Source organism: Caulobacter sp. GW821-FHT09B11 (genome assembly GCF_059418205.1).
Map to the genome: position 1 here is coordinate 57,672 of NZ_JBWKPK010000001.1, position 115,343 is coordinate 173,014.

The following is a 115,343-nucleotide window of genomic DNA, read 5'->3' on the forward strand; positions in this document are numbered from 1 at the left end:
CTGGCCTGGGTGAAGGTCGAGGCCGGGCTGAAGCCGCCCACCTCCGTGCCGTTCAGCCAGCCGCCCGAGCCGTGGCCCTCTTCCAGCAGGTGGCGCTCGGTGTAGGCGACCGAGACGAGCGCGCCGAGCTTGCCGTCGAACCAGGTGTCGGACGCCAGGGCCGCGAAGCGCGGGTCCCAGCTTTCCGACAGGTCGTTGTAGCCCTGCTGGGCCGAGACCACGAAGGTCGCGCCCTTGTAGTCGAACGGCCGGCCGGTCTGCAGGTCGACCGTGGCGCCCAGCGAGCCTTCCTCGGTCGAGGCCGAGGCGGTCTTACGCACGGTGATGCTGTTGAAGAGCTCCGAGGCGAAGACGTTGAAGTCGAACGAGCGGTTACGGTTGGCGCCACCCGAGCTGTCGGTGCCGCTGGCCGTGCTCTGCCCCTCCACGCCGTTGATGCGCACGCGGGTGAACTGGGGACCCAGGCCCCGGACCGTGATCTGGCGGCCCTCGCCGGCGTCGCGGGCGATCGAGACGCCGGGCACGCGCTGGATGGACTCTGCGAGGTTGGCGTCCGGGAAGTCGGCGATGTCCTCGGCCTTGATGACGTCGACCACGCCACTGGAGCGCTTCTTGACGTTCAGGGCGCTGCCCAGGCTGGCGCGGAAGCCGGTGACGACCACTTCCTCGACGGCGGCGGGCTCCTCGATGGTGTCGCCGACCGGCTCGGACTGCTGCGGGATGGCGACCGGAGCGGTCGAGGCCAGTTGCACCGAGGCCTTCTGGCCCAGTACCGCCGTGCGGCCGTCGTTGGAGACCACGGTGAGGTTGGCGCCGTCGAGCAGGCGCGAAAGGCCTTCGGAGACGGTGTAGGTCCCGCGCACGGCGTTGACCCGCTTGCCCTGGACGGCCGCCTGCGGCGCCAGGATCTGCAGGTCGGCCTGCTTGCCGAACTGCGGAATGCCCGAGGCCGCGGCCTGGGCCGGAATATCGAACTTTCGGGTCTGAGCCTGGGCTTGCGTGCCCACCAGAACCGCCGCGGCGCCAGCCGCCAGCATCAAGGCCGACTTGCCGTAGACATATCGCGGACAACCCATTCCGCGCCCTCCCTGTTTTTGTCGTTTCGCACGGCGCTTCTCGGAGCGCCTGTCTAGAGCGATGCGAGGGAAACCGGTTTCCGTCAGACATCGGCGAAATTTTTCGCTGTCAGGGCGATCGGCCCTTATTCCGCAAGCGCCGCGCCGGCCTCCACGAGAATGGCGTCGCCGCGCACCGTCACCTTCGCGCCGAAACTGGCGGCCGCGGCGCGGGCGAAGCTTTCGGGCTCGTTGGTGCGGAACCAGCCGACCAGCCGCTGGTCGGCCAGCGCCTGGTCGACGATGACGATCTTGCGGGCGTTGTAGCGGTTGAACTCCTCGGCCGCCGCGCCGAAGGCCTCGCCGTCGAGCACGATCTGGCCTTCGCGCCAGGCCAGCTCCCGGGTGATCTCCAGCGAGGCGGGCGCCGGGCGGGCCGCGCCGGCGCTGTCGGAGACGAAGACCCGCTCGCCGGCGGCCACGCGGCGGGGCGCCTCGCCCGCGCCCTCGGACCAGACCTCGACAACGCCCTCGGTGACCAGCACCTCGCAGCCGCCGGCGCGGCGACGGACGGAGAAGGCCGTACCGACCGCCCTCACCCGCACTGGCCCGCTCTCGACCACGAACGGCCGCTGCGCGTCCTTGGCGACCTGGAACCAGGCCTCGCCCTTGTCGAGCCGCACCTCCCGCTTGCGCGGCTTCATGGCCACTTCCAGGGCGGTGTCGGTGTTGATGGCGGCCATCGAGCCGTCGGCCAGCGGCACGCGCCGGATCTCGCCCACCGCCGTGCCGTAGCGCGCGGCCAGCAGGCGCGGGACCAGCAGCGCCGCGACGCAGGCGGCGGCCGCGGCGACGCCGCCGCCGGCCAGCAGGGCGCGCCGCGACGGCGCCTTCGCCGGTTTCACAGCCTCCGGTTCGAGCACGCGAGCGCGGTCCAGCAGGGTCCAACCGGCCTGGGCGCGCACGAAGGCGCCGCGCCGACGCGGATCGCCGGCGAGCCAGGCTTCGAGTTCAGCCGCCTCTTCGGCGGGAAGTTCGCCCTGATCGACGCGCACCACCCATCGGGCGGCGCGCGCCTCAATGTCAGCGGCGCTTTCGCGTTCGGTCATGCGTGCTCGGCCTCCTCGCGGCCGTCGATGGTTGCTCGGTTTCACCCTCGGCGAGGGCGGCGAGGATGGCGCGAAGCCCCCTCACGGATTCGTTTTCGACCACGTTCTCGGTCACGCCCATGCGGCGGGCGATCTCGCGCTGAGGCAGGCCCTCGATCTTGCGCATCTCGAAGATCCGGCGGCAGCGGTCGGGCAAGGCGGCGATCAGCCGCCGCACCCGCTCCAGCTCGCGCCGCCCGCCGGCGATGCGTTCGGGCGAAGGCTCATCGAGCTCGACATTGAGAGAGTCGATCTCGGCCGCCGTGTCGATCCGCACCACCCTGGCCCGCCGAAGCTGTTCCAGCGCCACGCTGCGGGCGGCCTGGAAGAGATAGGCCCGCGGCTCGCCGATGTGCTCGACGGCGTTGAGGCCCGCCAGGCGGCAATAGGTTTCCTGCACGATGTCGTCGACGTCGCCCGCGGCCGCGAACGCCCGTCTCAGCCACGCGCGCAGGTCGGCTTCATGGGGCAGGATTTCCCGCCCGATCCAAGCCACGACACGCGTACGCCCGTCCGACACCGTTTCCGCCCTGATTGTTCTGAAGGGAGCGATGCACGGCCGGGGAATTTCCGTCAAACCCGACGGCGGAAAAGTCAGCCTTCGTCCGCGTCACCCGCCCGGAACCCACATCAAACAGCCGCGTTCTCCGTTCAGTTGAGTGGAGTTCCGCCGCAACGGTTCGGGACTCGAGGGGGCGAAATGCGGGACACGGGGCAGACGGCCGGCGAACACAAGCTGGACCAACGCCAACTGCTGGCGGCGTTGCGGGCCTTTCGACGCGGAGACTTCTCCGTCCGCCTGCCTGATGATCTCGATGGACTCGACGGCGAACTGGCCGAGGCCTTCAACGACGCCGTCGGTCTCAACGACCGGATTTCCAAGGAATTCGAGCGCCTGCGCGACGCCGTCGGCCGCCAGGGCAAGATCAACCAGCGCGCCGCCCTGCCCGGCGCCCTGGGCTCGTGGAACGACAGCGTCGAGGCGGTCAACAGCCTGATCACCGACATGGTGCACCCGACCGCCGAAATGGCCCGGGTGATCGGGGCCGTGGCCAAGGGCGACCTCTCCCAGACCATGGACCTCGAGAACGAGGACCACCCGCTGCGCGGCGAATTCCTGCGCATCGGCAAGGTCGTCAACACCATGGTCGGGCAGCTGGGCTCGTTCGTGTCGGAAGTGACCCGCGTGGCCCGCGAGGTCGGCACCGAGGGCAAGCTGGGCGGCCAGGCCAAGGTGGCGGGCGTCGCCGGCGCCTGGAAGGACCTGACCGACAACGTCAACCTGATGGCCGCCAACCTGACCGGCCAGGTCCGCAACATCGCCGAGGTCACCACCGCCGTCGCCAACGGCGACCTGTCGCGCAAGATCACCGTCGACGTGAAGGGCGAGGTGCTGGAGCTGAAGAACACCATCAACGTGATGGTGGACCAGCTGAACGCCTTCGCCAGCGAAGTGACCCGGGTGGCCCGCGAGGTCGGCACCGAGGGCAAGCTGGGCGGCCAGGCCCAGGTGGAGGGCGTCGGCGGGACTTGGAAGGAGCTGACCGACAACGTCAACCTGATGGCCGGCAACCTCACGGGCCAGGTCCGCAACATCGCCGAGGTCACCACCGCCGTGGCCCGCGGCGACCTGTCCAAGAAGATCACCGTCGACGTGCGCGGCGAGATCCTGGAGCTGAAGGACACCATCAACGTGATGGTGGACCAGCTGAACGCCTTCGCCTCGGAAGTCACCCGCGTGGCGCGCGAGGTCGGCACCGAAGGCAAGCTGGGCGGTCAGGCCCAGGTCGAGGGCGTCGGCGGGACGTGGAAGGACCTCACCGACAACGTCAACTTCATGGCCGCAAACCTCACCGGCCAGGTTCGGAACATCGCCGAGGTGACCACCGCCGTGGCCAACGGCGACCTCTCCAAGAAGATCACCGTCGACGTGAAGGGCGAGATCCTCGAACTGAAGTCGACCATCAACGTCATGGTCGATCAGCTGAACGCCTTCGCCAGCGAAGTAACCCGCGTGGCCCGCGAAGTGGGTACGGAAGGCAAGCTGGGCGGTCAGGCCAACGTCACCGGGGTCGGGGGCACCTGGAAGGAGCTGACCGACAACGTCAACCTGATGGCCGGCAACCTGACCGGCCAGGTCCGCAACATCGCCGAGGTCACCACCGCCGTGGCGCGCGGCGACCTCTCCAAGAAGATCACCGTCGACGTGCGCGGCGAGATCCTGGAGCTGAAGAACACCATCAACACCATGGTGGACCAGCTGAACTCGTTCAGCTCGGAAGTGACCCGGGTGGCGCGCGAGGTCGGCACCGAGGGCAAGCTGGGCGGCCAGGCGCAGGTTCGGGGCGTGGCCGGCACCTGGAAGGACCTGACCGACAACGTCAACTTCATGGCCGCCAACCTCACCGGCCAGGTCCGCAACATCGCCGACGTGACCACCGCCGTGGCCAATGGCGACCTCTCCAAGAAGATCACCGTCGACGTGAAGGGCGAGATCCTGGAGCTGAAGAACACCATCAACGTGATGGTGGACCAGCTGAACGGCTTCGCCTCGGAAGTGACCCGCGTGGCCCGCGAAGTCGGCACCGAGGGCAAGCTGGGCGGCCAGGCCCAGGTCAAGGGCGTCGCCGGCACCTGGAAGGAGCTGACCGACAACGTCAACCTGATGGCCGGCAACCTGACCGGCCAGGTCCGAAACATCGCCGAGGTGACCACCGCTGTTGCCATGGGCGACCTCTCCAAGAAGATCACCGTCGACGTCCGCGGCGAGATCCTGGAGCTGAAGAACACCATCAACGTCATGGTCGATCAGCTGAACTCGTTCAGCTCGGAAGTGACCCGCGTCGCGCGCGAGGTCGGCACGGAAGGCAAGCTCGGCGGCCAGGCCCAGGTCAAGGGCGTGGCCGGCACCTGGAAGGACCTGACGGACAACGTCAACTTCATGGCCGCCAACCTGACCGGCCAGGTCCGCAACATCGCCGACGTCACCACCGCCGTCGCCAAGGGCGACCTCTCCAAGAAGATCACCGTCGACGTGCGCGGCGAGATCCTGGAGCTGAAGTCGACCATCAACGTCATGGTCGATCAGCTGAACGGCTTCGCCTCGGAAGTGACCCGCGTGGCCCGCGAGGTCGGCACCGAGGGCAAGCTGGGCGGCCAAGCCGCCGTGCCGGGCGTGGCCGGCACCTGGAAGGACCTGACCGACAACGTCAACATGATGGCCGCCAACCTCACCGGCCAGGTCCGCAACATCGCCGACGTCGTCACCGCCGTGGCCCAGGGCAACCTCAAGCGCAAGCTGACCCTCGACGCCAAGGGCGAGATCGCCTCGCTGGCCGACACCATCAACGGCATGATCGAGACCCTGGCCACCTTCGCCGACCAGGTGACCAACGTGGCCCGCGAGGTGGGTTCGGAAGGCAAGCTGGGCGGCCAGGCCAAGGTGCCGGGCGCGGCCGGCCTGTGGCGCGACCTGACCGACAACGTCAACGAACTGGCCGCCAACCTGACCACCCAGGTGCGCGCCATCGCCGAGGTCTCGACCGCCGTGACCAAGGGCGACCTCACCCGCTCGATCACGGTCGAGGCCTCGGGCGAAGTTGCGGCCCTGAAGGACAACATCAACGAGATGATCCGGAACCTGAAGGATCAGACGTTGAAGAACACCGAGCAGGACTGGCTGAAGACCAACCTGGCCCGGTTCAGCCGCATGCTGCAGGGCGAACGCGACCTGTCGACCGTGTCGAACCTGGTGCTGTCGGAGCTGGCCACCCTGATCAACGCCCAGCACGGGGTGTTCTACGTCTCGGAAACCGACGACGCCGGCGACACGGTGCTGACCCTGGCGGCCAGCTACGCCGGCGCCCAGCGCCGATCGCCCTCCACCCAGCTGCGCCTGCGCGAGGGCCTGGTCGGCCAGTGCGCGGCCGAGAAGAAGCGCATCCTGCTGACCGACCTGCCGACCGACTACGTCAAGATCAGCTCGGGCCTGGGCGAGGCCGCGCCGCGCAGCATCATCGTGCTGCCGGCCCTGTTCGAGGGCGAGCTGAAGGCGGTGATCGAGCTGGCCAGCTTCGGCGCCTTCAACGAGACCCAGCAGGCCTTCCTCGACCAGCTGATGGAGTCGATCGGCATCGTGCTTTCGACCATCGCCGCCAACATGCGCACCGAGGGCCTGCTGGCCCAGTCGCAGCTGCTGACCTCGGAACTGCAGGCCCAGCAGGGCGAGCTGAAGAAGACCAACGACCGCCTGGAACTACAGGCCGCGTCCCTGCGCCAGTCCGAGGAGTTGCTGCGCTCCAAGCAGGAGGAACTGCAGCAGACCAACGCCGAGCTGGAAGACAAGGCCCTGCTGCTGTCGGCCCAGAACAAGCAGGTCGAGGCCAAGAACACCGAGGTCGAGCAGGCCAAGGCGGCGCTGGAGGAGAAGGCCGAGCAGCTGGCCCTGACCTCGAAATACAAGTCCGAGTTCCTGGCCAACATGAGCCACGAGCTGCGCACGCCGCTCAACAGCCTGCTGATCCTGTCGAAGATGCTCAGCGAGAACGCCCAGGGCAACCTTTCCGGCAAGCAGGTGGAGTTCGCCAAGAACATCCACAGCGCCGGCGCCGATCTCTTGGGCCTGATCAACGACATCCTCGACCTGTCGAAGATCGAGAGCGGCACGGTCACCCTCGACATCGGCGAGATGTCGTTCGCCAGCCTGCGCGACCAGACCGAGCGCACCTTCGCCCAGATCGCCCAGGACAAGAAGCTCGACTTCCTGATCGATCTGGATCCCGCCCTGCCCCGGGCCATGTACACCGACGACAAGCGCCTGCAGCAGGTGATCAAGAACCTGCTGTCCAACGCCTTCAAGTTCACCGAGGCCGGTTCGGTCAGCCTGTCGGTCAGCCGGGCCGAGCGCGGCTGGGCCGAGGGCAACGACCACCTCAACAAGGCCGGCCAGGTGCTGGCCTTCTCGGTCGAGGACACCGGCATCGGCATCCCCGAGGAGAAGCAGCGGATCATCTTCGAGGCCTTCCAGCAGGCCGACGGCACCACCAGCCGCAAGTACGGCGGCACCGGGCTTGGCCTGTCGATCAGCCGCGAGATCACCCGCCTGCTGGGCGGCGAGCTGAGGGTGGTCTCCACCCCCGGCCAGGGCAGCACCTTCACCCTGTATCTGCCGCTGAACTTCAGCCCGACGGCGGCCTCGCCCCTGCCTGGCCCGACGCCGCGTCCGGCCGGCGCGCCGCCGGCGACCTTCGTCATCTCCACGGCCGACGCGCCCGCCTACGAGCCGGTCGAGACCGTGCAGGACGACCGCGACGGCATCGAACCCGGCGATTCCGTGGTGCTGATCGTCGAGGACGACCCGCGCTTCGCCTCGATCCTGCTGACCCTGGCGCGCGACGCCGGCTATCGCGGGGTGGTGACGGGCGAAGGCTCGGCCGTGCCGTCCCTGGCCCGGCGCTTCTCGCCCGAGGCCATACTGCTCGACGTCGGCCTGCCCGACATGGACGGCCTGGCCCTGCTGGACCTGCTCAAGCGCACCGCCGACACCCGCCACATCCCGGTGCAGGTGATCTCGGCCGACGACCGCGGGGGCCTTGCCCCGTCGATGGGGGCGCTGGGCTTCACCAGCAAGCCGGTCGAGCAGGAAGCGGTGATCTCCGCCCTGGACCGCGTGCGCCGCCTGGCCCACGGCGGCGCGCGGGCGCCGACCCTGGTCGGGGGCGGCGACGATACGGCCCGCCTGCTGCGCGAGGCCTTCGGGCAAGCGCATGCGGCGCGGGACCTTTCCGCCCTCCCCGCCGCGGCCTTCTCGGGCGAAGGCGGCGGCCTGGTGATCGAGGTCGAGCCGGGCGCCGCCGGGGCGGTCCTCGACGCCCTGAAGGCTCGAAACCCCGCCCCCGGCACGGTGGTGCTGTACGCGCCCGGCGAGCGCGACGCCGAGGAGAGCCGGCGCCTGCGGCTGGCGGTGCTGACGGGCCTGGCCCGCATCGCGCGCACGCCCGAACAGCTGATCGACCAGGCCGCCCTTCTGTTGCACGAACGGGTCGACAGCCTGCCCGACGCCGCCCGCGCCATGCTGGCCCAGAACCGCCACGCCGACGCCGTGCTGGCCGGCCGCACCGCCGTCGTCATCGACGACGACATCCGCAACATCTTCTCCCTGGCCAGCGCCCTGGAGGAATACGGCATCGAGCTGCGCTACGCCGAGAGCGGCCGCGCGGGGCTGGAGCTGATGGACGGCCTGGACCAGGTCGACCTGGTGCTGGTCGACATCATGATGCCCGACATGGACGGCTACGAGACCATGCGCGAGATCCGCTCGCGCCGGCGCTTCGCCGACCTGCCTGTGATCGCCGTCACCGCCAAGGCGATGAAGGGCGACCGCCAGAAGTGCATCCAGGCCGGGGCTTCGGACTACGTCTCCAAGCCCGTGGACCTGGACCAACTGATCTCGGTGCTGCGGGTCTCTGTGCAGCGGGCCGATGCGGCGCGAGCAGCCGGCGACAACGTGGTGGTGCTGGCGACGGCGGCGTCCTGATCATGGTCCCCGCCGTCCAGTTCCCGCCTGTCGAGCCCGAGCCGCAGCCGGTCACCAAGATCCTCATCGTCGACGACGACGAGCGCAACGCCTTCGCCGCCGTCCAGGCGCTTGAGAGCCTGGGACAGGAGCTGGTCATCGCCCGTTCCGGCGAGGAAGCCCTGCGGCGGCTGCTGACCGACGACTTCGCGGTGATCCTGCTCGACCTGCACATGCCGGGCATGGACGGCTACGAGACCGCCGCCCTGATCCGCCAGCGCCGTCGTACGCGCAGCGTGCCGATCGTCTTCCTGACCGCCGTGTTCCGCGACGAGACCCACATCTTCAAGGCCTATTCGGCCGGGGCCGTGGACGTGGTGTTCAAGCCGGTCGATCCGTTCATCCTGCGCTCCAAGGTGCAGGTGCTGGTCGACCTGCACGTCAAGACGCTGGAGCTGGCTCGCCAGGCCGAGCACCAGAAGGCCCTGCTGGAGGAATACGCCCGCGTCCAGGCCGAGAAGGCCGCGGCCGAGCGCTCGCTGCGCAGCAACGAGGAACGCCAGCAGGCCATTCTGCGGGTGCTGCCGATCGTCTTCCACTCCCGCCTGGCCGAGGCGCCCTACACCCCGCTATCGCTGAGCGACAACGCCGAGCGCCTGACCGGCTTTCCGGCCGACCAGCTGCTGGGCGAGGCCGAGCTGGGCATCGACCGGGTGCATCCCGAGGACCGCCCGGTGGTCGCCCGGGCCCAGGCCGAGGCCATACGGACGGGCTCCTACAGCTGTGAGTACCGCTGGCTGCGGGCCGACGGCGAATATCGCTCGTTCATCGACCAGGGGGTCCTCGCCTTCGACGACGACACCGGCCGCGCCCTGGTCTTCGGCGCCCTGTTCGACAACACCGACCGCCGCGGCCTGGAAGAGGCCCTGTCCCACGCCCGCAAGATGGAGGCCGTCGGCCAGCTGACCGGCGGCGTGGCCCACGACTTCAACAACCTGCTGACCGTGGTGCTGGGAAACATCGATCTGGTGCAGCGCCGCTGCGGCGACGCCTTTCCCTACGCCCGGCAGATCACGGCGGCGCGCCACGCGGCCGAGCGCGGCGCGGCCCTAACCCGTCAGTTGCTGGCCTTCTCGCGCCGGCAGCGGCTGGACCCGGCGACGGTCGAGCTGAACGACCTCGTCCGCGAGTTCTCGTCCCTGCTGCGCCAGGCCGTGGGCGAAGCCGTCACCATCGAGGTAGAGCATTCGACCGAACAGGGCTGGGTGCATGTCGACGTCGCCCAGCTGGAAAGCGTGCTGCTGAACCTGGCGGTCAACGCCCGTGACGCCATGGACGGCGCGGGCCTGCTGAAGATTTCGGTGCGAACCGGCGCGGCCGGCCACCAGCTGGTGGTCAGCGACAGCGGCCCGGGCATGTCGCCGGAGGTGGCCTCGCGCATCTTCGAGCCGTTCTTCACCACCAAGGAGGTGGGCAAAGGATCGGGCCTGGGCCTCTCGCAGGTCTATGGTTTCGTGCGGCAGTCGGGCGGCGAGATCGAGGTGACGACCAGCCCCGGCGCCGGCGCGACCTTCCGCATCGACCTGCCGGCCTGCGCGCCGTCGAATGTGGAGGTCGTGATCGAGGGCCCCGCCGCCAGCGTGCCGGTCGGCACCGAACGGATCCTGGTGGTCGAGGACGATCCGGCCGTGCTGGCCCTGGCGGTCGATACCCTGCGACCGCTGGGCTACCACGTCGCCGCGGCGCGCAACGCCGCCAGCGCCCTGCGCCGCCTGCGCAACGGCGACGGCTTCGACCTGCTGTTCTCGGACGTGGTGATGCCCGGCGGGATCACGGGCCTGGACCTGGCCCGCAAGGCTCGCGTCAAGCGGCCCAGCCTGAAGGTGCTGCTGACCTCGGGCTTCATTGGCCAGGAGGCCGAGGACTGGGCCAACGAGTACCCGATGATCGACAAGCCCTATGCGCCCTCGGCCCTGGCCGCGCGGGTGCGGGCGATCCTCGACGCGGTGAGCTAGGCGGGCGTTTCAGCCCGACGGGTCAGCCCATCCTGGCGCTGATCAGGAACCGGCTGCGGCTTTCGGCCGACTTGCGTTCCAGGGCCTGGCGCTCCTGCTGCTCGGTGGCGTCGAGCATGGCTTCCAAGAGGCGCGAGAAGTGCAGGCGCATGGCCTGGCGGGCGGCCTTGGCGTCGCGGCGGCGCAGCGCCTCGACCACGGCTGCGTGCTCGTTCTGGCGAGCATCGCCGTCGTGATGGCAGATCGACTCGTGGGTGCGCCGCACCTCCGGATCCTCCATGCGGAACTTCCAGAGGGTCTTGATCGTGTGGATGATGACGCGATTGCCCGACGCCGAGGCGATGGTCATGTGGAACTCGCGGTCCACCGCCGTCGAACGGGCGTCGTCGTCACCGGCCTCGACCATCTCGATCAGCAGGGCGTCGAGCTTGGCGAGATCCGCGTCCGAGATGATCGGCGCGGCCAGGGCGGCGGCTTCCGACTCGAACAGCGAGCGGGCCTCGGTCAGTTCGAAGGCGCTGACCGTCGGCAGGGCGTCGCCGCCGGCGCTGTCGGGCGCGACCGGACCGCAGACATAGACCCCCGAGCCGGCGCGGATGCGTAGAGTCCCGCGGGCCTGGAGCGCGATCTCGGCCTCGCGCACGGTCACCCGGCTGACGCCCAGCCGCTCGGACATCTCCCGCTCGCCCGGCAGCCTGGAGCCGGGCGGAAACTCTCCCGCCCGGACCATGCCGGCGATCTTGTCGGCGATTTCCTCGAACAGCCGGCGGTCGGCCATGGCGCCCCTCTAAGACGTTGTTGCGCCGCCAGATTTGCCCCAACTGGATTAAAATTGGAATAGCAAATTGGTCTGCGCCATGGCCGCTACGCGGCCCTACAGCCTTGCGCGTATCGAGATGAAGAACTGCGGCCCGAAGTACTGGTAGTTGCGGGTGCTGCCCTGGATCGGCATCGAGTCGACCTTGACCTCGTTGAACAGGTTGAGGCCCTGCAGGCGGATGTCGACCTTCTTGTTCAGCTTGTACTGGGCGGTGAAGTCGAAGGCGTCGCCGCCCGAGATGTAGCGCAGCTGGGCGTTGCCGCCGACGAAGTCCTGATAGTAGCGCGAGCGATAGCGGTAGATGCCCTGCAGGGTCAGCGGACCGGCCTCGTAATAGAGCTGGGCCGACAGCACGTGCTTGGAATAGCCGTTCAGCCCCGCGGCCGGGATCATGCCCTCGGTCACCACGCCGGTGTCGGCGTCGATGACGTCGCCCAGCCGGATGTCGTGGTTCTTGAAGTTGGTGATCGCGTAGTTGTAGCTCAGCTTTCCGCCGAAGCCGTCGAGCGGCTTGGGCAGCCAGCTGAACTTGTTCGAGAGCGTGAACTCCGCGCCGTAGACGTGGCTCTTGTCGTCGCTGTTCTGGGTCTGGGTGACCGGCACGGTGACGTTCTGGCCGTCGATGACGAACTGTTCGTCGATGGTCACCGGGATGAAGCCGCCGGTGAACTGCTTGTAGTACAGCGTCGTCGCCAAGATGGTGTCGCGGTTGGCGTAGTATTCCAGCGCCACGTCGGCGTTCCACGACATGATCGGCTTCAGGCGCGGGCTGCCGCTGGCGACGATCTCGCCGATGGCGTCCTGGATCGAGGTGAAGTCCGTGCCGTCCTGCAGGGTGATGGCCCGCCCCGCCGCCAGGCTGCTGGGCGCGGGCCGCGACATGGCCCGGTAGAGGGCGATGCGGCCGACCGTCTTGGGGGTCAGGTCGAAATTGGCGTTGACGCTGGGCAGAACGCGGAAGCTGGACGCCTTGATGCGGGTAGGGTCGAACTCGCCGGTCTCGACCAGGCGGATCGAGCCGTCGCCGTTGTTGACCACTTCCAGGCCGGCCCGCAGGCCCTTGGAGACGACGCGGGTGTCGACGACGCGGACGCCGAAGTTGCCGCGCACCGGCATGCCGGCCGTCTCGCCCTTGTAGGACGCCATGACGTAGCCCGACCATACCGTCTCGGTGACGTCGGCGTTGGCCACCGATCGCGTGTCGCCCGTGCCGCCGGGATCTTCCGAGCCCAGATAGTTGCGGAACTGGCAGAGGGTGTCGAAGGTCGCCCAACTGTGGATCGAGCCGCCGGGGGCGTCGGACATGTAGTCCGACTGCGGGAAGTTGGTGCGGCAGGCCAGGTTCACCGCCCGGTCCACCGCCAGGCTGGCCTGGTCGATGGTGACCAGGTCGTCATAGGTGGTGTAGCGGCGGCGCGAATAGCGCAGGCCGGCGTCGACCTTGTTGATGAAGCCGTCGAGCGCGTAGCTGGCGTCGAAGCGGGTCGCGAAGATGCGGTCCTTCTTCTCCTCCTCCTCGCGGGTCAGGCGGGCGTCGTCGCTGAACAGCGACCAGTCGTCGAGCTTGAAGCGCGGATCGATGGTGATCGTGGGCGCGAAGCCGTTGCGGGCGTCGTAGACGTAGGGCACCCGCTGATTGTTGATCGCCGTGCGCACGCCGTAGATGTCTAGCGGATCCGAGCGCAGGCGTACCGAGCGGGTCAGGTCGGTGCGGGTGGTCTGGCTGTAGGAGATGTCGGCCTTCAGGGTCAGGCGATCGGTGGCCTCGAACTCGAAATCGCCGCCGCCGCCGATGTATTCCTCTTCCCGCTGGAACAGGGTCGAGACCGACTGCAGCGTGCTGGAGCCCTCGGCGTAGAGCAGCCGGCCGTCATCGTCGTAGCGCACGTTGTGCAGGTTGTAGCGGGTCTCGGCCAGGCCCAGGTCGTGGCGGTCTTCCTGGTAGTTCCGCTTGGAATATTCGACGTCGAAATTGGCGTCGAAGCGATCGTTCGGCTGCCATTGCAGAGCGCCGAAGACGGCGTCGCGCTTCTCCTTGGCGGTCAGCTGGCGATAGGTCATCGAGTTGGGCGCCAGGTAGAACGGCGTGCCGGCGGCGGCCTGGGCGCGGCTCACCTCGGTGCAGTTGCCGGTGCTGACGATGTTCGGGTTGCAGGCCACCCAGGTGTTCGACGCCACATAGGACTCGGCCGGGTCATCGACCTGGTTGCGCTGGATCCCCAGCGAAATCCCGACATCGCCCAGCTTGCCCAGTTCGTACTGGTCGACATAGCTGGCCGTGCCGCGCCAGCCCCAGGGATCGGAGCCGGTGATACGCTTCTGGTAGGGATTGTAGTTGCCCTTGAGTTCCACCTGGGCCAGCCGTTTGCCGTAGTCGAGCGGCTTCTTGGTCTCCATCTCGATCGTGCCGGCGACGCCGCCCTCGATCAGGTCGGCCTGCTGGGACTTGTAGATCTTGATGCCGTTGAACAGTTCGGACGGGAACTGGCCGAAGTTGACGGCGCGGTCGCCGCTGCCGTTCGAGGCCTCGCGGCCGTTGAAGGTGGTGGCCGACAGGAACGAGCCCAGGCCCCGCAGCGACACCTCCGTCGGGCCGTAGTTGCCGCGATCGGCGGTGGCGCCGGTGATGGTCATGATCGCTTCGCCGATCGACTGGCCCGGCAGGTCGCCGATCTCGTTGGCCGACAGGGCGTCGACAATGGCCGTCGTATCGCGCTTTACCGCGATCGAATTCTGCATGGTCTGGCGGACGGCGCTGACCACCACCTCGTCGACCGAATTGTCGGTGATCGGTTGATCGGCGGGCGCGGTGGCGACCGCTTCCTGAGCCGAGGCGCCGGCGGCGAACGCGATGGCCGAGGCGGCGACGCCGCAGCTCAGGACCGACCGCAGGACCGCGAACCGTGATTGGGCGCGCAGAGTATTGGCGACGTGCATGTTTGCTCCCTCCCCTTCTTTTCTTATGCCGGAACCGTGCGACCTGACCGCAGGTGCGTCAAGGCGGATTCTCAGACCAATTTTAGAAATACTTAGGCCAATTTGAATCGGCCGATATGCATACCAATTTTCACCGCACGGGCGCGCGGAAGCCGCCCCGGCCAGGGCCGTGGCGCGAGGCTGCTTCCGCGTCCTCCCGCTTAAGGAACCAGTTGGCTGCGCAGCGCCGGAACCGCGACGGCCAGGTCGTTGGCGACCAGCCGGGCGAACACCCGCGCGCCGGTCTCGCCGACGTGGGTATAGTCGAACTTGCGCACCAGCTGGCCGCGCGGCCCGGTCTCGGTCGTCGGCGCGTCGGGCTGGCGCGCTTCCTCCGCCGCGCGCGGCGGCAGGGTCGTACCGGCCTTGGCGGCGGCGACTTCGGCCTCGAGCGGCTCGGCCTGGGCCAACTTCATGGAGTCGACGGCGCCCAGCTTGCGCACGACGGCGGCGCTGGACTTGTTGAGATCCACCAGCGGCGTCTTGGTCTCGGCGGCGACCTTGCGCACCTCCTCCGACCAGGGCTCCAGCGTGTTCTTCAGCTGGCCGCCGGCAAACTCGCGGCGGGTCAGCGGCGTCAGCAGCACCGGCTCGGCGCCGGCCGCCCTCACCTCCTCGACGAACCGCTTCAGGTTGGCCGGGAATTCGGTGGTCATGTCGGTCCAGCGCTCGCCCTTGGACGACTGGTCGTTGTGGGCGAACTGGATCAGCACATAGGTGGCGGCGTAACCCTTCACCCGCGCCTCGTTCAGCGCGATATCCCACGAACCCTCGGCGCGATAGCTGCGGGTCGAGCGCCCGCCGCGGCCGAGGTTCAGGCAATTCAGCGACGACTTGACGTGATAGTCGCAGAAGGCCGAGGCCCAGCCGCTGCCCGGGGCCATGGTGGAGTCGCCCACCAGGATGATCTTGTAGGGCTTGATCGGGGCGGCGTCGGTGCGCGGCTCGCGATCCTTCTGCGGGCCGGGCGGCTGGGCCAGGACGGCGGCCGGAGCCGCCGCCAGGACCAGGGCCGCGAGCATCGCGGTTCTGATTTTCATTGGATCCTCCCTCCTTGTCTTTGCGGCTTGTTTCCTCGTGTACCGGGCCGGCCTTACGAGAAGGCCAGCCCGCCGTTGATGTCGAGATTGACCCCGGCCAGGAACGAGGCGTCCTGCGAGGCCAGGAAGGCCACCGCGGCGGCCACTTCCTCCGGCGCGCCCTCGCGGCGCAGCGGGGTGTTACCGGCGACGGCGGCGCGGCCTTCGGGCTTGGAGAAGATGTCGTGGAAGCTGGTGCCGATCAGGCCCGGGCACAGGGCGTTGACGCGGATGCCGCGCGGTCCCAGCTCCTTGGCCCAGCCGCGGGTCAGGGTCATCAGCGCGCCCTTCGAGGCGGCGTAGACGCTGGCGCCGGGGCCACCGCCGTCGCGGCCGGCCAACGAGGCGATGTTGATGATCGCCGCGCCGTCCGGAATGTGCGGCAGGGCCGCCTTGGTCACCAGGAAGGCCGACTTCAGGTTCAGGGTCATGACCTGGTCGAAGAAGGCCTCGTCCATCTCGGCCAGGCTCTTGCGGGCGACCATGCCGCCGGCGAGGTTGACGAGAATGTCGATCTTGCCGGTCACGCCGGCGGCGGCGGCCACCAGGGCGGCGACCTCGGCCGGGTCAGTGACGTCGGCGCGGTGCAGCACCGCCTTGCCGCCGGCCGCCTCGATACGCGCCGCCGTCTCCTGGGCCGAGGCTTCGTCGCCGCGATAGTTCACCACCACGGTCGCGCCCTCGGCGGCCAGTCGCAGCGAGACCTCGCGGCCGATGTCGCGGCCGCCGCCGGTGACCAGCGCGACCTTGTCCTTGAACCTCATGGGGTCCCCTCTTTTACTGAATGTCGGAAGCCGGCGCGGAGACGGGGCTTTCGCGCCCGCCCAGCAACCAGAGAGCGATGACGCCCAGCGGCACGATGGCCGCCGCCAGGACGAAGATCGGGGCGTAGCCGTGCTTGGTCATGACCGGCACGAGCCAGGTCGTGACAAGGGTGCCGGCCACCGCGGCGGTGCCGCCGACGCCGGCGATCGTGCCCACGGCCCCGCCGCCGTAGTAGTCGCTGGGCAGGGTCTGGATGTTGTTGATGGCCACCTGGAAGCCGAACAGGATCACGGCGATCAGCAGCACCGCGCTCAGCGGATCGGCCGCGCGGGCCGTCAGCAGCAGGGCCGGCAGCATGATCACGCCGCCCAGGGTCACAGCTAACCGACGGGCGCTGAGGGTCTTCCAGCCGCGCCGGATCAGCGCCCCCGACAGCCAGCCGCCGCCGAGGCTGCCCAGCATGGCGCCGACGAACGGCACCCAGGCGAACAGGCCGATCTTGCGCACGTCGAAGCCGAAGCTTTCCGCCAGGTAGATCGGCAGCCACGAGACGAACAGCCACCAGACCGGATCGAGGAAGAAGCGCGAGACGATGATCGCCCAGCTCTGCTTCTGGCGCAGCAATTGGCGCAGGGTCGGCGACCAGCCGGCCTTCCCATTGGCCTCGCCGCGATCGGCGATGTGGGCGCGCTCAGCCTCGCTCAGCCACGGGTGGGCGCCCGGGTCGGCGCGGTAGATGAACAGCCACGGCAGCAGCCACAGGAAGCCCAGCACCCCGACCACCAGGAAGGTCGCCCGCCAGCCCAGAAGCTCGAACAGCAGGGCCACCAGCGGCGCGGAGATGATCGCCCCGATCGCCGCCCCGGAATTGAAGATGCCTTGGGCCAGGGCGCGTTCGCGCGGCGGGAACCACAGGGCGTTGGCCTTGACCGCGCCGGGCCAATTGCCGGCCTCGCTGATCCCCAGCGTCACGCGCAGCAAAGCGAGCAAGCCGAGCGACCGCACCAGGCTGTGGGCGGCGATCGACAGCGACCAGACCAGGATCGAGACGGCGAAGCCCATGCGGGTGCCGATGACGTCGAACACCTTGCCGAACAGCGACTGGCCGAAGGCGTAGGCGACCATGAAGATGGTCACCAGCAGGGCGTAGTCGGACTTGTCGGCCCCGATGTCCTTCGACACCGCCGGCCACATCACGGCCAGGGCGTTGCGGTCGATGTAGTTGATGACGGTCGCCAGCCCGACGAGGCCGACGATCAGCCAGCGAAGCCCGCCCCTCATTGACCGATGTCCTCGCCGTCGAAGCGGGCGAAGTGGCCCTTCCAGTTGAAGGGCGCGCCGTCGACGTTCGCCTTGTGGACGGCGCCGGGATCGGCGCTGTCGGCGATGGCCAGGACGATCGTGCGGCCGCCGGCCAGCACGATGGTGACGACGTCGGCGTCGGCCGTCCGCACGTGGCGCAGGGCTTCGATGCGGCTGGTGCTGCCTTCGGTGGTCTCCGCCGACGGATCGTAGGCCCCATGCGGCTCGAGCACGCCGACGAAGGTCGTGTCGGTCACGCCCTTCACGCGCTGGATCAGCACCGGTTCGCGGCGCAGGTTGAACTTCGGATCGTTGGCTCCGCTCTCGCCCAGGATCACCTCGGCCCCGGCGGGCGGCAGCATGCGCCAGGTGTAGAAACGCTCGCCGTTGATCCAGGTCAGGCGGGCGTTCGAGGCGTCGGGCGTTCCGGTCGCGTCGACCCACAGGTGCTGGTAGCCGTCGTCCTTGCCCAGCACCGGGCGCTCGGCGAGGTTCTGCTTCAGCGGGAAGCCGGCGTCGATGATATGGCCGGAAAAGTGCAGCGGCAGGTCGTACTGGGCCGGCTTGTCGCCGTGAACCTTCAAGAGGTCGAGCACCAGCGGCGGGCCCTTGCCGCCGACATCGATCTGCACGATCGAGCGACGGAAGGTCACGCCCGGCCAGGCGCCGGCCATCTCGGCCGTGCTAATCTTCGCATTGCCCTCGGCGGAGAAGAAGATCTGCCTCGGGGCCAGAGTGTTGGCGACCTTGACCTTGCCGTCGAACTGGCTGGTCTCGTTCACCACCAGGGTGTTGTGGGCCACGGTCTGCTTGGCCCAGGTCTCGTTTTCCTTGAGGTAGCGACCGCCGTCCTTGGCCTCGATGTTGAGGAAGCGGGCCGCGCCGTAGTCGGTCACGATCGCGCGGCCGGCGTCGTAGAGGATCCAGTTCAGCTTGTCGTAGTGGCCGTGGCCCATGCCCTGGGCCGAGTTCTTGACCGCCACGACCTCGTCCTCGTCGCCCGGACCGGCGCGCATGACGGCGATGGCGCCCTGGTCGCCGTCGGGACCGTCGCGGAACAGCATCGAGGCGTAGGGGAACGGCTTTTCCTTGCCGGCCGCCAGGTCGCGAGCCACGGCCAGGCCATCGGGCGTCAGGGTGGTGCGGCCCTGCCAGCGGGCGATCGACAGCAGCGACGGATCCCTGGTCGCGCCATAGGCGATGGCCACCGACTGGTAGAGCTCGTCGGTCTTGAGGCTCTTTTCCAGCAGGGCGTCGTTGAACGGGAAGAAGTAGCCGTCATAGGTCAGTTGCACCGCCGCCCGGACCGCCTTGGTCAGCACGCCGCCGCGGTATTCGAAGATCTTCCGCTGCGGTTCGTTCTCGTCGATGGCGTGGGCGAAAAGCACGAAGGGCTGCAGGGCGTAGCGCTGGTAGTACGGCCCCTCGGCATAGTAGCCGTCCGGCGAGAACAGCTGGTCGATCTGCTTGAGGAAGCCGACCTTGCCCGAAAGGTCCGTGCCCTTCAGGGCCTTTTCCACCATCACCTGGTCACGCAGCACGTAGCCGGTCATGCCGACGGCGGCGCAGGCCCAGGTGGCGTGGTTGTGGATGATGTCGAAGACCTGCGGCTGGTCGTCGGCGATAAACTTGGCCATCGGCCGGAAGACGCCGTCGTCGATGGTCTTGCGGTCGGCGTCGCTGAGGGTGTCGCGGATCGCGTCGTAGCCCTGGATCGAATAGACCACCCAGACCGCGTCGTTCAGGCTCTGCCAGAACAGCTTGCCGGCGGAATTGTTCTTGGCGGCGGGGTGCAGGCCCAGGGTCGGATAGAGCTTGGCGTATTCCAGCAGCATCCGCCGGGCGTAGTCGGCGTAGGCCTTGTCGCCGGTGGCGCGGTACAGCATGCCCGCGCCATAGATGGCCATGTAGTTGCGCTTGTGCTGCTCGTGGGTGCGGCCGCCGCCCGGATCCTTCGGCACGGGCACGTCGATGCCGGCCTTCATGGCCGCGTCGACCTCCTTGTGCACCCGCTTCAGTTCGGCGGCGAACATCGGATAGCGCTCGCCTTCGCTGCGCATGGCCGCCAGATCCGCGCCGCCGACCAGGACGGGCCCCTGCCCGCTCGGCTGGGCCATGACGCCGGCCGGCAGAGCCGCCGAGACCAGCAGGGCCAGAACCAGGCCGCCCGCGCGTCGCCGAATGTTTCGCACTCGTCTTACTCCCTCGATGCCGCCAGCTCTGTGGCTGGTCCGCAGGTTCGAGAAAACGGCATACGGCAGAGCGGACCATTTGTCCTAACAAATTTTCAGATCTCAGCCCATTTTTGGTCCGCAATACTGCCTATACCAATTTAGACCAGTTTGGTTTGGCGCGTGGACGATCGCTTCCGCCATGGCGCGGCAGGCCCGCTCCCCCTGCGGGGCCGGAGGATCTAGACGACTTATCGGGATTGGGAACGGCGCGAAGCCGTCAGTTGATCCGGCGCTTTTCCAGCTTCCGGGCCAGGGTGCGGCGATGCATGCCCAGACGCCGGGCGGTCTCGGAGATGTTGAAGTCGGTCTCGACCAGGGTCTGGTGGATCCGCTCCCATTCCAGATTCTTCAGCGAGGTGGCCCGTTCGCCGATCGCCGCGCCGGTGTCGCCCTCGCGCTTGTCGAAGGCGGCCTCGATGTCGTCGGTGTTCGAGGGCTTGGCCAGGTAGTGGCAGGCGCCCAGCTTGATGGCCTCAACCGCCGTGGCGATGCTGGCGAAGCCGGTCAGGACCACGATCAGCATGTCCGGATCACGGGTGATCAGCGCCTGGACGCAGGACAGGCCCGACTCCCCGGCCAGCTTCAGATCCACCACGGCATAGCGCGGCTCGAAGGTCTCCAGCGCCGTCAGGGCCTCGTCCAGGCCATGGACGTGCACCACCTGATAGCCCCGGCGCTCGAACGAGCGCTTGAGGGTGGCGGCGAACTTCTCGTCATCCTCGACGATGATCAGCTTGCGCTCAGCGGGCATGTCGCCTCCGGATCTGCAGCGAGGCCAGCGGCAGGGTCAGGACGACGCTGGCGCCGCCCTCGGGGCGGTTCTCAGCGCCGGCCGCGCCGCCCAGCTTGCGCAGGACGTTGACCACCAGGAACAGGCCAAGCCCGCCCCCTGCCCGCCCCTTGGTCGAGTTGTAGGGCTTGCCGAAGTTCTCCAGCGTCTCGGGCGCGAAGCCCGGGCCGTCGTCGTCGACCTCGATGACGATCAGCCCGCCGCTGACGCTCACATGCAGCCGCACCGCCTCGGGCGAGGCGTCCAGCGCGTTGTCGAGCACGTTGTGGATCACCTGCTTGAGGGTCGACTCCGCGACGATCGAGGTCGGCGTGACGAGGTCGGTCTCGTAGGTCAGGACGTCGCTGTTGCGGGTGGCGCGCCACTCGGCCACCACCTCGTCCATGAAGGCCCGCAGGGTGCTGACCCGGACCTCGTCGCTGCGCGCCTCGCCGGCCGACAGCAGGACGCCGGTGACGATCTGCTTGCAGCGCTGCACCTCGCCGCGCATGTCCTCAAGCTCCTGGGCCAGCTCCGGGTGCTTGGCGAACACCTTCATGCGCCGCCAGTCGCCCAGGATGACGTCCAGCGTCGCCAGCGGCGTGCCCAGCTCGTGCGCGGCGCCCGAGGCCAGCAGGCCCATACGGACGATGTGGGTCTCTTCGGCCGCCCGCTGGCGCAGCTCGGCCAGGTGGGCGTCGTGGCGGCGCAGGTTGGCGTTGATGCGCGAGACGAAGGTCACCAGCAGCACTGCGTCCAGCACCACGCCCATCAGCATGCCCATGATGAACAGGCCGAAGAAGGCCTGGTCGCTGAGGCCCGTGGCGATGACCGGACGGTTGAAGGCCACCAGCATCAGGAAGCAGAAGCTGGTCAGGAACACGATCGCCCAGGTCGCCCAGACCTCGAGCAAGACGACGCCCAGGATCACGTGCATCAGGTAGAGGGTCGTGAAGGGATTGGTCGCCCCGCCGCTGAAATAGAGCTGGGCGGTCAGGGCCAGGGCGTCCAGCGCCAAGGCCGAGAAGAGGTCGTAGGGGCCCAGCGGCTTGGCGCTCTTAAGGCGCAGCAGGCTGGCGAGGTTCAGCACCACCAGCGCGGCCAGCACCAGCATCATCGCCGCCAGGGGCAGCTTGAACCCGAGGCTGAAATGCACCGCAAGGATGGTGACGACCTGGCCGACCACGGCGATCCAGCGAAGGTGGATCAGCTGCAGCATGTTCTGCCGGGCGATGGCGTCGGCGGGGTTCGCCGCATTGTCCGCGGCCCGCGCCCCTGAAAGCCAGCCCGACATGCCGGCGATCAGGATGCGGGCGGTCGGCGTCATGGGGCCTCTTTAACCCGGTTCCGGCGCGCGTCGAACAGAACATAGGCGGCCGCCCCGCCGGTCAGCAGCGCCAGGCCGAACCAGGTCAGGGCGTAGACCAAGTGGCTGTTGGGGAAATTGACGACGGTCAAGCCGCCGATCGGCCAGCCGCCGGGATTGGGCGTCGCGTCGGCGTCGACGAAATAGGGTGCGGTCCGGCCCAGGCTCTTGGCCTTGGCGATGGCCTGGACGTCGCGGGAGTACCAGCGCCCGCCCGCCGGATCGTTCTTGCGCAGGAAGCCGCCGTGCGGCTCGGTCAGGCGCAGGAGGCCCACGACGCTGACCGGGCCGGCGGCCTGGGCGGCCAGACGGGTTCCGGGCGCGCGCTGCTCGGCCGAGACGAAGCCGCGATTGACGAGGACGTCGAAGCCCTGGTCGGTGGAAAGCGGGGTGACGACCCAGAAGCCGGGCCCTTCGCGGGTGACGGCCTGAACCAGGGTCTCGCGGTCGTGCAGGAAGCGACCGGTCAGGCGCACGCGGCGATAGCCGTCGGAGGCCTGGCTGATCCCCGCCCAGCGGTCGGGACCGGGGGGCGGGGTCGGCTCTGCGTGGATGCGCTGCTCGACCCGTTCGATCAGGTCGAGCTTCCAGGCCCTGCGCTGGACCTGCCAGCCGCCGAGCGCCAGGAAGAACGCGGTGAAGGCCAAGCAAAGCCCGACCAGCGCGATCGTCCGGGCGGCTCGGCCGCCGGCCTTGGTCAAGGGACTTCCCGCATGTCGTGCGGCATCGGGGCCATCATGTGGGTGTCGAGGTTGTGCATGACCCACAGCGACCCGGCCAGGGCGATCACCACCACGATCAGGGTGAACACCAGGGCCAGCATGCTCCAGCCGCCTTCCGACCGCGGGTTCATGTGCAGGAAATAGATCATGTGGACGACGACCTGGATCGCGGCCAGGCCCATGACCGCCACGGCGGTCATCTGGTGGGTCGGCAGCACGTCGGCCATGACCAGCCAGAACGGGATGGCGGTGAGGATCACCGCCAGCACGAAGCCGATCACATAGTCCTTCAGCGTGCCGTGAGCGGCGCCGCCGTCGTGGTCGTGCCCGTGGTCGTCATGCGCGTGGTGCGCGTCGTGGCTGGCCGCGCTCATTTCAGGACTCCGAGCAGGTAGACGAACGAGAAGACGCCGATCCAGATGACGTCGAGGAAGTGCCAGAACATCGACAGGCACATCAGGCGACGCTTCATTTCGACGCCGAGACCGCGCTGGCTGACCTGGACCATCAGGGTGACGAGCCAGATGATGCCGAAGGTCACGTGCAGGCCGTGGGTGCCGACCAGGACGAAGAACGACGACAGGAAGGCGCTGCGCTGCGGGCCGGCCCCCTCATGGATGAGGTGGTGGAACTCGTAGAGCTCCAGCGACAGGAAGCCGAGGCCGAACAGCCCGGTGATCGCCAGCCAGATCAGGGTCGGGGCCACCTTCTTGGCCTGGGCCGAGAGCATGGCGAAGCCATAGGTGATCGACGAGAACAGCAGCAGCGCGGTGTTCACCGCCACGATGGGCAGATCGAAGAGATCCGCCCCCGAGGGGCCGGCCGCGTAGTTGCGGCCGAGCACGGCGTAGCAGGCGAAGAGCACCGCGAAGATCAGGCAGTCGCTCATCAGGTAGATCCAGAACCCCAGCAGGGTGCCGTTCTCCGGATGGTGATCCTCGGTCAGGTGGAAGCGGGTGTTGTCCGCTTCGGTCAGGACTTGGGCGTGGGCCATGGTTACGCGAGGCTCCGCAGGGCTTCGGTGCGGGCGTCCTCGACGCGGACGACCTCCTCGGCCGGAATGTAGTAGTCACGCTTGAAGTTGAAGGTGTGGGCGATGGCCCCGCCGATCAGGACGACGAACGACGCCACGGCCAGCCACCAGATGTGCCAGATCATCGCGAAGCCGAGCACGATGCTGATCCCGGCGAGGACGACCCCCGCGCCGGTGTTCTTCGGCATGTGGATCGGGATGAAGCCGGTGGTCGGGCGCTCGTAGCCGCGCTGCTTCATGTCGTGCCAGGCGTCGATCTGGTGGATCACCGGGGTGAAGGCGAAGTTGTAGGCCGGCGGCGGCGACGAGGTCGACCACTCCAGCGTACGGCCGCCCCAGGGATCGCCGGTCAGGTCGGCGTACTGTTCGCGCTTCATGAAGCCGACGACGATCTGCAGGATGAAGGCGATGATGCCGACCAGGATCAGAACGGCGCCGAAGGCGGCGATCACGAACCAGATCTGCAGGCTCGGGTCCTCGAAGTGGCTGACGCGGCGGGTCACGCCCATCAGGCCAAGGACGTAGAGCGGCATGAAGGCGAAGAAGAAGCCGATCTGCCAGAACCAGAACGAGACCTTGCCCCAGAACGGGTCGAGCTTGAAGCCGAAGGCCTTGGGGAACCAGTAGACGATGCCCGCGAACATGCCGAACACGACGCCGCCGATGATCACGTTGTGGAAGTGGGCGATCAGGAACAGCGAGTTGTGCAGGACGAAGTCGGCGGGCGGGACGGCCAGCAGGACGCCGGTCATGCCGCCGATGACGAAGGTGACCATGAAGCCCATGGTCCACAGCATCGGCACTTCGAACCGGATGCGGCCGCGATACATCGTGAACAGCCAGTTGAAGATCTTCGCCCCTGTCGGGATCGAGATGATCATCGTGGTGATCCCGAAGAACGAGTTCACGCTGGCGCCCGAGCCCATGGTGAAGAAGTGGTGCAGCCACACCAGGTACGACAGGATCGTGATGACGACCGTGGCGTAGACCATCGAGCTGTAGCCGAACAGGCGCTTGCTGCAGAAGGTCGATACGACTTCAGAGAACACGCCGAAGGCCGGCAGCACCAGGATGTAGACCTCGGGGTGACCCCAGATCCAGATCAGGTTCACGTACATCATCGGGTTGCCGCCGAAGTCGTTCGTGAAGAAGTTGGTGTGCAGGTAGCGGTCGGCGGTCAGCAAGGCCAGGACGGCCGTGAGGATCGGGAAGCTGGCGACGATCAGGACGTTGCTGCACAGCGAGGTCCAGGTGAACACCGGCATCTTCATCAGGCTCATGCCCGGCGCGCGCATCTTCACGATGGTCACGATCAGGTTGATGCCCGACAGGGTGGTGCCGACGCCGGCGATCTGCAGCGACCAGATGTAGTAGTCTACCCCGACATCTGGACTGTACGCCAAATTGGATAGCGGCGGATAAGCCAGCCAGCCCGTGCGGGCGAACTCGCCGACGAACAGCGACAGCATCACCGTCACCGCGCCGCCGACCGTCATCCAGAAGCTGAAGTTGTTCAGGAACGGGAAGGCCACGTCGCGGGCGCCGATCTGCAGCGGCACGACGAGGTTCATCAGGCCGGTGATCAGCGGCATCGCCACGAAGAAGATCATGATCACGCCGTGGGCGGTGAAGACCTGGTCGTAGTGGTGCGGCGGCAGGTAGCCGGCGGCGTCGCCGAAGGCCAGGGCCTGCTGGGCGCGCATCATCAGGGCGTCGGCGAAGCCGCGCAGCAGCATGATGATGGCCAGGATGATGTACATCACCCCGATCTTCTTGTGGTCGACGCTGGTCAGCCACTCACGCCACAGATAGCCCCAGACCTTGAAGTAGGTCAGGGCGGCCAGGACGGTGATACCGCCCAGCGCGACCATGGCGAACGTGCCGAGCAGGATCGGCTCGTGGAATGGAATGGCGTCCCATGTGAGACGGCCGAAGATCGTTTTTACGAGGTCCGGGGACATGATGATCTCTAGGCTTTGATCAGCGCGCTTCGGCGGGCGCGGACTTGGGGGCGCAGAGCGCGGCGACGAACGAGCGGATGCCGCCCTCCCCGCGCCGAACCCGCTTGTCGTATTCGAGGGTGGTGACGTTGGTGGTCCCGGCCATGCCGAGGCCGCCGGCCTTGTCGATGGCCATCATGTCGTGCTGGCACATCTTGCCCGGCTCGACGCAGCGGTTGACGGCCTTGTCGAACAGGCCGGCCTCGACCGAGGCGAAGCGCTGCGGCGGAACCTTCTCGCTGGGCTTTTCCAGCACGAGATAGCGCGTGCCGTCGAGGCGACCGTCGCTCTTGCGGACGTCGGCGGCCCACTTGTCGAAGTCGGCGCGGCTCATGCCGTGGAACTTGAAGCGCATGTGCGAGAAGCCCTCGCCGCTGTAGTTGGCCGAGAAGCCGTCGAACACGCCCGGCTTGTTGATCACGGCGTGCAGCTTCGTGCGCATGCCGGGCATGGCGTAGATCTGGCCGGCCAGGGCGGGCACGTAGAACGAGTTCATCACCGACGAAGCCGTCAGGTCGAAGTCGATCGGGGTGTCGATCGGGGCGGCCAGTTCATTGACCGTGGCGACGCCCAGCTCGGGATAGATGAACAGCCACTTCCAATCGAGGGCGACGACCTGGACCTTCAGCGGCTTGACGCCTTCGGCCGTGCGGCCCGGGGCCAGGCGGTCGAGCGGACGGTACGGGTCGAGCAGGTGGGTGCTGGTCCAGGTGACGGCGCCCAGGATCATGATGATCACCAGCGGCGCGGCCCAGATCACGATCTCGAGCTTGGTCGAGTGGTGCCAGTCGGGATCGTACTTGGCCGCCTGGTTCGTCTGCCGGTACTTCCACGCGAAGAACAGCGTGAGGAAGATGACCGGCACGATGATGATCAGCATCAGCACCGTCGACAGAATGATCAGGTCGCGCTGCTGAACGGCGATATCGCCCGACGGGTTCATCACGACCCAGTCGCAGCCGCTCAGGGCGAGCAGCAGGGGCAGCAGGGCGAGCTTCTTCAATGGACTCGGAATCATGAGGGACCTGGACTTCGGACGCATTGGCCGGCGCGATAGTCTAACGCAGGAGGGCGCGACATTGGACCATTTGTCCTAGGCGCCGCAGTGCAGCACGAAAATGAGGAGCCGAAGGCGCATCAAGGCGTTTGCCAGAACGGGGCAGTTGGTCTCATGCTCTCGTTCAGACCGTCGGAAAGGCGGCTGAAAAGAGTTTGGGACGGAACAACAGGAACAAGGCGCGTAGCTGCATGAATCAGGATTTCGCACTGCCGACGTCATCGGGCCTCGAGCGCGACGCGCGGCGATTGCACGCCGACCACAAGGGCGTCCGGCCCGGCGAGATCGCCATCGGCGTGATCATCGGACGGACCTCGGAGTTCTTCGACTTCTTCGTCTACGCCATCGCTTCGGTGCTGGTCTTCCCTCACCTCTTCTTTCCGTTCGTGGACCGTCTGACGGGCGTCCTGTGCTCGTTCGCGATCTTCTCGCTGGCCTTCGTGGCCCGCCCGATCGGCTCGGCGATCTTCGGCGTCATCGACCGCAACTACGGCCGCGGCGTGAAGCTGACCATCGCCCTCTTCCTGCTGGGCGGCTCGACGGCCGCGATGAGCTTCCTGCCGGGCTACGCCACGGCCGGCGCCGCCGCGATCTGGGCCCTGGCGGCCTTTCGCATCGGCCAGGGCCTGGCCCTGGCGGGCGCCTGGGACGGCATGGCCTCGCTGCTGGCGCTGAACGCGCCCGAGAAGAAGCGCGGCTGGTACGCGATGATCCCGCAGCTGGGCGCGCCGTTCGGCTTCATGCTGGCCAGCGGCCTGTTCGCCTATTTCGTCGCCAGCCTGGGCTCGGCCGACTTCCTCGACTGGGGCTGGCGCTACCCGTTCTTCGCGGCCTTCGCGATCAATGTCGTGGCCCTGTTCGCCCGCCTGCGCATCGTCGCCACCGAGGAGTTCGGCCAGCTGTTCGAAAAGGGCCAGCTGAGCCCCGTGCCCCTGACCAGCCTGATGAAGGCGCAGGGCTCCAACGTGATCATCGGCGCCTTCGCCCCGCTGGCCACCTTCGCCATGTTCCACCTGGTGACGGTGTTCCCGCTGTCGTGGGTCAGCCTGCACGACGACGGCGGCGAGGCGCTGAACTTCCTGCGCATCGAACTGGTCGGCGCCCTGGTGGGCGTGGTCGGGATCATGGTCTCGGGCTGGATCGCCGACCGCATCAGCCGCCAGAACCAGCTGGCGCTGTCGGCCGTGCTGATCGGCATCTTCAGCCTGGCGGCGCCGTGGCTGCTGGACGCCGGCAGCGTCGGCCAGACCGTCTATGTGGTGGTCGGCTTCGCGATCCTGGGCCTTTCGTTCGGCCAGGCGTCGGGCGCGGTCAGCTCGGGCTTCCTGCGCAAGTTCCGCTACAGCGGCGCGGCCCTGACCTCTGACCTGTCGTGGCTGATCGGCGCGGGCTTCGCGCCGCTGGCCGCCCTGGCCCTGGCCAGCTTCTGGGGCCTGCCGGCCATCGGGCTCTATCTCGCCTCAGGCGCGGTCGCGACCCTGATCGCCCTGACGATCGACCGTCGCCGCCGGCTGCACAAGGCCGCGCCCAAGGCCTAGCCTCGAGCGACGAGCCGGAACAAAAGGAACGCCGCGGGCCCCGCCCGCGGCGTTTTCTACGTCAGAAGTCGGCCGACAGCGTGACCTGGAAGGTCCGGTGCGAGCCCGGCCGGAAGGTCGCGGCCGTATTCACCGTGGTGGTGATCGTGCCCAGGTAGTCCTCGTCGAAGATGTTATCGACGTTGATGCGGGCCTTGACCTGCTTCAGCGGCCCGACGCCGAAGCCGTCGCCGAGATCCACATAGGCGTTCCAGACGGTGTAGCCGTCGGTCTTCTCGGTGTTGGTCATGTTGGTGTAGCGGTCGCTGAGATGGCGGGCCGAGACGTTGACCACGGCCCAGTCGACCGGCTCCCAGGTCACCCCGCCCTGGAACAGCCAGGTCGGGAAGTCGGGCAGCGTGTTGCCGGCGATGGCGTTGGTCCCGAAGTTGTTCTCGAACTCGGCGCGGTTGTACGACAGGTTGGTGTTGAAATAGATCTTGCCGCCCAGAAGCTCCGGCTTCCACTGGCCGCTGAACTCGGCCCCGTGCGCCTCCACGGCCCCGACGTTCTGGTAGAACGTCTCGGTCGTCGTGCTGCCCGGCACCACCGAGGCGTAGGACTGTAGCCGGTTGTCGAAGGCGGTGTAGTAGACCACGACCGAGGCGTTGAAGGTCGCCCGGTTGGCGCGATAGCCCAGTTCCAGGTTCTGCGAGGTCTCCGGCTCGGGTCCGGGCACGCTGGGGCTGGCGGCCGAGAAGATGTCGTCGGCGCCGCGCGGCAGGGCCAGGTTCTCCGAATAGGAGGCGAACACCTGGTCACGGCTGTTGATCGAATAGACCAGGCCCACCTGCGGCAGGAAGCCGTCCTTCCAGTTGTCGGTGATCGTCGGCTTGCGCTGGGCGATGTAGTCGGCCGGATTGCGATAGCCGCTGATCTTGTAGTCGATGTCGGTCGACTTGAAGCCCACCTCGACCTTCAGGCGGTCGTCGAACAGCTTGATCGTGTCCTTGAGGAAGAACTGGGTCGTCTCGCGGGTCGAGACGTAGTTGCGCTGCAGGTGCACCGGCTCGTTCAGCAGCGGCGCGCCGTCCGGGTCGCCGCCCACGGTGTTATAGCGCGCCTGGGTCCGGTGGTAGTCGTCCTTCTCCAGCCACACCCCGCCCTGCACGGTGTGGGCGCCGGCGCGCCAGGTCCCGCCGACCGTGATCCCCTTGCGGATGCCGTCGACGCCCGACAGGCCGTACTGCAGACCCTTGGGCGCGGTCAGGCCGGAGACGGAGGCCCTCTCGGCGTTGTAGCTGGCCAGCGAGGTGGCGTAGGCCTCCGGCGAGACGCCGTAACCGCCCTTGTCTTCGTAGTAGGCCGTCGAGCGGATCTCGAAGGCCTCGCCGATCGGCTTGTTCAGCGACAGGCCATAGAGGTGGTCCTGCCGGGCGTTGACCGCAAACTTGTAGTACTGGTTGTAGAGCGCGTTCGAATACTTCACCCCGGTGGTGGTCTCCGGCAGGCTGGGCACGAAGCCCAGATAGGCGAAGTCGCGCCCCTTGCGGCCGAAGGCGTCGCCCGCCGTTCCCAGATACTGGGCCTTGGTGATCGACGGAGAGTCGTAGTCGTAATAGTCGTTGTGCACCGTCTGGAACGTCAGGTTCCCGCCGCTCTCGAACGCGTAGTCGAGCTTGCCCTCGTAGTGCTCGCGCTTGATGAAGCCCGGACCGCGCCACAGGTCGCCCTTGATCCACGAGCCGGCCACATAGCCCGAGAAGTTGCCCACCTTGCCGCTTTCCAGGCGCAGGAAGCTGCGGCGCAGGTTGTCCTCGCCCCAGGTCTGGCTGGCCGAGCCGCCGGCCTCGGGGTCGGGCGTCTTGGTGAAGTAGTCGACGATCGGCCCCAGCGAGGCGTAGCTGGGCAGCGACACGTCGCCGGCCCCGGCCGAGGCCTGCACGCGCCCCAGGTTCTCGTTGTCGACATAGCGGTAGATCGGGCTGCCGCCGAACTGGTCGCTGCGGCCCATGGGAATGCCGTCGAGCAGGAAGCCGATCTGCTGGAAGTTGAAGGCCCGCACCGAGACCGAGTTGCCGAACTCGTACATGCCCAGGGCGTCGTTGGCCTGGACGTTGAAGCCCGGCAGACTCTCCAGCATCTTCAGGCCGGTGACGCCGGCCGGCGCCGACAGCAGCGCCTCGCGGGTGATCGAGACCGTGGCCGTGGCCTGGTCGGTGCCGATGGCGACGCTGGCCTCGGACACGCGACGACCGGTGACCACGATGGCGTCGACCTCCTCGGCCGCGCCTTCCTGGGCCATGGCCGGCGTTGCGCCGCAAAGCAGGCTCGCGGCCATCAAGGCCAGCTTCCAGCGCGGCGCGACGTCAGGTTTCGAGTGGGCTTTGGTCATGGCTATCCCCTGCTATTGACCCGGCGAACCTGACTCCCGACCCCAGGTCAAAAAACAGAAATCGCCATTTACTCAGCCCACTTTTCTTCGTGTTCCCGGGTGGCGCAAACGAGATGATTTAATATGCAACCTGACGAGTTCTCGACAGCGGTCGCATCATGACTTCGTCGCTCGACGCCTTTCTAAAGAGTCGAACGCTGTTAGCGTTGGAAATCTGTGGGGATGCGCTCTTCGTATTGCGCATGACGCCACCAGACCATTGGCGGCCGGCCATCGCGTCAAGAGCCGTAGTCGCCTAAGGCCGCATTCGCCGCCACAACGCCCATCCGACGGGCGCCCGGCGTCCGCCAGACGTCAGGTGATCCGCAGTCGGACGGTCTCCCGGCCAAAAGCCAGGCTTTACCTCCGGCAATATCGGACATGAGAACACCGCGTTGGTCGCGGCTCGAACACCGGCGCTAGCGTGAGCATACGCCTACGAGGTCCAGGACGGACCCCGCCGGCCGCGCCCTCCCCGATCCCGACCAGAGAAAGCCAGACGCCATGCTCCGTCCCCTTCTTCTCGCCGCCACGGGCCTGCTGGCCCTGGCGGCGGCGAGCGCCGCTCCGGCCGCTGACCTGATAGATCCGGCCGCCATCCACGCCCGCGTCCTGGTGCTCGACAGCCACGTGGACGTGGCCCAGGACCTGGGCGTCGGCGCCCACGAGGCGGCCGTCGACGGCGACGGTCAGGTCGACCTGCCCAAGCTGGAACGCGGCGGCGTCGATGCGGCGGTGCTGGCGGTGTTCGTCTCGCAAGGCCCGCGCACGCCGGAAGGCTACGCCAAGGCCCGCAAGGACGCCGACGCCAAGCTGGCCGCCATCCGCGGGATCGCCCAGCGCCATCCCGACCGCGCCCTGCTGGCCCTGAAGGCCGATGACGTCGAGGCCGCCGCCAAGGCCGGCAAGCGGGCGATCATCGTCGGCTTCCTCAACGCCTATCCGTTCGGCGAAGACCTGGCGCCGATCGACGCCTATTACGCCGCGGGCGTGCGCAGCTTCGGCTTCGTCCACGCCGGCAACAACGCCTTCGCCGACTCCTCGCGCCCCAGCGGCGGGACCAAGGTCGAGTGGGGCGGGCTGTCGCCGCTGGGCAAGCGGGCGGTGGCCAGGCTCAACGACCTGGGCGTGATCATCGACATCTCGCAGCTGACGCCGGACGGGGTGAAGCAGATGCTGGCGCTCAGCCGCGCGCCGGTCGTGGCCAGCCACTCGGGCGTGCAGGGCGTGGTCGACAGCCCGCGCAACCTGTCGGACGCCGAGCTCGACGCCATCGCCGCCAAGGGCGGGGTCGTGCAGATCGTCGCCTTCGGTCCCTATCTCGTGAAACCCGGCCCCGACTTCCCGCCGAAAGTCGCGGCCCTGCGCGCGCAATACGCCCTGCCCGTCGCCTATGTCCGCCCCGCCGACGGGACCGAGGCGCTGACGCCCGACAAGCGGCTGGACTACAGCCACGCCGTCAACGCCCTGCTGCCCAAGGCGACGGTGAAGGACCTGGCCAATTCCGTCGACTACGCCGTCAAGCGCGTCGGGATCGACCATGTGGGCCTTTCGTCGGACTTCAACCACGGCGGCGGCGTCGTCGGCTGGAGCAACGAGGGCGAGGCCGCCAACGTCACCGCCGAACTGGTGCGGCGCGGCTATTCCGAGGCCGACATCGCCAAGCTGTGGGGCGGCAACTACCTGCGCGTCTTCCGCGCCGTCGAGAAGGCCGCCAAGCGCTAGACCTCGAACGCCGCCGGTTCAGTTGCCGCGATCCGCAACCAACTTTTCCGGCGGCGTCATTTCTCCGAACGCCGCGCGCTGGTCTTGGTGATCTTCAAGAGACACCAGGGAATCCAGCCTTGACCTACACCCCCGACAACGCCCGGCCGATGATCGTCGGCCAGCCCGTCCTCGTCGTCATCGACGTGCAGAAGGGCTCGTTCATGGACTGGCCCGCGTCGGAGCGCCTGCCGCTGCTGCCCGACCGGGTCGAGCGCATGCACCGCGTGCGCACCCTGGTCGACGCCGCCCGCGCCGCCGACATCCCGGTTGTGTTCTTCAAGGAAGTGCACCGCCCCAACATGATCGACTTCGGCCGCGAACTGGACGGCCGCGAGGACGTGCACTGCATCGAGACCTCGCCGGGCACCGAGTTCGCCATCGAAGAACTGGGCATCGTCGAGGGCGATTACCTGCTGGCCAAGCGCCGCTACTCCTGCTTCTACGGCACCGAGCTGGAGATCCTGCTCAAGGGCCTGAAGGCCGAAACGTTGATCCTCTGCGGCGGTTTCACCGACGTCTGCGTGCACTACACCTTCGTCGACGGCCACCAGGGCGACTACTACTGCCGCGTGGTCGAGGACTGCGTGACGGCCTCGTCGACGCCGGCCCACGACGCGGCCCTGAACGCCATGGAATACATGCAGACGGGCGCGCGCCGGATGTCGGACGAGATCGTCGAGGCCTTCGCCGCCCTGGCGAAAGTCTCCGCATGAGCACGGCCGATCCCTACGGCGCCCAGGCCCATGCCCGCGCCCAGGGCGGCGCGGTGGTCGAGGCCATGCCCACCCTGCCCGCCTCGGCGGCCAGCGACCTGCCCGAGGGCGTGTCGCCGGACGACATGGTCTGGGCCGAGACGATCGCGGCCGGCGGCTACGCCTCCAAGCAGATCGCCCGCGGGACCCGCCTGCGTCTGACCGACCTGGCCGGCGACGGCTGCGTGTCGATGCTGCTGTTCAACGCCGAGCGTCCGGTCGAGCGGCTGAACGTGGCCGACACCCTGAAGATCCAGTGGAACGGCTATCTCGGCGCCGGCCGCTTCCTGCTGTCGGACATGGGGCGGGCGCTGATGAGCATTCTGGCGGATGACGCCGGCACGCACGACGCCTTCTGCGGCCCGTCGACGCCCTGGAGCATCGCGGCCAGGTACGGCCAGGCCGGCAACTACGGCCCGCATCCGTCGAGCCGCGAGCGGTTCGGCCTGGCGGTCGGCAAGTACGGCCTTGGACGCAAGGACATCCATCCCTGCATCACCTGGTTCAAGGGCGCCAAGGTCGAGGTAGACGGCGCGATCACGCCCCAGGTCGGGCCGTTCGCGCCTGGGCGCAGCCTGCTGCTGCGGGCCGAGATGGACCTGATCGTGGTGCTGGCCAACACCCCCCACGTGATGGACCCGCGCCCCGACTACACGGTCACCCCCGTGCGGGCCCAGGCCTGGCGCGGCCAGGTGGCGCGGGCCGACGACCCGATCCGCACCGGTACGCCGGAGGGCCTGCGCGCCTTCCTGAACGTCGAAGACTACTACGCCCGCTAGGAGGGTCCGATGCGCGAAGACCTCAACACCGCGATCCTCCATGACGAGGTCGTGCCCGCCCGCGCCCCCTGGATGCACGACCTCAAGGCCGGCCAGGCGCTGGAGATCATCGACCTGGAGGGCAACCAGGCGGTCGACTTCCTGATGTACGCCACGGCCGACGACGCCGAACGCTACAGCGCCCAGGACACCATCGCCGCCCAGGGCAACCTGTTCCTGCGCGACGGCGCCGTGCTGCTGTCGAACGAGGGCCGGCCGATGATGCGGATCGTGGCCACCAACGTCGCCTATCACGACACCATCGGCGGGGCCTGCTCGTGCGAGAGCAACACGCTGCGCTATGGCCACCACACCAAGAACCAGCACGCCTGCGTCGACAACTTCCTCGACGCCAACGGCCGGGCCGGCCGCAACAAGCGCGACATGGTCAGCAACATCAACTGGTTCATGAATGTCCCCGTGGAGGCCGACGGCGCCCTGGGCATCGTCGACGGCATCTCGGCGCCGGGCCTGTCGGTGACTTTGCTGGCGGAGATGGACGTCACGGTGGTGGTCTCCAACTGCCCGCAGATCAACAACCCCTGCAACGGCTTCAACCCGACGCCGGTGCGGATGGTGGTGCGGGCGTGACCGCGCGGGCGCTCGCGACCGCCGTCGCCGCCGGCGAGATCACGGCGCTGGAGGCGGCCGACGCCGCCCTGGCCCGCATCGCCGCCTACGACGCCGTCCAGCCGCAGGTCTGGATCGAGCGCCTAGATCCCGAAGCTGTGCGCGACTACGCCCGCGCTGTCGACGTGCGGATCGCGGCTGGAGAAGTTCTCCCGCTGGCCGGCGCGACCTTCGCGATCAAGGACAATATCGACCTGGCCGGCCTTCCGACCACGGCGGGATGTCCTGACTTCGCCTATGCGCCGGAAGCTTCCGCCGAGGTCGTCCAGCGACTGATCGCGGCGGGGGCCATCCCCGTCGGCAAGACCAATCTCGACCAGTTCGCCACCGGCCTGAACGGCACGCGCAGCCCGCACGGCGCGCCGCACTGCGTGTTCAACCGCACATTCGTCAGCGGCGGATCGAGCTCGGGCTCTGCCGTCGCCGTGGCGGCGGGCCTGGTCAACTTCGCCCTGGGCACCGACACCGCCGGCTCGGGCCGGGTGCCCGCCGCGTTCAACAACCTCGTCGGCTTCAAGCCGACCAAGGGCCGCTGGAGCACCACGGGCCTCGTGCCGGCCTGCCGGTCGCTGGACTGCATCAGCGTCTTCACCCACGATCTCGATGACGCGACGCTAGTAGACGCGGTCGCCGCCGGCTTCGACGCGGCCGATCCGTTCTCGCGTCCGCTGGAGGATCGTCCGCGTGTGGCCCGGCGCCTGGGCGTTCCACTGCCCCATCAGCGCAACTTCCTGGGCGATGCGGCCGCTGCTCATCTCTACGAGCAGGCGCTGGAGCGCTTCGCCGCCGACGGCGCGGAGATCGTGCCGATCGACATCGACTTCCTCAGCGAGACCGCCCAACTGCTCTACGGCGGCCCGTGGGTGGCCGAGCGGACGGCCGCGCTGAAGACGATGCTGGCCGAAAAGCCGGACGCCATCGATCCGACGGTGCGGACGATCGTCGAGGCGGGCCTTGGCGTCACCGCCGTCGAGCTGTTCGAAGGCGAATACCGGCTGAAAGCCCTGGCTCGCCAGGCAGAAGCTATGTGGGACGAGATCGACCTGCTGGTCCTGCCCACGGCCCCGACCGCCTTCCGCATCGCCGAGATGAAGGCCGAGCCGATCCGGCTGAACGCGGCGCTGGGCCTCTACACCAACTTCGTCAACCTGCTCGACATGAGCGCCCTGGCCGTGCCGGCGGGATTCCGGGGCGGCGATGTCGGCTTCGGCGTCACCCTGATCGGACCGGCCCACGCCGACCGCGCGCTGATCGAAGCGGCTCGCCCCTACATCGCGCGGCTCGATGCGCCCGCTCCCGCCCTCGACCTTGGAGACAAGATGGAAACCGTCACCCTCGCCGTCGTGGGCGCCCACCTGCAAGGCATGCCGCTGCACTGGCAGCTGACCTCGCGCAACGCCCGCTTCCTGGGCGAGGCCAAGACGGCCGACAGCTACCGCCTCTACGCCATCGCCAACTCGACCCCGCCCAAGCCGGCGCTCGTGCATGCCGAAGGCGGCGCACCGATCGCCGTGGAGCTCTATGAGCTGGATCTGGCGGCCTTCGGCAGCTTCACCGCCGAGGTGCCGGCACCGCTGGCCATCGGCTCGGTGACCCTGGATGACGGCCGCACGGTGAAGGGGTTCGTGGCCGAACCCCGCGCGCTGGACGGGGCGAGCGAGATCACCGGCTTCGGCGGCTGGCGGGCCTATATCGCCAGCCTTTGAGCCGCCTGCTCCTCCATCCGTAAAACCCCCGCGAAAGCGGGGGCCCAGGTGTTTTATCGTCAAGCGCCTTGGGTTTCAGAAAAGCCTGGGTCCCCGCTTTCGCGGGGATTTTGCGGTTTAAGGGGAGCCCTCAGCCCTCCGGATCCTGCAACGGCCCCGGCGGAACCAGGCTCGGACACAGGTTGGCCACCGGCTTGTCGTGCAGCACCTTCTCGACGAAGGCAGGCGAGTCCGCACGAGAGCGCATGACCGCGCTGCCGTGAGTGGCGTGCGGGTAGTAACGCCATTCGACGGTGTTCCCGGCCGCGCACATGGCCGAGACGAAGTTGTACTGGCTGACGGTCTGGGCGTCGGAATCGGCCAGGCCCGTGCCGACGAACACCGGGGTCGGGATCTTCACGTCCGGAAAGTCGCTCAAGGCGTCGGCCCGCGCCTCCAGCGCGTCGATCGGCCGGCTGTAGAGCTTTGAGACCGGCAGAGCGATCTCGCGGGCGAAGGTGCGCAGGCCGCCCATGCAGGTGGTCTGGGCCTTTTCCAGCAGCGGGCGGCCCGCTTCGGCGATGTAGTCCTCGGCGCGGATACCCTGCGGGTCGAGCGAGCGCACCGTGCCCAGGAAGTAGAGGATCTCGTAGGCCGCGTTCCCGCCGGCGTCGCGGTCGGTATAGAGGCTGGGGACCTCTTCCTGCGGCGCGCCCCGGGTGTTGTTGGTGTGGGCCACCACGCCCGTGGCTACCGTGCCCTTGATCTTCAGGTCCGGAGCATAGGTCGGCGCCCAATAGGCGGCGGCCAGGGCCGCGCCCGAGCCTTGCGACTGGCCCATGGTCACCACCTTGTTGGCCAGCTGGCCCGGATAGGCCTGCAGCGCCGCCCGCACGCTGTCGAGCACGGCGAGGCCCTCGGACCGCGACTGCAGGTACGGATGCGGACCGGGCGTGCCGAGGCCCGCATAGTCGGTGGCGACGATGGCGTAGCCGGCCTCCAGCCAGGCCGACAAGTACTGCTGGTCGCGCTCGGAGCGCGGCATGAACGACGGAGCGCAGACGTCGGCGACGCCCGTGGTGCCATGGGCCCAGGCGATCACCGGCCAGCCGCCGGCCGGCGGCGCGCCCTTGGGGAAGAAGACCGCGCCGGAGACCGTGACCATCTTCTTGGCGTCCAGCCAGTCGGTGGAGCTGTAGAGGATGCGCTCGGCCCGGCCGGCGCCGGCCAGCGCGTCCTCGGCGGGCAGGACCTCTCGCCTCAGCATCATGCCCGGTAGCGACGGCGTCGCGCCGGTCCAGCGATAGAAGGGCGTGACCCCGCCATCTCCGGCCCACCGATCGGCCGAGGGCGGAACGGGTTGCGCCATGACCGGTCCGGTGACCATGGCCGCGGCCGCGAGAAGGCAGGAAAGACGGGTTCGAAGCATCGGCGGCGGATCCTGGCAGGCGCGAAGGCGCGGTTTCGACGCCCAGCCCGATCGATCGCCTTAGTTGCCGAAAGCGGAAAGATCGCCTTTCCCGGCCGGTCGCCCGCTCGTCGCGTGACGGTCGCCGAACGACGAGTTTTCGCCCGCGACGCATCCCGCGCAAAATTCAGGCGCCGGCCATCAGCTTTTCAGCAAACCCCAGGGATTTCCGGTTTCTAGCCGCCGGCGATCTCAGCCCCCTCCCGCCCGGTGCTATTGCGGACAGGCGTCGAGCGTGGATCGCGAGCATCAGATTGCGTCGCTTCCCCGGTCGTCGGGAATGCCCGCATGGGCAATCATTGTTGTCGGACGAGCCAAGTATGGAACTGGGTCTGAAGCGTTTCACCGGCCGGGTCAGCGACAACGACCTGCGTCTGCTGCGCACCTTCGCCACGGTGGTCAAGCACGGCGGCTTCGTCGCCGCCGAGTCCGAGTTGCAGATCGGCCTGCCGTCGATCAGCCGCTACATCAAGGACCTGGAGATCCGCCTGGGCGCGCGGCTGTGCGAGCGCGGCCGGCGCGGCTTCACCCTGACCGCCGAGGGCGCGCGGGTGCACGAGGCCTGTGAGAAGCTGTTCGACGAACTCGACCTGTTCGAGGCCCGGGTGCGCGACATCCACGCCAGCCCCGCGGGCGCCATCCGCATCGGCATGGTCGACGCCCTGGTCGGCGATCCCAACTTCCGCCTGCCCGAGGTGTTCGACGGCTACAAGGCGGCCTATCCGAACGTGCACTTCAACATCTCGACCACGACCTCGAACCTGATCGAGCAGGCGGTGATCGAGAACAATCTCGACGTCGGCGTGGTGTTCGAGCGCCGGCCGATGGAGCAGTTGCGCTACCACTTCCTCTACGAGGAGGTCAGCTGGCTCTACTGCACCGAGGACCACCCGGCCTGGCGTCTGCGCGCCCATGACGACCGGGTCGACCTGGAGGACATCGCCTCCTACGACTTCGTCGGCTACCCGTTCGAGCACGAGATGGAGCGCCTGGGAGTCAGCGGCCTGCTCAAGCGCACGGCGACGGTCACGCACATGGAGTCGATCGCCATGATGATCGCCTCGGGCCGCTATCTGGGCTTCCTGACCGAGCACCAGGTCGCGGGCATGGGCGGCGGCAAGCGCTTCCACAAGGTCGCGCCGGAGACCTTCTCCTACGCCAGCAAGATCTCGGTGATCACCCGCCAGGGCCATCCGCCGCCGCTGGTCGCGGCCTTCATCCAGCAGGTCGAGGCGGCCCGCGCCCGGGTGAACTGAAAACCGGGGTGAACGAAGAAGGGGGCGCTCCGCGAGGAGCGCCCCCTTCCTGTTTAGGCAGTGCGTGGTCCTCGTCCTTCGACAAGCTCAGGATGAGGACCACTTAGACGCCGCGGATCAGTAGCAAACCTCACCCTGAGCCTGTCGAAGGGCGAGGTTTCCTTTCATCAGAACTTCGCCTTCACGTTCAGGCCCACGGTGCGCGGACGCAGCGCCAGGCCCTGGGTGACGAACAGAACCGAGGGCTTCTGGATGATGGTGTCCTCGTTCAGCAGGTTCTTGGCGAACAGCGACAGCTGGATGTCGGCGACGTCCACGCCGATGCTGGCGTCGACCAGATCGTAGGACGGACGGCGATAGTCCTTGCTGGTGGTCGAGTAGGAGCCGTAGCTCTCGCCCGTGTGCGACCAGTTCACGCTGGCGAAGCCGTCGATGCGGTCGGTGATCGCATGGTCGTAGTCGAAGCCCACCGAGAAGGTGTTCTCCGGCGTGCCCAGCAGCTTGGAGCCGTCGACCGCGCCGGTGCCCTTGGCGGCCTGCGTGATCTTGGCGTCGGTGATCGCGCCAGACAAGTTCAGCGTCAGGTTGTCGGTCAGGGCCGCGCGCAGTTCGAACTCGCCGCCCTGGCTGCGGGCGTCGCCGGCGTTGCCGGTGATCACCGAGCCGCAGGTCGACAGCCGCACCGACTGCTGGACGTTCTTCCAGTCGATGTAGAAGGCCGAAGCGTTGAAGGTCACACGACCGTCGAACAGGCGGGTCTTGGCGCCGCCCTCGTAGCTCCACAGGCTGTCGGGCCGGTAGCTCTTGGCGTCGGAGAGGCCGAGGCTGCGCACGTCGGCCGCGCAGAACGAGGTCAGGGCGTTGTTCTGACCGCCCAGGCGGAAGCCCTTGGCGGCGTTGGCGTACAGCGACACCGACTTGAACGCCTCATAGGTCACCGCGAACTTCGGCGTCAGCGGGGCCGAGCGGGTGGACGCATCGTCATGGGCCGGCGCGCCGTCGGCCAGCCAGCCGCCCTCCTCCAGCGCATATTGGCTGGACGCCTTGACCTGGCGCAGGCCGAAGGTCGCTTTCAGACGGTCGGTGACCTTGAACGAGCCCTCGGCGAAGAGGGCCATCTGGTTGTTGCGGCGCACCGAGTTGAAGTAGCCGATCAGGCCGCCCGGCGTGGCGTAGCCCAGGGCGTCCTGCGTCGTCGTGCCCAGTTCGGAGGCGACGGCGGCGTCCAGGCCCAGCACGTACTCGTGGTCGAGGCTGGTGATCTTCTGCTTGGCGAAATAGGCGCCGACCTGCCACTCGTAGCGCTTGCCGCTCTCGGCCAGCGACGGCGAGGCCAGGCGGAATTCCTGGCTGTAGGTGGCCACCGCGTCCTTGTTGCGCATGATCCCCGGCAGGGCGGCGATCGTTTCGTAGGTGTCGCCATAGCTGTCGTCGAGGACGCTGGCGACGTATTCGCTGTCGTAGATCGAGCCGTCGAACTGGCGCTCGAAGCTGCGATAGGCGTAGCCGCTGATCGAGGTGAAGGTCAGGTCGCCGAAGCGCTTCTCGACCGTCACGCTGGGCGCGAACAGGGTGTCCTGGCTGGGCTCGCGCACCGGGCGGTTCTCCTGGAACTTGCCCAGCGACAGCTTGGTGATGCCGGTGTCGTCGGCGTCGGTCTGCTGCCACTGCACGGTCGAGCTGACCTTCAGGTCGTCGGTCGGCTCCCACAGGAAGCTGGCGCGCAGGGCCGTGGTGCGCTCGGCGTCGACGTTCTTGTTGTCGACGACGCCGGCCGAATTGACGTGGTCGACGAAGCCGCTCTGGTACTCGCGCTGCACGGCCAGGCGGAAGGCCGCGTTCTCGCCCACGGGGACGTTGATCATGCCGCCGAACAGATAGTTCACGCCGCCTTCGTCGGTGCTCGAGACCTCGCCCTCGGCGCTGCTCTCATAGCCGCCCAGCTTCGGCGTCCTGGTGATGAAGCGCAGGGTGCCGCCCAGCGAGCTGTCGCCGTAGAGCGTGCCCTGCGGCCCGCGCAGCACTTCGACGTGGTCGAGGTCGAACAGCCGCGGCAGGGTCACGCCGGTGAAGAACTGGTTGGGGATCGTCAGAGACACGTCGTTCAGATAGACGCCGACCGTCGCCGAGCCTTGCGACGAACTGATGCCGCGCAGGCTGATGCGCGACAGGCCGCTGTTGCCGGTGTTGCTGAACGACAGGCCCGGCGTGCTGCGGGCGAGATCGGCGTAATTGGCCACGTGCTGCTTGGCCAGTTGGTCGCCGGTCAGGACGCTGATGCTCAGCGGCACGTCGCGCACGTTCTCGGAACGCTTCTGGGCGGTGACGACCAGTTCAGGCACGACGTTGTCTTCGGCCGGCGTAGCGTTCGTCTGGGCCCAGGCGAGCGCCGGCGACACGGCGGCCAGCATGCCGGCGGCCATCAAGCTCGCCTTCAGGCCGCGCTTGCGTCGGCGAGCCGTCACGAAATCCGAATACATCACGATTATCCCCTTGAGCTTGAAAGCCTTCGGACGGGCCTGGCCTCTTGATCGAGGGTGCTGCGAGCGCGGGTTCCTGGCGCTTTCCTCCTCCCGGAAAGGCCGCCCGCGTCTCGCTCAAGCCGGTCTCCATGCGAGGATTTGGCAGGAGCCCGCCAGCGAGAATGTCGCGTTGCACAATGATGGTTGCGCGAATTTGGAAGTGAACGGCGCAGCTTCCCAAGCGGGCCAGCGGTTCGTTACGCGGCCCGCCAAGCATGGTTGCGCAGAACGACATCTACCCACGACACGCGCCGTGGTTCGTCGGAGGGGTCAGAGACTCCCACGGAACCAACATGGCCGACGCCGCTATCGCCGACGCAACCACCGCACCGGCCCCTTCGAAGGTGTCCAGCCGGGCCTGGATCGTGCTGGCCATGCTGACCCTGGTCTATACCTTCAGCTGGATCGACCGCTTCCTGCTGATCATCCTGGTCGACCCGATCAGCCGCGACCTGAAGGTCTCCAACACCGAGATCGGCCTGCTGACGGGCTTCGGCTCGTCCCTGCTCTACTCGCTGGCGGGCTTTCCAATCGCGCGCCTGGCCGACAAGGGCTCGCGCCGGGCGATCATCGCCGCCGCCATCGGAACCTGGAGCACGCTGACGGTGATCAGCGGCTTCGTGGGCAATTTCATGGGCCTTGCTTTGGCGCGGTTCGGTATCGCGGTCTCATCGGCCGGCTGCTCGCCGGCCGCCTATTCCCTGATCTCCGACTATTTCCCGCAGGCCCGGCGCGGGGCGGCCATCGCCGTCTACAGCCTGGGCATCTCGATCGGCATGTGGGCGGGCCTGACCTTCGGCGGCGTGCTGGAGGACCATTTCGGCTGGCGCAGCGCCTTTCTGATCGTCGGTTTTCCGGGGATGATCGTGGCGGCGCTGTTCTTCCTGATCGTGCGCGAGCCGCCGCGCGGAACCTTCGACGCCGCCACCGAGGAGAACGCCCGCCAGTACTCGCTGAAGGAAGCCGCCGGCCACATCGTCAGCCACCCCTGCTTCCTGCCGATCGCCCTGGGCTTTGCCTTGATCTCGGCTTCGGCCAGCGCCTTCGAGAACTGGGTGCCGACCTACATGATCCGCGTGCAGCACATGAGCTCGACCGAGGTCGGTTCGCTGAGCGGGCTGCTGCAGGGCGTCACCGGCTTCGTCGGCACCCTGATCTTCGGCTTCGCCGCCGACCGCCTGGGAGGCCGCGACGCCCGCTGGTACCTGTGGTTGCCGATGATCGGCATCGGCGTCATGGGGCCTGCGATCCTTCTGTTCTTCCAGACCAGCGGACCGACCGCCTATCTCTGCTACTTCATCGCCGAACTGGCCGGCTCGGCCTTCTCGGCCCCGCTGTTCGCCGCCGGCCAGATGCTGCTGCCGCCTCGCCTGCGCGCCGTCGGCATGGCCAGCATGCTGTTCGTGCTCAACGTCATCGGCATGGGCGTGGGCCCGTTCCTGACCGGCTGGCTCAGCGACCTGTTCGTCGCCCGCGGCGCGGCCGACGGCCTGGCCTCGTCGATCTCGTTGATGCAGCTCAGCGCGGTGGCCGGCGGCGCCTGCCTGGTGTTCGCCGCCGCCCGGCTGAAGCGCTCGATCCCGGCCTGACCGATCCGGCTCAGGTCTCGATCGGGAGGAACGGCTTGGTGTTGGGGTAGATCAGCTCCACCGGCGGCTCGCCCTCGCCCGGCTTCTTCATGCCGTAGCCGTTCACCGGCTGCGAGCGGTTGATCCAGGCGGTGTAGTAGAGGTGGTCCGAGCGGGGGTCGTCGGTGTTGGGATGCAGCAGGATCGTCAGCCCCAGGCTGTTGAGCTGCAGCCACGGCAGCAGCACGTGCAGCAGGTCGTTGGTGAAGCCGAAGTAGAACGACGGCGTCACGTGCGGTCCGCGCGGCGTCAGGTTCCAGTCGCCCAGTTCGACGGCGAACCGCTCAGACACCCAGCGGCGCAGCAGCGCGGCCTTCTGGTAGGTGTCCTCGTCGAAATAGACGTGGGCGTGATAGCTCTTGATGTCGGTATAGGCCCGGGGATGATCGGGCAGCGGCGCCTCGCCCGGCCGGATCGAGACCGGCTGAGCCGTGGCCTGTTTGTAGGTTTCGTAGCCCCAGGGGCTCTTGCCCCCGGCCGGAGCGCGCGGCTGGCGCGCGGGCGGCGGAACCTTGGAGGCCTCCTCCGCCTTGCCCACGCCCGGCGCGGCGAGACCCGCGGCCGCGGCGACCACCCCGCCCGCCAGCAGCAGGTTGCGGCGCTGGATCTCCGGCTCGTCGTGCGTCACGGCGCGGGCGGAAGGGGTCGGATCGCTCATCGGAACACTCGCGGGAACTAAGCTTGGCTGAGGATATCCAGCGCCCGTTTGCATCCTCGTCGCAATTGAGATTGAATTAGTAGGAATTTAGAAAAGCTGGCGACTTGGCCATTCGCGTCTATCTAGAGGGCGCTTGCGCGCCCGCTCGCTCGACAGCCCAAGATCCGTCCGTGTCCCTACGTCTGCTCCGTCCCGTCTCGCCGTCCACGCCTCCCGACCGAAAGACGGACGCGTGACCAGGCTGAGGCGGCGAGGCCTGGCGTCGATCAATTCCGAGATCCGCGACGGCATCGTTCCCGCCGCCGACGGCGTCACCCGCGCGCCCGATGCGCCGGCGATCGACGACCGCAAGCGACCGCCCTACCGCCTCGTCGCCGTCATCATCGCCTGCGCCCTCTTCATGGAGCAGATGGACGCCACGGTGCTGGCCACCGCCTTGCCGACCATGGCCCGCGACTTCGGCGTGCCCGCCCCCAGCCTGAGTTCGGCCCTCACCGCCTACCTCCTGGCCCTGGCGATCTTCATCCCGGCCAGCGGACGCCTGGCCGACCGCTTCGGCTCCAAGACCGTGTTCCGCCTGGCCATCGCCGTCTTCGTCGCCGGCTCGGTGCTGTGCGGCCAGGCGACCAGCCTGCCGATGCTGATCCTCGCCCGCTTCCTGCAGGGGATCGGCGGGGCGATGATGATCCCGATCGGCCGGCTGGTGCTGCTGCGGTCGGTGGCCAAGCAGGACATGGTCTCGGCGATGTCGTGGCTGATCATCCCGGCCCTGATCGGCCCGATCCTGGGTCCGCCGATCGGCGGCTTCATCGTCACCTATCTGGACTGGCGCTGGATCTTCTACCTGAACATCCCGATCGGCGTGCTGGGCATCGTGCTGGTCACGCTGTTCATCGACGAGGTGCGCGGCGAGACGCCGGTGCGGGCCGATCCCGTCGGCTTCCTGCTGTCGGGCGCCTCGTTGGGCTGCCTGCTGTTCGGTTTCGAGATGACCAGCCGCAGCGGCGAGCTGCCCCAGGCCCTGGCGCTGATCGCCGTCGGCCTGGTCGCAGGCGCGCTCTACCTGCGCCACGCCCGCCGGCGCGCCGACCCGATCCTCGACCTGTCGCTGATGGCCGTGCCCTCGTTCCGGCTGTCGGTGATCGGCGGCTCGCTGACCCGCATCACCCAGGGCGCCCAGCCGTTCCTGCTGCCTCTGATGCTGCAGCTGGGCTTCGGCATGAGCGCGGCGGCCAGCGGCACGATCACCATCGCCGGGGCCATCGGCTCGCTGGCGATGAAGAGCCTGGCCCCGCGCATCCTGCGCCGCTTCGGCTTTCGCAACAGCATGATCGTCGGCGGCCTGGCGGCCAGCGCCGGCTACGTGGTCTGCGGCCTGTTCCGCCCCGAATGGCCGATCTGGCTGATCTTCCTGACCCTGATGGTCAGCGGCTTCTGCATGTCGTTCCAGTTCACCGCCTACAACACCATCGCCTATGACGAGATCCCGCCCGAGCGGATGAGCGCGGCGACCAGCTTCTACGCCACCTTCCAGCAACTGATGCTGTCGCTGGGGGTCTGCGCCGGGGCCCTGGCCCTGCACGTCGGCATGCTGGCGGGCGACCACGCCTCGCCGCGGCTGGCCGACTTCACCCTGGCCTTCCTGATCGTCACGGCGATCTCGGCCTCCGCGACGATCTGGAACCGTCGCTTCGCTCCCGACGCCGGCGCCGACCTCAGCGGACAGCGCCAGCGCGGCTAGCTGTCGCCAACCGGCTCAAGTTGTTCTTCAGATACCAGACAACGATTTTCGCGACGCTGCTGCACGGTCGGCCGCAATCATCATATCAATAGAGAGCCTGCCGCTATCGATAAGCGACACACGTCGCCGTGACGCCGCGTCAGCTCTGCACAACTTTCGATCGACATCCACGGTCGCGACAATAGACAACGTTGTCACAACTTCCGCCGACTATCTATTCAAATTCATGACGTTATGTTGCCCGCCAAGGCTGCCGACAGTGCGCCAAACCTTGCAGCAGGACGAGACATGCCCCATCAGGAAGCAGCCGGCGCGCAAGCGCCGCCGACCAGACACGCGCGCCTATTGGCCTGGGTCGACGAGATCGCGGCCCTCACAAAACCCGCCGCCATCCACTGGTGCGACGGCTCCGACGCCGAATGGACGGCGCTGACCGACGTGCTGGTCGCCTCCGGTACGCTCAAGCGGCTGAACCCGGCGCTTCGCCCCAACTCGTTCCACGCCGCCTCCGATCCGCGCGACGTGGCCCGGGTCGAGAGCCGCACCTTCATCTGCTCGCGGGAAGAGGCCGACGCCGGCCCGACCAACAACTGGCGCGACCCCGGCGAGATGCGCCAGACGCTGAACGGCCTCTTCGACGGCTGCATGCGCGGGCGCACGATGTATGTCGTGCCCTTCTCGATGGGGCCGGTCGGCTCGCCGATCAGCGCCCTGGGCGTGGAGATCACCGACAGCGCCTATGTCGCCGTCTCGATGCGGGTCATGACCCGCATGGGCCGCCAGGCCCTGGAGGCGCTGGGCGAGGACGGCTTCTTCGTGCCGGCGGTGCATACGCTCGGCGCGCCGCTGGGGCCAGGCGAGCAGGACGTCGCCTGGCCGTGCAACGACGAGAAATACATCGTCCACTTCCCCGAAAGCCGCGAGATCTGGTCCTACGGCTCGGGCTACGGCGGCAACGCCCTCCTGGGCAAGAAGTGCTACGCCCTGCGCATCGCCTCGGTGATGGCCCGCGACGAGGGCTGGCTGGCCGAGCACATGCTGATCCTCAAGCTGACCTCGCCGACCGGCCAGGTGCGCTACGTGGCCGCCGCCTTCCCCAGCGCCTGCGGCAAGACCAACATGGCCATGCTGCAACCCACCCTGCCGGGCTGGAAGGCCGAGACCGTGGGCGACGACATCTGCTGGATGCGCTTCGGCGTGGACGGCCGGCTCTACGCCATCAATCCGGAAGCCGGCTTCTTCGGCGTGGCCCCGGGCACGGGCGCCAGGACCAACCAGAACGCCGTCGACACCCTGCACGCCAACTGCGTCTACACCAACGTAGCGCTGACCGCCGACGGCGACGTCTGGTGGGAAGGCCTGACCGACGCGCCGCCGGAAGGCCTGACCGACTGGAGGGGCCGCGCCTGGAACCCCGAGCTCGGCGAGCCCGCCGCCCATCCGAACGCCCGCTTCGCCGTACCCGCCGGCCAGTGCCCGGCCATCGCCGACGAATGGGAAGACCCGGCCGGCGTGCCGATCTCGGCCATCCTGTTCGGCGGTCGCCGCGCCAGCGCCGTGCCGCTGGTCACCGAGGCCTTCGACTGGGAGCACGGCGTGTTCCTGGCCTCCAACGTCGCCTCGGAGGGCACGGCCGCGGCCGAGAACCGGATTGGCGAGCTGCGCCGCGACCCGTTCGCCATGCTGCCCTTCTGCGGCTACAACATGGGTGACTATTTCGGCCACTGGCTGAAGGTCGGGGCCGGCGCCGATCCGGCCAAGCTGCCCCGCATCTACTTCGTCAACTGGTTCCGCAAGGACGAGGGCGGCCGGTTCGTCTGGCCCGGCTTCGGCGACAACAGCCGTGTGCTCAAGTGGATCGTCGAGCGGCTGGAGGGCGAGGCGGGCGCCGTCGACACCCCGATCGGCCGGCTGCCGGGCCGCGAGGACCTCGACCTCGCCGGCCTTGATCTCACCGACGCCCAGCTCGACCTGCTGCTCAGCGTCGATCCCGCGATCTGGCGCGCCGAGGCCGCCCTGATCCCCGAGGCCTACGCCCAGTTCGGCGAGCGACTGCCCCAGGCGCTGTGGGATCAGCTCGACGCCTTGCGGGCGCGGCTGGCCACGGCGGTTTCACCGGTCAGGGTCCTCGAGACGGCCTGACCTCGTTTCGGGCGGCGCGCCGATGCGCCGCCCCTCCTCCAACCCAACGGCCGCCGTAAGCGCGCCGAGGATCATCCATGCCCTCAGAGAGACCCATGCCGCGCAAGCTCGTCGTCGGAAACTGGAAGATGAACGGACGGATGGACGACCTGCCCGTCCTCGGCGCGATCGGCGCGGCGGCGGCCGACCATTCGACCATCGAGGTCGGGGTAGCCGTGCCCGCGACCTTGCTCATTCCCGCCGGGCAGATGGCCGGCGCCCTGCGCATCGGCGCCCAGGACATCCACCCCGCCGACAAGGGCGCCCATACCGGCCGCCTATCGGCGCCGATGGTCAAGGACGCTGGAGCGGCCTTCACCATCGTCGGCCACAGCGAATGCCGCGCCGCCCATCGCGAATCCGACGCCACGGTGCGCGACAAGGCCCAGGCCGCCCTCGCCCACGGCCTGTCGGTGATCGTCTGCGTGGGCGAACGCCTGGAGGACCGCGAGGCCGGCCGGGCCGAGACCATGGTGTCCGAACAGCTGATCGCCAGCCTGCCCGCCGACGCCACCGGCGGCGTTCTCTCCGTCGCCTACGAGCCGATATGGGCGATCGGCACGGGCCGTATCCCGACGCTGGCCGACATCGCCGCCATGCACGCGGCCCTGCGCGCCGCCTGCGCCAAGGCCCTCGGCGAGGCGGGGCTCGGCGTTCGCCTGCTCTATGGCGGGTCGGTTGCGCCCGACAACGCCGCCGAAATCCTGGCGGTCGCCAATGTCGACGGCGTGCTGGTCGGCGGCGCCAGCCTGACGGCAGAAGCCTTCCTGCCGATCATCGCCAGCGCCCGCCGCAAACCGATCGCCGCCTGACGGGCGCGACAGCCGGCCGCCTTGTCGCGGCCGGCCGTCGATCTGCCATGACGCGGCCTAGAAGCGGACGCGCAGGTTCAGGCCCGCCGACTGGCTCCTGGTCCGGTCGCCGAACTCGGTGGCGTAGTTGAACCGCACGGCCACCTTGTCGTCGCCGATCACGTGGATGTCGGCGCCGAGCCTGTAGGCGGTCTTGTCCAGCACCGTGCGGATTTCGGCCGGAGCCGAGGCCGGGTTGGCGCCGGCCAGCCGGAACGGCATCTCGATCCGGTCGGACGAGTTGAACACGCCGCCGAAGGTGAACGACACCGCGGCCTGGCTCTTCTGCGTCTCCTTGAAGACGAAGCCCAGGGTGACCTCGGGATTGGCGCCGGCCAGCAGCTGGGTGTGCGAGACGCCGTTGACGCCGATCCCGTCCAGCCCGCTCTCGGCGAAGCGCTGCTGGTGCAGGCCGGTGGCCCAGACGTTCAGCGCCGGCCGCACGAACAGGCGTCCGTTCTCGATCACATAGGCGAACCGCGCGTCGGCGCGGACATAGCCGCTCTGCGGCTCGGCCTCGCCGCGCCCGCTGGCGAAGACGTCGACGCTGCGCGCGGTCTCCATCCACTGCCAACCGCCCGACAGCGAGAAGGCCATCTCGGCCCCGGTGTCGGCGCGCCGCTTGACGCCCGCCCCGGCGGTGAAGCCCTGGCCGCGCGAGCGGGCCCGCATGCCGTCGACCAGCACGCTGTCCAGCCGCTCGAAACCGACGCCCGCCGCCAGCGACCAGTCGCCGGCCAGGGGCTGCTCGAAGCCGCCGCTGAGACGTCCGCCCTCGGCCTTCGTGCCGAACACCTCGGCGTCGGCGTCGCCCTTGGTCGAGGCCGTTTCGATGGAGGCCCATGAGCACTTGCCATCCACGCGGCGGGTCGGCTGGGCGCAGCCGAACAGCTTCTGCGAGAAGCTGTTCGAGGTCGCCAGTTGGCTGCGCAGCGGCGCCAGGTAGGGCTCAGGGCTGAGGTTGCGGAAGATCGTCGCGTACGACGCCTCCTCGCCGACCCGCAGGTTGCCGATCAGGGCCATGAGACGGCCGATGCCGCTGGAGTCGCCCAGGGTGATCGCCGAGTTCATGTGCCGGCCCAGGGATTGGCCGTTCCGGTTCAGGAAGCCCTGGTCGAAGTGGCTGGTGAAGGCCAGCTGGATCGCGGTCGGCGTCGTCTCGATCCGGTAGTCCATCGCCAGGGTGTCGGTGATCTTCAGCCCGGCGTCGGTGGCCTTGCCGCCGGTGGCGAACAGGGTCACCGGCTTGGCGTCCTGCAGCCAGGTCAGCACCACGTCGCCCGCGCCGGCCACGGTCGCATCGCCGGTGACGTTGACCCGGTCGGAGGCATAGGGGCCGTAGGCGACGTCGAAGGCCAGGTGGCCGGTCGAGGTCTGCTCGAAGTGGCCGTCCAGGGCGACGGTGTTGATCACCCGCGCGCCATACAGCGGATTGGTCGCCGGATTGCTCGCGGCGTCCAGGTTGCCGAACGCTTCGCCCTTGGCCAGGTCGATCGGAACGCGCGAGGCGCTCAGACCCATCTGGAAGTCGCCGCTGTTAGTGAAGGTCGCGGCCGAGCCCGCTGCGGCCGTCGACACGCCCTGGGCCGTCAGCGTGACCTCGTCCGACAGGCCGTGGACGCCGACAGCGTCGCGCAGGTCGATCGTGTGATAGGCCACGAAGGTCGCGCCGGCGTTGTTGGCGAAGCTGTTGACGCCCGCCCCCAGGTCGATGTCGCCGATGACGACGCCGCTGTTGCGCACGGTCTCGTCGCCGTCGGTGGCGTCGATGGCCTTCCCCGAGACCGCCGAGATCTGGCCCGAGGTGGTGACGAGGTTCTTGGCCCCGCCGTCGATCTTCAGGCCGACGCCGGTTCCCGAGCCGCCGCGCACCGCGCCGTCCAGGACCACGCGGATGTCGCCCGCGCCATCCTTGCCCAAGCTCTGGGCGAAAATGGCGGAAGCGTCCTTGCCGAGCGCCAGGACCGCATCGGACAGGTTCAGGGTGATCGCCCCGCCGCGACCCGCGCCGCCGGCCGAACCGGCGAAGACGCCATCGACCCAGCCGCCGCCGCCGCCCAGGGTCTGGGCCACGATCCCGTAGGCCCCCTCGCCCTCGGCCAGCAGGCCGCCGGACTGGGTGAAGCGGATGTCGCCGCCGTCGCCGGTGTTAGCCTTGGACAGGCTCACGCCCGAAGCGCCCGACGCGCCGAACACCGCCCCGCCGCCGCCGCCGATGCTCTGCAGGAAGACGCCGTGCGCGCCCTTGCCGCTCGTACCGATCGCGCCCGCATGGCCGAGCAGAATGTCGCCGCCGTCGCCTTCCGCGCCGCCGGTTCCGCCGAGGGCCAGGGTGCTGGAGACCACGCCCGACAGGGTCGCCGCCCCGCCGCCGGCCCCGATCGACTGCACGACCAGGCCCGAGGCGTAGTCGCCATAGGTGACCAGGTCGCCGGTGAAGCCGGCCGTGACCACGCCGCCGTCCAGGCCCGAACCGCCGGCCGAACCGAGGCTGACATTCGGCTTGGTCGTCGAGGCGCCCTGGCCGGTCAGGTCCAGCGAGCCGAGGCCGCCGCCGCCGCCCAGGCTCTGCAGGATGACGCCCGTCGCCAGGTCGCCCGTGGTGGCGATCGCGCCGGTCTGGGTGCGGTTCACCGCCCCGCCGGTCTCGTCGACGCCGCCCGAGCCGCCCAGGGCCAGTTCCACCGCGCCGATGGTCGCGCCGTGCGGCACGGAGAGATCGATGACGGCGCGGCCGCCGCCGCCGCCGATCGACTGGTCCAGCACGCCGGCGGTGTTGCCGCCGTTGGTCAGGACGTCGCCGACCAGCGTACCGGTCAGCGTACCGCCCGCATTGCGCACGCCGTCGACCCCGCCCAGGGCGACATCGACATGCATCGGCGCGTCGGTGGACGCGGCCGGCGCCTCGTCGCCAGCGAAGTCGAGATTGATGGTCAGCACGCCGCCGCCGCCGCCGATCGCCTGGTTGAAGGCGCCGGCGCCGTTGTCGCCGGCCACGGCCAGGCCTCCGGTGGTTATGATCCTGGCCGCCGCGGCGTTCATGTCGGCCACGCCTTGCGCGCCGGCTCGCGCCGCAAGGCGCGGATCGGTCACGACCTTGCCGGCCTTGTCGAGATACGGCACGCCCGTCATGCCGCGCACGGCCGAGAAGTCCAGCTTCAGCGTGCCGCCGCCGCCGTTGATGCTCTGTGCGACCACGGCCTGGGAGCCTTCGCCCAGCACTGTGACGTCGCCAGACTGGATGACGGTGACCTCGCCGCCCTGCCCGCCCTTGCCGCCGCCGACCGCGCCCATCAGGGCGTTCAGCGCGCCGGTGACCAGCAGGCTCTTGACGTCGCCGACCAGCGACAGGCCGACGCCGGCATTGCCGCCGCCGCCGCCGATCGACTGGGCGAGAATGCCGTTGGCGTTGGCGCCGCGCGTGACGATCGTGCCGGTGTTCTCGACCCGCACCGTCCCGCCGTCGCCGCCGTCGCCGCCGGCCCCGCCGACCGAGATCAGGGGCTTGGTGGTGTCCTGGGCGGCCGAGCGCAGAACCGCCAGCACCATGCCGCCATTGCCGCCGCCGCCGCCGATCGACTGGGCCAGGACGCCGTGAGCGCCGTCGCCGCTGGTGTCGATCAGGCCGCTGTTCTGGACCGTGACCGAGCCGCCGCTATTGCCCGTGCCGCCGAAGCCGCCGACGTTCAGGGCCGCCACGGTGCTGCCGTCGCCCGACTTGAGGTTGGAGATCGAGCGGATCGCCGTGCCGTTGCCGCCGCCGCCGCCGATCGACTGGGCGAAGACGCCGTAGGAATCGACGCCCTCGGTGACGATCTTGCCGCTATCGGCGTCGCCCGCGACCGAGCGGTTGATCACCAGGACGTCGCCGCCCTTGCCGCCGTCACCGCCGCTGCCGCCGACATTGAGGGTGGCGCGGAAGGTGGTGTTCTCCTTGGTGTCGACCGTCAGGGTGTTGGAGATGATCCCGGCGTTGCCGCCGCCCCCGCCGATGCTGTTGGCCGAGATGCCCGAGGCGTAGTCGCCCTGGGTCCAGATATAGCCCTCGTTGACGACGGTGACCGCCTTGCCCAGCGCGCCCGTGCCGCCGAAACCGCCCAGATTGATCGCCGCCGCCGTCTTGTCGCTGCCCTCGTCGCTGCTGGACGTGACCACGGCGCCGCCGACGCCGCCCCCGCCGCCGACCGACTGGGCCAGTATGCCGTTGGAATAGTCGCCTGTGGTGACGATCACACCGGTGTTGGTGACGTTGACCACGCCGCCCCACGCGGCGTCGCCGCCGCTGCCGCCGACCGCGACCGCCAGGGTCGCCGACACCGCGCCCTCGTCCTCCTTGGCGACCTTGGTCTTGGACTTGACGATGACCGCCCCGCCCACGCCGCCGCCGCCGCCGTTCGACTGGGCCAGGATGCCGTCGGAGCGGTCGCCCTGGGTGACGATCAGGCCCGACTGGGTGACCGTCACGTCGCCGCCCCTGGCGCCCGTGCCGCCGTCGCCGCCGATCGACAGCTTGGCCGCCGAGGTGGTGTCGATATTGGTCAGCACCATGCCGCCCGCGCCGCCGCCGCCGCCCACCGACTGGGCGAAGACGCCGCGAGAGTCGTCGCCGGTGGTGACGATGGCCGCGTCGCTGTCGACCTTGACCGTGTCGCCGCTGGCGCCGGACCCGCCCTTCAGACCGACCGTGAGGCCGGCGTTGTAGGTGCGCTCTTCCTTGTCGCCGCCGGTGCGGGTCTGGGCCGCGATCGAGCGCGTGCCGCTCTTGCCGCCGCCGCCGCCGACCGACTGGGCGAAGACGCCGTTGGAGCTGTCGCCGGTGGTGCTGAGCAGGCCGCTGACGCTGACCACGACCTCGCCGCCCCGGCCGCCGGACCCGCCCTCCTGGCCGAGGCCCACGGAGATCTTGTTGCTGGCGCCCAGCGCCATGGCGGTGTTGACCGCGGTGTTGCCGCCGCCCCCGCCGATCGACTGGGCGATGATCGCGTCGGAATCCTCGCCGGTGGTGACGATGACGCCGTTCTGGCGGACGTCGACCTTGCCGGCGACGCCGCCCGAGGTCGGATCGCCGCCGACCGCCAGGGCCACGGCCGTGGTCTTTTCGACCTTGCCCATGCCGATGTTGTAGTTGGCGTTGCCGCCGCCGCCGCCAATCGACTGAGCCACCAGGCCGTCGGAATCCGCGCCGGCCGTGCGGATGTCGCCGTTGTTGATCACGGTGACGGCCTCGCCGACGCCGGACGAGCCGCCGTTGCCGCCGACCGCCAGGACCGCCGCCACGCTGGCCACCGAGGGATCTTCGTCCTTGGCGCCCGACTGGGCGTAGACCAGCACGGCGTTGACGCCGGCGTTGCCGCCGCCGCCGCCGATCGACTGGGCCACCAGGCCGTCGGAATTGTCGCCGAAGGTCTGGATGGTTCCAGCGTAGACGTCCTCGTCGAGGACGTCGCCGCGCACCACGGTGACCACGCCGCCGTCGCCGCCGGCTCCGCCGGTGCCGCCGACCCCGGCCGCCAGCGGGCTGCCCGCCTTGGCCGCCACGGCCGTGACATTGACCCCGCCCGAGCCGCCGCCGCCGCCGATCGACTGGACCAGAACGCCGGTCGCGCCGCCGGTGTAGTCGACCGCCGTCAGGACCGTCTTGCCATTGGCGTCGGTCGTGACCTGGCCGTTGACGAGGATGTCGCCGTTGCTGGTCAGCTTGACGTCGCCCGCGTCGGCGCCCGTGCCGCCCAGGCCGCCGATGCCGACGCCCAGGGCGTAGCCCCGCGCATTGTTGCTGCCGTTGCTGGCCGCGGCCGTGACGCTGAGCCCGCCGTCGCCCCCGCCGCCGGCGATCGACTGGACGAGCACGCCGATGGCTTCGACGCCCTCGACCAGCACCTGGCCGGTCTGGACGACGGTGACGTCCTTGCTGATGTTGCCCGCGCCGCCGAAGCCGCCCACGCCGAAAGCCGCAACAGGCTCCTTGGTCGTGGAGGCGGCCTTGATCCCGGCCGAGATGTTGATGCCGCCCGCCCCGCCGCCGCCGCCGATCGACTGGACCGAAAGGCCGCGCGAGCGATTGCCGTTGGCGAAGAGGTCGGCGTCGACATTTGCCAGGACGACTCCGCCCATGCCGCCGTCGGCCCCGAAGCCGCCGATGCCGAGCGTCGCCGAGCCGTTCATGGCCAGGCTGCCGGCGACGTTGATGCCGCCCGCCCCGCCACCGCCGCCGACGCTCTGGATCAGCACTGCCGACTCGCCGTCGCCGGCCGCGACCATCTGGGCGCGGTCGGTGCTCTGGCCATTGTTGATCGCGACCGTGACGTCGCCGGCGCCGCCGCCGCCGCCGCCGAAGCCGCCGATGCCGAAGGTCGCCACGCGGCTCTTGCCCGAGGACGAGCTGAGCGCCACGTCGCCCGAGACGTTGATCCCGCCGTCGCCGCCGCCGCCGCCGATCGACTGCACGATGACGCCGCTGGCGCCGCCCTCGCGCTTGATGCCGACCTGGACGCCGTCTTCGTCGAAGACCGCGGCCTGCACGACCCGGCCCGTGGCCACGACGCTGCCCTCGATCGTCGCGTCGACCGCGCCGGCCTTCTGGCCGCCGCCGCCCTTGCCGCCGATCCCGATGGCGACGCCCAGGGCGCTGCCGCCGGTGCTGCCCGCGATCGTGCCCGAGACGTTGACGCCGCCCGTGCCGCCGCCGCCGCCGATCGACTGGACGACGACGCCGTCCGAATTGGCGCCGCTGGTGTAGGTGTCGCCCTGGCGCACGAAGGTCACGGACTCAGCCGTACCGCCGCCGCCGCCGGCCCCGCCCAGGCCGACGCTGACGCCGAGCGTGCCTTCCGAAGCCAGGGACACGGCGCCCGAGATATTCATGCCGCCGCTGCCGCCGCCGCCGCCGATCGACTGGATCAGCAGGCCGATGGCGTCGTCGCCGTCGGTGCTGACGGTTCCGGTGACGCTGGCCTCCACCACGCCGGCCGCACCGCCGAGACCGCCGGCCCCGCCGACGCCCACGGCGACGGCGCCCGACGCGCCGCCCTTGCCCAGGCTCAAGCCGCCGCTGATGTTGAAGCCGCCCGAACCGCCGCCGCCGCCGATGCTCTGGATGACGATCGCGCCGGACTTGTCGCCCTGGGTGAAGACGTCGCTTTCGATCTTGGCCTTCACGCCGCCCGCGACCGCGCCGCCGCCTCCGCCGCCGCCCGCGCCGCCGACCCCGACCATGCTGACGCCGGACGAGCTGCTGCCCGAGAGCCCTCCGCTGACGTTGAAGCCGCCGGTCCCGCCGCCGCCGCCGATGCTCTGCAGCAGGATGGCCTCGGATTCATCGCCATAGGTCGCGACGCCGCCGGTGATAACAGCGTCAACCTTGCCGGCCGCGCCGCCGCCGCCGCCCGTACCGCCGACGCCGACGCTGACAACGCCGGAGATGTTGCTGGCGGCCGAGATTCCGCCGCTGACGTTGAAGGCGCCGTTGCCGCCGCCGCCGCCGATGCTCTGGGCCACGACGCCGCGCGAGCGGTCGTCGGTGGTGATCGCCAGATAGATCTTTCCGCTGGTTCCCGCCGCCGCCGCGCTGGAGGCGTTGAGGGTCACCTTGTCGGACTGGCTGCCGCCGCCGCCCGATCCGCCGACGCCGACGCTGACCGCGCCCGCGCCCTTGCCGGCCAGGGCGATGCTGCCGGAGACGTTGAAGCCGCCGTCGCCGCCGCCGCCGCCCAGGCTCTGGGCGACGATGGCGTCGCTGTCGTAGCCGGCCGCGATGATCTCGCCGATGACGTCGAGGGTCACGGCGCCCGAAGAGCCGCCCGTGCCGCCCGCCCCGCCGACGCCGACGCTGACCGCGCCGGCCCCCGTGCCGGAGGCCGCCAGGGTTCCGGAGATGTTGAACCCGCCGGAGCCGCCGCCGCCGCCGATCGACTGGGCGACCACGGCGTCGGATTTCTCGCCGTCGGTGGCGACGTCGCCGATCACGCTCGCGCCGACCCGCCGGCCGACGCCGCCCGTACCGCCGGATCCGCCGACGCCCACGCTAACCGCGCCGCCGCCCGTGCCGGCCAGGGTGACAGCGCCGGAAATGTTGACGCCGCCCGAACCGCCGCCGCCGCCCACGCTCTGGGCCAGGAAGCCGCCCGACTGGTCGCCGCGCGTAGTGATGGCGTGCGCCAGGGCGTCGACTTCGCTGGCGTTGCCGCCGCCGCCGCCCGAACCGCCCACGCCGACGCTGATCGCGCCCGCGCCGGTGTTGGCCAGGGCGACCGCGCCCGAGACGTTGAAACCGCCGGAGCCGCCGCCGCCGCCGATCGACTGAGCCATCACGCCCGCCGAGCCGTCGCCCCAGGTGTCGACCGAGCCGTTGACGGTCGCATGGACGGTCTCGCCCAGCAGCGGATCGCCGGCATGGCCGCCCAGGCCGCCCGCGCCGCCGACGCCCACGGCGATCGCGCCGCTGCCCGTGCCGGCCGCCGACAGGGCGCCGGAAATGTTGAAGCCGCCCGAGCCGCCGCCGCCGCCCACCGACTGGGCCAGGAAGCCCGTCGACTGGTCGCCCACCGTCAGAATGCTCTGCGCCTCGGCTGTGACGCCCTTGGCGTGGCCGCCGCCGCCGCCCGAACCGCCCACGCCGACGGCGATCGCGCCGCTGCCCGTGCCGCCCAGGCCGATCGCGCCCGAGACGCTGAAGCCGCCGCTGCCGCCGCCGCCGCCGATCGACTGTACGGTGACGCCGTTCGACTGGTCCTGCAGGGTGACGACGCCGCCGCCCGCCTTGCCGGTGACGTTACCGGCGTCGCCGCCGCCGCCGCCCGAGCCGCCCACGCCGACGCTGATCGCGCCGGCGCCGGTGCTGCCCGCGCCGATCCCGCCGGCGATGCTGAAGCCGCCCGAACCGCCGCCGCCGCCGACGCTCTGCACCAGCAGGCCGCCCGACTGCACGCCGTCGGTCAGGATCGCGCCGTCGGCCGTACCCTTGACGTTGGCCGCGTCGCCGCCGCCGCCGCCCGAGCCGCCGACACCGACGCCCACGGCCAGCGCCCCGGTCCCCATCGCCAGGGAGCCGGCCACCGCGAAGCCGCCCGAGCCGCCGCCGCCGCCCAGGGACTGGATGGTCACCGCCGTCGAGCGGTCGCCATAGGTCGTCACGGGGCCGCCGATGTAGCCGATGACCTCGCCGCCGTCGCCGCCGTCGCCGCCATTGCCGCCGACGCCCGCGCTGAGCGCGCCGCCCAGGCCCGCCGAGGCCGACAGCGAACCGGCGATGGCGAAGCCGCCGCCACCCCCGCCGCCGCCCACCGACTGGATCAGCACGCCGCCGGAGTCGTCCTGCCTGGTGAGGATCGAACCGTCGAAGCTGGTGTCGACCAGAAGGCCGTCGCCGCCCTTGCCGCCCGAACCGCCGATGCCGACCGAGGCCGAGATCGAAAGACCCCCCGCTCCCGCTCCGGCGAAGGTCAGGGCGAAGCCGCCCGTGCCGCCGCCGCCGCCCACCGACTGGGCGACCAGGCCGGTCGAGAACCGGCCGTCGGTCTGGATGGAGCCGCCGGAGTCGATGTCGACCACGCCGCCGTCGCCGCCGGCCCCGCCCGTGCCGCCGATGCCGATGGCGAAGGCGCCGGCCGCGGTCTCGCCGGCCGCGAAGCTGTAGGACATGGCGAAACCGCCGGCCCCGCCGCCGCCGCCCACCGACTGGGCGAAGATCCCCTCGGCGCTCTCGCCGCTGGTGATGATGTCGACGTCGCCGTCGATGGTGACCAGGCCGCTCGAGCCGCCGGCCGCGCCGTCGCCGCCCAGGGCGATGCTGGCCCCGACGCCGTAGCCCACGCTGGTCTGGGACGCGAAGCCGCCGGCCCCGCCGCCCCCGCCCACCGACTGGGCGAAGATCCCGCGCGAGCGGTCGCCGCCAGTCTTGATCAGCGGATTGACGATCACGGTCTGGCCGTTCTGGACCACCGTGGTCGGGGTGAGGTTGACGGTGACGTCGCCGCCGGTCCCGCCGCTGTCGCCCTGGCCGCCGATGGCCACGCCGGCGAACACGCTGACCGAGGTCGCCGAGCCGCCGCTGCCGCCGCCGCCGCCCACGCTCTGGGCGAAGATGCCGTGCGAGTCGTTGCCCGTGGTCTCGATCCGGCCGCCGTGGCTGACCGTGACCAGGCCGGAATCGCCGCCGCTCTTGCCCCCGCCGCCGATGGTCAGGAAGACGCCGCCGGACGAGCCGCCGTCGCCGCCGCCGCCGCCCACCGACTGGGCGAAGATCCCGCTGGCCTTGGCCCCGTGGGTGGTGATGTCGCCGGTGTTGATCACCGTCACGGCCTTGCCGTCGCTGGCCGTGCCGCCCTTGCCGCCGATCGCCGCCAGGGCCCCGGCGTCGCCGCCCGTGCCGCCGCCGCCGCCCACCGACTGGGCGAAGATCCCGCGCGCCAGATCGTTGGTGGTCTCGATCGACCCGGCGTTCTCGACCCAGACCACGCCGCCGTCGCCACCCGATCCGCCGCCCGAACCGAGGGCCACGAGCCCGGCGGCCGAGCCGCCGACGCCGCCGCCGCCGCCGACCGACTGGGCCAAGATGCCGCTGGCGCCCTTGCCGGTGGTGACGATCCTGGAGCCCTGCTTGGCCTTCACCGTCACGGCGCCGCCATTGCCGCCCGAGCCGCCGTTGGCGGTGCCCAGGCTGACCAGCGCGCCGGTCGAGCCGGACGCCCCGCCCGAACCGCCGATCGATTGGGCGAAAATACCGTAAGCGTCGACGCCCTCGGTGCCGATGGAGCCGGTGTTCTCGACCCACACCAGGCCGCCGTCGCCGCCGACGCTGCCCGCGCCCGGATCGGCCACGATGCCGTAGCTCGAGCCGCCGCCGCCCGCGCCGCCGCCCAGGCTCTGGGCCTGGATGCCGGCCGACTTGTCGCCGGTCGTGTAGATGTCGCCGCTGTTGTAGACGTAGACCGAGCCGGCCTGGGCGGCCGCGCCGCCGCTGCCGCCGCCCGAGGCGATGTAGCCCTTGCCCCCGGCCCCGCCGGTGCCCGCGCGGCTCTGGGCGAAGATGCCTTGGGACTCGTCGCCCGAGGTGGTGATCTTGACGTCGGTGTGCAGGACGACGTCGCCGCCCTTGCCGGCCGTGCCGCCTGAAGCCCCCGGGACGTTGACGCCCCAGCCGTCGCCGCCCTTGCCGCCGTTGCCGCCGTAGCTGGCCGCGACGATCCCCGGCAGCTTGTCGGAGACGCTGGTGATCGGCCCCTTGCTGGCGTCGACCGTCTCGTTGATGGCCGGGCCGTCCTGGCCGTTGCCGCCGGAACCGGCGTTCTTGCCGACGGTCAGGCAGCCCAGGACGCCGAAGCAGATGCGGACGCCGCCGCCGTCGCTGCCGCCCTTGCCGTTGTCTCCGACCTTGATGAAGCTCAGCGTGTTCTTGTCGTCGATGGCCGGCGTGTAGTTCAGGCCCGTACCGGCGGCCAAGCCGCCCGAAAAGTCGGCGGGCTTGCCCGAGGCCGAGGTGACGAGGTCCAGCGTGTATTCCACGCCGCCGCCGTCCTTGACCTTTACGCCGACGGTCTTGCCGCCGCTGATGATCGGGGCGGTGACCGTGTAGGTCTTGTTGGCGGCGGGCGGCGGGTCCGGATCGCCCGGATTGGCCTTGACGGTCTCGGCCGTGCCGAAGTCGCCCGCCTGGAAGGTGTCGCCGGTCGTGGTGGCGATGACGATCAGGTGGCCTTCCTTGGTGCGAACCACCGCGCCGTTGACGATCGCCTCGACGGTCTCGCTGGCGCCGGTCAGCGGATTGGTGATCGACGCGCCGACGCTGTAGGTCGGGATCGCCGCTCGGGCCGGGCTGGACGACAGGACAGCGCTCGACAGGGTGGCCGCGGCCGCGACCATGGCGGCCACGCGCCGCAGGTCACGCGTCAGGCGTCGGCCCTGGGCGGTGCGCGCTTTGGAAACCGGGACCTTGCGCGCCCTACCGCTCTCGTTTCGTCCGGCGGGCTCGTGATGGGTCGCCTCGACCCGCTCGGCCGCCTCCTGGGCGTCGAGCCGCGCGGTGAGCTTCTGGAAGCCCGCGACAAGGGCAAGGGCCGCCGGATCCTGGCGCCCCGACAGCAGGTCGGCGATATCGGCGATCTGGGCGCGCGCGGAAGCACGATCGGCGGCCGACAGCCCGGCGGCGTCGGTGAAGACGACCAGGCTTTCCAACAATGCTGCGATACGCGCGTACGCCGTTTTGCTCGCGACCATGAATGCCCCCCTGCACCCAGCCAGACCCCGACAGCCCGGCGCTGCATACTGCGGCGAAAAGCAACTGGCCCATCGGCGACATCGCCGAACCAAGCTGAAGTTACAGTGTTCGGTCGCGGCACACAGCCGTGCTTACCGACCGATTTCGCTTTATTGCAGGAAAGCAGCAACAATCACGCCACTTCGCGCCTAGGGCGACCTTGAGGCCGCTCCCTTGTCCGCAAGGTGAAGTTGCAGGTCTGGCGATGCGTCGGGCCGGCCTCGCCGCCCGATCGACCCTGTTGGACTGAGCCAGAATGGGACGTCCCGCGCCTGACGCGGGACCTTCAGGACGCGCTCAGGGCGTCAGGCGCGCTCGCGCATGCGCTGGAAGATGTCGGCGAGCTTGTTTCCCGAACGGGCGGGCGCCGGCGGCTTCTCGGCGTAGGCCTGCAGGAAGCCGATGTCGCCGCAGGCGACGACGTCTTCGTTGGCGGCGGCCGGCGGGCAGCCGAAGAAGCCTTCCAGGGCGCGGACCATGGCTTCGGCCTCGGCCTGCCGCGAGGATCGCCCGGACTCGAAATCGGGCTCGAACTCCGGTTCGAACTCAGCCTCGGTCTCGGCCGTCTCGAAGATCTGATACGGCAGATTGATCTGGTTGATCATCGAGAAGAGGCGGTTGACGTCGCCGGACATGTCGTGGCTCCACCGCAAGGCGGTTCGGGGTTCAAGGTCGTCTGGCCCGCCTTTCCCTCCCCGCCATTTCGGCGAGCAGGACCAGGGCGGACGAGTAGTACGTGCGATCCGGCGGCGTCCCCCGAAGCCTCTGGATCGACGGGTCGTTCAAGGCCAGGGCGGCGATGTCGACACCCCCGCTAGATAACGGAAAGTCGGCTTCATGACCGTCGGACATATTGACCCATGCCGGTGGCCGTTTTTGGGCTTGAATGTTTCCACGCCAGTATTCCGCGGTCTGCGCGGCCAGCGAATCCTGGCCGCCCCAGGCCAGGTAGAGCGGCACGCGGATGGCGTCGAAACCGAACAGCGGCGGCTTGTCGGGGGCGGGCGCCAGGCTTCCGTCGGGATGCACCAGGAGCCAGTCGGGTGGAACCTTGCGGGCGCCGAACCGGCCGTCGCGCGCCAGGGTCACGCCGTCGGCGATGAGGGTCCGCCACGGCGCCTCGGCCCCGTCGGCGGAGGCGAAGTCCTGGAAGGCCGGCAGGATGAAATAGGACGGGTTGACGACCACCCCGGCCGGACCGCGAAAGCCCTCCAGTCCCGGCAGCAGCACCGTGCGCCCGCCGACCTCGATTACCAGCCGCTCGGCGATGGCGTCGCGGATGGCCTTGGACGCGGCGAGATAGCCGTCGTCGCGCCAGCGCCGCCCGGCCCGCAGCAGCGCCCAGGCCGCCAGGACGTCGCCGTCGGCGGCGTTGTTCTGGTCGGCGACGGGCGGCCGCGAGCGGGGATCGTAGCGCCAGGCCAGCAGCGGCGCGTTCTTCCGGGCCAGGTTGGTCCTGGTCCAGTTCCAGGCCCGGTCGAAGGTCTCGCGATCGCCATGGCCCTCGGCCAGCAGCATCGTATAGCCCTGGCTCTCGCTGTGGCTGATGTCGCCGTTCTCGGGATCGACCGTGCGGCCGTCGGGCCGGACATAGGCGGCCTTGAACGCGGCCCAGCCCTCGGCGGGCGGCCCGGCGCAGGCGCCCGAGGCTCCCGTCGCGGCGATCATCACCACCATCAGCAGCCTAGACCCGGTGCTCGAACACCAGCGGCGAAGCCGAAGGATCGCGGCAGGTGGTGACGCCGCCCGGGCTGCCCTGGGCGGCGAGCCAGGCGCCGTAGGCCCCCGCCAGAACCTCGGCCATGAGCGGCGGCCATGCTCGTCTGTCGTCGTCGTCGAGCGCATTGGGACAGGCCCCATGGGTGATGAGGATATGATCGTCCGCCGCCGCCAGCCGGGTCCAGCCCCAGTCCATCCCACCCAGCACGGCGTTCAGCTGAGCCTCCAGCTCGTCGAGCGTCTCGACGGTCGGCAGGGCGAAGCGGCGGGCCATGCGCTCGCCCGTGGCCCGCAGGAAGCGCCGGGCGGCGGTCGGATCGGCGACGGCGGTCAGTTCGCCGGCCAGGGCCGCCAGGAACGGCGACCACTGCGGGCTGACGCGGCGGCGGTTCAGATAGTCCAGGTCGCGCGCCCGGGCGTCATCTCCGCTCATCGGCCGCCCTCCCCGCCCAGGGTCTGCTTCACGCCCACGCTGACGGCGGTCTCGTTGTAGACGCCGAAGGTGTTGAAGTTGACGGCCCCGCCGATGCTGGCGCCGGGCCGGAACTGGTAGTCGGCCGATAGCCCCCCCGATATGCCGAACCCGCTGGCGCTTTCCGCCAGATAGCGCGGGAAGACGTCGCTGTCGGCCAGGGCCAGGGTGTTGAGTTCGGTCTGCAAGGCGACGTCCATCGGGAAGTAGGCCGCGCCGGCCTGGTTGTAGGTCTGGTAGCCCGGCGCGATCGCTCCCTTGAACTTCCAGGGCCCCTGGCGCCCGGTGACGCTGATCGGCGCGGTCAGGCTGGTGAACGACTTGGGGCTGAAATAGCCGCCGTGGCCCAGGCTAAAGAAGTTCTGGTTGTTGTCGAAGCCCTGCTGGTTGAGGTTGAAGCCGACCTGCACCTCGGTTTCGCCGCGGCGATAGGGGCGGATGTAGCCGCCCAGATTGACCTGGTAGCTGTCGTTGTCGGCCACGTGCTCGCCGTCGTAGTGGCCGTAGCTGGCGTCGCCGTAGAGCCCCGAGGCGCCGTCGTCATAGGATAGGCTGACCCCGCCGCCGGTGCGCATGACGCGGCCCCAGCGCTGGCCGGTGACCGGATCGCGGGCGCCGGCATAGGCCACGACGCTGTCGGTGACCGGGCGGCGCTCGATCCACAACTTGCCCTGGCCGTTGGCGCCCAGGCGCGGCGAGAATGCGACTCCGCCGGCGACGTCGATGTCGCCGAAGCCGATCGGGGTCGTGCCGATGTCGGCCGACAGCGGACCCGCCGCCATGGCTAGGTTGATCGCCGCCCCCGAGGCGCTCTGCGGCGCGGCGGCGTAGACGGGCGCGAAGGCGCCGACGATGGCGCGGGCGTTGATGATCTGGTTGGCGCCATAGCGCTGCTCGGCCGAGCCCGAGGGCGTGCCGCCGTCGATGCTGACCGGCGAGATCGAGGCGGTGAACCGCACCTCGCCCAGCGACGCCGAGCCCGAGGCCCTGGCCGACAGCTCGTGCAGCCGCCCCAGCCCCGCCTCGCCCGAGCGGGCGCGGATCTGGGCCGAGCCGGAGACCTCGGCGGCGGTGCGGGCAGTGATCTCGGCGATCTGGCGGTCGATGTCGCCGACCACCGGGTCGCGGGCGGCCGGCGCCACGAACGGATTGCCCGGCGACGGCGCGACGGTGGTCGTGGGACGCGGCGAGGCCGCCTCCCCCGCGCGGCCGTTGCGGCCGGTGAACGGGAAGGCCACGCCGGCGAAGCTGCGCTCGGCGACCGGCGCGGGCGCGGGCGCGGCGGGGGTCAGCACGCCTGCCAGCTGGTCGCCGCCGGACGCGACATCGACGGCGGCCAGGGGCGCGGCGGCGGCCGAGCTCATCAGGTCGTAGCGGCTGGCCGCCACCGGCAGCACCGCGGCGCGCGCCGGAACACCGCCGGACGTGAACGGATTGGGGCCGAGGCCGCCGCCCGGGGCGGCGTTCGAGCCGCCCGGCGCCAGCACGGCGTCCAACCCTGAACCGAAGGCCGGCCGCCGCTCGCGCAGGGTGCGGGCCATGCGCAGGGCCTCCAGCGCCGCCTTCTCGTCGCCGGCCTGGCGCTCGACCCGGGCCGAGGCGAGATAAAGGTCGGCGTCGCGCGGGCTGGCGGCGATCGCTTGAGCCAAAGTGCGGCGCGCGCCCGCCACGTCGCCCTTGGCGGCCGAGGCGTCGGCCAGGCCGATCAGGGCCTCCTTGTCGCCCGGCTTGGCGCGCAGCAGCACGGCGAAGGCCTGGGCGGCCTCGTCGTACATCCGGCCGTCCTGGTAGACGCGACCCAGCGGGGCCAGCAGGCGGGTGTTGCGCGGGGCGACCGCGAAGGCGGCCGACAGCACGTCGAAGGCGCTGGCCAGATCGCCGGCCTGGCGCAGGCGGTCGGCTCGCTCGGCCCCTAGGGTGGCGGTCAGGTCGGCGACCGCTCGAACCCCGTCCGGCGAGCCGCCGGAACGCGAAGAAGCCTGGCGGATGATGGCGGCGGCCTCGGCGTCGCGCCCGGCCTTGGCCAGCACCGCGACCATGCCGTCATAGCCGGCCGGCGCCTCGGTGACGCCCTCCACAAGGGTCCGCTGGGCCATGGCCAGGGCGGTCTGGCGGTCGCCCAGGTCGTAGAGCGCCGAGGCCAGGCGGCCCTGCGCCGCGACCGACAGCGCCGGGCGGGCGGCCAGGGCGCGCAACGAGGCGACGCCGCCGCCCTGTTTGGCCTGGTCGATGGCGGCGTCGATCTCGAGCCGGCCGCGCAGGGCCGTCATCTCCGGCGTCATCTTGCCGATCGGAGCACGATCAAGCAGGGCCAGGGCCTCGGACGGGCGGCCCTGCTGGTCGGCGAAGACGGCCGCGGCGTGGATCTGCTCGGGCTGGGTTCCGGCGCCGACCGGGGCCATCAGCCCCTCGGCCGCCTGGGCCTCGCCCTGGCCGGCCAGGAAGCGGGCGAAGTCGAGCCGCACCCAAGGGTCGGACGGCGCGGCGGCCAGGGCGCTCTCGAAGGCGGCGTTGGCGCCCGACAGGTCGCCGTTGGCCCACAGCTGGTTGGCGCGCTCGTGGTCGATGCGGCCGCGCAGCACGTTCTGGCCGCTGGCGTCGGGCTGCAGGGCCGGCGAAGCGGCCGCCACGGCGTCGGCCTCGGCCGTGCGGCCCTGGTCGAGCAGCACCTGGACGAGACCCTGCTGGGCCTCGGCCTGGTTGGGCGCGGCCGCCAGCACGGCGCGATAGGCGCTCTCGGCCTCGGCCGCCTTGCCCTGGCGACGCAGCGCCTCGGCCAGCAGGCCGCGCGCCAGCAGGCGGTCGGGATAGGTCTCGGCGGTCAGCGGCCGCAGCGTCTGCTCGGCCTTGATCACCTGGCCCTGGTCGAGCGCGGCCTGGGCGTCCTGCAGGCCGGCGTAGAAACGGGCGCTGGTCAGGGCCTCCTTCCAGCGCCCGGCGCTGGCGGGACTGGACCGGCCGGCCCGTCCCAAGAGATCGGCGGCCTCGCCGAAGCGCTGGGCCTGGAGCCGCACGAGGCCAAGCCCGCCCAGGGCGTCGGCGTCGCCCGCGCGACGGGCCAGGGCCGCCTGGAAGCGCCGCTCGGCCTCGGCGACGTCGCCGCCCTGCAAGGCCTCGAAGCCCTTGGCCCGGTCGCCGGCCGACGGGTCGACCGCGGCCGCCGCCGGGGCCTTGGGCGCGGTGCGTGCGGCGGCCAGCTTGCGCGATATCTCGGCGTCGTTGGGACGGGCGGCCAGGTAGTCGCCGAACAGGTCGGCGTTGCGCGGGCTCTCGTCCATCCAGGTCAGGGCCTGGCGCCAGGCGCTGGCGGCCTTGCCGGCGACGGAACCGCCGCCGCCCGCCAGGCGGGCCAGCAGGGCCACGCCCTCGCGGCGGCTGCCCTCGCGATAGGTCAGGGCCTGGCCGAGCGCCAGCTGCACGTTCTGGTCGCCCGGCTTGCGGGCCGACAGCGACCGCAGGCCCGCCTGGGCTTGGGCGACGCCGCCCGGCGCGCCGGCCAGGGTCTGGTAGTATTCCAGCGCGACGGCGTCGGGCGGGGTCGAGCCGCCGAACGCCTGGCGATAGGCGGCCGCGGCCGCCGCGTTCTCGCCCCGCTGGGCCAGACCCCGGGCCTTGGCCAGGTCGCCGCCGGCCGCCGCTGCGCCCGCCGGAGCCTTCGCCCCGCCGCCCGGCGCGTCGAGGGCCGCCAGGCCCCGCTTGGCCGCGGCGTTGCCGGGATCGGCCGCCAGGGCGCGCTTGTAGGCGTCGGCCGCAAGGTCCTTGCGGCCCTTCTGGCTCCAGAAGTCGCCCTGGCGCACCAGGGCGCCGACCGCGGCGCTTCCCCCCTGGGCCTGGGCGACTTGCGCCGTCCCGCCCGCCAGCAGGATGGCGGCCAGGGCGGCTTCCACGGACATGCGACGCAGGGTCTTCACTTCGCGCTACCTTCGAGACGGCGTCGCGCGATGGCCTTCAGCGCGACGATGAGCGGGAACGACAGGGCCAGGCCGACGCCGAAGATCGACAGCGCCAGCAGCAGCGGCCGCTGGCTGAGCCACCACATGCCGTAGACCCACCAGGGCAGGTCGCCGGTGTGGAACACCTTGCCGACCTGGAAGCTGGAGAAGCCCTCCTCGGTGACGATGGCCAGATCGCCCTGGATGCGGGCGTTCTGGGCCGGGTCGTCGAGGCGAGCCACCACCGCCGGCAGGCGGGTCGGATCGCTGGACAGCACGGCCACCACCGCCCGGCCGCGGTCGAAGGGCGAACGGAAGCTGACCAGCCCCTCGAAGCCTTCGCCGGCCACCAGCAGGTCGTCGGCATGGTCGCGGCCGGCCGAGGCCTCGCCGTCGGCCATCAGGAACAGGCGCTCGATCGGGGCCGCCAGCTTCAGGCGCAGGCGGTCGTCCTCGAAGCGCACCGGCGCGCCGGCGAACAGCGCCCCGAACCGGCGGACCATGTCGGGGCGGCCGATCAGCAGCACGTCGCGGCCCTTCAGCGAAGCCGCGTCGGCGTCGCGCGCGATCGCCACCCGGGTGACCGGGGCACCGGTGACGTCACCGAACCGGCCCATCAGCGCCAGATAGGCCTCGATGTCGGCCGGGGCGGGATTGGCGTCGAGCACGACGGTGGTCTTGTCGAGGTCGGCGTTGCGGGTGAACGGGAAGCCGGCGCTGGCGAAGAAGGCCAGGTTCGGCAGGGCCGCGAAGTGGCGGCCGCCGCTGAGGTCGATCGTGGTGTCCGGGTCGATCCCGCTGTGGACGTTGGTCGGCAGCTGGCCCTGGCAGGCCCCGGTCTTGTTGCTCTTGATGTCGAAATAGAACTGCAGCTGGCTGGCGCCGAACAGCAGGTAGGGCGGCAGGTCCAGGCTGTGCTCGTTACGGGCGAAGCGGTTGAACAGGCCCTGCACCTCGGCGGTGCGATCCTGGGCGCTGAGCCGGTAGGAGCGCAGGTACTGGCCGTTCAGCGACACGTCCAGGCGCGACTGCTCGCGGTCGAACCACGGCCCCTTCGGATAGCGATAGCGCACGCGCAGCGGCGCGCCCTGCACCGGCCACAGGAAGAGGTCGGGGGCGACGCGGAACGGCACGGCGACCGGGGCCGGCGACAGGCCCGGCGCTTGCAGGAGCTGGGCGTCGACCAGCTCGCCCAGGCGGACGGGGCGGTCCATGCGCAGCCAGCGCGGGGCGTCGTAGGCCGCGCGCGGCGCGATCAGGGCGGTGTCGACCTGGGCCATGGACCCGTTCAGCCCGCCCTGCGAGATGCTGAGCGCCAGGGCGGCGCGGCGGATCTCCGAGGTGTCGCGGCCGATGACCAGCAAGAGGCGATGATCGGGGGCCTGCGGATTGGCGACCACGGCCAGGGTCGGACCGTTCACCTGCGGCAGGGTCAGGCCGCCGATCGTCTGGCCCGACTGGCCGAACACTACGCCCTCGCCCTGCGGCAGGGCGCCGATCAGCGGCGGGAAGGAAAAGCCGCGATAGCTGGCCCGCATGCCGAAATAGGAGGCAGCCGCCCCCGCCCCGCGCAGCACCGCGTCGGAGGGGGTCTCGGCGAACACGAACGGCAGCACCAGCTTGCCGCCGCCTTTATCGAAGAACGGTCCGGGCAGCATCGACAGGTCCGGCGTCGCCGGCAGGCGCGAGACCGTCAGCTCCAGGCGCGAGCGCTGGTTGCTGACCGTCATCCACAGCGACGAATGCTGCGGGTCCTCGCAGGCGCGGGTGTAGTGGCCGATGAAGCGGAGGTTCAGGTTGTTGTCGCGCAGGAACAGGGCCGGATCGATCGGAATCGACCACTCGGTTCCGGCCGCCCGGTCGGGGGTCAGCATGACCGCGCCGGCCGGCTCGCCGTTCAGGGTCAAGGCCAGCTGCGAAAGATCGCCCAGCAGCGACGGCGAATAGGCGCCCGAGACGACAAGCCGAGCGGCGGTCACCACCTCGTCGCGGCGCAGGGTGAAGTCGACGCCCGCCTCGCCCTGCACGCCGCGCAGGCGCAGGGATTGGCCAAAGCCCAGGTCCTTGAGGGTCAGCACGCGGGTCGAGCCGGCCGGCGCCGCGGCGGGCGCGGGATCCTGCGCCCTCGCCTGCCCGCTCCAGCCCAGGCCGCCGGCCAGCAGCAGGCCCGCGACGATCACCGCCGCCCGGCCGCCGTCGGATCCGCCGCCCGTCCGCGAGCGCGGCGTCAGGGCCGCCGGCTTGGCCGCTCGCCACCAGAACAGGATGCTGGCGCTGGCCCGGACCAGGCCCGCCAGGGCGGCCAGCGGACGCACCGGCGCCCAGTGGGCGTTGGGCACCCAGGCGTCGGCGCGGCCGACGACGTTGCGCACCAGGTCGCGGCGTTCGGCGAAGCCGAGCGGCAGGAACTGCACTCTCAGGACCCCCTTGTCGAACATGATGGCCCGCGCCTTGAACGGACGGGCGCGCTCGTCCTGCAGGAACTCGACGGTGTCGATGTGGCGATCGTCGCCCCAGAAACCGTCGGGAACGATGGCCGACAGGCCGCCCATCGAGACCTCGCGGGTCTCCACCTCCAGCACCTCGCCGTTGGTCAAACGCAGGCGGGCGGGCAGGAAGGCCTCGATACGGACGTGCTGACGCACCTGCCGGGTCTCGCGGCCGACGGCGATGGCGGTCAACAGCACGAGCAGGCTGAACAGAGTCCAGAAGGCATTGAGCACCAGGGTGCCGACCAGCACGAAGTCCGGCTCGGCCGTCAGCAGCCGCCACATGGCGAAGCAGAGGCCGGCGATCAACAGGCCGGCGACCACGATGTGCGGCCACATCAGCGACCAGTCGAAATAGCCCCGCTCCAGCCGGCCGCCCTTGTCGGTGACGTTGAACTTGCCGTGCTTGGGCGCGAACAGGGTGACGATCGTCGGACCCAGCAGGTGGAAGGCCAGCAGGGTCTCGTAGATCTCGCCCCAGAACGCCATGCGTTCCTCGCCCTGCATGCGGTTGTTGGTGACGATCGAGTGCACCAGGTGCGGCAGGGCGTAGGCCAGGATCATCGGGGCCGAGGCGCTGATGATGTTGAAGCCCAACAGCAGGAAGGCCAGCGGCGAGGTCAGGAACACGATGCGAGGCAGCGGAAACTGGAAGTGCAGCATCGCATTCAGGTAACAGAGCCGCTGGGCGAAGCTCAGGCCCTTGCCGAACAAGGGATTATCGATCCGGAAGATCTGGGTCATGCCGCGCGCCCAGCGGATGCGCTGGCCGATGTGCAGGGCCAGGCGCTCGGTCGCCAGGCCCGCCGACAGGCGGATTTCCAGGAAGGCCGTGTTCCAGCCCCGGCGCTGCAGCTTCAGCGCGGTGTGGGCGTCCTCAGTGACGGTCTCGTGCGCGAAGCCGTGGGTCTCTTCCAGGGCCGAGCGGCGGATGATGGCGCAGGAGCCGCAGAAGAAGGCGGCGTTCCACAGGTCGTTGCCCGGCTGGACCACGCCGTAGAAGAGGTCGCCCTCGCCGGGGATGTCCTTCACCGTCTGGATGTTCCGCTGCACCGGATCGGGCGAATAGAAGTGGTGCGGCGTCTGCAGCAGGGCCAGGCGCGCATCTTCCTGGAACCAGCCGACGGTCATCTGCAGGAAGGCACGCGTGGGGATGTGGTCGCAGTCGAAGATGCAGACCAGCTCGGCGTCGGTCTGGCCCAGGGCGTGGTTGAGGTTGCCGGCCTTGGCGCCGAAGTTGTCGGGCCGGGTCATGTAGATCGCGCCGGCCTTCTCGGCGAAGGCCTTGAACTCGGGCCGGCGGCCGTCGTCGAGCAGGTACACCTTGAACCGGTCGCGCGGGTAATCCATGCCCAGCGCCGCCAGCACCGTGTCCTGCACGATCTCCAGGCTCTCGTTATAGGTCGGGATGTAGACGTCGACCTTGGGCCAGGACGCCGGCGCGCCGGTGATCGGCCGCACCGGCCGTTGCAGCGGCCAGGCGGTCTGCAGATAGCCGAGCAGCAGGATCAGCCAGGCGTAGATCTCGGCCAGGTAAAGGCCCGTGCCGAAGAAGGCCTCGCCCGGATTGCGGAAATGCAGGGTCTCGGTCGTGCGCCACCACAGATAGCGGGTGCTGACGATCACCGAGACGACGCACAAGGCAATGGTCAGGTGCTTGGACTGCGACAGGCGGTTGGCCGCGATCACCCCGACGATGGTCGCCAGGGCGAACAGCGCCTGGTCCTTGAAGCTGAGCGGGATGACGATGGCCACGACGCCGACGGCCGCGGCGGCGGCGATCAGCAGCGCCACGCCCAGCCGGGCCAGCGCCTGTCGGAGAAAGGGCCTCGAGGCCGCGAACCGCTGGGTCGAGGCGTCCATCAGGACCGCCTCAGGATGGACGATCCGGACCCAGCCGTCTTTTCCGCCATCAAAACCCTCGAACGAACAGTCAAGCTTACACCTGGTCTTTCGAACCGATGCTAGCGGCCCAAACTCGCAACCTACAAGCTAGGCTTTATGACTATTCCTGCTGACGCTCCAGATTGAGCGCCGCGGCCAAAAGCCGCATTACTTTCCTGACGCGGGCATAACTCGACCTTCCGGAACTAAAACGATCGTTTTACTGAACCGCGTTATGGATCCGACTTGAAGAAACACGGTCGACGATAGCTTGACCAGGACTCGCGCCATGCGCGATCCGGTGGTAATTTCGCCCATCCATTCTCGGGGGAAGCGGGCATGAGAAACTTCGTTGAAAACGGCGACATAGCCCTGCGCGCCATCGCCGGCACGCGGGTGGTTCTGCTGGCCATCGACATCGCGCCGGCCGCACGTCAAGGCCTGCTGGGCTTCGCGATCGGTCGGGTGCATGACGGCGCGGTCGACTGGCTGGAGGGCTCGAAGGTCTTCGCCTCGGTCGAACCCGCGCCGCTGCCGCAGGACAAGTTTCCGAGCAATCTTCATCCGATCCAGAGCCTGATCTGGTCCGACTACCAGGCCAGGCCCGGCGTGGAGACCACCTATCGGGTGCAGCCGGTCTATGGCGCGCCGTCCGCGCCCACGCTCGGCTCCGGCGCCGACATCGTCGTCAGGACCGAAGATCCCGAGGCCGGCGTCCACGGGATCTATTTCAATCGCGGCGCGGTGGCTTCGCAGGCCTTCTCGGAACACTTCTCCAACAAGAAGCCCAAGAACCAGGACGATCCGCAGGACCAGACCGTCCAATGGCTGGCGCGCGGCGCGCTGGACGCGGCCCTGGCCTTCATCGACAGGGCCGCGGCGGGCGATCGCCTGCATGTGGCGGCCTACGAGTTCACCTACGCCCCGATCCTGCTGGCGCTGAAAGCCGCGGCGGCGCGCGGCGTCGAGGTCCGGATCGTTCACGAAGCCGGTCAGGAAGTCGACGACAGGACCAAGAAGCTGGTCGACACCAGCGCGACGAAATCGGCCGCCACGGCCATCAAGGCCCATGGGCTGAACCGCCAGGCCAACCTGACGCTGATCAAGCGCACCAAGCGCCGCAAGATCCCCCACAACAAGTTCATCGTCTGGGTGTCGGGCGGCCAGACCCGCGAGGTGCTGACGGGCTCGACCAACTTCACCGCCTCGGGCTTCATCGGCCAGACCAACGTCATCCACATCGTCCGCGCCCCTGCGATCGCCGAGGCCTATCTCGACTACTGGACCGAGCTGGCCAAGGACCCGACGACACCCGTCCTGGCCGACTGGTCCGAGGCGCGCACGCCGCAGGACGACCTGGACGCGCTGACCCGCCCGACCGGGATCACGCCGCTCTTCAGTCCGCGCAAGAACGACATCATGCTCAACTGGTACGCCGACGCGATCGCCGACGCCGAGCAGACGGTGATGTTCACGGCCGCGTTCGGGGTCAACAAGCTGCTGGCCGCCCAGTTCGGCGTCGATCGCCCGTTCGTGCGCTTCATCCTTCTAGAGGACCAGCCGGACGCCTCGCTGAAGGCCAAGCTCAAGGCCGACCGCGACGTCCAGGCCGCCTACGGCTCGCTTCTGGGCGCCTATGCCTCGGGAGCCAAGACATTCCCCAAGTCGAGCCTGGACGCCTGGTTCCTGAGGGAGGAGCTGTTCCGCAAGCAGGGCAACATCTTCTTCATCCACACCAAGTCGCTGCTCATCGACCCGCTGAGCGAGACCCCCCTGGTGGCCACCGGCTCGGCCAACTTCTCCAGCGCCTCGCTGGAGAACAACGACGAGAACATGCTGCTGATCCGCGGCGACAAGGTCGTGGCCGACATCTACCTGACCGAGTTCGACCGCATCTTCCGGCACTTCTTCGCCCGCCAGACCATCAACAGGCTGGTCGAGGAAGGGCGGGACATCACCGAGGCCAAGTTCCTGATAGAAGACGCCTCCTGGCTGAACGGCTACATCGCCCCCGACGCCATGAAGACCAAGCGCCAGCGGCTGTTCTTTCCGCAGTGGCCGGCGCGCTGAACGCCGGCGATCGGCCTCCCGGCGAACGTCGCCGGGAGGCCTCGCGGTTTAGGGAAACAGCGGCCCGTGGTCGAGGCGCGGCAGCACGTGGCGGCCGAAGAGGTCCGCCTCGGCGATGTGCGGATAGCCCGACAGGATGAAGGCCTCGAGCCCGATCTCGCGATAGGCGTTGATCTTGGCCAGCACCTGATCGGGATCGCCGACGATGGCCGCGCCGCAGCCCGACCGCGCCCGGCCGATGCCGGTCCAAAGATTGTCCTCGACATAGCCGTCGCCCGCCGAGGCCTCGCGCAGTTCGGCCTGGCGGCGCACGCCGAATGAGGCCGCGTCCAGCGACTTGGCGCGAATGGCCTCGCCTTCCTTGGCGTCGAGCTTGGACAGCAGACGATCCGCGGCCGCCCTCGCCTCTTCCTCGGTCTCGCGCACCACGACGTGGACGCGATAGCCGAAGCGAAGGGTGCGGCCATGGGCGGCGGCGCGGGCGCGCAGGTCGTCGATGATCTCCTTCACCACCTCCATGCGGTCGGGCCACATCAGGTAGACGTCGGCCGCTTGGGCGGCGACCTCGCGGGCCTCGTGCGACAGGCCGCCGAAATAGAACGGCGGGCACCCGCCCGAGACCGTGCGCAGGCGCGGCGGGTCGAGCTTCAGCTTGTAGAACTCGCCCTGGAAATCGATGCTCTCGCCGCTCAGCAGCGAGCGCAGGATTTTCATGGCCTCCAGCGTGCGGGCGTAACGCGGCCCTGAGGCCAAGGTCTCGCCCGGCAGGTCGCTGGAGATGATGTTGAGGGTCAGGCGGCCTTCCAGCATCTGGTCCAGGGTGGCGATCTGGCGGGCCAGCTGCGGCGGCCACATCTCGCCGCAGCGGATGGCCAGCAGCAGTTTCAGCTTGCGCAGGATCGGCGCCAGGCCGCCGGCGAAGGCCACGCCCTCGATGCCGAGGTTGTAGCCCGACGGCAGCAGCAGGTTGTCGAACCCGCCGCTCTCGGCGGCGAGCGCGATATCGCGGCAATGGGCGTAGGAGGCCTTCAGCGCCGGATCGGGAACGCCGAGGAACTCGTAGTCGTCGTCGCACAGCGCCGAGAACCACGAGACTTCGCAGGGAGGCAGGGTGCTCACGGCAGGGGAACTCCGCGGCTGGCGGTCAGGATGGCGTACCACTGGGTGCGCGACAGCTTCACGCGCAGGGCGTCAGCCGAGGCCGTGATGCGCTCGGGCGTCTGCGAGCCGACGATCGGGATCGGCCGCGACGGGTGGGCCATGATCCAGGCCAGGGCGACGGCGGCGCGATCGACATGCTGCTCGCGGGCGATGACGTCGAGGGCCTCGATCACGGCGCGGCCGCGATCGTCGGTCCCCTGCCCCACCAGCCGGCCGCCGCCCAGCGGCGACCAGGCCAGCACGGCCAGATCACGCTCCAGCGCCTGGTCGAGCACGCCGTCCGACAGAGGCTCGATGGTCAGGGGCGAGAACTCCGGCTGGATGCTGGCCAGGGCGAACGGCAGGTGCGCCTGCAACGCCGCGACCTGGCTGGGCAGATAGTTCGACACGCCGACGGCGTCGATCTTGCCCTGCTCGCGCAGCTTGGTCAGCGCAGCCGCGATCTCGGCCGGATGGGCCAGAACGTCGGGGCGGTGGATCTGGTAGAGGTCGATCTTCTCGACGCCCAGGCGCTGCAGCGAGGCCTCGCAGGCGGCGACCAGATAGTCGGCGCTGGAGTCGTAGGGCACGCCCAGGATGATGCCGCCCTTGGAGGCCAGCACGAACTTCTCGCGCAGGTGCGGGGCGTCGCGCAGCACCTTGCCGAGCAGCACTTCCGACGAGCCGAAGCCGTAGGGCGTGTCGGCGCCGTAGACGTCGGCGGTGTCGAGCAGGGTGATCCCGCTTTCCAGCGCGGTCTCGACCAGCAGGCGGGCGTCGGCGACCGATTCCCCCTTGAAGCGCCACATGCCCCAGGCCAGCGGAGAAACGGAAATCCCGCTCTTGCCGAGCGGACGGGGTTCGTGTGACTGGCGGCTCTCACTCATATGTACGTGCTTTCAGTTCGGGGGATTTGAAGATGGTTGAGAAGCTCAAGGTCGGTCTGATCGGGGTCGGCATGATGGGCAACGAGCATCTGCGCAACCTCGAACTGATGCGGGACGCCCACGTGACGGCCATCGCCGATCCGACGCCGGGCTCGCTGGACTGGGCGCGGGCGACGCTGGGCGACAAGGCCGACGGCGTCGAGGCCTTCGCCGACGGCGCCGAGATGCTGGCCAAGGTCGAGCTCGACGCGGTGATCATCGTCTCGCCCAACTTCACCCACCGCAAGGTGCTGGAGGCGGCGCTGGCGACCAATGTGGCGATCCTCTGCGAAAAGCCGCTGTGCAGCGATCTGGCCGACGCCCGCTGGGCCGCCGAGACCGCCGACGCGCGCACAGAGAAGACCGGCGCCCTGTTCTGGACGGCCATGGAATACCGCTTCATGCCGCCGGCCGCCGAATTCATTCGCCGGGTCCACGCCGGCGACGTCGGCAAGCTGGCCATGCTGTCGATCCGCGAGCACCGCTTTCCGTTCCTGGTCAAGGTGGGCGACTGGAACCGGTTCGCCGCCAACACCGGCGGCACCATGGTCGAGAAGTGCTGCCACTTCTTCGACCTGATGCGCCTGATCACGCAGGCCGAGCCGGTGTCGGTGTTCTGCTCGGGGGCCATGGACGTCAACCACCTGGACGAACGCTACGACGGCAGGACGCCGGACATCATCGACAACAGCTACACCGTCGTCGAGTTCGACAACGGCGTGCGGGCCATGCTGGACCTCTGCATGTTCGCCGAGGGCGTCGAGGAGCAGGAGACCCTGACCGCGACGGGCTCGCAGGCGCGCCTGGAAGCCCTCATCCCGCCCGGCGACCTGGTGTTCGCCCCGCGCGTGCCCCTGGGCGCGCCCAAGCAGATGGTCCGCGAGCACGTGCCGGTCGACGAGGCGGCGATGAAGGCGGGCACCCACCATGGTTCGACCTTCTACCAGCTGCGGGCCTTCCTCGACGCGGTGCGCGACGGCGGAGCGCCCGCCGTCACCGCCCGCGACGGCCTGATGGCCGTGGCCATCGGAACCGCCGCCGAGATCAGCGCCCGCGAGAAGCGGGTGGTGACGCTGGCTGAACTGGGGTTCTGACGGGAGCTTCCCTTCACTCCCGTCATTCCCGCCCTTGTGGCGGGAACCCCTGCGTCCGCTCGCACGTGAAAATGCGGCGGACCGCAGGCGGTCCGTTTCACTCGCACCTGCGGCTGAAAGAGGGTTTCCCGCCACAAGGGCGGGAATGACGGGAAGTTTGGGAGCGTTTGGGATCAGAACTCCTTGCGCACCGACAGGCCCCAGTAGCGGGCGTTGTCGCGGGGCACGTAGCGGACCACGCCGGCCAGGCCGCCATAGACCAGGTTCGGCGAGTAGGACTTGTCGGCGATGTTCTTGACCACCGCGCGGACCTGCCAGCCGTTCTCGACCCCGACCAGACCGATCCCCGCGTTCCAGATGCCGTAGGCCTTCTGGATGGTGTCGGGCGTCTCGGCCAGCGAGTACTGGGTGTCGTCCTTCCAGCTGTAGTCGGTCGACAGCACGACGTCGAAGGCGTCGGTCAGGCGCGTGCGGTACTCGACGTCGGTGTAGGTCTTCCACTTCGGGGCGAAGGGCAGAGGCTGGCCGTCGATGTTGCAGCTGCTGGCCGCGCCGGTCGGGCAGTTGAAGTGCTCGACCGTGGCGTCGGTGTAGGCGAACGAGAAGCCCACCTTCAGCCCCTGAACCGGACGCAGGGTGAAGTCGCCTTCGACGCCCTGGCTCGACACCGAACCGGCGTTGATCAGTCGACTGATGATCGCCGGCGGCGTGCCCGTCACGTCGGTGAAGTTGGCCTGGTAGTTCTCGTAGTCGGTCTTGAAGATCGCCAGGGCGCCGACGAAGCGGCCGCCCAGGGCCGTGCCCTTGATCCCCGCTTCATACGAGTCCGAGGTCTCGGGCTTCAGCGATATCTCGTCGATCGCCTGCATGTTGAAATAGGTGTTGTAGGCGGGTCCCTTGTAGCCGCGCGAGTAGGTCGCATAGACGTTGACCGTCTCGGCCACGTCGTATTGCAGGCCGGCGCGGCCGCTCCAGCCGTCCTTCTCCAGCGAGCCCGAGCTCGTGTGATTGGGACGGATGCCGGTCAGGGCCACGGCCGTGGTGGCCTGGCGGTCGTGGTAGTAGCTCAGTTCGTCGCGGATCGCCCGCGCGCCCAGGATGGCGCGGAACTTCGGCGTGAAGTTGATGTTGCCCTCGCCGAAGATCGCGTAGTTCGTGCCGCTCGTGCCGTAGCGGGCGATCCCGTAGTCGCTGACCGCGCTGCCCGAGACGATGCGGGTCAGGTCGCGGCGATAGACCTCGTCGGTGTCGGCCTTCAGGTAGTAGAGCCCGGCCACGTAGTCGATCAGTCCGCCCTTGGGCGAGGTGATGCGCAGTTCCTGCGAGATCTGGCTGAAGTCCACCCGGCCGTCGTCACGCGCGGTCGGGATGGCGGCGGTGGCCACGGCCAGCTGGTCGAAGTCCTGGCGCTGGTGGTTCTTCCACTCGCGGTAGCCGGTGATCGAGGTGATGGTGAACTCGCCGACCTTCCAGTCGACCTGCGCCGAGACGCCGCCGTTGCGATCCTCGACGAAGCTGCGGATGTCGGCGTTGGTCTTGGTGTTGTTGGCGCCGGCGGTGACGCCCGAGGCGGCCAGGGCCGCGACCAGGGTCGGGTTGGCCGTCACGACGTTGGTCGGATAGGCAACGCGGTCGCTGGAGGCGAAGACGCCGGTCGGCGGATCCTCGTCCGAGCGGCTGAAGTCGGCGCTGAAGGTCAGGGTCAGGTCGTCGCTGGGCGTGGCGACGAGCTTGGCGCGGCCGCCGAAGCGGTCGTAGCCGTTCACCGTCTGGCCGGTGGTGACGTTCTTGACGTTGCCGTCCCAGCCGCTCTTGAGGATCGACAGGCTGGCGCCCAGCTTGCCGTCGATCAGCGGACCCGAGACGCCGGCCTTCAGGCGGTACTCGTCGCCCTCGTACCAGGCCGCCTCGCCAAAGGCGTGCGGCTCGACGCCGGGGTTCTTGGAGACGATGTTGACCACGCCGGCCGAGGCGTTCTTGCCGAACAGCGTGCCTTGCGGGCCGCGCAGCACCTCGATGCGCTCCAACTCGACCAGGTCCAGGGTCGTCTGACCCGGACGCGAAAGCACGACGCCGTCGATCACGGTCGAGACCGAGGGCTCGACGCCCGGCGAGGTGGTGATGGTGCCGACGCCGCGGATGAAGACGGTGCGGTCCTTGTTCGAGGCCCCGGTGCGGAAGTCGACCGTCGGGATCGTCGAGGCGATGTCCTGCAGGTTGTTGAGGTTCTTGGCGGCCGCCGCGTCGCCCGACACGACGCTGATGGCCACCGGCACCTTGGTCACCGACTCCTCGCGATAGCGGGCGGTGACCTTGACCTCTTCGACGGTGTTGTCGGCGGTTTCGGCCAGGGCGGCCGAGCCCCCGGCGAGGACGGCGGCGCCGGCCAGCAAGGCCAGGCGCAGGGTGTGGGCGCGGCCCCGGCGGGCGGCGGTACGAACAGTCATGGCATATCCCCAAGGGCCGACGTTCGGCGCCGGCTTCCAGGGGGAGGTTCGTATTCCTACTAATCCGATGGGAGTAGAAAGATATTCTTGGCCGATCCTCGGATTTCCTAAGGGCGGTTGGGAAAGCAACCACCCTCATCCTCCCGTCATTCCCGCCCTTGTGGCGGGAACCCCTCTATCTCCCGTAAGGGCGGATGAGGCGGCGTGCTCAGCACGCCGCTTGCGTCTCACGTGTCAGCTGAACCAGGGGTTCCCGCCACAAGGGCGGGAATGACGGGAGAAAGAGGGCGACAGCCAACTCCCCCTACTCCCGCGCCTTCAGCAGCACCGCCGGGAAGTCGGCGGGCACCGCGCCGTCGGCGTCGCGCAGCAGGTGGCGACCGCCCAGCGGCAGGGGCAACGGTATCGACAGGCCGTCCTGTTCCTCTAGCCGCTGGAACAATCGCTCGGTCAGGCACGCGACCACCGCCTCATGGCCGGGACTGTGGATCAGGTTCACCGTCTCGGCCGGATCGTCTTGCAGGTCGTACAGCTCGTCGATGTCCCAGACGCCGTGATAGTGGATGTACTTGTAGCGGTCCTGGCGGATGGCGTGGACCGTCGGGGTCTGCGGGAAGTTGCGCTCCCAGTAGTATTCGTAGAGCAGCTCGGTGCGCCACGGCACGTCCTCGCCGCGGGTCAGGGGCAGCATATCCTCGCCTTGCAGGCCCTCGGGGGCCTCCAGGCCGGCGACCGCCAGCAGGGTGGGCGCGATGTCGAGATTGGCCACGACCTGCTCGACCACCGTCCCGCCCGGAAACAGCTCCGGACAGCGCGCCAGCATCGGGATGCGCATCGACTCCTCATAGGCCGTGCGCTTGTCGATCAGGCCGTGCTCGCCGAACGCGAAGCCGTTGTCGCCCATGTAGAGCACCAGGGTGCTGTCGAGCTCGCCCTTGGCTTCCAAATGGTCGAGAAGGCGGCCGATGCCCTCGTCGACCGACAGCATCGTCTCGGCGTAGCGCTTGTAGTAGTGCGCCAGGTCCAGGTTGGTGTGGTACGGGAAATCGGCCCCGTGCCAGCTGTTGCGCTGGTTCTTGACCCACACGGGCTGGCCCTGCGCCTGTTCGGGGGGCAGGTTCAGGCTCTCCGGATAGCGGAACTCGGCGTCGTCGTAGCGGCCCAGGTGGCGCGGCGCGGGGATGAACTCGGCGTGCACGGCCTTGTGGGCCAGGAACAGCAGCCAGGGCTTGTCGCCGTCGCGGCTCTCCAGCCAGTCCATGGCGTAGTCGGTCAGTTCGTCGGTCAGGTAGCCCTTCTGGGGTACGCGCTCGCCGTTGATGTTCAGCCCGTCGCCGTTGGGCCAGTAGTCGCCCTGGCCCTTGAAGCTGATCCAGTGGTCGAAGCCGCGCTGCGGGTCGTCGCCCTCGACGCCCATGTGCCACTTGCCGATGAAGGCGGTCTCGTAGCCGGCTGCTTGCAGATACTCCGGGAAGAAGGTCACGTCCGGCCGGATCGGGTGGTTGTTGTCCACCACCCGGTGCTGGTGGGCGTAGAGGCCGGTGAAGATGGTCGCGCGCGATGGCGAGCACAGGGCCGTGGTCACGAAGGCGTTCTTGAAGTGCGCCCCCTGCGCCGCCAACCGGTCGAGCACCGGGGTCTCGACGAAGGGCTGGGCGCCGGTAAAGCCCATGGCGTCGAACCGGTGGTCGTCGGTCAGCACGACGACGATGTTGCGCGGCTTCACGCCCGGTTTGGGCTTCAGGACGAGATCCTTGGGCTCGGGCGCGGCGCCCTCCCCGTCCGCAGCATTCCACGAGACGGCGTGGAACGGCTGGTTCAGGCCCTGGGCGGCCAGCAGCACGCCCCGGGTGGTGGTGTCTTGCGTCATCGGCTTACTTCCACTCAGGCCTGGGCCGCCTGGAGGCGCGGCACGAAGACCTGAAGCCAGGCCACGGCGATCAGGTAGGAGACGGCGGCGATGGCCAGCAGCGGCAGATAGCCCGCGCCGCGCTGGAGCAGCTCGCCCGCCAGCAGCACGATGCCCATGCCGGCGAGATTGCCGCAGAATGCCCCGAAGCTGGTCACCGAGCCCACCCGGTCCTTGGGCGTGATGTCGGCGATGGTGGCGAACATGTTGGTCGAGAAGCCCTGGTGCGCAGCGAGCGTCAGGCCCAGCAGCAGCACCGCCAGCCAGTAGTTGTCGACCAGCACCGCCAGCGGCACCGGCGTCACCAGCAGGGCGCAGACCAGCATCGAGCCCTTGCGGACGGTGTTGATCGACAGCCCCCGCGCCAGCAGCCGCGAGGCGATCCAGCCGGAAAACACCGAGCCGACCGCCGCGAAGCCGTAGACGACGGCCAGCGGCTTGCCGATGTCGTGCATGCCGACATGGAACACGCGGTGGAAGAAGTCCGGGGCCCAGAACAGCAGCAGCCACCAGACCTGGTCCGACAGGGCCTTGGCCCCGGCGACGCCCCAGGTGCGACGGTCCGACAGCAGCACCTTCAGGCCGATCTTGCCTTGGGCTTCGACGGGCTTGGGCTCGGGCGCCAGCGGCAGGCCGCGCGTGGAGACGAACCAGAGGGCCACCCACAGGAAGCCCAACGCCCCGACGATCACGAACGACGCCCGCCAGCCGACCAACGCCGACAGCAGCGGCAGCAGCAGCGGCGTGACGATCGCTCCGATGTTGGAGGCGCCGTTGGAGATGCCGAAGGCCACCGACCGCATCCGCGCCGAGAACAGCGCCCCGATGGTCTTCACATAGGACGGCGTGCCCATCGATTCCGTCGCGCCCAGGGCCACCCGCGCGGCCGAGAACTGCAGCATGGTGTTGGCGCCGCCATGGGCCATGGCCGCCAGGCTCCAGGTCGCCACCCCGACGGGCGCGGCCCATTTGACGCCCAGCTTGTCGACGATGCCGCCGGTAAACAGGAAGGCGATCGCCGCCGAGAACTGGAACAGCGAGGCCAGACGGCCGTAGTCGGCGTCGCTCCAGCCCATGTCCTGCTCGATGATCGGCTTGAGCACCGCGATCACCTGCCGGTCCACGTAGTTGAGGATGCCGGCGAAGATGATCAGGCCCAGCAAGAGCCAGCGACGGCGCTCGGCCGCCGTCTGGGCCGGCGCCTGGAACGAGGGTCCTCCCCCGGCTTCCGGCGAGTTCCGGGACGCGGCCTCGGCCTTCACGGCGTCGCTCATCGAATGGTCTCCAAAGCTCAGCCAAACCCGATGGCGACGCTAGGAATTACGCCTTAGACGACGGCGCCGACGGCCGGTCAGCAGAATTTCTGGACGCTCTGCCAGCTAGGACGCAGCGCCGCCGCCGACCCCGGACTTTGCCGCCGACAATATCGATCATGAGATCCCCTCGACAGACGAGCATGCAAAGAGACGCCGAGCGCCACCCATGATTGATCGTCGTTACCTGACCTGTTAGTGGGCGCGCTGGTGGGGGAGCCTGATGCGCGGGAACGGTGCGTACGCGGCGCTGCTGGCCTGGGGCCTTGCGACGGCTGCGGTCTCGGCCGCGCCGGCGCATGCGCAGGGCGGCCGCGCGGTGACGATCGATACGGCGGGCCAGTCGCTGGCGACCGCCCTGACCGACATCGCCCGGAGGTCGGAGCGCGAACTGCTGCTGGCCGCGCCGACCATCGGCGAACGTCCCGCGCCGCGCCTGAAGGGCCGCTACACGCTCGACCAGGCCCTGCCGCTGTTGCTGGCGGGGTCCGGCCTCGCCTACAGGCGCACCAGCGACGGAATCTACATCGTCGAACTCGCCCCGCCGCTTCCCCGGACGCTACCGGACATTCCGGTGGCCTTGCCCGAACTGCTGGTGACCGCGCGCTCGCAGAACAGCGACATCCAGCGCACCCAGGACGACATCCAGCCCTACAAGGTCTGGAAGAGCCGCGACATCGAGCAGCCCCGCTTCGGCGACCTGGACGATTTCCTGCGCGGCATGGCGACAGGCGACACCCAGATCGCGTCAGCCCGGCAGACCGCGTCGAGCACGAACGCCAGCACCCGCTCCGAGGTGAACCTGCGAGGCCTGGGCTCCAGCCAGACGCTGGTGCTGATCGACGGCCGGCGAATGCCCGCCCTGCCGGCGGACGGGGCCGTCGCCCTCCTGCAGTCCGACCTCAACGGCGTGCCGCCGGCCGCGATCGAACGCATCGAGATCCTGGATTCCACCGCGGGCGGGGTCTACGGCGCCGGGGCGACCGCGGGCGCGGTCAACATCGTGCTTAAGCGCGACTACCAGGGCGCAGACCTTGGCGCGACCTACGGCGGCCGTCCGCAGACCCGGCGGCTGGACGGGCGCGTCGGCGTCTCCACCGACGATGGCCGTACGGCGGTGATGGTCGCGTTCGGACTGCTTCGCGACGACGCCCTGAGCGCCGGCGAGCGCGACTACGCCGCCCGGGCCCGCGCGCGACGTCTCGCCAACGATCCGGCCTCCATCGCGGTCGACTACCCGGTCAGCGGTTCGATCAACGTCTTCAGCGCGTCCGGCGCAGCCCTGGTGCTCGATCCGGCCTATGGCGGGACGAGCCTGGGCGCGGCCACGACCTTCGCGTCCACATCCTATGGCGGCGCGGCGACCGACGGCGCCGCCCTGCTGCTGGCCAACGCCGGACGCCTGGACCTTGGCCTCTCGCCGGACGTCAGCGGCGCGCGCCGGACGCTGCTCAGCCGGCACGAGATCTCGTCGGTGATCGCCAGCGCCCGTCATCGCTTCGGCGCGTCGATCGAGGCCTATGCCGACCTGCTGGTCCTCGGCAACGACGGCGAGGCGATCGTTCCCTGGAACACCGCGCAAGCGGTGCGCATCGCCGCCGGCGCGCCGACCAACCCGTTCCAGCAGGACATCTACGTCACCTATCCGGCGCCCGGTTTCGACCCGGTCGTACGCAACCGCAGCCGGACGACGCGGGGCTCGGTCGGCGTGATCGCGGACCTGGCCCGCGGCTGGAAGCTCAGCGCCGACTACAGCGCCGGCAGCGCGCGGATCGACGTCGCCCTCCGCGCCAGACCGGTCGATCCGCTGTTCTCGATCATGGTCATGCGGGGGGGAAGCCTGAACGGCAGCCCGCCGCTCGGTCCTCTCGGCGGGTTCCAGACCTTCCTGACCACCCTCGCCGATCACACCGTCGACGCCGGCTATGCGTTCTCGCAGGTCGATCGGTTCGAGGATCGCTCGATCCGGCTGGCGGGACCGGTCCTGGACCTCGGCGGCGGCCCCTTGACCCTGACCCTGACGGCCGAGGATCGCCACGACCGTGTTCCGGCGTCGGTCTATCGGCGCTCGGACCCGCTGACGGGCGAGGCCTCCGAGGCGCCCCTGCCCGGCCTGGCGCAATCGGCGCGCCACTACTACGCGGAACTGCGCGCGCCGCTGACCGACCGCCAGGACGGCCCGGCCGGCCTGAAGGGCCTCGAACTCCAGCTGGCCCTGAGCCGCGAACACAACCGCGAGCGCCTGCCGGCCAACCCCGCCTCCGAAGATTCCCGCTACGCCGCCGCCAAGGAAGCCGCCCAGACCACGACGGTCTACACCGTGGGCTTCAAGCTATTTCCCATCGACGGGGTGATGGTCCGCACCAGCGCGGCCTCGGGCTTCCTGCCGCCCCGCACCGATCAGCTGTGGTCCGTCACCGCCTCCTACACATCCGATCTGGACACCTTCTCGAACTCGTCGCGCTATCTGTACGTACCGGCCGCCTTCGCGCCCAAGGACCCTCGGCGCGGCGGCGAGGCGCTGGGAAGCGCCGGCGGCTACGATGTCGTCGAGGGCGGATCCACGACCCTGGAGCCGGAACGCGCGCGCAGCCTTTCGGCGGGCGTGGTGCTGACCCCGACCTGGCTGGAGCGCCTGCGCGTCTCCATCGACTACACGCGGATCGACAAGCGGCGGGAGATCGTCAGCGCCAGCGCCTACGACACCGACTACTTCCTGCGCAACGAGGCGCTGTTCCCCGGCCGCGTCGCGCGCGCGCCACTCAGCGACGCCGACCGGGCCAAGGGCTTCACCGTCGGCGCAGTCACCGCCGTCGACACCACCGCGCTCAATATCGGCCGCACCCTGGTCGAGGCGGTCGACCTGCAGGGCGACTACCTGATCCCGACGCCTCGCCTGGGAGACTTCAGGCTGCGCGCGGCGGCGACCTGGCAGCCGCACCTGACGCGCAAGGCCGATCCGGAGCGCGCGGCGGTCGAGGCCGTGGGCTATGCCGATGGTCCGCTAGCCTGGCGCGCGAACGGCGGCCTCGACTGGGCGAAGGGCCCGACGACGCTCGGCGTGAACGTCGCCTTCTATGGCGGCTATCGTGTGTTCGACAGCACCGACAGCGCTGACACGATCGCCCGCAAGGTGCTGCAACAAGGGGCCCGCCGCATCCCGGCCCAGGCCTATTTCGACCTGTTCGCCACCCGACGCATCACGTTCGACGGCGCGGGCGGACTTCGCGAAGTCCAGGTCCGCTTCGGCGTCCAGAACGTCCTGGACCACAGCCCGCCGCTGATCGCGCAGTCGAGCCCGCTTTCACGCTCCCTGCCCTACAGCTCCTATGGCGATCCGCGCGGGCGGCGGTTCGAGCTTGGCCTGGTCGGTCATTTCTAGGACCGGGCGCGGTCAGGTGAGGGTTCCTGGAAACACTGCGTTCTCCCCGCTGAAGGCGTCCGTCCGGACGTCCAGACGCGGCCTCGCGCCGCGCGCATCCCTGGAGGACAGCTGGTGTTCAAGTTCGCGCCAATCGCCTTGGCGGCCCTACTTCTCTCGACCTCCGCCATGGCGCAGGTCAAGCCGTTCCCCGCCGGGTTCAAGACCCAGGAGATCACCACCAACGGCGCGACGATCCATGTTCGCGTCGGCGGTTCCGGCCCGGCGGTCGTGCTGCTGCACGGCTACGGCGAGACCGGCGACATGTGGGAGCCGCTGGCCGCCGACCTGGCCAAGGATCACACCGTCGTCGTGCCCGACCTGCGGGGGCTCGGCCTGTCGTCCAAGCCCGCTTCGGGCGGCTACGACAAGAAGACCCAGGGCGGCGACGTGGCCGGCGTGCTCGACGCGCTGAAGATCACGAAGGTCGACCTGGTCACCCACGACATCGGCAACATGGTCGGCTACGCCTTCGCCGCCGAGCATCGCGATCGCGTCCGCCGCTTCGTGCTTATCGACGCGCCGCTGCCCGGCGTAGGTCCCTGGGAGGAGATCCTCAAGAACCCGCTGCTGTGGCACTTCCGGTTCGGCGGTCCCGACATGGAGCGACTGGTCGCGGGCCGCGAGCGCATCTATCTCGACCGCTTCTGGAACGAGTTCTCGGCCACTCCCGCCCGCTTCACCGAGGCGTCGCGCCAGCACTACGCCACGCTCTACGCCCTGCCAGGCGCCATGCACGGCGGCTTCTCGCAGTTCGCGGCCTTCGACCGGGACGCCATCGACAACAAGGCCTTCGTGGCCGAGGGCAAGCTGACCATGCCGGTGCTGGCCCTGGGCGGCGAGAAGTCGTTCGGGCCGATGATGGCGACGGTGATGCGTTTCGCCGCCAGCAACGTCACCGAAGGCGTCGTCCCCGACTCCGGCCACTGGATCATGGAGGAGAACCCCAAGGCCACCGTGACCCTGGTGCGCGACTTCCTGGACGCCAAGCCATGAGCCGCCCTCGCCTCGCGCAGGCAAACGCCGTTGTCCTGCTGGCGGCCTTCGCCGTCACGGGCGCGGCCTCGGCCCAGGACCGGCTCGTCCGCCTGACCCCGCCGGAAATCCAGGGTCTCACCGAAGGCGGCGCCACGGCCGGAACCTCGGGCGTCGCCGGCATCCGCACGACGGTGCTGTACGGCGATCCGACCAAGGCCGGTCCCTACACGATCGCGCTGCGGGTTCCGCCCAACACCCGCATCGCCGCCCACGGCCACCGCGACGACCGCACCGCCGTGGTCGTCGCCGGTGTCTGGCGGTTCGGCTACGGGCGAAAGGCGGACGAGGCGCTGGTTAAGGTCCTGCCGCCGGGCAGCTTCTACAGCGAGCCGGCCGGGGTGGATCACTTCGCCATGACCGGTCCGGAGGGCGCCAGCGTCTACATCTCCGGCTTCGGCCCGACCAGCACCGACTATGTCCAGGCCATCGACACGCCCAGGCCCTGACGGAAGCGCGCCGGCATCGACGCGCGGGAGCGGGGTCGCCGACCTCGCTCCCTTCCGCCGCTCAGGATGGAAAGCTCATCGCCGCGTGGAGACGAGTTCGTAGGTGTCGGCGTCGCGGGCGACCAGCCTGACCGGCAGCACCTGCGACACCGAGCGGCCGAACCGTTTGACGTCGCCGGTCTTGAAGACGCCGGTGATGCGCAGGGCGGCGACCTTCGGGTCACGAATGACGATCTTGGCCCGGGTGTAGCGGTTGAGCAGGCCGACGGCTTCGGACAGCGGCCGGTCGTGAAACTCCACCACCTCCTGCTTCCAGGCCAGGGCCTCGTCGACATCGACCGCGGCCACCCTGGCCCCGGCGCCGTCCCTGGCGATGAGGGCCTGGCCCGGCGCGAGCCTGACCGCCGCCCCGTTCGACCGGGCCTGGACGGGCGCCACCGACACGGCGCCCTCGGCCAGCACAACCCGCAGGACGCCCGGCGTCAGGCGCACGTCGAACTGGGTTCCCAGCGCGGTGACCACGCGTCCACCGGCCTGCACGGCGAAGGCATGGGCGCGATCATGGGCCACGTCGAAGAAGGCCCGGCCGCGCAGCAGGCGCACGTCGCGCCGGCCGCCGGCGAAGGCCACGTCGATCGCGCTGTCGACGTCCAGCGTCACCCGGGTGCCGTCCGGCAGGTCGACGATGGACTTCTGGCCCTTGCCCGTGACGTAGTCCGCCCGGCCGATCGCGGCCAGCGAAGGCGCTCCGTCGGCCCCGCCCCTGTTCGCTCCGCCCGAACCGCCAAACCAGCCCTGATGGACGCCCACGAGCAGGGTCGCAGACACCGCCGCCACGGCGATCGAGGCGGCGAGCAGCCGGGGCCACGACGGCCTGGCGACCGGCTCGGGCCTGGCCTGCCGCGCCGCCCGGGCCATGGCCGCGATCAGGTCGCTGTCGTTCGCCTCGTCGAAGAGGGTCCACATCTGGTGCGCCTGGATCCAGGCGTCGCGGTTGTCCTGGCTCTCTTCCAGCCACGCCGCGAACTGCTCGCGCTGGGGCGACTGGTCCAGGTCCTCGCGGGCCAGCCACCGCGCGGCGGCCTGGGCGGGGCTCAAGGTCTCGCGGGTCATCGGGCGTCTCCCGCGTGGGCCATCAGGTGCTCGATGGCGCGGACCATGTGCTTTTCCACGGCGCTGATCGAAAGACCCAGCTGGGTGGCGATGGCCTGATGACGCAGGCCGTCGATCCGGCGAAGCAGAAAGATCGTCCGCGTGCGCTCCGGCATGGTCATGAGGGCGGCGGCTGCGGCGTTCAGGGCCTGCTTGCCGGCATAGATGCGATCCGGATCGAAGTCGTGCTCGTCGCGGAGGCTGGGATCGAGCACCACGTGGCCGTCGGCCTGCCGCACCGCGCGGCGTCGATAGCGGTCGGCCAGCACGCTCGCGGCGATCTGGAAGATATAGGCGCTGGCGTGATCGGTATTGGACGGCGTGCCGCGCACGGTCAGGCGCAGGAACACCTCCTGCACCAGGTCCTCGACCTCGACGGGATTGCGAACCCTGCGGCGGAAATAGGCGGCCAGCGGCCCGCGCATCGCCGACGCCTGGCGGGCGAAGACGTCCGCGCGCGCGGCGGCCTCGGAGGCGTCGGACATGGGCTCCCCTCGCGCCATTCCCATCAGAGACTCCGATCCCTGTCCAACGGCATGTGGAGCGGGCTTTCGGAAGGGCAGAACGCAGATGCGGCGAAAGTCCTCACCAAAAATATTTCCAGCCTCGGCCAAGTAAGAGCGCGCGTGGGGAAATTCACACAGGTCGTTGCGAGACAAGGGGATTTTCACGGCGGAGCGGCGCAAGGAGCGCTCGAGGGCGAATGAGGGTTTTCTTCGGCCGTGCGTAAAGCCTCTTCAGGCGGACAAGCGACGAGCGCCGATGGAGATGACGAGATGCGCGAACCTTCGACGGACGGCATAGCCCCAACGACGACGCCCGTTTCGCAGACGGGCCTGATCGCTCAGGCCGTGCTGGACATGCTGGCCCGCGCCGATCAGGCGGTCGATGTCGATCCGCGCCAGGCCAAGATTCTCATCGGCCAGGTCTCGCGCCTCCTGGCCCCGGCCTACGCGGTCGCCCCCGCGCCCAGGCAGCGTTCCGACCTGGCGCTCGCGCCCTGGCAGGAACGCAGGGTGACGCGCCATATCGACGAACGCCTGGGCCAGGTGATCAGCGTCGCCGACCTGGCCGAAAGCGTCGGCTTCAGCCCAAGCCACTTCTCGCGCTGCTTCAAGAGCAGCTTCGGCGTGGCTCCACGCGGATACGTGATCCGCAGCCGCCTGGAGCGCGCCAAGGCCCTGATGAAGCACACCAGGGCTCCGTTATGCCAGATCGCCGTGGACTGCGGCTTCAGCGACCAGGCGCACATGTCCCGCACCTTCCGCGCCATCGTCGGCAGCTCGCCGAACCGCTGGCGACGCGAACAGGCGCCGCCGGTCCAGGCCTGACCGTTCAGCCGGTCGGACAGCGCGTCGCGGTCGATCGACAAAGGCGGGCTCTTCCCGAAAGAAGAGCCCGCCTTCGCCGTTTCGGACCCTAGGCCGTCATCGCCGCGGCCTTGAGGCCCGTGGAGGCGGCCAGCGGCGCCGGCGCCGCGACGGCGTCACGGCTCCAGACGGCCGCGCCGCCGCCGACCTGACCGCCGAAGCCGGCCATGGCCTGGCGCAGCAGGGCCTGACGCTGGAGAAGGCCCAGATCGACGCCCTCGGCGCCGATGCCCCTGCCCGGCTCCGCACCCATGACCGCCAGGCGGTCCGCCAGGGAGTCGCCGCGCTGCAGAGGGCCGCCGGTCTCCTGACGCCACCAGGCGCCGGCCTGCCGCGAAGCGCCGCCATAGGCCGGGCCGGTGTCCAGAGGCTCGCCCCCGGCCAGCGACAGGCCAAGGCCCGCCCCACCGAACTCCACCCCGAGACCAGCCGGTCCGGAGCTCGAGCCGCCCCTGCCCGCCGCATCGAGGCCGGTCAGGCTGACGGTGCGGGCCGCCTGGGCGTAGCCACGCTCGACAACGTCGTCCCGCGTCCTGGCCGCGGTGTTCAGGTCGTTCACCAGCGACTGCTGGGCCGTGATCAGCCGCAGTTTCGCCGAAGGCTCCTGGCCGGCGAGCCAGCTGGCCTGCTCCGAAGCGTTCATCTCCTGCCAGCGCCTGGCGATCGAGGCGTCGATGCGGTCATGGTCGCTGAAGTCCAGCTGGGCGGCGGCCTTGACCTCGGCGTAGCTGGCGCCGATGGCGTCCAGCAGGCCCTTCTTGGCCTTGATCCGCGCGGCCTTGGCAGCGGTCTTCGGATCGTTGCCCAGTTGCCCCAGGGTTCCGTCCTCGTCCTTGCCGCCCCACTCGGCCTGATATTCGCCGGCGTAGAGGCCTTCGGAGCCCAGCACCCGCCGCGCCAGGGCCACGTCGTAGCCCTCGCCCGTGCGGCCGTCGGCCCAGACGAAGCTGAGCGTGTTCTGCACGAAGCTCTCGGTGACGAGGTCGGCGGTGACGCCGGTGCCAACGCCGCCCAGGTTGATGGCCATGATGCCGGCCTGTTCCAGCGTGCGCAGTTCCTTGGCGGTCGAGCGGCCGTTCTGGTTGGCGTCGACGAACAGCAGGATCCTGGAGAAGTCCTTGTCGTTCTTGTCGAGCAGACCGTCGCCGTTGCTGTCCCAGGTGCGCAGGCCTTCCAGGTCGCTGGTCGCGCCCGGCTTGTCCTGCACGAACGACAGCTCCGACAGCTTGTTGATCGCCCCGTCGCCGTCGCGGTCCACCGCCAGGAAGCCGTCGGACGGCCCCACCCAGCCGAGCTTGGAGATGCCACCGCCGGCGGTCTTGACGATCACGCTGGTGGACTCGAGCGTCAGCAGATCCAGACCGTCGCCGTTGAGGTCCAGGGCGATCGGATAGGCGTAGTTGTAGTTGATGTACTCGACTTCCTTCCAGCCGATGTCGAGCTTGCGCAGGTCGATCGAGGTCCCGCCGGCCGTGACGTATTCGACCGTGTTCATCGACCAGGCCCCGGTGCGCTGGCCGTAGGGATCGACCTCGACCCACTTCACCCCGCCGCCGACGATCTTGACCACGTCGTCCACCAAGCTGGCCGCCAGGCTAGGGTCGGTGAGGCTGCGCGCGCCGACGAAGAGGTCGTCGCCGACCACCTGGTAGATCAGGTCGTCGACCTCGACCGTGGGTCCGAACACCAGGGTGTCCTCGCCGCCGGTGTCCCAGATCCAGTCCTTGCCCTCGCCGCGGTCGTAACCGAACTGGTCGTCGCCGTTGGAGGTGTGGATCATGTCTTCGCCCAGGCCGCCGATGATGACGTTGGCCCTGCTTTCGACGTGATTGCTCGCCGCGCCCCAGACGGTGTCGTTGCCGTTCATCGCGAAGATCAGATCCGACGTGTCGCGGCTGCCCACCAGGGTGCTGGAGGTGTCGTCGCTGGCCACGCCGAAGGTGATGCCGGCGATGTCGAGCTGCGCCACTCCACCAAGGTCGATCGACTTGGTCTTGTTGTTGCCCGCCGTCGGATAGTTCCCGAAGTTGGAGGTCACGCGCACCTGGGCGTTGCCGCCGCGGATGCCCAGGTCCAGCCAGCCGTTGGCCCCGCCGGCCGTGCCCGCCCAGATGTCGGAGAACCTCACGTCCTCGCCGAACGAGATCGTGTTCCAGCCGGTGTTGTCCTCGACGATCGTGTCGGAGCCGTCGCCGCGATTGATCACATAGGTGTCGGCGCCTGCGCCGCCGTAAAGGTAGTCGTTGCCGGCCCCGCCGATGAAGGTCTCGTCGCCCGCGCCGCCGCCGATCGAGTCGTCATAGGCCGTGCCGACGACGCCCTCGACGCCGATGTAGCTGTGGTTGGACACCGTCCCGTCAACGCCCCGCGCCTGGCCCGAGCCGGAGCCCAGGTTGATGGTCAGCGCCGCCAGCGTCGTGGTGGTGGTCTCGTAGTGACCGCCCGTGACGACCCAGTTGTACTGGTAGGTCCAGTCGTCGTACTCCCAATAGCCGTCCTCGACCCAGGTCTGGTAGGTCGAGGTCCCGGCGGCGAAGCCTTCGGAGTAGTCGACGAAGTCCTCGCCCTCGCCGCCGACGAAGACGTCGTTGCCGGTGGTCGCGGTCAGCCAGTCGTCGCCGCCGTCGCCGTCCAGCCAGTTGTCGCCGCCGTTGTAGCCCTTCAGCTGGTCGGCGGCCTTGGAGCCGCGCACGGCCTCGAAACCCGAGAACACGTCGCCCTCGGCGTCGCCGCCGAACGCCTCGCCCGTCGAAAGGTCGACATAGACCCCCGCGCCGGAGCCGATGTAGCTGAGCCAGTCGTAATAGCCGCCGCCGTCCAGCGTGTCGGCGCCGGCGCCGCCCTCGATGGTGTCGTTGCCGTCTCGGCCCCACAACTGGTCGTTCCCGGCCAGGCCCTTGAGGACGTTGTCGCCGGCCGTGCCCTGGATGCGGTCGTCGTAATCCGAACCGGTGGCGTTCTCGATGCTGAGCAGGCCCTCGCTCGTCACCCAGGCGCCGGTGGCGGCGTTGGTGACGATGGCCGCGCGCGTGAGCGCGTTGCCCGCGTAGTAGTCGGGGTGGCCGTTCCAGTCGGCCGGACGGAAGTCCAGGTCGAACGCCACGCCGAAGGTCAGGCGTTCGGCGCTGATGGTGTCCTTGCCGTTCGGGTCGCTGTTGAAGTCGCCGTCGCCGCCCCAGAACCAGTTGAAGGTGGCGTCCTCGAAGATCTGGAAGGTGTCGTCGCCGTCGTTGCCCTGCAGGACTTCGGACTCCGCCCCATCGACCAGGACGTCGTTGCCCGCGCCGCCGCCCAGGCCATCGGAACCCGCGCCGCCGGACAGGTAGTCGTCGCCCGCGCCGCCCAGCAGGGTGTCGGCGCCGTCACGCCCGATCAGGGTGTCGTTGCCGTCGCCGCCGTCGAGGTAGTCGTTGCCGCTGCGCCCGTCCAGCCAGTCCCAGCCGCTGCGGCCGTACATCGCGTCGCCGCCCTGGCCGCCGACGAAGATGTCGTCGCCGCCCTCGACGGTGGCCCAGTACGACTGGTCGATCCACTCGTAGTCCCAGCCGTTCCACTGCTCGTAGCCGGCGGAGATGTATTCGGAGTGGTTGTCGTCGATCGTGACGCCGCCGAAAGCCAGCCGCTGATCGACGAAGTCGTTGCCCGACGTCGTCGCGCCCGGATTGGTCAGCGTGTAGCCGACCTGCGACAGGTCATCGATGCCGACGATCTCGGCCTTGGAGGTCCAGTCGGCGACCGCCGCGCCAGCGACCCGCGAGGTCGGCTGGGTGAAGAAGGCGTAGGGATCGGACTCGCCGGTCGTCGCCATGCGCAGGTTGATCCGGCGATAGGCCGTTCCAGCCGGCGCCGTGGCCGAGCCGCTGATGGTGCTGAAGTTGGCCAGGTCGCCCTTGTAGGCCCCGCCCTCGAGCCCTTGACCGGACATGAAGATCGAACTGATCAGCTGGCGGTTGGAGTCGTAGAACTCCAGGATCAGCTGCGTCGTCGACCGGTGCTCGGCCGCCTTGACCGAGGCCTCGTAGGCCACGCCGGCGATCGAAGCTATCCAGTCGGACCGATTATCGACCACCCAGCCGGCCGTGGTCGCGCCGCCGACATGGGTCCAGAACACGTCGTTGCCGTTGCCCGACCAGTCCGCGCTCAGATTGACGCCGCGCACATAGTTGGGGGCGCCCCAGACGCCCATGTCCCAGCCGCTCAGGCCGTCGCCGAACCGGGCGTTGAGGACGTCGTTGTCGCCCGGGCCGTCCTTGGCCTGCGGCAGGATCGAGAACAGATCGTCGGCGCCGGCCCTGCGCGCCTGGATCTCGGCCCCGTCGCCGACGGCGTGGATGCGGACGTTCTCATAGCCCGTTCCGCCGTGACCCTTGAGGTCGAAGCTGTCGAGGAAGCCGCGCAGGCCACCGTAGAAGTCCGACGTCGACCACTTGTCGAGGCCAAGCTCGGCGATCCGCTGGAGGGTGACGATCCAGCCGGCCGAGAACTGGCTCGTGGCCATGCGCGACACGTACCAGTTGGCCGTGCCCGAATTGGCGAAATACCACTGGGCTTCCGCGTTCGTGACCGCGCCGCTGGCGACCGCCGCATTGACCCTGGCGTTCTGCTCGCCCTGGCTGGACAGCCGGCTCAGGCCCTCCTTCCAGGCCCAGGTCAGGAACGCCTTGTGGGCGTCGTAGAGCTGGCCTTCGGCGGTGCTGAAATAGGTGGTCCGCGACCAGTCGAACTTGGTGATGATCCCGTTGGCGAGATCACGGTTGGCCACATAGACGTCGCGCTCGGCGGCGGTGATGTAGCCTTCCGTCACCAAGCGGTTCAGGGTGTTGACGAGGCCGGTCTCGCCCAGCTTGTCGATCTGCAGCGACCAGAGACGCTTGAGCAGATAGGTGTTGGCGTTGAAGAACGACAGGTTCGCAGCGCCGATCTGATCGACCACCACGGTGTTCATGCGCGAAAACAGGACCTGGTCGATCACCGTCCTGTCGGTCGTCGTCTGATACCAGGTCCGATCGGCAGCCGTGATCAGCCCCTTGTTGACGCCGTCGTCGAGCATGGCCGCGCTGATCGCGCCGCCGAAGGACAGCTGCCACAGGCGGGCCAAGCGCGCCTGGTTGTCGTTCAGCACCTTGAGTTCGGTTTCAGAGAAGGCCGAGACGAAGGGTTCGGCGATGCGGGCGTTGATGAAGGCGCGGTCCAGCAGATAGGAGCGGTATTCCTGGGCCGTCTGGATGTCGCCCAGCAACCCGGTCAGGTTGTCGGCCTTGCTCATCGACAGGGCGCGCTTGCCCAGGATGTCGCCGCCGATGATCTGGGTGGCGCGGATCGCCGTCAGCGTGCCGTACTCCACCGCCTGGTCGGCCGAGGCGACGTTCTTCTGGACCCCGTTGATCTTCACATAGATCTGGTTGCCCGTGTGTCCGTACTTCTGGGTGGTCGTCGCACCGCTGACATTGGCCACGAAAGTCTTGCCTTCGACATAGCTCAGGCTCGAGATCAGGCCGTTCAGCGCGTCGCGGGCCGCTTCGGCCATGCCGGTGACCAGGCTGCGGTCGCCGTTGTTGGCGACCGTGATGGCCCCAACCTCGTAGCGCGCATAGGGGAGCTGCAGCGCGGTCTCGGCCGATGCCGTGGGGGTCTTAGGCTTCTTCTTGCCGAACAGATTGCCCAGCATCGTGCCCAGCACGAAGCCGATCACCATGCCGATGCCTGGCGCGACCAGATTGGCCCAGGTAGAGGCCATGGCCGCGGTCGAGGCCGAGGCGGCGGCCGAAGCCGCCGCCGCGGAGGCCGCCGTGGCGGCCGCCGCCGAAGCGCTGGTGCCGATGATCGACGCGGTGAGCGCGGCGTTGGTCGCCGCGAGCGCGGCCGCCGAGGCCGCCGCCGAAGCGCCGATGGCGGTGGCCGCGGCGCTGGCGGCCACGCTGGCGCCCAGCCAGCCGCCGATGGCCGAACCCACGCTGCCCAGGATCACCCCGGCCTGGGTCTGGGGCTGGACGATCAGCGAACCCAGCTTGGAAGCGACGAAGGCCGTGATGGAAGACTGCAGCAGCGAGCCGAAGCTACCGCCGGCCGCCAGCGTGTCGCCCATGCTGTTGAAGAGGTCGAACCCGCCGCTGACATTGTAGAGAACGGTCGCCAGCGCGTTGTTGACGACGGGCGAAATGGCGGCCCCGGCCACGGTCGAGAACAGCTCGGCCCCGAAGCCCTCGAGCCCCAGCGCCTCACCGAGTTCGACGCTCAGATAGGAACTCACCGCCCCGGCCGCCGAGGTGGCGAAGCGTTGCGCCACCTGCTGGCTGAAGGCGTTCAGGCCGTCCTGGGTGGCCCACCGGATGGAGTCGACGAGATCGACCTGCTTCTGGGCCGAGGTCGTGACCCCGACCGAACGGATCACATCGCCGAGCCGCTCGCCGATCTCACCCAGGACGCTGCCGTAGAAGACGCCGGCGAAGCGGTTCTGGCCGCCCAGATAGTTGCCGATGGACGAGCCCAGGGTCTCTCCGACCAGGGAAATGGCGCTGCTGCCGAGGACGAGGGTTTCTTCCTGTCCGTTCGTATCGGTGCCGTAGCGCTTGCGTCCGCGGATCAAGGAGCCGTCGGCCCCTCGTTCCTCGCGGAAGATGAAGTCCGCGCCCGCCACGCCGTCGAGATCCACCGCGACGACCCGGCCGATACCATATTCGGTGTAGTATTCCGCGACCTCGTCACGGCCGATCTTCGTATAGCCAAAGACGCTGTCGGCATACTTCTCGGGCACGTTCAGCAGCGCGCTGATGTTGTGGACCCTGTATCCGTCGGCGATATAGGTGTGGCAGTCGTCGACCTCGAAATTGTAGACGCTGTGCTCGCCGTCCACGGGCTCGATCACCGCATCGACGAAGCCGCCTCCGGCGTCCACCAGCTTCAGCCCGTGCTCCACGACCTCGCGCAGCGGAATGAAAGCCCCCTCCGAGGTGAGGAACGGATGTTCCTCCGTGACCAGGGTCGCCCCGTTCAGCCGCACCAGCTTCTTGCCGGCCGACTGGAAGGTTCTGAGCACCTTGCGCGGCGTAAGCTCGCCTTCCTTGGTGAAGGCCGTCACCTCGTCGCCAACCGCGATCGTCTCGATAGGCTTGCGCGTTCCGTCAGCCATCAGAATGGGCGTGCCGGCGGCGAAGCAGTTGTTGAAGGCCAGCTGGAACTTGCTGTTGGTGCGCGCAGCGTCCATCGACAGACCCTGCGTCATCGCCCCCTTCTCGCCTTCGGGCTTCAGGGGATCGGTATAGTAGGTCGCCTGGGCTGAGCCCTGAGGAATGATGTCGAGCTTGATGGCGCGAGAGTCGACCACCGAGAATTTCCCGGTCTTCGCATTTCTGAAGACCAGATAGTCACGATCGATAACCGACGTACTCAGGAAAGCGCCATCTGGCTGCATGGAGCCGGTATAGGTGTCCCTCACCTTTACCGTTATGAGCCCGCCAGCGCCCTTCTCCGCAGAGACATACTGCGTATGAGATCCCGCAACGCCAGCATGGGTCTGATTTTCATTCAAAACCAATGTCTGCTGCTGATTGGCCATCAGCTTCGGAACATAGACATCCAACAAGGTGAAGATGTCGGAGAGTTTCTTCAGCCTGGAGTCGCTGGAAAAGCTGACCAGGCCCGAAAAACCCGTATTCATGAAGTCGACGTAGCGCGATCTCGCTGCCGCCTGTTCGAAAGCGCTTGGCGCACGACCATTGGCGGTCTGGAAAAGATTCCCATACGGATTTTCGACCTTGTCGTCGAAAATCTGCTCGAAGTCATAGAACACGAGCGAAACGCCGACAGACGCGTCCGCGAGCAGAAGGCCCGTTTCGCCCTTGATCGTGAACGCCATCGAATAGTCCTTGATCACCACCCCCAGAGTGACCGTGCCTTTCTTCCCTCCCGGAAGCGGCGCTAGCGCTACCTGACGCCGCCCTTCCTGGGCGACGCTCAAATTGAGCCAAGGATCCCATTCGACGGCCATTTCGCCGCCAAAACCCATCCAGTCGAACCCGCCCTTGACGGCAAAGGAGACGCCGGTGTTCGAGTTCAGTTCGGTTCCAACCGTCACCTCGGGCAGAGGCACCCATTTTGAGCGCTTGCCGAGCTGCATCTTGACGAACTTCTGAGCCGCGGACTTTAGAAGGATGGGCTCGATGTCCAGGCCAGCAGTAAACTCCAGCTGAGCCCTGAGCTTCGGGTTATAAAATCTCGAGTTGAATTTCTTTAGAAGCGCACTAGCATTAGCTTCGAACGACTTTTTCAGGTCGTATTCATAATTCGCAATAGTATAGCGTGCGGCAATCAACGCACCATCAAGCGGACCAGACATCGATCACCACTCCATCTTGCAGCGGACCGACATCAGGTGTCGATCTGGTTTTTTGGTTGAGCAGATTTGTTGCATCCGGCAGACGGCCGGCAGGTAGGATCCGAAGTTCGGGCTCTTTCCGAGCGAGAACTTTCCGGAGCTCCTAAGCTCTTCGTAGGAAGTTTGATTGAGAGACGACCTCAGAAGCTCGACGGATTCCCCTACAAGGTCGCCCTTGGATCGCTTCATTCTGGAAATATAATAGTGCCGGATAGCCGCATCGGCCATTTCCCGCGACACGTCATCGTTTTCGCCGACGCCACGCGTGCTTTGCTCGTAGAACGCGCCGCCGGGAAGTATGTCTTGATAGAGTTCGACCGTCTCGGCCGTTTCATCGTTGAGAACGAAGGCTCTTTTCTGGGCCGCGTTGTCGTGGGCGACCACGGCCCTGAACGCCTCGCAGTTCTCGGCGACGCTGCTTTGCGAAACGCCGTAGACGCGACCTTCCCGGCCAGCGTCATGCGAGGTGCAGCCCGCCACGAGGACAGCGGCCAGCAACGCAAACGATACTCGCCCCCTCAGGGACTTACGCCGAAACGGCCGGCCCTTCGGTGAAGGACCCATACTGGAATCGAACACTGCACGCCCCACCAAACTCCGTGCAGAAGCTAGAGTGGGCGCTTTTAGGTTGCAATTGAGAAATGTTGTTGCGGATTGGAAATATAGATTTCCGCTCACCGCCCCATTCGGGGAATTCGCAGCCTCCCACGGCCTGAGCAATTTTCAACCCACAAGCGCACCTTGTCGCCCTGAAGTTGACAGCCGCTACCCGCCGGCCTCGAGCAGATCCCTTCCTCGCCGCAGGTCATGGCCGCATGGCGCATGCGCGCCGAACACCGGGCCACGGCAATCAAGGACCGCGCCCGCCGCCGCGCAGTTGAGGCATGGGGTCATCGATCGTAGTGACACGCCCGCTCGAAGACCGGTGTTTTATTGCCTGATTTTGCATCATAGTAATGTGGGGTTGAGGGCGATGTCGCGCTCGCAGGCCGGAGGGCGGGGGCTTGGAAGTCTTGTTCGGGATGCGACGCGTCGTCATCGGCGCGGGCGCGGCGGCATGCCTGGGCGCGGCCCTGACGGCCGCCGGCCCAGCCGCCGCCCAGGTCGCCCTGCCCTCTCGCCAGGAACTCGATCCGGCCAACGCCGCGCCCATCGCGGCCGCGCCGCGCGGCGACCTGTTCAAGGGCGTCGAGGCCGGCCCCTGCGCCTTTCGCGACAGCCCCATAAAGGTCACGCTGAAGGCGGTGGACTTCCAGGGCGGGACGTCCGGCGCCCTGGCGGTTTCGGATCAGGCCCTGGCCTCGACCTACGCCGAGTTCCTGGACCGCGAAGCGCCGATCAGCGCGGTCTGCGATATCCGCGACCGGGTCGCGGCGCTTTATCTGCGGCGCGGGGTGCTGGCCAACGTGGTCATTCCCCAACAGCGCATCGCCGACGGCCGCCTGACCCTGACGGTGGTCGAGGCGCGGATCGCATCGGTCAACTACAGCGGCGACGCGGGCCCCGCCCAGAAGCAGGTCGTGCGGTTCCTCGATCAGCTGCGCGGCCTGGCTCCGTTCGACCTCGACGTCGCCCAGCGCTACCTGCTGCTGGCGTCCGACGTGCCGGGCGTGCGCATCCAGTCGGCGTTGAGACCCTCGCCGGTGGGCCAGGGCGCGCTGGACCTGGAGATCGCCATCAGCCGCGACGCCGTCGACGGCTCGGTGGTCGCCCAGAACCACGGCTCCAGGACGGTCGGCCGCGACCTGACCCTGGCGCGCCTTGACCTCAACGGCTTCATGCCCCTGGGCGAGCGCACCTCGATCTTGGGCTACGGCACGCTTTCCAGCGACGAACAGCGGGTCATCCAGGTGGCCGAGCGCTTCTATATCGGCGCCGACGGCCTGACGGCCGACCTGTCGGGCGCCTGGGGCTGGACCAAGCCGGGCGACGTGCTCAAGCCGCTGGATCTGGAAGGCAGCTCCTTCGCCGGCGGCGTCCGCCTGACCTACCCGCTGGTGCGTCATCGCCGCCAGAACCTCAATATGGGCGTCGGCCTGGACTGGATCGACCAGAAGGTCGAGTTCGGCGGCGGCCTGGCCGTGCTGACCGAGGATCACCTGCGGGTGTTCTTCGTGCGCCTGGACGGACACTACGCGCCGGCCCGGCTGGCGGCCAGTTCGGTGGCCGTGACCGGCGTGCTGGAATTGCGCCAGGGCGGCAACGGCCTCGGCGCCAGCCGCTATGGCGACCTTTCGGCCTCGCGCCTCCTTGGCAAGCCCAAGGCCACGGTGATGCGGGCCGAGGGCGAGATCGGCGGACGCCTGGCCGGGCCGCTGATCGGCAAGCTGAACGTCCTCTGGCAGCACACCGACGATCCCCTGCTGTCCTATGAGGAATACGGCGTCGGCAACCTGACGATCGGGCGCGGCTACGACCCGTCGGCGGCGTCCGGCGACCGCGCCCTGGCGGCCTCCGTGGAGTTCAGCACCACCCCGCTGCCCTTCAACCAAGGCCGCTCGGCCTGGCGTCCCTACGCCTTCTACGACGCGGCCGAACTGACCAATCTGGGCGTCGGCGCCGGCAAGCTGGACCTGGCCTCCGCCGGGATCGGGGTGCACGCCCAGCTGACGTCGCGGGTGGCGCTCGACCTGGCCTGGGCCAAGCCGTTCGACAGCCCGTTCGGCGTCGGCGACGCCCCCTCCTCGCGCCTGCTCGTCTCGCTGTCCGCCGTCCTGTTCTAGCCCGCTGAAGTCTCCGGAGCGCTCTCCATGACCCAGTCGCCCCCTCGCCCGCCGCTTCCCCGCGCCATGTCGCATCCGCGGCGTCGAACCCGGCTGCTGGCGGCTTCGGCGCTGTGCGGCGTGGCCGCGATGCTGGCCGAGCCGGGCCTGGCCGGAACCCTGCCGGGCATTCCGAGCGCCGCGAACATCACGGTTTCCTCGGGCGGCTCGCAACCGGTGATCAGCTACCCCGACGCCATCACCCTGCAGATCGAACTGAACGCGCCCCGGACGGTGATCAACTGGTCCAGCCTGCACCTCAGCAGCGGCGATGCGATGAACTTCCTGTTCGACGCCGCCAGCGACATCGTGCTGAACAAGACCACCTCCCTGATCGCCATCGACAGCGGCGCCGTCGTGACGGGCAAGATCGGGGCGGCCACGGGCGGCAACGTCTGGTTCTACTCGCCGCAGGGGGTGATCGTTTCACCCGGCGCGACCATGACCGCCGGCGGCTTCGTGTTCAGCGGCGGCACGGGCCTGGTCGACGCCGGTTTCGTCAGCGCCGCCGATCCGACCGCCTTCCTGCGGGCGGCGTCGAACGGCCTGATCCGGATCACCACGATCTCGTCGGCGACCAGCGCCTCGATCAACGCCAATGGCGACGTGGAGCTCAGCGCGTCGAGCGGCGCGCTCAACGTCGCCACGGCTTATGGCAAGACCGTGCAGTTGAGCACGACGTCCGGTTCGATCACCGCCTCCGAAGTCACCGCCACCACAGGCGCGGCCTCGGTATCGGCCGGCGGTCCCGGCGCGACCGTGACCTCCATAACCGGGGCCACCGGCGTCACGGTCTCCTCGGGCTTCAACAGCTCGGTCGGCTCGGCCATCACCACGGATTCGGGCGACATCCTGATCACCAGCAACGGGTCGACCTCGCTCACCCTCGGCAATTCGGCGCGCGACATCACGCTCAGCGCGCCCCTGGTCTTCGCCCACGCCATCGATGCGGTGCGCAGCGTCTATCTGACCGGCACGACCGGGGCGTCGGTGAGCAACCGGATCTACGCCGGCGACGACGTGGAGATCACCGCCGACGGCGCCGTCGCGGCCGACCTGGCCTATATCAGGTCCACGGGCACGGGGACCGACGACGGCCACATCCTGATCCGCTCGACCACGGGCTCGGCTTCCGCGGGCACGCTCCTGACCCTGGGAGTCGGGACCAAGGCCGGCGACATCACGGTCAGCGCCGCCAGCTCGGCCACGATCGCGACGGGCAGCTCCACCCGCGATCTGAAGGTGAGCGGAACGAGCGTCAGCGTGACCAGCGCCGACGCCGCGCGTGACGTCATCCTCACCGCCTCCAACGGCTCGGCGACGGTCGTGACCTCGGCCACCGCCGGCGACGATCTCGAAGTCACCGCCACGGGCGGCGACGTCCTGGCCTCCGGCGCGGCGCTGAAATCGACCGGGGTCGGCGCCGCCGACGACGCCCACCTCACGGCCCGGTCGACGACCGGCGCCGTCAACGTCGGCTCGGCCGTCACTCAGGGAACGGGCGCGGCGGCCGGCGATGTCTGGATCTCGGCCGATACGACCGCGACCCTGGGCTCGGCCTCCTCGACCAAGGACCTGACCTGGACGGCGGCGAACAGCCTGGCGCTGACCGGAAACTACGGCGCGGCGGGCCAAGTCTCCCTGGTGTCGACCAGCGACGCCGTGAACCAGACGTCCGGCGTCGTCACCGCCGGGGTGCTGAGCGCGGAAGGCGCCACGGGCGTCAGCCTGGACGGCGCCAACATGATCGACGAGGCGGCCAGCGTCCAGGCGATCACGAACGACGTGGTGCTGAACAACGCCAAGGCCCTGACCATCACCGGCGATGTCGGCGGACGGGACGTCACGGTCAGCACGACGACCGGCGCACTGACGGTGAATTCGACGACCCAGGTCGTGGCGACGCGCGACCTGACGCTCACCGGCGCGGCCGGCTTCACCAGCACCACCGGAGCAGGCGGTCTGTTCTCGGGCGGCGACAGCGTCACCGTGACCGCTTCCACGGGCGACGCCTCGGTCGCGTCGGTGGAGTCCAGCGGTTCGGTGATGGTGCGGGCGCTGGCGGGCGGTGCCGCCCTGCGCGCGGCCTCGATGACGGGCGGCGGCGCACTGGAGGTCGAGGCGAGCGGCGCGGCGACGCTCGGGGCCGACGACCTGGCGGGGATCGGCTCGGCCAACACCGTCAGCCGCGCGGGCGGCGTGGGGCTCATCAACGTCGCCTCCTCGGGCGGCGACGCCCGGGTCTTCCTCGACAGCCTGAGCGGCGGCGGCCTGAATTCCGTCAGCGCCAGCAACACGGTCGGCACGGCCTCGATCGGCGTCGCCAGCGGCTTCGACGTCGGTTCGGTCAATGGCTTCAACGTTTCGCTCGACGCCGCGAGCGGTACGATCGACGCCTCCAGCATCACCGTCGGCGGCGGCGATTATGCCGCCAAGGCCCAGACCTGGGCTGGCGTGGCGCTGGACCCCGGCGGGACGATCCGCAACCTGACGATCATCGACACGGACGGCGGCCTGGTGCTGGCGAACGCCCTGACCGCCACTGGCGACCTGAAGCTGGAATCCTATGACGCGCTGATCAGCGCCTACGATCTTACCGCTGGCGGCGACGTCGACGTTTCGGCGGCCGGCGATATCGACCTGGTCTCGGCCGCGGCCGGCGACGACATCATCGTCAAGTCGACGGGCGGTCAGGTCATACTGCGCAAGGCCGACCTGACCGGTTCGGGCGTGGGACGCAACCTCAGCGTCACCGCCGTCGGCAACGCTGTCCTGGGTGATCCCGACTATTCGGCCATCACCATCGACAACGTCTTCAGCCGCTCAGGCGGAAGCTCCGGCTCGGCCGAGGTCAAATCGACCAGCGGCGCGGCCATGGCCCACCTCGACACCAGCGCCGCGATCGACACCCTGGAGGGCGCGAGCGTCGACGTGACGATCGCCAGCGGTCCGGGAACCTTCGGCGCGATCACGGCGACGACCGACAACGTCTATGTCGAGGTGCTGGACGGCGCCCTGACCGTCGATACGGTCACGGCCGACAACGGCGACGTGGACCTCTATGACGCCGGCGGCGACCTGACGATCACCGGCTCGGTGCACGGCGCCGGCCTGGTCCACGTCGAGACGGACGGCCTGCTGGACGGAAGCCTGGCCAGCCTGATCTCCAGCGACGGCGACCTGGAACTGTTCGGCGACGCGGTGACGGTCGGCGATGTCGAGGCCGGCTGGTCGCTGAGCGCGGCCGCGGTCGGGGGCGATGCTTCGGTGCAGCTGGCCAAGGCCGGCGAGACCATCCAGGTGATCTCGCTGGGCGGAAACGCCACCCTGCGCGGGGCCGAGGCTCCGGACGGCATCGCCGTCGTGGCCGACCTGACGGCCACCTTCGGCGCTAACGACAAGGCCTCGATCACCACCGCCAACTACGCCGTCAACGACGCGAGCTGCAACTGCGGGCCAGGTCCGGGAGGGCTGCAGGTGATGTCCTACAGCGGCGACGTCGTGGTGAACGTCGACTCGACCAGCAACGGCATCGCCGTGGTCGGTTCGAGCATCGGCGGCAGCGCGACGGTCGTGCAGAAGACCGGCGACCTGAAGATCGACGAGCTGGCCGCGTTCAATATCGCGGTCGAGGCCATGGGCGGCGCGCTTGAGACGGGCTCCACCATCAGCAGTGGCGGCGACTATTCGATCACGGCCCAGGATTTCCTGGGCGACGCCCTGACGCCCACCCTGTTCTTCGGCGCTATCCGTGATGTCGCCATCACCGACACGCTGGGCGATCTCGACCTGGGCGCCGCCGCGATCCACGCCGACCGCAAGCTGACCATCACCGCCCAGGGCGGCGCGGTGCTGGGCCTGGCCCAGCTCGACGCGGGCACGGGCGCGGGCGACGGCGACATCAGCGTCACCGGCCAGGGCGTCGCGCTCGACACCGCGGCCGGCGACGGCGATGTGACCCTGGACGGCGGGACCGGTCTGGTGGACGTGGCGACCAGCGTCACGGTGGCCGGCGACTACACCCTGACCGGCGGCGGCTTCTCGACCGCGGCGCTCTCGCCGCTCGGCGCCAAGGCCGGATCCTGGAGCATCGCCGACCAGGCCGGCGACTTCGATTTCACGGGCTCGCCCCTGAACTACGGCGGCGACATCACCGTCGCCGTGGCGGCGGGCGACGCCATCGGCGGCGACATCACCAGCGACAGCGGCGACATCCTCGTCGAGGCAGAAGGCGGTCAGCTCGGCGCGCTCGACGCCTCGTCCGGACAGGTCAGGGCGCGCGCCAGCGTCGGCGGCATGATCGTAGCCTCGGCCAAGGGGGCGAACCTGATCGAGGTCTCGGCCACGGCCGGCGCCGCAAGCCTGGGCTCGGCCGCCCTTGTGGGAACCGGGGCCAACTCCCTGCTGGTGCAGTCCTCCGGCGGCGACGTCGTTTTGGGCGCGGCGACGCCGGGCGCGATCACGGCGGTCAACGCCGTCACCTCGGCGGGGGTGAGCACAGTCTTCGAGGCCTCGAGCACGACCGGCAAGGTCGACGTCAACCTGGACCATGCAGACACCGACCTGACCACCGTTGCGGCTCAGGGCGCGGTCAAGGCGGCCGTCGTCAACGGCTCGCTGCGGATCGCCAGCGTCAGCTCGACCAACGGCTCGGTCCAGATCGACGGCCCGACCGGCGCCCTGACGATCAACCAGCTGACGGCGGACGCCGCGTCCCAGGTCAACGGCGGGGGCGACACCCGGCTGGTGTCCGCCAACGTCGACGGCGATCTCTCGGTGAGCTCGGCGACCGGCGCCCTGCGCTTCGGCGACGCCACGCCCGGCCGCGTGATCGCGGTCAGCGGCGGGCTGTCCCTGGACGCCGCCGCCGACATCGCCCAGCAGGGCGTACTGGAGGCCAGTTCGCTGGACGTGGTTTCGGGAACCGGCGTCGTCCTGCTCGGCGCCAACAAGGTGACTCGCCTCGACACGATCACGGTCAACAGCGGCGGCTTCGCGTTCAACGACGCCAACGCCTTCGATATCCAGGGCCCGATCACCGCGACGGGCCAGACGGTGGACCTGCGCTCCGCCGGCGCCATCAGCCAGGACGCCGCCGGCGTCATCACCGCCCAGAGGCTGACAGGCTCGTCGGTCGGCGGAGCCGACTTCGGGGCGGCCAACCAGGTGGCGCAGCTTGGCGACTTCACCAACACCGGCGGCTTGTTCAGGCTGATCGACGCCCGCTCCCTGACCATCGACGGGACCGTCCACAGCACCGGAAGCGCTTCCCTGGCCTCGCACGGCGGCATGAGCTTCACCGCCGCCGGCAAGGTCGTGGCCGACGGCGCAGGCGACGCGGTGATCCTGGCTTCCGACGGCGTGTTCACCAACGGACGCGGCGCCGACGCGGTCAGCGCGACCAACGCCTCCGGTCGCTGGCTGATCTACACCCAGGCGTTCGGCGCGCCGACCGGCTCCACGGCCGGCAACAGCCTCAACGGCCTGGCCGGCAAGTCCTTCTACGGCTTGGCCTACGACTTCGCGACCGAGACCTTCGCCCTGGCGCCCAACGCCGGCAACCGCTTCGTCTACGGCTACCAGCCGATCCTGGCGGTGACCCCGGTCAGCCAGGTCGCGACCTATGACGGGACCATCCCGTCGACCTCGGCCACGGTCACCGGCGTGCTGAGCGGCGACGCGACGGCCGACGCCTGGTCCGGCACGCCCGTGGTCTCGGGCGCAACCAGCAGGAACGCCGGAACCTACGTCCTGACCGCCAGCGGCAGCCTGACCTCGGACCTCAACTACGGCTTCGCCTATGGCGTGGGCTCGCTGCGGATCGATCCCAAGACCCTGGGCGGCCTGCTCGACGCCGACGACAAGACCTATGACCGCAGCACCAGCGCCACCGGCTCGATCACCCTGAGCGGCGTGATCACGGGCGACGACGTCTCGGCGGCCGGGGCCTACGCCTTCGCCGACTGGAACGCCGGCGCCGGCAAGAGCGTCACCGCCTCGGGCGTGGTCCTGTCGGGAACCGACGCCGGCAACTACCTTCTCTCGCCGCTGGCCGCCGCCCAAGCCGAGATCTTCCAGAAGGCCGTGACCGGCGCCCTGAGCGCCAACGACAAGACCTATGACGGCTCGGCCGCCGCCACGGGTTCGGTCAACCTGTCCGGGGTGATCGCGGGCGACACCGTGGCGGCTGGCGGAACCTACGCCTTCGCCGACAAGTCCGCCGCCAACGGCAAGACGGTCAACGCTTCGGGCGTGGCGCTGTCCGGCGCCGACGCCGGCAACTACAGCCTCGGCGCGGTGTGCGCCGACACGGCAGACATCCTGAAGAAGACCCTGACGGGCGCCCTGAGCGCCGACAGCAGGACCTATGACGGCACGACCACCGCCACCGGCTCGATCGGCCTGTCCGGCGTGGTCACGGGCGACACCGTGGCGGCCGGCGGAACCTATGCCTTCGCCGACAAGACCGCGGCCAACGGCAAGATGGTCACCGCTTCGGGCGTCGCCCTGTCCGGCGCCGATGCCGCAAACTACAACCTGTCGCCGGTGTCCACGGCCCAGGCCGACATCCTCAAGAAGACCATGACGGGCGCCCTGACCGCCGGCGGCAAGACCTATGACGGCACGACCGCCGCCACGGGCTCGATCGGCCTGTCCGGGGTGATCACGGGCGACGCCGTGTCCGCCGACGGAACCTACGCCTTCGCCGACAAGACCGCCGCGACCGGCAAGACGGTCACCGCTTCGGGCGTGACGCTCGCCGGCGCGGACTCGGCCAATTACAGCATCGGCGCCGTGTCCTCGGGCACGGCCGACATCCTGAAGAAGTCCCTGACGGGCGCGCTCTCCGCCGACAGCAGGACCTATGACGGCACGACCAGCGCCACCGGCTCGATCGGCCTGTCCGGCGTGGTCACGGGCGACACCGTGGCCGCCGGCGGAACCTATGCCTTCGCCGACAAGACCGCGGCCAACGGCAAGACCGTGATGGCCTCGGGCGTCGCTCTGTCCGGCGCCGATGCGGCCAACTACGACCTGTCGCCGGTGTCCACGGCCCAGGCCGACATCCTCAAGAAGACCCTCACCGGCGCCCTCGCCGCCATCGGCAAGACCTATGACGGCACGACCAGCGCCACCGGCTCGATCGGCCTGTCCGGCGTGGTCACGGGCGACACCGTGGCCGCCGGCGGAACCTATGCCTTCGCCGACAAGACCGCGGCCAACGGCAAGACCGTGATGGCCTCGGGCGTCGCTCTGTCCGGCGCCGATGCGGCCAACTACGACCTGTCGCCGGTGTCCACGGCCCAGGCCGACATCCTCAAGAAGACCCTCACCGGCGCCCTCGCCGCCAACGGCAAGACCTATGATGGCGCGACCACCGCCACCGGCTCGATCGACCTGTCCGGGGTGATCACCGGCGACACCGTGTCGGCCGGCGGGACCTATGCCTTCGCCGACAAGACCGCGGCCAGCGGCAAGACCGTGACCGCTTCCGCGGTGACGCTGGCCGGCGCGGACTCGGCCAACTACAGCATCGGCGCGGTGTCCTCCGGCACGGCCGATATCCTGAAGAAGTCCCTCACCGGCGCCCTGATCGCCAACGACAAGACCTATGACGGCGCGACCGCCGCCACGGGATCGATCGTGCTGGCGGGCGTGATCGCCGGCGATGCGGTTTCGGCCTCGGGCGCCTATGCCTTCGCCGACAGGAACGCCGGTTCGGGCAAGGCCGTGGCGGTCTCGGGCGCGACCCTGGCCGGCCTCGATGCCGCCAACTACGACCTCGGCGCGGTCAGCGGCGACTTGGCCGACATCCTGCGCCGGCAGGTGACGGTGTCGGCCGACAACCGGTTCAAGCCGTTCGGCCAGGTCGATCCCGTGCTGACCTACCGCATCACGGTGGGCGCCCTGGTGGCGGGCGAAGGCTTCACCGGCGCGCTGGGGCGCGGCGCTGGGGAGACGCCCGGCGAATACGTCATCTCCCGTGGGACATTGGGCCTGTCGGCGAACTACGACCTGACCTTCACCGGCGCGGTGTTCACGATCGACCGGCTGCCGACGATCGAGCAGGAAGGATCGATCGTCCTCAAGCACGTGACCCAAGCGCCGGACTTCACCCTCGACTGGGACCCCGAGCCCAACCTCGACACCCAGGGCCTGGGCTGTTTCGGCGAGGGCTGTCCGCCGCAAGGCGCCGCGATCGTCGGCGGCAAGATCATCGCCGCGCTTCGCTAGCCCCGAGGGTCAGCGCACGAAGAAGTCGACCGGCACGATCACCTCGACCGGATCGCCCGGCACGTCGTCGGGCGGCGGCGGCATCGGCGAGGCCCGGCGGACAGTGGCCAGGGCCTCCTCGTCCAGCAGCGGATAGCCGCTGCCGCGCGCGATCCGCGCGCTCAGCACCGCGCCGCGCCGATCGACCGTGAAGGCGACATGGGCGACGCCCTCCTGTCCCTGGCTCTGGGCGCGGCGGGGATAGCGGCGATAGGCCTTCAGACGGCCAAGCAGCAGCCCGCGCCAGGTCACCGCGGCGTTGCGATCGACGGCGGCCGAGGTGCGGGGCGCGGCCAGAACGGGGGCCGCCGGGGCCGCGACGGCCGGCGGGGCGGCCGCCTCGCTGCGAACCGAGGGTTTGGCCGCGCCGTCGGTCTCGGACGGCGTCTCGCGTTGCGGAGAGGTCGGCAGAACCCCGCGCGGATCGGGCTGACGGTCCTTGATCTCCGGGGGCGTCGGCGCGGCCGAGACGGCCGGACTGGCCTTGGCCTCGGGACCCGGCGGCCGGTCGTCCTTCGGTCGAGGCGGTGCGATCGGATCGACGGCGAACTCGACGGCGATGGCCTCGATGGGCGCGGCGGGCGGCAGGTCCGGCGCCGCGGTCAGGCGGATATAGGCGCACAGCGCCAGGACGACGTGCAGAGCCACGGCCCCGGCCAGGGCAAACAACCAGCGCCGGCGTCCTCCCCCGGCCGTCGGCGCGTCGTAGGGGATTTCCAGCACCGCCGGCGCCATGCGAACCGCCTGCAGCATCAGAACGCCCGCTCCAGCTTCAGGCTGGCCGCAACCTTCTCGTAGGAGAACAGCCAGTCGATGCTGCTGGCGGTCCTGGCGTACTGAAGGGTCAGGCTGGGCGTCAGTCCGGCCCGCGCCAGGCCCGGCGCGCGAAGGATGGCGGTCAGGCTCTGCTCGTCGTCGCGGCGGCGCACCTCCAGGGCCTCGTTGATCGCGTCCCAGCGCTTGCGGCGGGCCGAGGCGAACAGGCTGGCGTTCATGCCTTTCCAGGTCGGGCTGGCCGCGCCGAGGCGCAGGCCGACCTGACCATAGGCGTTGATCGGCAGTTCGGCCGCCTTGTCGGCGAGGTCGGCCCCGCCGAACACGGTCCAGCCGCCCGGCAGCCCGCGCCAGGCGGTGAGGAACAGCGACACCAGCCGGCCGTCCAGCGGCGCGAAGTCGGCCTGGCGATAGCGCATGTCCTTGTAGTCGGCCTCCAGCTTGACCAGCGTCCGCAGCCCGACCGCGCGGCTGGCTTCGGCATGGACGCCTGGCGCGTCGTAGAGCCGCGAAGGGCCAAAGGTCGAGACGTCGAAGGACGGCGCGATCCCGAAGGCGTAGCGGGCGGTGCGGTAGTCGAACCCGAACTGGCCGGACAGGGTCGCCTGGTTGTAGCGCGGCTCCTCCGGATAGACCTCGCCGTAGGAGATCGCCCGCAGCGCAAGGCCGGCCGAACCTCGCAGCGGCAGGCGGCGGGTAAGCGTCCCCTCGAAATTGACCGTCGCCGCGCCCAGGGCCTGCGGCGTCTTGCGGTCGAAGAAGCAGATCCCCTCGGGGCCGGGGATCAAACAGGCATAGCTGCCCGAGGCCTGGTTGATGTTGCTGTTGTAGCCCGGGCCCAGGGCGAGTGAGCCGCGCCAGGCCTGACGCTGGTCCAGGGCCATGAGGAAGCCGTCGACCGTCCGTCGCATGCCGGCCGCGCGCGGATCGCCCGTCGGCAGGTCGGCCAGGATTGCCTTGAAGCCGGCTCTCGCCTCGCGGTCGCGCTGGTTCTCGAACAGCACCCGCGCCAGCTCCACCCGGCCCGGCATGAAGTCGGGCTGCCTGGCGAGCAGGTCGCGGAAGGCGCGCTCGGCGGCGCGCAGGTCGCCGTCCTGCCGCGCCAGCATGCCCTGGGCGTAGAGGGCCAGCATCGGGTCGTGCTCGGGCAGGGCGAGATAGGCCGTCAGGAACCGGCGGGCGTCCGGCCACTGGCGGCGGGCCACCGACAGGTAGAGGGCCTTGCCGACATCGTCGACGCCGGGTCCGACCTCATAGGCCTGGCCGTCGATGACCAGAACCGAGGGCGAAGCCTCCTCAAGGGTGCGCGCCTCGCGCTCGGCGGCCTTGCGGGCCAGGTCCTGGTCGAGACGCAGGCGTATGTCGTCGTCGACCTGGGCCCGGGCGGCGCCGGCCAGCGCCAGAACGGCGAAAGCCGCGCAGCCGGCGGCGACGCGGATGGAAAGATGCCTTGCGGACCTGCGGATCATTCGGATGCCTTCGAACGCGCTTGGGGCGGAGACCGAAGTCCCCGCCCCGCGCGACGGTTACGCGCCTTAGTTCTTCGTGCCGCCGAAGGCGGTGTCGTACTGGCTGTTGCCGCCGAATGTGACCAGACCCGCCAGGGCCGCGGCGCTGGCGCCGAAGAACTGGCCGCTGACCGAGCCGCCCGAGGCCAGGGTGCTGGCGCCCTGCGTGGCCGTGGCGTTGGCCGTGGTGCTGGCGATGTTGGCGCCCGAAATGCCCACCGAGCCGATATCGACCGTGTAGCCGGTCGAGGCGCTGGTGACGCTGCCGCTCAGCGTGCCCGACCCGAAGTTGGCGCTGAAGGTGCCGGCCAGGATGCCGTTGCTGCTGTAGCCGCTGATGCCCTTCACGGCATAGGTGGCCGTGCCGGTGGTCGGGACGGTCGTGCCGGTGTTGTCGCCCACGTAATAGACGGTGTGGGTGCCGTCAGCGACGTCGGCCGTGTCGGACCATTCGCCGAAATAGAGGTCGGCGTTGCTGACCTTGGCGAAGTTGAACACGCCCATGCCGTTGTGGCTGCCCGGCGCGGTCGAGGGGCTGTTGATGGTGGTCACGCCGTTGACCGGCGGCACGGAGGCCTGCAGGCCGGCGAAGTCGACATAGCTCGACAGGCCGATGGCCGCCACGGCCACGCCCGGCTTGCCCGAGGTGTGCGGACCGGCGTTGATCGTGCTGGCGCCGACGCGCAGCTGGCTGGTGTCGGTCGACAGGCCCACGATGGCGGCCTGGGCGACGCCGGCCAGGGCGACGGCGGCGATGGGGGCCAGGATCAGCGCCTTGAAGGTCGAACGGGACATCTCGTCTTCTCCGATGCTTGGTTGATGGTCTCGTTGGTGAGACCGGGGCATCCAGCGGCCGCCGCCGCGCCGGTGGGGATCCCGACGCGCCGAAGACCGTGAATTGGGGAGGTTCAGTAGCGGGCGGTCATGCTGAGCTTCAGCGTGCGCCCGGGGGCCGGCTGGGCCGTGCGGGTCAGCGGGTCGGTGTAGTAGCGATCGTTGAGGTTCGTGCCGGTCAGCTCGAAGCGGATCTTCTCGTTGAGCTTGAAGTTGGCGTAGGCGTCGACGGTGACGATCTCGCCCCACAGGTAGGGCGTGTTCAGGCCCCAGCCGTCGACGCGGGTCGCCCGCGCGCCGCCGATGAAACGGTCCAGCTCGGGATTGTCGTAGGCGCTGTAGTAGACGCCCCTCACCCCCACCTCGAGGCGGCGCTGCAGGAAGCGGGCGCCGAGGTTGAGGTTGACCGTGTCGGTCGGCGTCGCCTGGGTCAGCAGGTAGCCGCCGACGAAGCCGTAGTTGACGCAGTCGGGCACGACGCCCGTGCTCGTGGCCTTCATGATCGCCGCTTCGGGGTCGCAGACCTTGTTCTTGACCATGTGCGAGGCGCCAAGGTCGGCGAACAGGCGGCCGTTGTCGTAGCGGGCCTGCAGTTCGATCCCCTCGATCAGTTGCCTGTCGATGTTGGTCAGCAGCAGCTGCGAGCCGCGCTCGATGACGTTTCGAGTGTCGTTGCGGAACCAGGTCAGCTTGAAGTCGGCGCGCTGGCCTTCGGGCAGATCGAGCAGGGCCGAGAAGTCATGGACATAGGCCGCCTCCCAGGTGCGGGCGTGCTCGGGCTTCAGCGGACGGGTCGGATCGGTCGAGGCCGAAAAGCCGATCGTGCTCTCGAACATGCTGGGGAAGCGGTAGGCCTCGGCGTAGCGGACATAGGCCCGGGCGTTGGGCGTGAAGTTGAAGGTCGCCGAGACCACCGGCGTCAGGCCGTCGCCGCGCCTGGTCTCGGCGGTCAGGTTGACCGCTTCCTGGTTGCGCGAGGCCACGCAGTAGCCGGTGGCGTTGGCGACGCTGGTCAGGAAGCCGTTGACGCAGGGATTGGTGGCGCGGGTGTAGCGGCCCTCGCTGTCGGGCAGCCAGGCGATGGTGTTGTTGACCGTGCGGCCGTTGACCAGGGTGCGATACAGCGCCGAGCCGTCGGTGAAGACGTAGTTGGTGAACACCACGCCCTTGCCGATCTGTTCGGCCAGGAAGTCGTCGACCGCCCAGAAGTGCGAGTAGCGCAGGCCGGCCGACAGGGTCAGTTCGCTGACCGGACGCCATTCGACCCTGGCGTGGAGATTGTACTCCTCGCGACGGCCGGCGCGGGGGTACTGCCGCCAGCCGTCGAACGTGCCGGCCCAGACGTCGGGCGAGGTCAGCTTCTCATGCTGCCAGTCGCCAGCCAGGACGAGGTCGAGGCTCTGGGCCAGGCGGGTCTTGTTGCTGAGGCTGAGGCCGTAGCGGTCGTTCTTGGCGTTGGCCAGGGCGGTGTTCTTGAGGATCGGGCTGGCCGCGCTCTGCGCCCAGTTGGGAAAGCCGCCGGCCGAATAGGTGTGGCTGTTGGTGCGGGTCAGCCAGAGCGTGCTTTTAAGGTCGACCCAGCGGCCGCCGGGCCTGAACCGGTAGTCGACGTTGTAGGCGGTGGCGTGGACCTCGCTCAGCGGCCACTGCACCTTGCCCATGCCGTTCTCGCCCGACGAGACGATGCGCGAAGGCATGATCTCGCCGTAGGTCGAGACGCTGTCGCGGACGCCGAACTCCAGGGCCTGGCGGTCGCTGATCTTCCAGACCAGCTTGCCCAGCCACGAGCTCATCTCGCTGGAGGTGTTGGGGACCTCGTTGCCCGGCTCGTAGTTGAAGGCCAGGCGCTTGATCAGGTCCTGCGGGCCCGACGGCGTCGGCAGGTTGGTCTGGCTGTAATAGCCGGGCACGGTCTGGCCGGCGTAGTAGTTGCCGCGCTCGCGCCAGGCGTAGGCGGCCAGCCACTCGACGTCGTCGGTTCGACCGGCGACGGCCATGCGCGCGGCGCGGTCGCCCAGCGACAGGGTCTCGTTGTCGTCCGAGGTCCTGGCCGTCACCCGCAGGCTGGGATCGGCGTAGGGGCTGCTGGGATAGCCCGCCGCGCCGGTCGAGCCCGGAAACCCGGGAACGTCGCGATAGTCCCGGCCGGTCAGCAGGGTGGGCAGGCGCGGCTTGGCCGAATTGTCGCCGCCCTCGATGCGCACCTCGGCGCCGTAGCGCTCGCCCTCACGCAGGATGTCGCCCGGCGACAGGGTGCTGATGACCACCGCCCCGCCGGTCGAGGTGTGGACCCCGGCCGTCAGGGACGGACCTTTCAGCACCTGCACGCCGCCGATAAGGCTGGGGTCGATGTAGCTGCGGTTGTTGGCCCCGTTGTAGCCGCGCCAGACGGTCAGGGCCTGCTCGCCGCCGTCGATGATCACCGGAACCCGACCCGGCCCCTCGATTCCACGGACGCTGGGATCCAGCGCCCCGCTGTTGCGCGCGTCGCCGCTGAAGACGTTGACCATGCCCTTGAGCACGTCGGCAGGGCTGACGCCCTTGTAGCGCTCGACCACCGCCCGGCCGGCATAGGCGGACGAGCCGTCCAGGTCGTAGACCTCGTCATAGCCCAGGGCGTTGCGGGCGCTCAGCGTCTCGTCGCCCCGCCCCACCGCGCCCTCGACCTGGAGGGCGTCCGTGACGACCGCGCCCTTGGCGGCCGGCGCGGCTTCCAGGGTGACGACGCCGGGCCTCGCCTCGCGCCAGACGACGCCGCTGCCGGCCAGCAGGCGCGACAGGATCTCGCCCTGGCTGAAGCGGCCGCGCACGGCGGGCGAACGGCGGCCGTACGGCGCCTCGACGGCGTAGACGATCTGCACCTTGGTCTGCAGCGAAAACTGGGCCAGGGCCTGGGGCAGAGGCTGGGCCGCAATGTCCACCTCGTAGGCGGCCGCTTCCTGGGCCGCGGCGGGAAGCGCGGCGAACGCCAGAGGGCTG

61 protein-coding genes (2 of these 61 cut by a window edge) are annotated in these 115,343 nt (G+C 69.4%); 22 read left to right on the forward strand and 39 right to left on the reverse strand.

The annotated features are described in order from the left end of the window. The 3 genes from AC07N1_RS00240 to AC07N1_RS00250 all read right to left on the reverse strand — a co-directional run. Positions 1-1,076, reverse strand: the start of a protein-coding gene (locus AC07N1_RS00240; RefSeq protein ID WP_494669925.1) for a TonB-dependent receptor. Its footprint begins 1,984 nt before the window's first position; the window shows 1,076 of its 3,060 coding nt (coding positions 1-1,076); its start codon is at positions 1,074-1,076; the stop codon falls past the left edge of the window. Between the two features lie 125 nt (positions 1,077-1,201). Further along, positions 1,202-2,164 carry a FecR family protein gene (locus AC07N1_RS00245; RefSeq protein WP_494669926.1) on the reverse strand — a complete coding sequence of 321 codons (963 nt, stop codon included), beginning with the start codon at positions 2,162-2,164 and terminating at the stop codon, positions 1,202-1,204. Next, complete coding sequence (locus AC07N1_RS00250) at positions 2,139-2,723, reverse strand: RNA polymerase sigma factor (protein WP_494670065.1); 585 nt, start codon at positions 2,721-2,723, stop codon at positions 2,139-2,141. The genes AC07N1_RS00245 and AC07N1_RS00250 overlap by 26 nt, the downstream gene beginning before the upstream one ends. A gap of 180 nt (positions 2,724-2,903) precedes the next feature. On the opposite strand from AC07N1_RS00250, the gene AC07N1_RS00255 reads away from it, so the two are divergent. Both AC07N1_RS00255 and AC07N1_RS00260 read left to right on the forward strand, forming a co-directional pair. Continuing rightward, entirely contained in the window at positions 2,904-8,738 is a 5,835-nt protein-coding gene (locus AC07N1_RS00255) for a HAMP domain-containing protein (protein ID WP_494669927.1), read from the forward strand. A 2-nt stretch (positions 8,739-8,740) separates the two neighbouring features. Next, a complete protein-coding gene (locus AC07N1_RS00260; RefSeq protein ID WP_494669928.1) occupies positions 8,741-10,732 on the forward strand; it encodes a response regulator in 1,992 nt (663 codons plus the stop codon). 22 nt (positions 10,733-10,754) lie between these two features. Here AC07N1_RS00260 and AC07N1_RS00265 read toward each other — a convergent pair whose 3' ends face one another. From AC07N1_RS00265 to cyoA, 13 genes are all read right to left on the reverse strand, one after another. Beyond that, the gene (locus tag AC07N1_RS00265) at positions 10,755-11,510 is read right to left on the reverse strand and encodes a FadR/GntR family transcriptional regulator (RefSeq protein WP_487290931.1); all 756 of its coding nucleotides are present in this window, start codon (positions 11,508-11,510) and stop codon (positions 10,755-10,757) included. Positions 11,511-11,606: 96 nt separating this feature from the next. Beyond that, positions 11,607-14,489, reverse strand: a complete 2,883-nt coding sequence (locus AC07N1_RS00270) for a TonB-dependent receptor (RefSeq protein WP_494669929.1) — start codon at positions 14,487-14,489, stop codon at positions 11,607-11,609. A gap of 200 nt (positions 14,490-14,689) precedes the next feature. Further along, entirely contained in the window at positions 14,690-15,568 is an 879-nt protein-coding gene (locus AC07N1_RS00275; protein ID WP_494669930.1) for a rhamnogalacturonan acetylesterase, read from the reverse strand. 53 nt (positions 15,569-15,621) lie between these two features. After that, positions 15,622-16,371, reverse strand: coding sequence for an SDR family NAD(P)-dependent oxidoreductase (locus tag AC07N1_RS00280; RefSeq protein ID WP_494669931.1), 750 nt, complete (start codon positions 16,369-16,371; stop codon positions 15,622-15,624). Between the two features lie 13 nt (positions 16,372-16,384). After that, positions 16,385-17,653, reverse strand: a complete 1,269-nt coding sequence (locus AC07N1_RS00285) for an MFS transporter (RefSeq protein ID WP_494669932.1) — start codon at positions 17,651-17,653, stop codon at positions 16,385-16,387. Next, complete coding sequence (locus tag AC07N1_RS00290) at positions 17,650-19,866, reverse strand: alginate lyase family protein (RefSeq protein WP_494669933.1); 2,217 nt, start codon at positions 19,864-19,866, stop codon at positions 17,650-17,652. Before AC07N1_RS00290 ends, AC07N1_RS00285 begins: the two co-directional genes overlap by 4 nt. Positions 19,867-20,125: 259 nt before the next feature. Beyond that, positions 20,126-20,659, reverse strand: coding sequence for a response regulator transcription factor (locus tag AC07N1_RS00295; RefSeq protein WP_494669934.1), 534 nt, complete (start codon positions 20,657-20,659; stop codon positions 20,126-20,128). Then, complete coding sequence (locus tag AC07N1_RS00300; RefSeq protein ID WP_494669935.1) at positions 20,649-22,004, reverse strand: ATP-binding protein; 1,356 nt, start codon at positions 22,002-22,004, stop codon at positions 20,649-20,651. Before AC07N1_RS00300 ends, AC07N1_RS00295 begins: the two co-directional genes overlap by 11 nt. Next, entirely contained in the window at positions 22,001-22,744 is a 744-nt protein-coding gene (locus AC07N1_RS00305; RefSeq protein WP_494669936.1) for an SURF1 family protein, read from the reverse strand. Before AC07N1_RS00305 ends, AC07N1_RS00300 begins: the two co-directional genes overlap by 4 nt. After that, complete coding sequence (cyoD, locus tag AC07N1_RS00310) at positions 22,741-23,139, reverse strand: cytochrome o ubiquinol oxidase subunit IV (protein ID WP_494669937.1); 399 nt, start codon at positions 23,137-23,139, stop codon at positions 22,741-22,743. The genes AC07N1_RS00305 and cyoD overlap by 4 nt, the downstream gene beginning before the upstream one ends. Next, positions 23,136-23,759: a cytochrome o ubiquinol oxidase subunit III gene (gene cyoC / locus AC07N1_RS00315; RefSeq protein ID WP_494669938.1), complete on the reverse strand. Its 624-nt coding sequence runs from the start codon at positions 23,757-23,759 to the stop codon at positions 23,136-23,138. Before cyoC ends, cyoD begins: the two co-directional genes overlap by 4 nt. 2 nt (positions 23,760-23,761) lie before the next feature. Then, the gene (gene cyoB, locus AC07N1_RS00320; RefSeq protein WP_494669939.1) at positions 23,762-25,759 is read right to left on the reverse strand and encodes a cytochrome o ubiquinol oxidase subunit I; all 1,998 of its coding nucleotides are present in this window, start codon (positions 25,757-25,759) and stop codon (positions 23,762-23,764) included. Between the two features lie 19 nt (positions 25,760-25,778). Next, positions 25,779-26,840 carry a ubiquinol oxidase subunit II gene (gene cyoA / locus AC07N1_RS00325; RefSeq protein WP_494669940.1) on the reverse strand — a complete coding sequence of 354 codons (1,062 nt, stop codon included), beginning with the start codon at positions 26,838-26,840 and terminating at the stop codon, positions 25,779-25,781. Positions 26,841-27,046: 206 nt separating this feature from the next. On the opposite strand from cyoA, the gene AC07N1_RS00330 reads away from it, so the two are divergent. Continuing rightward, positions 27,047-28,393 carry an MFS transporter gene (locus AC07N1_RS00330; RefSeq protein ID WP_494669941.1) on the forward strand — a complete coding sequence of 449 codons (1,347 nt, stop codon included), beginning with the start codon at positions 27,047-27,049 and terminating at the stop codon, positions 28,391-28,393. Positions 28,394-28,454: 61 nt separating this feature from the next. Here AC07N1_RS00330 and AC07N1_RS00335 read toward each other — a convergent pair whose 3' ends face one another. Beyond that, on the reverse strand, positions 28,455-30,767 hold the full coding sequence (locus tag AC07N1_RS00335) for a TonB-dependent receptor family protein (protein WP_494669942.1): 2,313 nt from the start codon (positions 30,765-30,767) through the stop codon (positions 28,455-28,457). Between the two features lie 543 nt (positions 30,768-31,310). On the opposite strand from AC07N1_RS00335, the gene AC07N1_RS00340 reads away from it, so the two are divergent. The 5 genes from AC07N1_RS00340 (at position 31,311) to atzF (ending at position 36,479) form a co-directional block, all read left to right on the forward strand. Then, complete coding sequence (locus tag AC07N1_RS00340) at positions 31,311-32,531, forward strand: dipeptidase (RefSeq protein WP_494669943.1); 1,221 nt, start codon at positions 31,311-31,313, stop codon at positions 32,529-32,531. 119 nt (positions 32,532-32,650) lie between these two features. Then, complete coding sequence (locus AC07N1_RS00345) at positions 32,651-33,286, forward strand: cysteine hydrolase family protein (protein ID WP_494669944.1); 636 nt, start codon at positions 32,651-32,653, stop codon at positions 33,284-33,286. Continuing rightward, complete coding sequence (locus AC07N1_RS00350; RefSeq protein ID WP_494669945.1) at positions 33,283-34,104, forward strand: urea amidolyase associated protein UAAP1; 822 nt, start codon at positions 33,283-33,285, stop codon at positions 34,102-34,104. Before AC07N1_RS00345 ends, AC07N1_RS00350 begins: the two co-directional genes overlap by 4 nt. Before the next feature lie 9 nt (positions 34,105-34,113). Continuing rightward, entirely contained in the window at positions 34,114-34,734 is a 621-nt protein-coding gene (locus AC07N1_RS00355) for an urea amidolyase associated protein UAAP2 (protein ID WP_494669946.1), read from the forward strand. Then, the gene (atzF, locus tag AC07N1_RS00360; RefSeq protein WP_494669947.1) at positions 34,731-36,479 is read left to right on the forward strand and encodes an allophanate hydrolase; all 1,749 of its coding nucleotides are present in this window, start codon (positions 34,731-34,733) and stop codon (positions 36,477-36,479) included. The genes AC07N1_RS00355 and atzF overlap by 4 nt, the downstream gene beginning before the upstream one ends. A gap of 130 nt (positions 36,480-36,609) precedes the next feature. Here the strand turns inward: atzF and AC07N1_RS00365 are convergent, their stop codons facing one another. Continuing rightward, positions 36,610-37,887: a lipase family protein gene (locus tag AC07N1_RS00365; RefSeq protein ID WP_494669948.1), complete on the reverse strand. Its 1,278-nt coding sequence runs from the start codon at positions 37,885-37,887 to the stop codon at positions 36,610-36,612. Positions 37,888-38,246: 359 nt separating this feature from the next. Between AC07N1_RS00365 and AC07N1_RS00370 the strand changes: the two genes are divergently transcribed. Beyond that, positions 38,247-39,182 (forward strand): LysR family transcriptional regulator, encoded by a 936-nt coding sequence (locus tag AC07N1_RS00370; RefSeq protein WP_487290908.1) that lies wholly within the window; start codon positions 38,247-38,249, stop codon positions 39,180-39,182. Positions 39,183-39,349: 167 nt separating this feature from the next. Here AC07N1_RS00370 and AC07N1_RS00375 read toward each other — a convergent pair whose 3' ends face one another. Then, positions 39,350-41,662, reverse strand: coding sequence for a TonB-dependent receptor (locus tag AC07N1_RS00375; RefSeq protein WP_494669949.1), 2,313 nt, complete (start codon positions 41,660-41,662; stop codon positions 39,350-39,352). Between the two features lie 335 nt (positions 41,663-41,997). On the opposite strand from AC07N1_RS00375, the gene AC07N1_RS00380 reads away from it, so the two are divergent. Then, positions 41,998-43,293, forward strand: a complete 1,296-nt coding sequence (locus AC07N1_RS00380; protein ID WP_494669950.1) for a spinster family MFS transporter — start codon at positions 41,998-42,000, stop codon at positions 43,291-43,293. Positions 43,294-43,303: 10 nt separating this feature from the next. Here AC07N1_RS00380 and AC07N1_RS00385 read toward each other — a convergent pair whose 3' ends face one another. Then, positions 43,304-43,990, reverse strand: a complete 687-nt coding sequence (locus AC07N1_RS00385; RefSeq protein ID WP_494669951.1) for a DOPA 4,5-dioxygenase family protein — start codon at positions 43,988-43,990, stop codon at positions 43,304-43,306. A gap of 232 nt (positions 43,991-44,222) precedes the next feature. Between AC07N1_RS00385 and AC07N1_RS00390 the strand changes: the two genes are divergently transcribed. From AC07N1_RS00390 to tpiA, 3 genes are all read left to right on the forward strand, one after another. After that, complete coding sequence (locus tag AC07N1_RS00390; RefSeq protein WP_494669952.1) at positions 44,223-45,731, forward strand: DHA2 family efflux MFS transporter permease subunit; 1,509 nt, start codon at positions 44,223-44,225, stop codon at positions 45,729-45,731. Between the two features lie 288 nt (positions 45,732-46,019). Further along, on the forward strand, positions 46,020-47,873 hold the full coding sequence (locus AC07N1_RS00395; RefSeq protein ID WP_494669953.1) for a phosphoenolpyruvate carboxykinase (GTP): 1,854 nt from the start codon (positions 46,020-46,022) through the stop codon (positions 47,871-47,873). A gap of 95 nt (positions 47,874-47,968) precedes the next feature. After that, positions 47,969-48,724, forward strand: a complete 756-nt coding sequence (tpiA, locus tag AC07N1_RS00400) for a triose-phosphate isomerase (protein ID WP_494669954.1) — start codon at positions 47,969-47,971, stop codon at positions 48,722-48,724. A 57-nt stretch (positions 48,725-48,781) separates the two neighbouring features. Here the strand turns inward: tpiA and AC07N1_RS00405 are convergent, their stop codons facing one another. From AC07N1_RS00405 to bcsA, 6 genes are all read right to left on the reverse strand, one after another. Further along, complete coding sequence (locus AC07N1_RS00405; RefSeq protein WP_494669955.1) at positions 48,782-60,976, reverse strand: hypothetical protein; 12,195 nt, start codon at positions 60,974-60,976, stop codon at positions 48,782-48,784. A gap of 345 nt (positions 60,977-61,321) precedes the next feature. Continuing rightward, positions 61,322-61,651, reverse strand: a complete 330-nt coding sequence (locus AC07N1_RS00410) for a hypothetical protein (RefSeq protein ID WP_494669956.1) — start codon at positions 61,649-61,651, stop codon at positions 61,322-61,324. A 31-nt stretch (positions 61,652-61,682) separates the two neighbouring features. Further along, positions 61,683-62,684 carry a family 8 glycosyl hydrolase gene (locus AC07N1_RS00415; protein ID WP_494669957.1) on the reverse strand — a complete coding sequence of 334 codons (1,002 nt, stop codon included), beginning with the start codon at positions 62,682-62,684 and terminating at the stop codon, positions 61,683-61,685. A gap of 16 nt (positions 62,685-62,700) precedes the next feature. After that, positions 62,701-63,168, reverse strand: coding sequence for a cellulose biosynthesis protein BcsD (gene bcsD, locus AC07N1_RS00420; RefSeq protein WP_494669958.1), 468 nt, complete (start codon positions 63,166-63,168; stop codon positions 62,701-62,703). Next, entirely contained in the window at positions 63,165-67,100 is a 3,936-nt protein-coding gene (locus AC07N1_RS00425) for a cellulose biosynthesis protein BcsC (RefSeq protein WP_494669959.1), read from the reverse strand. The genes bcsD and AC07N1_RS00425 overlap by 4 nt, the downstream gene beginning before the upstream one ends. A 14-nt stretch (positions 67,101-67,114) precedes the next feature. Beyond that, on the reverse strand, positions 67,115-71,491 hold the full coding sequence (gene bcsA, locus AC07N1_RS00430) for a UDP-forming cellulose synthase catalytic subunit (protein ID WP_494669960.1): 4,377 nt from the start codon (positions 71,489-71,491) through the stop codon (positions 67,115-67,117). A gap of 360 nt (positions 71,492-71,851) precedes the next feature. Between bcsA and AC07N1_RS00435 the strand changes: the two genes are divergently transcribed. Further along, a complete protein-coding gene (locus tag AC07N1_RS00435) occupies positions 71,852-73,582 on the forward strand; it encodes a phospholipase D-like domain-containing protein (protein WP_494669961.1) in 1,731 nt (576 codons plus the stop codon). Between the two features lie 48 nt (positions 73,583-73,630). Here the strand turns inward: AC07N1_RS00435 and AC07N1_RS00440 are convergent, their stop codons facing one another. Beyond that, positions 73,631-74,701 carry an LLM class flavin-dependent oxidoreductase gene (locus AC07N1_RS00440; protein WP_494669962.1) on the reverse strand — a complete coding sequence of 357 codons (1,071 nt, stop codon included), beginning with the start codon at positions 74,699-74,701 and terminating at the stop codon, positions 73,631-73,633. Continuing rightward, positions 74,698-75,531, reverse strand: a complete 834-nt coding sequence (locus AC07N1_RS00445; protein ID WP_494669963.1) for an aldo/keto reductase — start codon at positions 75,529-75,531, stop codon at positions 74,698-74,700. The genes AC07N1_RS00440 and AC07N1_RS00445 overlap by 4 nt, the downstream gene beginning before the upstream one ends. 110 nt (positions 75,532-75,641) lie before the next feature. Here AC07N1_RS00445 and AC07N1_RS00450 point away from each other — a divergent pair, with 110 nt between their 5' ends. After that, positions 75,642-76,742: a Gfo/Idh/MocA family protein gene (locus AC07N1_RS00450; protein ID WP_494669964.1), complete on the forward strand. Its 1,101-nt coding sequence runs from the start codon at positions 75,642-75,644 to the stop codon at positions 76,740-76,742. Between the two features lie 173 nt (positions 76,743-76,915). Here the strand turns inward: AC07N1_RS00450 and AC07N1_RS00455 are convergent, their stop codons facing one another. The 3 genes from AC07N1_RS00455 to AC07N1_RS00465 form a co-directional block, all read right to left on the reverse strand. Further along, complete coding sequence (locus AC07N1_RS00455) at positions 76,916-79,189, reverse strand: TonB-dependent receptor (RefSeq protein ID WP_494669965.1); 2,274 nt, start codon at positions 79,187-79,189, stop codon at positions 76,916-76,918. A 304-nt stretch (positions 79,190-79,493) separates the two neighbouring features. Then, positions 79,494-81,059 carry a sulfatase family protein gene (locus AC07N1_RS00460; protein ID WP_494669966.1) on the reverse strand — a complete coding sequence of 522 codons (1,566 nt, stop codon included), beginning with the start codon at positions 81,057-81,059 and terminating at the stop codon, positions 79,494-79,496. Between the two features lie 14 nt (positions 81,060-81,073). Next, entirely contained in the window at positions 81,074-82,372 is a 1,299-nt protein-coding gene (locus AC07N1_RS00465; protein ID WP_494669967.1) for an MFS transporter, read from the reverse strand. A 262-nt stretch (positions 82,373-82,634) separates the two neighbouring features. Here AC07N1_RS00465 and AC07N1_RS00470 point away from each other — a divergent pair, with 262 nt between their 5' ends. The 3 genes from AC07N1_RS00470 to AC07N1_RS00480 all read left to right on the forward strand — a co-directional run bounded on the left by AC07N1_RS00470 (position 82,635) and on the right by AC07N1_RS00480 (position 87,316). Beyond that, positions 82,635-85,793: a TonB-dependent receptor domain-containing protein gene (locus AC07N1_RS00470; protein WP_494669968.1), complete on the forward strand. Its 3,159-nt coding sequence runs from the start codon at positions 82,635-82,637 to the stop codon at positions 85,791-85,793. A gap of 168 nt (positions 85,794-85,961) precedes the next feature. Beyond that, positions 85,962-86,828, forward strand: coding sequence for an alpha/beta fold hydrolase (locus tag AC07N1_RS00475; protein WP_494669969.1), 867 nt, complete (start codon positions 85,962-85,964; stop codon positions 86,826-86,828). Continuing rightward, positions 86,825-87,316 carry a cupin domain-containing protein gene (locus tag AC07N1_RS00480; protein WP_494669970.1) on the forward strand — a complete coding sequence of 164 codons (492 nt, stop codon included), beginning with the start codon at positions 86,825-86,827 and terminating at the stop codon, positions 87,314-87,316. Before AC07N1_RS00475 ends, AC07N1_RS00480 begins: the two co-directional genes overlap by 4 nt. A gap of 75 nt (positions 87,317-87,391) precedes the next feature. Here the strand turns inward: AC07N1_RS00480 and AC07N1_RS00485 are convergent, their stop codons facing one another. Together AC07N1_RS00485 and AC07N1_RS00490 are read right to left on the reverse strand one after the other, a co-directional pair. Beyond that, positions 87,392-88,429, reverse strand: a complete 1,038-nt coding sequence (locus tag AC07N1_RS00485; protein WP_494669971.1) for a FecR family protein — start codon at positions 88,427-88,429, stop codon at positions 87,392-87,394. Continuing rightward, positions 88,426-88,953 carry an RNA polymerase sigma factor gene (locus tag AC07N1_RS00490; protein ID WP_494669972.1) on the reverse strand — a complete coding sequence of 176 codons (528 nt, stop codon included), beginning with the start codon at positions 88,951-88,953 and terminating at the stop codon, positions 88,426-88,428. The genes AC07N1_RS00485 and AC07N1_RS00490 overlap by 4 nt, the downstream gene beginning before the upstream one ends. Before the next feature lie 291 nt (positions 88,954-89,244). Here AC07N1_RS00490 and AC07N1_RS00495 point away from each other — a divergent pair, with 291 nt between their 5' ends. Further along, positions 89,245-89,799 (forward strand): helix-turn-helix domain-containing protein, encoded by a 555-nt coding sequence (locus AC07N1_RS00495; RefSeq protein ID WP_494669973.1) that lies wholly within the window; start codon positions 89,245-89,247, stop codon positions 89,797-89,799. A gap of 88 nt (positions 89,800-89,887) precedes the next feature. On the opposite strand, the gene AC07N1_RS00500 is transcribed toward AC07N1_RS00495, so the two are convergent. Continuing rightward, on the reverse strand, positions 89,888-97,162 hold the full coding sequence (locus AC07N1_RS00500) for an SPM autocatalytic domain-containing protein (protein ID WP_494669974.1): 7,275 nt from the start codon (positions 97,160-97,162) through the stop codon (positions 89,888-89,890). Between the two features lie 183 nt (positions 97,163-97,345). Between AC07N1_RS00500 and AC07N1_RS00505 the strand changes: the two genes are divergently transcribed. Beyond that, positions 97,346-97,759 carry a hypothetical protein gene (locus AC07N1_RS00505; protein WP_494669975.1) on the forward strand — a complete coding sequence of 138 codons (414 nt, stop codon included), beginning with the start codon at positions 97,346-97,348 and terminating at the stop codon, positions 97,757-97,759. A 417-nt stretch (positions 97,760-98,176) separates the two neighbouring features. Here AC07N1_RS00505 and AC07N1_RS00510 read toward each other — a convergent pair whose 3' ends face one another. Then, positions 98,177-98,710, reverse strand: coding sequence for a hypothetical protein (locus AC07N1_RS00510; protein WP_494669976.1), 534 nt, complete (start codon positions 98,708-98,710; stop codon positions 98,177-98,179). Between the two features lie 524 nt (positions 98,711-99,234). Between AC07N1_RS00510 and AC07N1_RS00515 the strand changes: the two genes are divergently transcribed. Both AC07N1_RS00515 and AC07N1_RS00520 read left to right on the forward strand, forming a co-directional pair. Further along, complete coding sequence (locus tag AC07N1_RS00515; RefSeq protein WP_494669977.1) at positions 99,235-100,935, forward strand: ShlB/FhaC/HecB family hemolysin secretion/activation protein; 1,701 nt, start codon at positions 99,235-99,237, stop codon at positions 100,933-100,935. A 27-nt stretch (positions 100,936-100,962) separates the two neighbouring features. Beyond that, on the forward strand, positions 100,963-109,209 hold the full coding sequence (locus AC07N1_RS00520) for a YDG domain-containing protein (RefSeq protein ID WP_494669978.1): 8,247 nt from the start codon (positions 100,963-100,965) through the stop codon (positions 109,207-109,209). A gap of 9 nt (positions 109,210-109,218) precedes the next feature. Here the strand turns inward: AC07N1_RS00520 and AC07N1_RS00525 are convergent, their stop codons facing one another. The 4 genes from AC07N1_RS00525 to AC07N1_RS00540 form a co-directional block, all read right to left on the reverse strand. After that, positions 109,219-110,001, reverse strand: coding sequence for an energy transducer TonB (locus AC07N1_RS00525; RefSeq protein ID WP_494669979.1), 783 nt, complete (start codon positions 109,999-110,001; stop codon positions 109,219-109,221). Further along, positions 110,001-111,491 carry a surface lipoprotein assembly modifier gene (locus tag AC07N1_RS00530; protein WP_494669980.1) on the reverse strand — a complete coding sequence of 497 codons (1,491 nt, stop codon included), beginning with the start codon at positions 111,489-111,491 and terminating at the stop codon, positions 110,001-110,003. Before AC07N1_RS00530 ends, AC07N1_RS00525 begins: the two co-directional genes overlap by 1 nt. Before the next feature lie 66 nt (positions 111,492-111,557). Next, entirely contained in the window at positions 111,558-112,325 is a 768-nt protein-coding gene (locus tag AC07N1_RS00535) for a Slam-dependent surface lipoprotein (RefSeq protein WP_494669981.1), read from the reverse strand. A gap of 113 nt (positions 112,326-112,438) precedes the next feature. Continuing rightward, a protein-coding gene (locus AC07N1_RS00540; RefSeq protein ID WP_494669982.1) for a TonB-dependent receptor crosses the window boundary here: on the reverse strand, positions 112,439-115,343 show its 3' portion. 77 nt of this gene lie beyond the right edge of the window; the window shows 2,905 of its 2,982 coding nt (coding positions 78-2,982); its start codon lies off the right edge, out of view; it ends in the stop codon at positions 112,439-112,441.

Excerpts from the sequence above, each read along its gene's own strand:
- AC07N1_RS00465 (WP_494669967.1), bottom strand. The coding sequence starts at position 82,372 with ATGAGCGACGCCGTGAAGGCCGAGGCCGCGTCCCGGAACTCGCCGGAA.
- AC07N1_RS00495 (WP_494669973.1), top strand. The coding sequence starts at position 89,245 with ATGCGCGAACCTTCGACGGACGGCATAGCCCCAACGACGACGCCCGTT.
- AC07N1_RS00300 (WP_494669935.1), bottom strand. The coding sequence starts at position 22,004 with ATGACGCCGACCGCCCGCATCCTGATCGCCGGCATGTCGGGCTGGCTT.
- AC07N1_RS00245 (WP_494669926.1), bottom strand. The coding sequence starts at position 2,164 with ATGACCGAACGCGAAAGCGCCGCTGACATTGAGGCGCGCGCCGCCCGA.
- cyoC (WP_494669938.1), bottom strand. The coding sequence starts at position 23,759 with ATGGCCCACGCCCAAGTCCTGACCGAAGCGGACAACACCCGCTTCCAC.
- AC07N1_RS00505 (WP_494669975.1), top strand. The coding sequence starts at position 97,346 with ATGGGTCTGATTTTCATTCAAAACCAATGTCTGCTGCTGATTGGCCAT.
- AC07N1_RS00335 (WP_494669942.1), bottom strand. The coding sequence starts at position 30,767 with ATGACCAAAGCCCACTCGAAACCTGACGTCGCGCCGCGCTGGAAGCTG.
- AC07N1_RS00455 (WP_494669965.1), bottom strand. The coding sequence starts at position 79,189 with ATGACTGTTCGTACCGCCGCCCGCCGGGGCCGCGCCCACACCCTGCGC.
- AC07N1_RS00330 (WP_494669941.1), top strand. The coding sequence starts at position 27,047 with ATGAATCAGGATTTCGCACTGCCGACGTCATCGGGCCTCGAGCGCGAC.
- bcsA (WP_494669960.1), bottom strand. The coding sequence starts at position 71,491 with ATGGACGCCTCGACCCAGCGGTTCGCGGCCTCGAGGCCCTTTCTCCGA.
- AC07N1_RS00425 (WP_494669959.1), bottom strand. The coding sequence starts at position 67,100 with ATGTCCGTGGAAGCCGCCCTGGCCGCCATCCTGCTGGCGGGCGGGACG.
- cyoD (WP_494669937.1), bottom strand. The coding sequence starts at position 23,139 with ATGAGCGCGGCCAGCCACGACGCGCACCACGCGCATGACGACCACGGG.
- AC07N1_RS00525 (WP_494669979.1), bottom strand. The coding sequence starts at position 110,001 with ATGCTGCAGGCGGTTCGCATGGCGCCGGCGGTGCTGGAAATCCCCTAC.
- AC07N1_RS00295 (WP_494669934.1), bottom strand. The coding sequence starts at position 20,659 with ATGCCCGCTGAGCGCAAGCTGATCATCGTCGAGGATGACGAGAAGTTC.
- AC07N1_RS00460 (WP_494669966.1), bottom strand. The coding sequence starts at position 81,059 with ATGACGCAAGACACCACCACCCGGGGCGTGCTGCTGGCCGCCCAGGGC.
- AC07N1_RS00450 (WP_494669964.1), top strand. The coding sequence starts at position 75,642 with ATGGTTGAGAAGCTCAAGGTCGGTCTGATCGGGGTCGGCATGATGGGC.
- AC07N1_RS00340 (WP_494669943.1), top strand. The coding sequence starts at position 31,311 with ATGCTCCGTCCCCTTCTTCTCGCCGCCACGGGCCTGCTGGCCCTGGCG.
- cyoA (WP_494669940.1), bottom strand. The coding sequence starts at position 26,840 with ATGCGTCCGAAGTCCAGGTCCCTCATGATTCCGAGTCCATTGAAGAAG.
- AC07N1_RS00485 (WP_494669971.1), bottom strand. The coding sequence starts at position 88,429 with ATGACCCGCGAGACCTTGAGCCCCGCCCAGGCCGCCGCGCGGTGGCTG.
- AC07N1_RS00355 (WP_494669946.1), top strand. The coding sequence starts at position 34,114 with ATGCGCGAAGACCTCAACACCGCGATCCTCCATGACGAGGTCGTGCCC.
- AC07N1_RS00395 (WP_494669953.1), top strand. The coding sequence starts at position 46,020 with ATGCCCCATCAGGAAGCAGCCGGCGCGCAAGCGCCGCCGACCAGACAC.
- AC07N1_RS00515 (WP_494669977.1), top strand. The coding sequence starts at position 99,235 with ATGCGACGCGTCGTCATCGGCGCGGGCGCGGCGGCATGCCTGGGCGCG.
- tpiA (WP_494669954.1), top strand. The coding sequence starts at position 47,969 with ATGCCGCGCAAGCTCGTCGTCGGAAACTGGAAGATGAACGGACGGATG.
- AC07N1_RS00380 (WP_494669950.1), top strand. The coding sequence starts at position 41,998 with ATGGCCGACGCCGCTATCGCCGACGCAACCACCGCACCGGCCCCTTCG.
- AC07N1_RS00445 (WP_494669963.1), bottom strand. The coding sequence starts at position 75,531 with ATGTGGCGCTTCAAGGGGGAATCGGTCGCCGACGCCCGCCTGCTGGTC.
- AC07N1_RS00520 (WP_494669978.1), top strand. The coding sequence starts at position 100,963 with ATGACCCAGTCGCCCCCTCGCCCGCCGCTTCCCCGCGCCATGTCGCAT.
- AC07N1_RS00350 (WP_494669945.1), top strand. The coding sequence starts at position 33,283 with ATGAGCACGGCCGATCCCTACGGCGCCCAGGCCCATGCCCGCGCCCAG.
- AC07N1_RS00405 (WP_494669955.1), bottom strand. The coding sequence starts at position 60,976 with ATGGTCGCGAGCAAAACGGCGTACGCGCGTATCGCAGCATTGTTGGAA.
- AC07N1_RS00475 (WP_494669969.1), top strand. The coding sequence starts at position 85,962 with ATGGCGCAGGTCAAGCCGTTCCCCGCCGGGTTCAAGACCCAGGAGATC.
- AC07N1_RS00255 (WP_494669927.1), top strand. The coding sequence starts at position 2,904 with ATGCGGGACACGGGGCAGACGGCCGGCGAACACAAGCTGGACCAACGC.
- AC07N1_RS00410 (WP_494669956.1), bottom strand. The coding sequence starts at position 61,651 with ATGTCCGGCGACGTCAACCGCCTCTTCTCGATGATCAACCAGATCAAT.
- AC07N1_RS00415 (WP_494669957.1), bottom strand. The coding sequence starts at position 62,684 with ATGATCGCCGCGACGGGAGCCTCGGGCGCCTGCGCCGGGCCGCCCGCC.
- AC07N1_RS00375 (WP_494669949.1), bottom strand. The coding sequence starts at position 41,662 with ATGTATTCGGATTTCGTGACGGCTCGCCGACGCAAGCGCGGCCTGAAG.
- AC07N1_RS00385 (WP_494669951.1), bottom strand. The coding sequence starts at position 43,990 with ATGAGCGATCCGACCCCTTCCGCCCGCGCCGTGACGCACGACGAGCCG.
- AC07N1_RS00470 (WP_494669968.1), top strand. The coding sequence starts at position 82,635 with ATGCGCGGGAACGGTGCGTACGCGGCGCTGCTGGCCTGGGGCCTTGCG.
- AC07N1_RS00480 (WP_494669970.1), top strand. The coding sequence starts at position 86,825 with ATGAGCCGCCCTCGCCTCGCGCAGGCAAACGCCGTTGTCCTGCTGGCG.
- AC07N1_RS00535 (WP_494669981.1), bottom strand. The coding sequence starts at position 112,325 with ATGTCCCGTTCGACCTTCAAGGCGCTGATCCTGGCCCCCATCGCCGCC.
- AC07N1_RS00530 (WP_494669980.1), bottom strand. The coding sequence starts at position 111,491 with ATGATCCGCAGGTCCGCAAGGCATCTTTCCATCCGCGTCGCCGCCGGC.
- AC07N1_RS00280 (WP_494669931.1), bottom strand. The coding sequence starts at position 16,371 with ATGAGGTTCAAGGACAAGGTCGCGCTGGTCACCGGCGGCGGCCGCGAC.
- AC07N1_RS00265 (WP_487290931.1), bottom strand. The coding sequence starts at position 11,510 with ATGGCCGACCGCCGGCTGTTCGAGGAAATCGCCGACAAGATCGCCGGC.
- AC07N1_RS00275 (WP_494669930.1), bottom strand. The coding sequence starts at position 15,568 with ATGAAAATCAGAACCGCGATGCTCGCGGCCCTGGTCCTGGCGGCGGCT.
- bcsD (WP_494669958.1), bottom strand. The coding sequence starts at position 63,168 with ATGAGCGGAGATGACGCCCGGGCGCGCGACCTGGACTATCTGAACCGC.
- AC07N1_RS00370 (WP_487290908.1), top strand. The coding sequence starts at position 38,247 with ATGGAACTGGGTCTGAAGCGTTTCACCGGCCGGGTCAGCGACAACGAC.
- AC07N1_RS00270 (WP_494669929.1), bottom strand. The coding sequence starts at position 14,489 with ATGCACGTCGCCAATACTCTGCGCGCCCAATCACGGTTCGCGGTCCTG.
- AC07N1_RS00435 (WP_494669961.1), top strand. The coding sequence starts at position 71,852 with ATGAGAAACTTCGTTGAAAACGGCGACATAGCCCTGCGCGCCATCGCC.
- AC07N1_RS00285 (WP_494669932.1), bottom strand. The coding sequence starts at position 17,653 with ATGAGGGGCGGGCTTCGCTGGCTGATCGTCGGCCTCGTCGGGCTGGCG.
- cyoB (WP_494669939.1), bottom strand. The coding sequence starts at position 25,759 with ATGTCCCCGGACCTCGTAAAAACGATCTTCGGCCGTCTCACATGGGAC.
- AC07N1_RS00365 (WP_494669948.1), bottom strand. The coding sequence starts at position 37,887 with ATGCTTCGAACCCGTCTTTCCTGCCTTCTCGCGGCCGCGGCCATGGTC.
- AC07N1_RS00260 (WP_494669928.1), top strand. The coding sequence starts at position 8,741 with ATGGTCCCCGCCGTCCAGTTCCCGCCTGTCGAGCCCGAGCCGCAGCCG.
- AC07N1_RS00490 (WP_494669972.1), bottom strand. The coding sequence starts at position 88,953 with ATGTCCGACGCCTCCGAGGCCGCCGCGCGCGCGGACGTCTTCGCCCGC.